Annotated in this window: 105 protein-coding genes and 2 pseudogenes (2 of these 107 running past the window's edge); 57 read left to right on the plus strand and 50 right to left on the minus strand. The window is 64.6% G+C overall.

Features of this window, described 5'->3' with window-relative positions:
* Together AC0L3J_RS18760 and AC0L3J_RS18765 are read left to right on the plus strand one after the other, a co-directional pair.
* Window positions 1–363, plus strand: the 3' portion of a protein-coding gene (locus tag AC0L3J_RS18760; RefSeq protein WP_456765643.1) for an HAD family hydrolase. It extends 324 nt beyond the left edge of the window; the window shows 363 of its 687 coding nt (coding positions 325–687); its start codon lies off the left edge, out of view; its stop codon occupies window positions 361–363.
* Window positions 364–454: 91 nt separating this feature from the next.
* Complete coding sequence (locus AC0L3J_RS18765) at window positions 455–1291, plus strand: DeoR/GlpR family DNA-binding transcription regulator (RefSeq protein ID WP_456765642.1); 837 nt, start codon at window positions 455–457, stop codon at window positions 1289–1291.
* Window positions 1292–1301: 10 nt separating this feature from the next.
* Here the strand turns inward: AC0L3J_RS18765 and AC0L3J_RS18770 are convergent, their stop codons facing one another.
* Both AC0L3J_RS18770 and AC0L3J_RS18775 read right to left on the minus strand, forming a co-directional pair.
* Window positions 1302–1724: a type II toxin-antitoxin system VapC family toxin gene (locus tag AC0L3J_RS18770; RefSeq protein WP_456765641.1), complete on the minus strand. Its 423-nt coding sequence runs from the start codon at window positions 1722–1724 to the stop codon at window positions 1302–1304.
* Window positions 1724–1975 (minus strand): type II toxin-antitoxin system prevent-host-death family antitoxin, encoded by a 252-nt coding sequence (locus tag AC0L3J_RS18775; RefSeq protein ID WP_456765640.1) that lies wholly within the window; start codon window positions 1973–1975, stop codon window positions 1724–1726. Before AC0L3J_RS18775 ends, AC0L3J_RS18770 begins: the two co-directional genes overlap by 1 nt.
* 249 nt (window positions 1976–2224) lie before the next feature.
* Here AC0L3J_RS18775 and glpD point away from each other — a divergent pair, with 249 nt between their 5' ends.
* The 7 genes from glpD (at window position 2225) to AC0L3J_RS18810 (ending at window position 9927) form a co-directional block, all read left to right on the plus strand.
* Window positions 2225–3775 carry a glycerol-3-phosphate dehydrogenase gene (gene glpD, locus AC0L3J_RS18780; RefSeq protein WP_456765639.1) on the plus strand — a complete coding sequence of 517 codons (1551 nt, stop codon included), beginning with the start codon at window positions 2225–2227 and terminating at the stop codon, window positions 3773–3775.
* Window positions 3772–4911 carry an ABC transporter ATP-binding protein gene (locus tag AC0L3J_RS18785; RefSeq protein WP_456765638.1) on the plus strand — a complete coding sequence of 380 codons (1140 nt, stop codon included), beginning with the start codon at window positions 3772–3774 and terminating at the stop codon, window positions 4909–4911. Before glpD ends, AC0L3J_RS18785 begins: the two co-directional genes overlap by 4 nt.
* Window positions 4912–4923: 12 nt before the next feature.
* Complete coding sequence (locus tag AC0L3J_RS18790; protein ID WP_473348058.1) at window positions 4924–6009, plus strand: ABC transporter ATP-binding protein; 1086 nt, start codon at window positions 4924–4926, stop codon at window positions 6007–6009.
* Window positions 6009–6911: a carbohydrate ABC transporter permease gene (locus AC0L3J_RS18795; RefSeq protein ID WP_007595151.1), complete on the plus strand. Its 903-nt coding sequence runs from the start codon at window positions 6009–6011 to the stop codon at window positions 6909–6911. Before AC0L3J_RS18790 ends, AC0L3J_RS18795 begins: the two co-directional genes overlap by 1 nt.
* Window positions 6911–7717 carry a carbohydrate ABC transporter permease gene (locus AC0L3J_RS18800; protein ID WP_018454979.1) on the plus strand — a complete coding sequence of 269 codons (807 nt, stop codon included), beginning with the start codon at window positions 6911–6913 and terminating at the stop codon, window positions 7715–7717. Before AC0L3J_RS18795 ends, AC0L3J_RS18800 begins: the two co-directional genes overlap by 1 nt.
* Before the next feature lie 10 nt (window positions 7718–7727).
* A complete protein-coding gene (locus tag AC0L3J_RS18805; RefSeq protein ID WP_211398805.1) occupies window positions 7728–8057 on the plus strand; it encodes a DUF2160 domain-containing protein in 330 nt (109 codons plus the stop codon).
* A gap of 127 nt (window positions 8058–8184) precedes the next feature.
* Window positions 8185–9927, plus strand: a complete 1743-nt coding sequence (locus AC0L3J_RS18810; RefSeq protein WP_035962951.1) for an ABC transporter substrate-binding protein — start codon at window positions 8185–8187, stop codon at window positions 9925–9927.
* A 186-nt stretch (window positions 9928–10113) separates the two neighbouring features.
* Here the strand turns inward: AC0L3J_RS18810 and AC0L3J_RS18815 are convergent, their stop codons facing one another.
* The 3 genes from AC0L3J_RS18815 to AC0L3J_RS18825 all read right to left on the minus strand — a co-directional run bounded on the left by AC0L3J_RS18815 (window position 10114) and on the right by AC0L3J_RS18825 (window position 13311).
* The gene (locus AC0L3J_RS18815; protein WP_456765637.1) at window positions 10114–11214 is read right to left on the minus strand and encodes an alkene reductase; all 1101 of its coding nucleotides are present in this window, start codon (window positions 11212–11214) and stop codon (window positions 10114–10116) included.
* Between the two features lie 184 nt (window positions 11215–11398).
* Entirely contained in the window at window positions 11399–11902 is a 504-nt protein-coding gene (locus tag AC0L3J_RS18820; RefSeq protein ID WP_456765636.1) for a DUF1993 domain-containing protein, read from the minus strand.
* Between the two features lie 107 nt (window positions 11903–12009).
* Window positions 12010–13311: a lytic murein transglycosylase gene (locus AC0L3J_RS18825; protein ID WP_456765635.1), complete on the minus strand. Its 1302-nt coding sequence runs from the start codon at window positions 13309–13311 to the stop codon at window positions 12010–12012.
* 299 nt (window positions 13312–13610) lie between these two features.
* On the opposite strand from AC0L3J_RS18825, the gene htpX reads away from it, so the two are divergent.
* Window positions 13611–14543 carry a zinc metalloprotease HtpX gene (htpX, locus tag AC0L3J_RS18830; RefSeq protein WP_473348059.1) on the plus strand — a complete coding sequence of 311 codons (933 nt, stop codon included), beginning with the start codon at window positions 13611–13613 and terminating at the stop codon, window positions 14541–14543.
* Window positions 14544–14677: 134 nt separating this feature from the next.
* Complete coding sequence (locus AC0L3J_RS18835; RefSeq protein ID WP_473348060.1) at window positions 14678–15319, plus strand: tetratricopeptide repeat protein; 642 nt, start codon at window positions 14678–14680, stop codon at window positions 15317–15319.
* Window positions 15320–15481: 162 nt separating this feature from the next.
* Here AC0L3J_RS18835 and AC0L3J_RS18840 read toward each other — a convergent pair whose 3' ends face one another.
* Window positions 15482–15835, minus strand: coding sequence for a hypothetical protein (locus tag AC0L3J_RS18840; RefSeq protein WP_473348061.1), 354 nt, complete (start codon window positions 15833–15835; stop codon window positions 15482–15484).
* 163 nt (window positions 15836–15998) lie between these two features.
* Window positions 15999–16805, minus strand: a complete 807-nt coding sequence (locus tag AC0L3J_RS18845; protein WP_473348062.1) for a hypothetical protein — start codon at window positions 16803–16805, stop codon at window positions 15999–16001.
* 229 nt (window positions 16806–17034) lie between these two features.
* Between AC0L3J_RS18845 and AC0L3J_RS18850 the strand changes: the two genes are divergently transcribed.
* Complete coding sequence (locus AC0L3J_RS18850) at window positions 17035–17328, plus strand: antibiotic biosynthesis monooxygenase (RefSeq protein ID WP_007607017.1); 294 nt, start codon at window positions 17035–17037, stop codon at window positions 17326–17328.
* Window positions 17329–17439: 111 nt separating this feature from the next.
* On the opposite strand, the gene AC0L3J_RS18855 is transcribed toward AC0L3J_RS18850, so the two are convergent.
* On the minus strand, window positions 17440–18885 hold the full coding sequence (locus AC0L3J_RS18855; protein ID WP_275171499.1) for a helix-turn-helix domain-containing protein: 1446 nt from the start codon (window positions 18883–18885) through the stop codon (window positions 17440–17442).
* A gap of 230 nt (window positions 18886–19115) precedes the next feature.
* Between AC0L3J_RS18855 and AC0L3J_RS18860 the strand changes: the two genes are divergently transcribed.
* From AC0L3J_RS18860 to AC0L3J_RS18870, 3 genes are all read left to right on the plus strand, one after another.
* Window positions 19116–20747 (plus strand): isocitrate lyase, encoded by a 1632-nt coding sequence (locus AC0L3J_RS18860; RefSeq protein WP_473348063.1) that lies wholly within the window; start codon window positions 19116–19118, stop codon window positions 20745–20747.
* A 30-nt stretch (window positions 20748–20777) separates the two neighbouring features.
* Window positions 20778–20984: a DUF4170 domain-containing protein gene (locus AC0L3J_RS18865; protein WP_007595122.1), complete on the plus strand. Its 207-nt coding sequence runs from the start codon at window positions 20778–20780 to the stop codon at window positions 20982–20984.
* 199 nt (window positions 20985–21183) lie between these two features.
* Window positions 21184–21738, plus strand: coding sequence for a hypothetical protein (locus AC0L3J_RS18870; RefSeq protein ID WP_456765627.1), 555 nt, complete (start codon window positions 21184–21186; stop codon window positions 21736–21738).
* Window positions 21739–21863: 125 nt separating this feature from the next.
* Here the strand turns inward: AC0L3J_RS18870 and AC0L3J_RS18875 are convergent, their stop codons facing one another.
* A complete protein-coding gene (locus AC0L3J_RS18875) occupies window positions 21864–22745 on the minus strand; it encodes a metallophosphoesterase family protein (protein ID WP_456765626.1) in 882 nt (293 codons plus the stop codon).
* 80 nt (window positions 22746–22825) lie between these two features.
* Here AC0L3J_RS18875 and AC0L3J_RS18880 point away from each other — a divergent pair, with 80 nt between their 5' ends.
* The 5 genes from AC0L3J_RS18880 (at window position 22826) to AC0L3J_RS18900 (ending at window position 26835) form a co-directional block, all read left to right on the plus strand.
* Window positions 22826–23317, plus strand: a complete 492-nt coding sequence (locus AC0L3J_RS18880; protein WP_456765625.1) for an NUDIX domain-containing protein — start codon at window positions 22826–22828, stop codon at window positions 23315–23317.
* A gap of 62 nt (window positions 23318–23379) precedes the next feature.
* Window positions 23380–24327 (plus strand): glycosyltransferase family 2 protein, encoded by a 948-nt coding sequence (locus tag AC0L3J_RS18885; RefSeq protein ID WP_456765624.1) that lies wholly within the window; start codon window positions 23380–23382, stop codon window positions 24325–24327.
* 67 nt (window positions 24328–24394) lie between these two features.
* Window positions 24395–24910, plus strand: coding sequence for a GNAT family N-acetyltransferase (locus AC0L3J_RS18890; RefSeq protein ID WP_456765623.1), 516 nt, complete (start codon window positions 24395–24397; stop codon window positions 24908–24910).
* 37 nt (window positions 24911–24947) lie between these two features.
* Window positions 24948–25649: a methyltransferase domain-containing protein gene (locus AC0L3J_RS18895; RefSeq protein WP_456765622.1), complete on the plus strand. Its 702-nt coding sequence runs from the start codon at window positions 24948–24950 to the stop codon at window positions 25647–25649.
* A gap of 31 nt (window positions 25650–25680) precedes the next feature.
* The gene (locus tag AC0L3J_RS18900) at window positions 25681–26835 is read left to right on the plus strand and encodes a hypothetical protein (protein WP_456765621.1); all 1155 of its coding nucleotides are present in this window, start codon (window positions 25681–25683) and stop codon (window positions 26833–26835) included.
* A gap of 24 nt (window positions 26836–26859) precedes the next feature.
* On the opposite strand, the gene AC0L3J_RS18905 is transcribed toward AC0L3J_RS18900, so the two are convergent.
* From AC0L3J_RS18905 to AC0L3J_RS18940, 8 genes are all read right to left on the minus strand, one after another.
* Window positions 26860–29217, minus strand: a complete 2358-nt coding sequence (locus AC0L3J_RS18905; RefSeq protein ID WP_456765620.1) for a TonB-dependent receptor — start codon at window positions 29215–29217, stop codon at window positions 26860–26862.
* A 142-nt stretch (window positions 29218–29359) separates the two neighbouring features.
* Complete coding sequence (locus AC0L3J_RS18910; RefSeq protein ID WP_456765619.1) at window positions 29360–29764, minus strand: DUF2946 family protein; 405 nt, start codon at window positions 29762–29764, stop codon at window positions 29360–29362.
* 224 nt (window positions 29765–29988) lie between these two features.
* Complete coding sequence (locus AC0L3J_RS18915; protein WP_473348064.1) at window positions 29989–31002, minus strand: alpha/beta fold hydrolase; 1014 nt, start codon at window positions 31000–31002, stop codon at window positions 29989–29991.
* Window positions 31003–31283: 281 nt separating this feature from the next.
* Complete coding sequence (locus AC0L3J_RS18920) at window positions 31284–33347, minus strand: hypothetical protein (protein WP_456765617.1); 2064 nt, start codon at window positions 33345–33347, stop codon at window positions 31284–31286.
* Window positions 33344–33493 (minus strand): hypothetical protein, encoded by a 150-nt coding sequence (locus AC0L3J_RS18925; protein ID WP_456765616.1) that lies wholly within the window; start codon window positions 33491–33493, stop codon window positions 33344–33346. Before AC0L3J_RS18925 ends, AC0L3J_RS18920 begins: the two co-directional genes overlap by 4 nt.
* The gene (locus tag AC0L3J_RS18930) at window positions 33490–36303 is read right to left on the minus strand and encodes a DUF4159 domain-containing protein (RefSeq protein WP_456765615.1); all 2814 of its coding nucleotides are present in this window, start codon (window positions 36301–36303) and stop codon (window positions 33490–33492) included. Before AC0L3J_RS18930 ends, AC0L3J_RS18925 begins: the two co-directional genes overlap by 4 nt.
* Window positions 36300–37244, minus strand: coding sequence for a DUF58 domain-containing protein (locus AC0L3J_RS18935; RefSeq protein ID WP_456765614.1), 945 nt, complete (start codon window positions 37242–37244; stop codon window positions 36300–36302). Before AC0L3J_RS18935 ends, AC0L3J_RS18930 begins: the two co-directional genes overlap by 4 nt.
* Window positions 37244–38242 carry an AAA family ATPase gene (locus AC0L3J_RS18940; RefSeq protein WP_456765613.1) on the minus strand — a complete coding sequence of 333 codons (999 nt, stop codon included), beginning with the start codon at window positions 38240–38242 and terminating at the stop codon, window positions 37244–37246. The genes AC0L3J_RS18935 and AC0L3J_RS18940 overlap by 1 nt, the downstream gene beginning before the upstream one ends.
* Before the next feature lie 280 nt (window positions 38243–38522).
* Between AC0L3J_RS18940 and AC0L3J_RS18945 the strand changes: the two genes are divergently transcribed.
* The 7 genes and pseudogenes from AC0L3J_RS18945 to AC0L3J_RS18975 form a co-directional block, all read left to right on the plus strand.
* Complete coding sequence (locus tag AC0L3J_RS18945; RefSeq protein WP_063993497.1) at window positions 38523–39134, plus strand: DUF1285 domain-containing protein; 612 nt, start codon at window positions 38523–38525, stop codon at window positions 39132–39134.
* Window positions 39131–39802, plus strand: coding sequence for a CoA pyrophosphatase (locus AC0L3J_RS18950; RefSeq protein ID WP_027568565.1), 672 nt, complete (start codon window positions 39131–39133; stop codon window positions 39800–39802). The genes AC0L3J_RS18945 and AC0L3J_RS18950 overlap by 4 nt, the downstream gene beginning before the upstream one ends.
* Window positions 39799–40062: a DUF6111 family protein gene (locus tag AC0L3J_RS18955; RefSeq protein ID WP_018454951.1), complete on the plus strand. Its 264-nt coding sequence runs from the start codon at window positions 39799–39801 to the stop codon at window positions 40060–40062. The genes AC0L3J_RS18950 and AC0L3J_RS18955 overlap by 4 nt, the downstream gene beginning before the upstream one ends.
* 8 nt (window positions 40063–40070) lie before the next feature.
* A complete protein-coding gene (locus tag AC0L3J_RS18960; RefSeq protein ID WP_456765612.1) occupies window positions 40071–41327 on the plus strand; it encodes a CCA tRNA nucleotidyltransferase in 1257 nt (418 codons plus the stop codon).
* Window positions 41324–42094 carry a sulfite exporter TauE/SafE family protein gene (locus AC0L3J_RS18965; RefSeq protein WP_456765611.1) on the plus strand — a complete coding sequence of 257 codons (771 nt, stop codon included), beginning with the start codon at window positions 41324–41326 and terminating at the stop codon, window positions 42092–42094. Before AC0L3J_RS18960 ends, AC0L3J_RS18965 begins: the two co-directional genes overlap by 4 nt.
* Before the next feature lie 383 nt (window positions 42095–42477).
* Window positions 42478–43389: a hypothetical protein gene (locus tag AC0L3J_RS18970; protein ID WP_473348065.1), complete on the plus strand. Its 912-nt coding sequence runs from the start codon at window positions 42478–42480 to the stop codon at window positions 43387–43389.
* 35 nt (window positions 43390–43424) lie between these two features.
* Window positions 43425–43594, plus strand: a pseudogene (locus tag AC0L3J_RS18975) (sulfite exporter TauE/SafE family protein); the annotation flags it as partial.
* Here AC0L3J_RS18975 and AC0L3J_RS18980 read toward each other — a convergent pair.
* Window positions 43595–43975, minus strand: coding sequence for a nuclear transport factor 2 family protein (locus AC0L3J_RS18980; protein ID WP_473348072.1), 381 nt, complete (start codon window positions 43973–43975; stop codon window positions 43595–43597). It abuts the pseudogene before it with no gap.
* 129 nt (window positions 43976–44104) lie between these two features.
* On the opposite strand from AC0L3J_RS18980, the gene AC0L3J_RS18985 reads away from it, so the two are divergent.
* From AC0L3J_RS18985 to AC0L3J_RS18995, 3 genes are all read left to right on the plus strand, one after another.
* Window positions 44105–47659 carry a LuxR C-terminal-related transcriptional regulator gene (locus tag AC0L3J_RS18985; protein WP_473348066.1) on the plus strand — a complete coding sequence of 1185 codons (3555 nt, stop codon included), beginning with the start codon at window positions 44105–44107 and terminating at the stop codon, window positions 47657–47659.
* Window positions 47660–47867: 208 nt separating this feature from the next.
* The gene (locus tag AC0L3J_RS18990) at window positions 47868–49025 is read left to right on the plus strand and encodes an L-dopachrome tautomerase-related protein (RefSeq protein ID WP_456765608.1); all 1158 of its coding nucleotides are present in this window, start codon (window positions 47868–47870) and stop codon (window positions 49023–49025) included.
* A gap of 39 nt (window positions 49026–49064) precedes the next feature.
* On the plus strand, window positions 49065–50147 hold the full coding sequence (locus AC0L3J_RS18995) for a two pore domain potassium channel family protein (protein WP_456765607.1): 1083 nt from the start codon (window positions 49065–49067) through the stop codon (window positions 50145–50147).
* Between the two features lie 163 nt (window positions 50148–50310).
* Here AC0L3J_RS18995 and AC0L3J_RS19000 read toward each other — a convergent pair whose 3' ends face one another.
* Window positions 50311–50526: a hypothetical protein gene (locus AC0L3J_RS19000; RefSeq protein WP_007595064.1), complete on the minus strand. Its 216-nt coding sequence runs from the start codon at window positions 50524–50526 to the stop codon at window positions 50311–50313.
* A gap of 391 nt (window positions 50527–50917) precedes the next feature.
* Here AC0L3J_RS19000 and AC0L3J_RS19005 point away from each other — a divergent pair, with 391 nt between their 5' ends.
* Entirely contained in the window at window positions 50918–51991 is a 1074-nt protein-coding gene (locus tag AC0L3J_RS19005; protein WP_456765606.1) for a TauD/TfdA family dioxygenase, read from the plus strand.
* 183 nt (window positions 51992–52174) lie between these two features.
* Here AC0L3J_RS19005 and AC0L3J_RS19010 read toward each other — a convergent pair whose 3' ends face one another.
* Window positions 52175–53086 (minus strand): DUF1127 domain-containing protein, encoded by a 912-nt coding sequence (locus tag AC0L3J_RS19010; RefSeq protein WP_456765605.1) that lies wholly within the window; start codon window positions 53084–53086, stop codon window positions 52175–52177.
* Window positions 53087–53363: 277 nt separating this feature from the next.
* Here AC0L3J_RS19010 and AC0L3J_RS19015 point away from each other — a divergent pair, with 277 nt between their 5' ends.
* A complete protein-coding gene (locus AC0L3J_RS19015; protein ID WP_456765604.1) occupies window positions 53364–54452 on the plus strand; it encodes a winged helix-turn-helix domain-containing protein in 1089 nt (362 codons plus the stop codon).
* 272 nt (window positions 54453–54724) lie between these two features.
* Here AC0L3J_RS19015 and AC0L3J_RS19020 read toward each other — a convergent pair whose 3' ends face one another.
* From AC0L3J_RS19020 to AC0L3J_RS19045, 6 genes are all read right to left on the minus strand, one after another.
* Window positions 54725–54931, minus strand: coding sequence for a YodC family protein (locus tag AC0L3J_RS19020; RefSeq protein ID WP_018454945.1), 207 nt, complete (start codon window positions 54929–54931; stop codon window positions 54725–54727).
* A 374-nt stretch (window positions 54932–55305) separates the two neighbouring features.
* The gene (locus AC0L3J_RS19025; RefSeq protein ID WP_456765603.1) at window positions 55306–56052 is read right to left on the minus strand and encodes an HAD family hydrolase; all 747 of its coding nucleotides are present in this window, start codon (window positions 56050–56052) and stop codon (window positions 55306–55308) included.
* Window positions 56049–56936, minus strand: coding sequence for an oxygen-dependent coproporphyrinogen oxidase (gene hemF / locus AC0L3J_RS19030; protein ID WP_456765602.1), 888 nt, complete (start codon window positions 56934–56936; stop codon window positions 56049–56051). Before hemF ends, AC0L3J_RS19025 begins: the two co-directional genes overlap by 4 nt.
* 119 nt (window positions 56937–57055) lie before the next feature.
* Window positions 57056–57421, minus strand: coding sequence for a 6-pyruvoyl trahydropterin synthase family protein (locus tag AC0L3J_RS19035; RefSeq protein ID WP_219684514.1), 366 nt, complete (start codon window positions 57419–57421; stop codon window positions 57056–57058).
* A 17-nt stretch (window positions 57422–57438) separates the two neighbouring features.
* Window positions 57439–58071 carry a 7-carboxy-7-deazaguanine synthase gene (gene queE / locus AC0L3J_RS19040; RefSeq protein ID WP_456765601.1) on the minus strand — a complete coding sequence of 211 codons (633 nt, stop codon included), beginning with the start codon at window positions 58069–58071 and terminating at the stop codon, window positions 57439–57441.
* 18 nt (window positions 58072–58089) lie between these two features.
* Window positions 58090–58548, minus strand: coding sequence for a tRNA (cytidine(34)-2'-O)-methyltransferase (locus tag AC0L3J_RS19045; RefSeq protein WP_007595044.1), 459 nt, complete (start codon window positions 58546–58548; stop codon window positions 58090–58092).
* Window positions 58549–58836: 288 nt separating this feature from the next.
* Here AC0L3J_RS19045 and petA point away from each other — a divergent pair, with 288 nt between their 5' ends.
* The 7 genes and pseudogenes from petA to AC0L3J_RS19080 all read left to right on the plus strand — a co-directional run bounded on the left by petA (window position 58837) and on the right by AC0L3J_RS19080 (window position 66544).
* On the plus strand, window positions 58837–59367 hold the full coding sequence (gene petA / locus AC0L3J_RS19050; RefSeq protein WP_026232845.1) for a ubiquinol-cytochrome c reductase iron-sulfur subunit: 531 nt from the start codon (window positions 58837–58839) through the stop codon (window positions 59365–59367).
* A 62-nt stretch (window positions 59368–59429) separates the two neighbouring features.
* Window positions 59430–61502, plus strand: coding sequence for a cytochrome b/c1 (gene fbcH, locus AC0L3J_RS19055; protein WP_456765600.1), 2073 nt, complete (start codon window positions 59430–59432; stop codon window positions 61500–61502).
* A gap of 138 nt (window positions 61503–61640) precedes the next feature.
* Window positions 61641–62315: a dienelactone hydrolase family protein gene (locus AC0L3J_RS19060; protein ID WP_008134159.1), complete on the plus strand. Its 675-nt coding sequence runs from the start codon at window positions 61641–61643 to the stop codon at window positions 62313–62315.
* 116 nt (window positions 62316–62431) lie between these two features.
* Window positions 62432–62641: pseudogene (locus AC0L3J_RS19065) on the plus strand (DMP19 family protein); the annotation flags it as partial.
* A 40-nt stretch (window positions 62642–62681) separates the two neighbouring features.
* Entirely contained in the window at window positions 62682–63584 is a 903-nt protein-coding gene (locus tag AC0L3J_RS19070) for a DMP19 family protein (RefSeq protein ID WP_456765599.1), read from the plus strand.
* Between the two features lie 246 nt (window positions 63585–63830).
* Window positions 63831–65996, plus strand: coding sequence for an anthranilate synthase component I (locus AC0L3J_RS19075; RefSeq protein WP_456765598.1), 2166 nt, complete (start codon window positions 63831–63833; stop codon window positions 65994–65996).
* 8 nt (window positions 65997–66004) lie between these two features.
* Window positions 66005–66544 (plus strand): adenine phosphoribosyltransferase, encoded by a 540-nt coding sequence (locus AC0L3J_RS19080; protein ID WP_007595035.1) that lies wholly within the window; start codon window positions 66005–66007, stop codon window positions 66542–66544.
* Window positions 66545–66583: 39 nt separating this feature from the next.
* On the opposite strand, the gene AC0L3J_RS19085 is transcribed toward AC0L3J_RS19080, so the two are convergent.
* From AC0L3J_RS19085 to AC0L3J_RS19120, 8 genes are all read right to left on the minus strand, one after another.
* Window positions 66584–67252 carry a hypothetical protein gene (locus AC0L3J_RS19085; RefSeq protein WP_456765597.1) on the minus strand — a complete coding sequence of 223 codons (669 nt, stop codon included), beginning with the start codon at window positions 67250–67252 and terminating at the stop codon, window positions 66584–66586.
* A gap of 60 nt (window positions 67253–67312) precedes the next feature.
* Entirely contained in the window at window positions 67313–68068 is a 756-nt protein-coding gene (locus AC0L3J_RS19090) for a P-loop NTPase family protein (protein WP_027516412.1), read from the minus strand.
* Between the two features lie 205 nt (window positions 68069–68273).
* A complete protein-coding gene (locus tag AC0L3J_RS19095; protein WP_456765596.1) occupies window positions 68274–69527 on the minus strand; it encodes a M48 family metallopeptidase in 1254 nt (417 codons plus the stop codon).
* Window positions 69528–69559: 32 nt separating this feature from the next.
* Window positions 69560–70120 carry a LemA family protein gene (locus tag AC0L3J_RS19100; RefSeq protein ID WP_456765595.1) on the minus strand — a complete coding sequence of 187 codons (561 nt, stop codon included), beginning with the start codon at window positions 70118–70120 and terminating at the stop codon, window positions 69560–69562.
* A 136-nt stretch (window positions 70121–70256) separates the two neighbouring features.
* Window positions 70257–71234 carry a small ribosomal subunit Rsm22 family protein gene (locus tag AC0L3J_RS19105; protein WP_456765594.1) on the minus strand — a complete coding sequence of 326 codons (978 nt, stop codon included), beginning with the start codon at window positions 71232–71234 and terminating at the stop codon, window positions 70257–70259.
* A 57-nt stretch (window positions 71235–71291) separates the two neighbouring features.
* Window positions 71292–74756, minus strand: a complete 3465-nt coding sequence (gene smc, locus AC0L3J_RS19110) for a chromosome segregation protein SMC (RefSeq protein ID WP_456765593.1) — start codon at window positions 74754–74756, stop codon at window positions 71292–71294.
* A gap of 217 nt (window positions 74757–74973) precedes the next feature.
* Entirely contained in the window at window positions 74974–75648 is a 675-nt protein-coding gene (locus AC0L3J_RS19115) for a DsbA family protein (protein ID WP_456769691.1), read from the minus strand.
* A 127-nt stretch (window positions 75649–75775) separates the two neighbouring features.
* Window positions 75776–76270 (minus strand): DUF721 domain-containing protein, encoded by a 495-nt coding sequence (locus AC0L3J_RS19120; protein ID WP_106945134.1) that lies wholly within the window; start codon window positions 76268–76270, stop codon window positions 75776–75778.
* Window positions 76271–76392: 122 nt separating this feature from the next.
* Between AC0L3J_RS19120 and mutY the strand changes: the two genes are divergently transcribed.
* Both mutY and AC0L3J_RS19130 read left to right on the plus strand, forming a co-directional pair.
* Window positions 76393–77493 (plus strand): A/G-specific adenine glycosylase, encoded by a 1101-nt coding sequence (gene mutY / locus AC0L3J_RS19125; RefSeq protein ID WP_456765592.1) that lies wholly within the window; start codon window positions 76393–76395, stop codon window positions 77491–77493.
* Between the two features lie 68 nt (window positions 77494–77561).
* Entirely contained in the window at window positions 77562–77984 is a 423-nt protein-coding gene (locus tag AC0L3J_RS19130) for a PaaI family thioesterase (RefSeq protein WP_456765591.1), read from the plus strand.
* Between the two features lie 206 nt (window positions 77985–78190).
* Here AC0L3J_RS19130 and AC0L3J_RS19135 read toward each other — a convergent pair whose 3' ends face one another.
* Window positions 78191–79468, minus strand: a complete 1278-nt coding sequence (locus tag AC0L3J_RS19135) for a flavin-dependent oxidoreductase (RefSeq protein ID WP_456765590.1) — start codon at window positions 79466–79468, stop codon at window positions 78191–78193.
* 126 nt (window positions 79469–79594) lie between these two features.
* Here AC0L3J_RS19135 and AC0L3J_RS19140 point away from each other — a divergent pair, with 126 nt between their 5' ends.
* Complete coding sequence (locus tag AC0L3J_RS19140) at window positions 79595–80215, plus strand: glutathione S-transferase family protein (protein WP_456765589.1); 621 nt, start codon at window positions 79595–79597, stop codon at window positions 80213–80215.
* Window positions 80216–80312: 97 nt separating this feature from the next.
* On the opposite strand, the gene AC0L3J_RS19145 is transcribed toward AC0L3J_RS19140, so the two are convergent.
* On the minus strand, window positions 80313–81248 hold the full coding sequence (locus AC0L3J_RS19145; protein WP_456765588.1) for a LysR family transcriptional regulator: 936 nt from the start codon (window positions 81246–81248) through the stop codon (window positions 80313–80315).
* A gap of 90 nt (window positions 81249–81338) precedes the next feature.
* Here AC0L3J_RS19145 and AC0L3J_RS19150 point away from each other — a divergent pair, with 90 nt between their 5' ends.
* Both AC0L3J_RS19150 and AC0L3J_RS19155 read left to right on the plus strand, forming a co-directional pair.
* Window positions 81339–81782 (plus strand): nuclear transport factor 2 family protein, encoded by a 444-nt coding sequence (locus AC0L3J_RS19150; RefSeq protein WP_456765587.1) that lies wholly within the window; start codon window positions 81339–81341, stop codon window positions 81780–81782.
* Window positions 81783–82118: 336 nt separating this feature from the next.
* Window positions 82119–84128 (plus strand): HAMP domain-containing methyl-accepting chemotaxis protein, encoded by a 2010-nt coding sequence (locus tag AC0L3J_RS19155; RefSeq protein ID WP_456765586.1) that lies wholly within the window; start codon window positions 82119–82121, stop codon window positions 84126–84128.
* A 58-nt stretch (window positions 84129–84186) separates the two neighbouring features.
* On the opposite strand, the gene AC0L3J_RS19160 is transcribed toward AC0L3J_RS19155, so the two are convergent.
* The 4 genes from AC0L3J_RS19160 to AC0L3J_RS19175 form a co-directional block, all read right to left on the minus strand.
* Window positions 84187–84873 (minus strand): glutathione S-transferase family protein, encoded by a 687-nt coding sequence (locus AC0L3J_RS19160; RefSeq protein WP_456765585.1) that lies wholly within the window; start codon window positions 84871–84873, stop codon window positions 84187–84189.
* Between the two features lie 131 nt (window positions 84874–85004).
* Window positions 85005–85331, minus strand: coding sequence for a hypothetical protein (locus AC0L3J_RS19165; RefSeq protein ID WP_456765584.1), 327 nt, complete (start codon window positions 85329–85331; stop codon window positions 85005–85007).
* A gap of 121 nt (window positions 85332–85452) precedes the next feature.
* The gene (locus tag AC0L3J_RS19170) at window positions 85453–86583 is read right to left on the minus strand and encodes a site-specific DNA-methyltransferase (protein WP_106945123.1); all 1131 of its coding nucleotides are present in this window, start codon (window positions 86581–86583) and stop codon (window positions 85453–85455) included.
* A gap of 120 nt (window positions 86584–86703) precedes the next feature.
* Complete coding sequence (locus tag AC0L3J_RS19175; RefSeq protein WP_473348067.1) at window positions 86704–86994, minus strand: hypothetical protein; 291 nt, start codon at window positions 86992–86994, stop codon at window positions 86704–86706.
* Between AC0L3J_RS19175 and ypfJ the strand changes: the two genes are divergently transcribed.
* Both ypfJ and moaB read left to right on the plus strand, forming a co-directional pair.
* Window positions 86993–87928, plus strand: coding sequence for a KPN_02809 family neutral zinc metallopeptidase (gene ypfJ, locus AC0L3J_RS19180; protein ID WP_027516429.1), 936 nt, complete (start codon window positions 86993–86995; stop codon window positions 87926–87928). The genes AC0L3J_RS19175 and ypfJ overlap by 2 nt on opposite strands.
* A gap of 134 nt (window positions 87929–88062) precedes the next feature.
* Entirely contained in the window at window positions 88063–88626 is a 564-nt protein-coding gene (gene moaB, locus AC0L3J_RS19185) for a molybdenum cofactor biosynthesis protein B (RefSeq protein ID WP_456765582.1), read from the plus strand.
* Between the two features lie 189 nt (window positions 88627–88815).
* Here the strand turns inward: moaB and AC0L3J_RS19190 are convergent, their stop codons facing one another.
* Window positions 88816–89742: a bifunctional helix-turn-helix transcriptional regulator/GNAT family N-acetyltransferase gene (locus AC0L3J_RS19190; RefSeq protein ID WP_456765581.1), complete on the minus strand. Its 927-nt coding sequence runs from the start codon at window positions 89740–89742 to the stop codon at window positions 88816–88818.
* Window positions 89743–89804: 62 nt separating this feature from the next.
* Complete coding sequence (locus tag AC0L3J_RS19195; RefSeq protein ID WP_456765580.1) at window positions 89805–90380, minus strand: glycosyltransferase family protein; 576 nt, start codon at window positions 90378–90380, stop codon at window positions 89805–89807.
* A 334-nt stretch (window positions 90381–90714) separates the two neighbouring features.
* Here AC0L3J_RS19195 and AC0L3J_RS19200 point away from each other — a divergent pair, with 334 nt between their 5' ends.
* Complete coding sequence (locus tag AC0L3J_RS19200; RefSeq protein ID WP_456765579.1) at window positions 90715–91554, plus strand: RMD1 family protein; 840 nt, start codon at window positions 90715–90717, stop codon at window positions 91552–91554.
* Here the strand turns inward: AC0L3J_RS19200 and AC0L3J_RS19205 are convergent.
* Together AC0L3J_RS19205 and AC0L3J_RS19210 are read right to left on the minus strand one after the other, a co-directional pair.
* Window positions 91548–92732, minus strand: coding sequence for an acetate/propionate family kinase (locus tag AC0L3J_RS19205; RefSeq protein ID WP_456765578.1), 1185 nt, complete (start codon window positions 92730–92732; stop codon window positions 91548–91550). The two genes, AC0L3J_RS19200 and AC0L3J_RS19205, sit on opposite strands and share 7 nt — an antisense overlap.
* Before the next feature lie 8 nt (window positions 92733–92740).
* Window positions 92741–95155, minus strand: coding sequence for a phosphoketolase family protein (locus AC0L3J_RS19210; RefSeq protein WP_456765577.1), 2415 nt, complete (start codon window positions 95153–95155; stop codon window positions 92741–92743).
* A gap of 212 nt (window positions 95156–95367) precedes the next feature.
* On the opposite strand from AC0L3J_RS19210, the gene AC0L3J_RS19215 reads away from it, so the two are divergent.
* The 4 genes from AC0L3J_RS19215 (at window position 95368) to AC0L3J_RS19230 (ending at window position 99553) form a co-directional block, all read left to right on the plus strand.
* Window positions 95368–96531: a PA0069 family radical SAM protein gene (locus AC0L3J_RS19215; RefSeq protein WP_456765576.1), complete on the plus strand. Its 1164-nt coding sequence runs from the start codon at window positions 95368–95370 to the stop codon at window positions 96529–96531.
* 24 nt (window positions 96532–96555) lie between these two features.
* Entirely contained in the window at window positions 96556–97011 is a 456-nt protein-coding gene (locus AC0L3J_RS19220) for a VOC family protein (RefSeq protein ID WP_456765575.1), read from the plus strand.
* A gap of 77 nt (window positions 97012–97088) precedes the next feature.
* Window positions 97089–97946: a ribonuclease HII gene (locus AC0L3J_RS19225; protein ID WP_456765574.1), complete on the plus strand. Its 858-nt coding sequence runs from the start codon at window positions 97089–97091 to the stop codon at window positions 97944–97946.
* Between the two features lie 98 nt (window positions 97947–98044).
* Window positions 98045–99553: a glycosyltransferase family 39 protein gene (locus AC0L3J_RS19230; RefSeq protein WP_456765573.1), complete on the plus strand. Its 1509-nt coding sequence runs from the start codon at window positions 98045–98047 to the stop codon at window positions 99551–99553.
* Window positions 99554–99676: 123 nt separating this feature from the next.
* On the opposite strand, the gene AC0L3J_RS19235 is transcribed toward AC0L3J_RS19230, so the two are convergent.
* Window positions 99677–100486 carry a uracil-DNA glycosylase gene (locus tag AC0L3J_RS19235; protein ID WP_456765572.1) on the minus strand — a complete coding sequence of 270 codons (810 nt, stop codon included), beginning with the start codon at window positions 100484–100486 and terminating at the stop codon, window positions 99677–99679.
* A 135-nt stretch (window positions 100487–100621) separates the two neighbouring features.
* Between AC0L3J_RS19235 and AC0L3J_RS19240 the strand changes: the two genes are divergently transcribed.
* The 3 genes from AC0L3J_RS19240 to AC0L3J_RS19250 all read left to right on the plus strand — a co-directional run bounded on the left by AC0L3J_RS19240 (window position 100622) and on the right by AC0L3J_RS19250 (window position 105335).
* Window positions 100622–102283 (plus strand): electron transfer flavoprotein-ubiquinone oxidoreductase, encoded by a 1662-nt coding sequence (locus tag AC0L3J_RS19240; RefSeq protein ID WP_456765571.1) that lies wholly within the window; start codon window positions 100622–100624, stop codon window positions 102281–102283.
* A gap of 336 nt (window positions 102284–102619) precedes the next feature.
* The gene (locus tag AC0L3J_RS19245; protein ID WP_007594974.1) at window positions 102620–104422 is read left to right on the plus strand and encodes a tetratricopeptide repeat protein; all 1803 of its coding nucleotides are present in this window, start codon (window positions 102620–102622) and stop codon (window positions 104420–104422) included.
* 28 nt (window positions 104423–104450) lie between these two features.
* Window positions 104451–105335 (plus strand): 4-(cytidine 5'-diphospho)-2-C-methyl-D-erythritol kinase, encoded by an 885-nt coding sequence (locus tag AC0L3J_RS19250; RefSeq protein ID WP_456765570.1) that lies wholly within the window; start codon window positions 104451–104453, stop codon window positions 105333–105335.
* Between the two features lie 114 nt (window positions 105336–105449).
* Here the strand turns inward: AC0L3J_RS19250 and AC0L3J_RS19255 are convergent, their stop codons facing one another.
* From AC0L3J_RS19255 to AC0L3J_RS19275, 5 genes are all read right to left on the minus strand, one after another.
* The gene (locus tag AC0L3J_RS19255; protein ID WP_456769690.1) at window positions 105450–106325 is read right to left on the minus strand and encodes an alpha/beta fold hydrolase; all 876 of its coding nucleotides are present in this window, start codon (window positions 106323–106325) and stop codon (window positions 105450–105452) included.
* Between the two features lie 7 nt (window positions 106326–106332).
* A complete protein-coding gene (locus tag AC0L3J_RS19260) occupies window positions 106333–106962 on the minus strand; it encodes a LysE family translocator (RefSeq protein WP_456765569.1) in 630 nt (209 codons plus the stop codon).
* Window positions 106963–107006: 44 nt separating this feature from the next.
* Window positions 107007–108263 carry a beta-ketoacyl-ACP synthase II gene (gene fabF / locus AC0L3J_RS19265; RefSeq protein ID WP_456765568.1) on the minus strand — a complete coding sequence of 419 codons (1257 nt, stop codon included), beginning with the start codon at window positions 108261–108263 and terminating at the stop codon, window positions 107007–107009.
* A 1-nt stretch (window position 108264) separates the two neighbouring features.
* On the minus strand, window positions 108265–108780 hold the full coding sequence (locus tag AC0L3J_RS19270) for a winged helix-turn-helix transcriptional regulator (protein ID WP_456765567.1): 516 nt from the start codon (window positions 108778–108780) through the stop codon (window positions 108265–108267).
* Between the two features lie 310 nt (window positions 108781–109090).
* A complete protein-coding gene (locus tag AC0L3J_RS19275; protein ID WP_007594965.1) occupies window positions 109091–110098 on the minus strand; it encodes a polyprenyl synthetase family protein in 1008 nt (335 codons plus the stop codon).
* A gap of 132 nt (window positions 110099–110230) precedes the next feature.
* Between AC0L3J_RS19275 and AC0L3J_RS19280 the strand changes: the two genes are divergently transcribed.
* The 3 genes from AC0L3J_RS19280 to AC0L3J_RS19290 form a co-directional block, all read left to right on the plus strand.
* The gene (locus AC0L3J_RS19280; RefSeq protein ID WP_007607161.1) at window positions 110231–110458 is read left to right on the plus strand and encodes a putative signal transducing protein; all 228 of its coding nucleotides are present in this window, start codon (window positions 110231–110233) and stop codon (window positions 110456–110458) included.
* Window positions 110451–111221: a tRNA1(Val) (adenine(37)-N6)-methyltransferase gene (locus tag AC0L3J_RS19285; protein WP_456765566.1), complete on the plus strand. Its 771-nt coding sequence runs from the start codon at window positions 110451–110453 to the stop codon at window positions 111219–111221. The genes AC0L3J_RS19280 and AC0L3J_RS19285 overlap by 8 nt, the downstream gene beginning before the upstream one ends.
* A gap of 211 nt (window positions 111222–111432) precedes the next feature.
* Window positions 111433–112274, plus strand: partial view of a S49 family peptidase gene (locus AC0L3J_RS19290; protein WP_456765565.1) — the 5' portion only. 67 nt of this gene lie beyond the right edge of the window; 842 of the gene's 909 nt are visible here — the first part of the coding sequence; the start codon lies at window positions 111433–111435; its stop codon lies beyond the right edge, outside the window.

The raw sequence follows: 112274 nt of genomic DNA on the forward strand, positions 1-112274 counted from the left end.
GGTATTTCCATGGTTGCCGTGACCAACGCCCCGCGACTCAATGCGGAGCTGCTGCTGTCCGGCCTCGGCATCACGCACCGCTTCAAGGCGCTGGTGATCGGCGCCGAGCTGTCGCACGGCAAGCCGCATCCGCTGCCTTATCAGGAAGGGTTGCGCTTTGCCGGTGCCAGCGCCATGGCCTCGATCGCGTTCGAGGACTCCCGCACCGGCGTGCAGTCGGCCGTAGCGGCCGGCATTCCGACCATCGGCATCCGGACCAGCCTCAGCCACGCTGATCTCGTCGCCGCCGGGGCTATCGCCTCCGCCAGCGCCTTCGACGATCCCACGCTGCTGGCGCGCCTCGCCGCCGCAATGGCGTGGTGAGGACCTTCGTCCGTTAACCGTGATCGGCGCGCGCATTGACCGAACGCGGGAACCGCCGCACCATGCAACTTCCTGACTTGAGGCCATCGCCGTGACCGGACTGACCCATCGCCAAGCCGAAATCCTCAACATCGCACGCGCCTCGGGCCGCGTCATGGTCGAGGAGCTGGCGCGCCGGTTCGAGGTTTCGGCGCAGACCATCCGCAAGGATCTCAACGATCTCTGCGAGCGCCGCTCGCTGACCCGCATCCATGGCGGCGCCATCATCGCCTCCGGCGTCGAAAATCTCGCCTATGAGGCGCGGCGCTTCGTCGCCGCGGACGAGAAGAAGGCGATTGGAGCCGCGGCCGCCTCCCTGATCCCGAACGGCTGCTCGCTCTTCATCAACATCGGCACCACGACCGAGGAGGTCGCGAGCGCGCTGACCTCCCACGAGGACCTCCTCGTCATCACCAACAATCTGAACGTCGCCATGCTGCTCTACCGCCATCCCCGCATCGAAGTGGTGGTCGCCGGCGGCACGGTACGACGCGCCGACGGTGCGGTGGTCGGCTCGACCGCGACGCAGCTGATCGGCCAGTTCAAGGTCGACTACGCCATCATCGGGGCGTCCGCGATCGACGAGGAGGGCGCGCTGCTCGACTTCGACTATCGCGAGGTGCAGGTGGCGCAAGCCATCATCGCCAACGCCCGCAGCGTCATGCTGGTCGCGGACTCGACCAAGCTCCGCCGCAGCGCGCCGGTGCGCATCGCACATATCAGCCAGATCCAGACCTTCGTCACCGACCAGGAATTGCCCGAGCGCCTCGCCACCATCTGCCACGGCAAGGGCATCGAGGTGATGGCGGCGATGCCGAAGGGGGCGGACATGGATGATGCGGCAGCGGACCCGCCGCAGGAAGCGGCACCCGTCGTGCGCCTGCGATAACGGCGGGTTCTTAGCAGGCTGCCTGTTCCCACGGGTTTATCAGCGGCACGCCGGTCGGTTGGAAGTCGCCCACATTGCGCGTAACGATCGTCAAGCCGTGAACAAGGGCGGTTGCTGCAATGAGAGCATCGCGTTCGGCCCGTGGGTTGGGAACGTGAAGTTGCGCGCAGCGCAGCGCGACGGCGGTATCAACGGCCAGGATTCGATTTTCAAAGCGAGCCAGAATGTGATTGTCGATCCAAGCTCGCAGGACTGCACCTCGCGCAGCGTCTTTGCGCTCGATCAGGCGTGCTCCGAGTTCGATTTCTAATATCGAGATGGCGGAAATGAAGAAGTCCGCCGCCGGACTTGCATTGGCCCATGCTGCGACATTGCGATGAGCTTTATCTGGCCGCCTCAGTTCGGAAATTACATTGGTGTCCAGCAGAAACATCAGTCGAGATCAGCGGGCTTGAAAATTCGGCCGGCAACGCGGGGCGGATCGAAATCGAAGTCCGTCTCTGCCTGCCCCAATGCTTCGGCAAGGCTCATGTGCCCGCCAGTCAGACGCAAATAGTCTTCGATCGTCAGCAGGACATGGGCGGGCCGACCGCGGTCAGTAATAAAGACCGGTCCCCGCGAAGCTGCTTTTTTTGCGCCGCTGGTATCGTGATTGAACTCTCGGCTGGTGAGACTGGTCACCATTGTTTGCGCCTCCCGATCGGCCGTTATTCCCTGATGGATCATATGTAGGCACGTAACTACATTCAAGCCTTTTGGAGCGTCGCTCGTCCGCGGCTCTGGCCGAGGCGGTGCTGTTTTTTCGCTCGCGCTGCCCACTTAAAAGTTCCGCTTTCACTTCCTTCCTCCTCTCTTTCATCTTGCTTTCGTTTTCTGGTGTGATCTAATCAAAAGCGAAAGTTACCGCTCGATTGAACGGGCGGTCGCCGGGGGATGCGTCTGTTGGAGCGTATTTTCGACCTCGCCATTATCGGAGGCGGTGTTAACGGCTGCGGCATCGCGCGCGACGCGGTGGGCCGTGGCAACACGGTTTTCCTGTGCGAAATGAACGATCTGGCGAGCGGGACGTCGTCCTGGTCGACCAAGCTGGTGCATGGCGGCCTGCGCTATCTCGAATATTACGAGTTTCGGCTGGTCCGCGAGGCGCTGATCGAGCGCGAGATTCTCTGGGGCATCGCGCCCCACATCATTCGCCCCCTGCGTTTCGTTTTGCCGCACCATGCGGGCCTGCGGCCGGCCTGGCTGCTGCGCCTCGGCCTCTTCCTCTATGACCACATCGGCGGCCGTCATCTGTTGCCGGCGACGCGCTCGGTCGACCTTGGGCGCGACGAGGTCGGCCGCCCGCTGATCCCCAACCGCTACGGCCGCGCGTTCGAATATTCCGACTGCTTCGTCGACGACGCCCGTCTCGTCGTGCTCAACGCGCGCGATGCCGCCGACAAGGGCGCCGAGATCCGCACCCGCACGCGCGCGACGGATATCAAACAGTCAGACGGCATCTGGACCGTCAGCATGATCGACACGCTGACCGGCGCGCGTTCGTCGATCCAGGCTCGTGCGCTGGTCAATGCCGGCGGTCCCTGGGTCGAGGATGTGCTCGGCCGCGGCGCCGGCGTCAACGCCAAAGCCAAGGTGCGCCTGGTGCAAGGCTCGCACATCGTGGTCAAGAAGCTCTACGACCACGACCGCGCCTACATGTTCCAGAATGCCGACGGCCGCATCATCTTCGTCATTCCCTATCAGGACGATTTTACGCTGATCGGCACCACCGACCGCGACTATGAAGGCGATCCCGCCAAGGTGAAGGCGACGGCCGAGGAGATCCAGTATCTCTGCACGGCGGCAAGTGAATATCTGGCCAAGCCTGTCACGCCCGATGACGTGGTCTGGACCTATTCCGGCGTGCGTCCGCTCTACGACGACGGCGCCAGCGAAGCCAAGGCCGCGACGCGCGACTATGTGTTCGAGCTCGACACGCCCGGCGGCGTGCCGCTGCTGTCGATCTATGGCGGCAAGATCACGACCTACCGCCGTCTTGCCGAGGAGGCGCTGGAGCGGCTCGCGCCCTATCTTCGCAGTGCGAAAGCGCGCGAAGGCTGGACCGGCAAATGGCCGCTGCCCGGCGGCGACATGGGCGTGTCCGATGTCGACGGCCTGATCGCCGAGCTTCAGCGCGGCTATCCCTTCCTCAGCCACGAGCATGCGCGGCGCCTCGCGCGCGCCTATGGCACGAGGGCGATCAAGCTGCTTGGGGATGCGAAATCGGCGGCCGATCTCGGCCAGGCCTTCGGCGCGACGCTGACCGAGCGCGAAGTCCGCTATCTCATGGCCAACGAATGGGCCGTTACCGCCGACGACGTCGTCTGGCGCCGTTCCAAGCTCGGCCTGCGACTAAGTGCCGACGAAATCGCGGCGCTTGACGACTGGATCAGGACCCACGCCGTGCAGCAAAGTCCCCTGCTGGAAGCCGGAGGACGCTCATGACAGTGACACTCGACCACGTGACCCGGACTGTCGATGGTATCCCACATATCCGCGACGTCTCGCTAACGCTCGAGAGCGGCACGCTCAACGTGCTGCTCGGGCCGACGCTGTCGGGCAAGACCTCGATCATGCGGCTGCTCGCAGGCCTGGACAAGCCGACATCGGGCAAGCTGCTGGTCAATGGCAAGGACGTCACCGGTGTCGACGTGCGCCAGCGCTCGGTCGCCATGGTCTATCAGCAGTTCATCAACTACCCCTCGCTGTCGGTCTACGAGAACATCGCTTCGCCCTTGCGCGTGCAGGGCAAGCCGCGCGCCGAGATCGAGGCGCGCGTCGCGGAAGCCGCCCGGCTGCTCAGGCTCGAGCCGTTCCTGAAGCGCACGCCGCTCCAGCTTTCCGGCGGCCAGCAGCAGCGAACTGCGATGGCGCGCGCGCTGGTGAAGGGCGCCGACCTCGTGCTGCTCGACGAGCCGCTCGCCAATCTCGACTACAAGCTGCGCGAGGAGCTGCGCACCGAGCTGCCGCGCATCTTCGAGGCATCCGGCGCGATCTTCGTCTATGCCACCACCGAGCCGACCGAGGCTCTTCTCCTCGGCGGCAATACGGTGTGCATGTGGGAGGGGAAAGCGCTTCAGATCGGCGAGACGCCGAACGTCTACCGTCATCCGCAGACCTTGCGCGTCGCGCAAGTGTTCTCCGATCCGCCGCTCAATCTCGTCGGCATCGAGAAGAAGAATGGCTCCGTGCAATATGCGGGTGGTATTGCCGCGCCGGCGTCCGGTCTCTATTCCTCGCTTGCGGACGGCGCCTATCGCGTCGGATTTCGCGCCCATCAGCTCGCGCTTGCCAATGGCGAGACCGACCGCCACGCCTTCCATGCCACGGTCACGGTGACCGAGATCACCGGTTCGGAGAGTTTCGTGCATCTGACCCGCGACGGATCGAACTGGGTGGCGGTGCTGCACGGCGTGCACGAGTTCGAGCCCGGCCAGACGCTCGATGCCGTGCTCGATCCCAACGACGTCTTCGTTTTCGATGCGGCAGATCGTTTGGTCGCCGCTCCTGGTCCCATAGCGTTTTCAAGCGAAGTGCCGAGCGGTTCGCGTGAAGAAAACGCGTCAAAGAAAAAAGCCTGAGGGGGATGCGACATGGCCCGCATTGACCTCGTCGATCTCGCGCACTCCTACGGCGGCAATGATGCGCCGCAGGACAGTTTTGCGCTGAAGCCCGTCACCATGACCTGGCGGCAGGGCGGCGCCTACGCGCTGCTCGGGCCGTCCGGCTGCGGCAAGACCACGCTGCTCAACGTCATCTCCGGCATCATCACGCCGTCGCGGGGGAAAATCCTGTTCGACGGCGAGGACATCACACCGCTGTCAACCCAGAAGCGCAACATCGCCCAGGTGTTCCAGTTTCCGGTGATCTACGACACCATGACGGTGGGGCAGAACTTGGCGTTCCCTCTGAAGAACCGCGGCGTGCCGAAGGCCGAGATCGACAAGCGCGTCGCCGAAATCGGCCGCCTGCTCGACCTCGAGCCCTATCTGAACCGCAAGGCGACGCGGCTCACGGCCGATGCCAAGCAGAAGATCTCGCTCGGCCGCGGCCTGGTCCGCTCCGACGTCGCCGCCGTGCTGTTCGACGAGCCGCTCACCGTGATCGACCCCGAGCTGAAATGGCAGCTCCGCTCCAAGCTGAAGGCGCTGCATCGCGAGCTCGACCTGACGATGATCTACGTCACCCATGACCAGACCGAGGCGCTGACCTTCGCCGACACCGTGGTGGTCATGCATGACGGCCGGGTGGTGCAGAGCGGCACGCCGGCCGAGCTGTTCGACAAGCCGGCGCACACCTTCGTCGGCTATTTCATCGGCTCGCCCGGCATGAACATCATTCCGGCCGAGGTGAGGGGCCGTGAGGCCAGGATCGGCGGTCATGTGATCGCGCTCAACCGCAGCTACGACAAGCTGCCCGATGGCGCGAAGATCGAGATCGGCGTCCGTCCGGAATTCGTTGAGGCCGTCGCGCCTGCGCCCGGCCTGCTCAGTGCGAAGATCGAACGCGTCGACGACCTCGGCCGTATCCGCTTCGCGCGTGCGCGGCTCGGTGATGCAAAGCTCGCGGCCCGCGCGCCGGCTGGCTTCACCAGCCCGGACGGCACGGCCGGCTTGAAATTCGACCCGTCACACGTCCACGTCTATGCCGACAGCCTTCTGGTGGAGGGAGCCGCCTGATGGACAAGACCGTCAACCAAAAAGCCTGGTTCCTGGTGCTGCCGGTGTTCCTGGTCGTCGCCTTCTCGGCAGTGCTGCCGCTGATGACGGTGGTGAACTATTCGATGCAGGACACCTTCGGCAACAACCAGTTCTTCTGGAACGGTGTCGGCTGGTTCAAGGAGCTGCTCGACCCCTCGACCGATCTCGGCGGCCGCTTCCTGGCCTCGCTTGGCCGCAATCTGTTCTTCTCCCTGGTGATCCTCGCGATCGAGGTGCCGCTCGGCATCGTCGTCGCGCTGTCGATGCCGCGCCAGGGCTGGACGGTCGCAGCCTGCCTCGTCATCCTGGCGCTGCCCTTGCTGATCCCGTGGAACGTGGTCGGCACGATCTGGCAGATCTTCGGCCGGCCCGACATCGGCCTGCTCGGCTATGTCCTCAATGCCATCGGCATCGATTACAATTACGTCTCCAACGACATCGACGCCTGGGTCACCGTCATCGTGATGGACGTCTGGCACTGGACCAGCCTGGTCGCGCTGCTCTGCTACGCCGGCCTGAAGTCGATTCCCGAAGCCTATTACCAGGCGGCGCAGATCGACGGCGCCTCGCGCTGGGCCGTGTTCAAGGCGATCCAGCTGCCCAAGATGAATCGCGTGCTGCTGATCGCGGTGCTGCTGCGCTTCATGGACAGTTTCATGATCTACACCGAGCCGTTCGTGGTGACGGGCGGCGGCCCCGGCAATTCGACGACCTTCGTGTCGATCGAGCTGGTCAAGATCGCGCTCGGCCAGTTCGACCTCGGCAAGGCCGCCGCGCTGTCGCTGGTCTACAACCTCATCATCCTGATCGTCTGCTGGATCTTCTACACCGTCATGACCAATGCCGGCGCCGACCGGAAATCGCATGAAGGAGCCGTGTGATGCATTCGATCCCCGGCCGTCGCCTCATCATGGCGCTGTTTTTGATCTTCCTGCTGTTGCCGATTTACTGGCTCGTCAACATGAGCTTCAAGACCAACGCCGAGATCGTCTCGACGATGACGCTGTGGCCGCACGCCCCGACGCTGCAGCACTACAAGCGCATCTTCACCGACGAGAGCTGGTATTCCGGCTATATCAACTCGCTGGAATATGTCGTCCTCAACACCATCATCTCGATCTCGGTGGCGCTGCCGGCAGCCTACGCGTTCTCGCGCTACCGCTTCCTCGGCGACAAGCATCTGTTCTTCTGGCTGCTGTCGAACCGCATGGCGCCGGCCGCGGTCTATGCCCTGCCGTTCTTCAACCTCTATTCGGCGATCGGGCTGTTCGATACGCCCTGGGCGGTCGCGCTCGCGCACTGCATCTTCAACGTCCCGCTGGCGGTGTGGATCCTGGAAGGCTTCGTCTCCGGCGTGCCGCGCGAGATCGACGAGACCGCCTTCCTCGACGGCTATTCCTTCCCGCGCTTCTTCATCAAGATCCTGGTGCCGCTGATTGCGAGCGGCATCGGCGTCGCCGCCTTCTTCTGCTTCATGTTCTCCTGGGTCGAGCTGCTGCTCGCGCGCACGCTGACCTCGGTCTCGGCCAAGCCGATCGCGGCGATCATGACGCGCACGGTGTCGGCTGCGGGCATGGACTGGGGCCTGCTGGCTGCGGCCGGCGTGCTGACGATCATCCCGGGCGCGCTCGTGATCTGGTTCGTCCGCAATTACATCGCGAGCGGTTTTGCGCTCGGTCGGGTCTAGGGAGGCGTCAATGGAGTCGATTGCATGGATGGCCTGGACGCCGCCGACGGCGATCTTCTTTGTCGCGCTGGCGTGCACGCTGGCTGTGATGACCTGGCTTGGGGTGGCCTATCCAGAAGCAGAGCGCGTCGGCGTGCTGCGCATCCCGACGACACGCGGCGACCGCCTGTTCATCTCCCTGATCACGGCGGCGGTCATCCACCTGCTCTGGATCGCCTTCGCCGGCACCGACGCACTCGCCACGCTGCCGATCGGCGAGGACGGACTTGAAATTTCGCGCCTTTGGATCGCATCAGGAATTTCGCTGGCCACGGCCGTACTCATTTTCCGCACGGTCTAGCCCGCGAAGGAACGGCCAGATCCGGGACCAACCCGGGCCTGTAAAAAGTTTGTCGCTGCAACGGAGGAATAACATGCGGCAGTTTAGGAGAAGGGAACGTCCATTGACCAAGAATAGCTTTCTGATGATGTCCAGCGTCGCCGCCATCGTCGCGGTGTCGCTGGCCGTCTCGGCGCCGGTGCGCGCCGCCGACGACGCCGCGATCCAGAAGTGGATCGCGGAATTCCAGCCCTCGACGCTGTCGAAGGAAGACCAGAAGAAGGAGCTGGAGTGGTTCGCCAAGGCCGCCGAGCCCTTCAAGGGCATGGAGATCAACGTGGTCTCCGAAACCATCACGACCCACGAATACGAGTCGCAGACGCTGGCCAAGGCGTTCTCCGAGCTCACCGGCATCAAGCTCAAGCACGACATCATCCAGGAAGGTGACGTCGTCGAGAAGCTGCAGACCCAGATGCAGTCCGGCAAGAACGTGTACGACGGCTGGATCAACGATTCCGACCTGATCGGCACGCATTTCCGCTACGGCCAGACCATCGCGCTGTCGGACTACATGACCGGCGAGGGCAAGGATGTCACCGACCCCATGCTCGACGTCAACGACTTCATCGGCAAGTCGTTCGGCACGGCGCCGGACGGCAAGCTCTATCAGCTGCCCGACCAGCAGTTCGCGAACCTCTATTGGTTCCGCTACGACTGGTTCACCAACGCCGACTACAAGGCCAAGTTCAAGGCCAAGTATGGCTACGAGCTCGGCGTGCCCGTGAACTGGTCGGCCTATGAAGACATCGCCGAGTTCTTCACCAACGACATCAAGGAGATCAACGGCGTCAAGGTCTATGGCCATATGGACTATGGCAAGAAGGACCCGTCGCTCGGCTGGCGTTTCACCGACGCCTGGCTGTCGATGGCCGGTAACGGCGACAAGGGCATCCCGAACGGTCTGCCGGTCGACGAATGGGGCATCCGCATGGAAGGCTGCCGTCCGGTCGGCTCCTCGGTCGAGCGTGGTGGCGACACCAACGGTCCGGCCGCGGTCTACTCGATCACCAAGTACCTCGAGTGGATGAAGAAGTATGCTCCGCCGCAGGCTCAGGGCATGACCTTCTCCGAGTCGGGTCCGGTGCCGGCGCAGGGCAACATCGCCCAGCAGATGTTCTGGTACACCGCCTTCACCGCCGACATGGTGAAGCCGGGCATCGCCGTGATGAACGCGGACGGTACGCCGAAATGGCGTATGGCTCCGTCGCCGCACGGTTCGTACTGGAAGGAAGGCATGAAGCTCGGCTACCAGGACGCCGGCTCCGTGACGCTTCTGAAGTCGACCCCGGCGGATCGCCGCAAGGCAGCCTGGCTCTATCTCCAGTTCATCGTCTCCAAGACGGTGTCGCTGAAGAAGAGCCATGTCGGTCTCACGTTCATTCGTGAATCCGACATCTGGGACAAGTCGTTCACGGAGCGTGCGCCGAAGCTCGGCGGCCTGATCGAGTTCTACCGCTCGCCCGCGCGCGTGCAGTGGACCCCGACCGGCAACAACGTGCCCGACTATCCGAAGCTGGCGCAGCTGTGGTGGCAGAACATCGGCGATGCGTCGTCTGGTGCGAAGACGCCGCAAGCCGCGATGGACTCGCTCGCCGCTGCGCAGGACTCCGTGATGGAGCGTCTGGAGAAGTCCGGCGTGCAGGGCGCCTGCGGTCCGAAGCTGCACAAGAAGGAGACGGCCGAGTACTGGTTCGCCAAGGCCCAGAAGGACGGCACGATTGCTCCCCAGCGCAAGCTCGCCAACGAGAAGCCGAAGGGCGAGACGGTCGACTACGACACCCTGATCAAGTCGTGGCCGGCCCAGCCCCCGAAGCGCGCTTCGCTGCAGTAAGGCACGTCAACATAACGACGAAAGGCCGGGAGCAATCCCGGCCTTTTTTTCTTTTTATTGTCGTGGATTTTGCTTCCACCGTCATTGCGAGCGAAGCGAAGCAATCCAGAGTCTTTCCACGGACGTAGTCTAGATTGCTTCGTCGCTTCGCTCTCGCAATGACGGAGGATGGAGCGACGACGACGCTTACTCCGCCGGTTCAGCCGCCAGCGCCGGGTAATCCGTGTATCCCTTCGCGCCACCGCCGTAGAACGTGTTCTTGTCCCAATCGTTCAGCGTCGCGCCCGTCTTCAGCCGCTCGACGAGATCGGGGTTGGAGATGAACGGCTTGCCGAAGGCGATGAGATCGGCCGCGTTCGCGTCCAGCACCTTGCTGGCGAGATCGAAATCATAGCCGTTGTTGGCGATATAGGCGCCGGGGAAGCGCTTGCGCAGGCCCGCATAGTCGAACGGCGCGATGTCGCGCGGACCGCCGGTGGCGCCTTCGACGACGTGGAGATAGACGAGCTTCAGCGCGGCGAGACCGTCGACGATATGGTCGTAGAGGGATTGCGGGTTCGACTCCGAGATATCGTTGGCCGGTGTCACCGGGGAGATGCGGATGCCGGTACGCTCGGCGCCGGCCTCGGCGACGACGGCCCTGGAGACTTCCAGCATCAGCCGCGCGCGGTTCTCGATCGAGCCGCCATAGGCGTCGGTCCGCTTGTTGGTGCCGTCCTTGGCGAACTGCTCGAGCAGATAGCCGTTGGCGCCGTGGATCTCGACGCCGTCGAAGCCGGCCTCGAGCGCGTTCTTCGTGGCGCGCTTGAAATCGTCGATGATGCCTGGAATTTCGGAGAGCTCGAGCGCCCGGGGCTCGGAGACGTCGGCGAAGCCGCCGTTGACGAAGGTCTTGCCCTTGGCGCGGATTGCGCTCGGCGCCACCGGGGCTGCGCCATTGGCCTGAAGGTCGACGTGCGAGATGCGGCCGACATGCCAGAGCTGGATGAAGATCTTGCCGCCGCGCTGGTGCACCTGATCGGTGACCTTGCGCCAGCCGGCAACCTGCTCCTTGGAGTAGATGCCGGGGGTGTCCTGGTAGCCTTGGCCCTGCTGCGAGACCTGGCTCGCTTCGGTGATCAGAAGGCCTGCGGAAGCGCGCTGGGCGTAATAGTCGGCGGCGAGGGCGCCGGGTACGAAGGTGCCGGGAATGGCCCGGTTGCGCGTCAGCGGCGCCATCACGAAACGGTTCGCAAGCGTGATCGGGCCGAGCTTGTAGGTCTCAAACAATTTGGTCGAACGGCTCATGAGAATGCTTCCAGGCGATGAGAGGTCTGGAACATTTGTGCATCGCGGCAATCAACACAAGGGAAGGAGCCATACAGAAACTGCAGGCGAGATGCGCAGCGGAGGCGCGCAGCATAAATCATATGCAATTTCAGCCGCGGCAGCAGATTCGATCTCCCGCCGCGGCCGTCTGAATCATCGCGTTTTAGTTCGCGCCGAGGAAATCGCGCTTGCCGACCTCGACGCCAGCGTGGCGCAGAAGGCCGTGGGCGGTCGCGGCGTGGAAATAGAAGTTCGGCAGCGAGTACGCACTCAGGAATTGCTGGCCCCTCATGGTGAGGGACTTGTCGGGACCGGCCGGGAAGGTGACGTCCCTGGTGTCGGCGCCCTCGAACTGATCGGGCTTGAACGATTTCACATAGTCGATGGTCTTCGCCAGGCGCTGCTTCAACTCCGCAAAGCTGGTCTCGGTGTCCGGTGTGGACGGCACGTCGCTATGGGTCAGCCGGGCGCAACCTTTGGCTGCGAAATCGGTGACCAGCTGGATCTGCTTCGACAGCGGCAGCATGTCCGGAAACAGGCGGGAGCCCAGCAGGACGCTCGGGTCGACCTTCTTGGCCGCACAATGCGCCTCGGCTTTCGTGAGCAGGCCGGTGAGGCTGTTCAGCATTTGCAAATAGGCGGGAACGACGGCGTCGTGGAAGGACATGTGATGCTCGCTCTGTGGTGGGAAATCTCAGGAGAAACCTGAGCCACTCACATGGGAACCTCATGGAAAAATACAATCGCAGCAGCGGCTTGTGCAGTGCGAAAATTCTATCGGATCGTCGCCGCCGGCTGTGCCTGCGCCGTGCCACCGCGCATCCGGGCCAAAAGCTCGGCGGTGGGCCAGGAATCGGCCGGCAGACCGTATTTGATCTGCATCGCCTTCACGGCGGCGCGGCTCTGCTGGCCCAGCACGCCGTCGACCTTGCCGACGTTGAAACCGGCCTGGACCAGAAGCTGCTGCAATTGCTTGAGCTCGTTGAACGGCAGTTGCGCGACCGGTGTGGATGGCTTTCGCATCGGGGCCGCGCCCGCAATGCGGGTGGCGAGATAACCTGCGGTGGTCGAATAGATCAGCGAGTTATTCCACTCGGTATAGGCCGCGAAATTCGGGTACGCCATGAAGGCCGGCCCGTTCCGACCCATCGGCAGCAGCACCGACGCGGCAAGATTGTCGTTCGGCAGCGGCCTCCCGTCGGGATAGGTCACCCCCAGCTGCGCCCATTTCGAGCGCGGCAGCTGCACCGTGAGGTCGGTCTGATCCCACGGCAGGTTTTGCGGCACCTTGATCTCCTCCAGCCACGGCTCACCGCGCCGCCACTTCGATCCGTTGGCGATGTAGTTCGCGGTCGAGCCGATCACGTCGTCCTCGCTGCGGAGGAGATCGCGACGTCCGTCGCCGTCGTAGTCGACGGCATAGTTGACGTAATGCACGGGCAGGAACTGGGTCTGTCCGAGCTCGCCGGCCCACGAGCCGACCATCTCGTCGGGATGCAAATCGCCGCGGTCGATGATCTTCAGCGCGGCGATGGTCTCGTTCACGAACATCTCCGAGCGGCGGCAATCATAGGCCAGCGACACCAGCGACTTCAGCGTCGGCAAATTGCCCATGTTGACGCCGAAGTCGCTCTCCAGTCCCCAGAACGCGGCGATCACCGCCGGCGGCACGCCGTATTCTTTCTCCGCGCGCGCGAACGCGGCCGCATGCTGCTTGATGTGCTGCTGGCCGTTCTGCATGCGGTAGGGCGCGGCCATGCGGCCGGCAAATTCGGTGAAGAGCTGGCCGAACACGCGCTGGCCGCGGTCGCGATTGACGATGCCCTGGTCGTAGACGAGGTAAGGCGAGGCCGCCGCGATCGTCCGCTGCGACACGCCGGCGGCAACGGCCTGCTGCTTCACGTCGGCCAGGAAGCGATCGAAGTTCGCGCCATTGTGGCACGACGCCGCGCGCGGCGAGGGCGCGGTGGCCTTGGGAGCCGCGGGCTTTGCGGGCGGCGGCGCGAACTGGGCAGAGGCGGTTGCAGACAGCGCGACAAGAGTGACGGCCGCGATCGCAAATCGGGTCTGGAGCATGAGGTTTCCGGGGGGAGGGCGCGTGGGGAATCTTGCCAAAGCTTAAGGGAATTGAGCGCCTCAAACCATCCCTTCGTCATGGCCGGGCTTGTCCCGGCCATCCACGCCTTTCGGCCTTGCGTGGAGGGAGACCGTGGATGCCCGGGACAAGCCCGGGCATGACGGAAAAGCAATGTTGGTCAAGTGCCGCGGCTCCGCGACGCACCTTGAAACCTTGCGGGCGGGCCGGGGTCATCCCTACCTCATGCTTGCCGGCCCGCAATCCCTCCAGCGGCCACGGCCGGCCTCGGGAGACGGCCATGAACTATCTTCGTACCGCAATGCTGCTCGCAGGCCTCACCGCTCTGTTCATGGGTGTTGGCTATCTGATCGGCGGTGCCGGCGGCGCCATGATTGCGCTCGTCATTGCCGCGGCGACCAATCTCTTCACCTACTGGAACTCCGACCGGATGGTGCTGTCGATGTATGGCGCCCATGAGGTCGACCGCAGCAGCGCGCCGGAGCTGGTCGGGATCGTGGCCGAGCTTGCGGGCCGCGCCCGCTTGCCGATGCCGCGCGTGTTCCTGATGGACGAGCCGCAGCCCAACGCCTTTGCCACCGGGCGCAATCCGGAGAATGCCGCGGTCGCGGTCACCACCGGGTTGATGCGCCAGCTCAGCCGCGAGGAGCTCGCCGGCGTGATCGCGCACGAGCTTGCCCATATCAAACACCACGACACGCTGCTGATGACCGTGACCGCGACCATTGCGGGTGCGATCTCGATGCTGGCGCAGTTCGGCATGTTCTTCGGAGGCAACCGCGACAACAATGGTCCGGGCATCGTCGGTTCGATCCTGATGATGATCCTCGCCCCGATCGGCGCCATGCTGGTGCAGATGGCGATCAGTCGCACGCGCGAATACGCCGCGGACAATCTCGGCGCACGCATCGCAGGTCAGCCGATGTGGCTGGCCTCGGCGCTGGTGAAGATCGAAGGCGCGGCGCATCAGGTCCCGAATGTCGAGGCGGAACGAAATCCCGCCACCGCGCACATGTTCATCATCAATCCGCTGTCGGGCCACGGCGTGGACAATCTGTTCGCCACTCATCCCTCGACGCAGAATCGCATCGCGGCGCTTCAGCAGCTCGCAGCCGAGCTTGGCGCGCAGGCGTCGCCGTCGGTCGGCGCCAATGAGAACTATCCGCCGCGGAGCCCATGGGGTCGCTCGTCCTCGCGCGGGCCCTGGGGCTGACGCGGACGCGGCCCTAATTTGTGCGCTTTGTGACCTGTCGCACACAGGACAGTCCCGGCCGGTGTTAATACCCTGCCGTGACAGTTCCTGCGAAAGGGGATGCGTGGCCGGCCCTCTGCCCGCCACCGTCGAAGATGACCAAAGCTGCAGTACCATTGTTGATCGCCCTGGGCGTGCTGATTGGCCTGTCCACGCACACCGTCGTCAATTGCGGCGACGAGGACGAGCCCGACATCTGTTCGGCGGTGATCGGCTTCTCGCCGCTGCGTGGCTCGCTGATCGCTTTCGCCTATGAGGGGCGTGGACGGATCGCGCTGCGCCACGGCGACTGGCGGCGGGCGATCGCGGATTTCGACGAGGCCATCCACCTCAATCCCAACCGCGCCTCGCTCTATCGCGATCGGGCGTTGGCGCGCCGGCAGAATGGCGATCTCGAACTTGCGATCGAGGATTACGACGAGGCGATCGCGCATGATCCCAGGCACGCCGCGCCCTATCACCAGCGCGGTCTCGCGCTCGCCGCCGCCGGCGATCTCGATCGCGCGATCCTGAGCTACAACACCGCGGTCCGCCTCGACCCCTCGGATGCGCAGCCTCGGCTCGACCGCGGCCTCGCCTTCCTCGCCCGCGGCCAACCGAATGAGGCGCGCGCCGATTTCGAGGCCGCGCTGGCGCTGCCCGCCGGCAAGGACGCCCGTACCCGCGATGCAGCGCGCGCAAAACTCGCCGAACTCGCGAGCGCCGAGCCAACCCGGCTCGCCGCGCCCGGAAGGTGAGGGAGGTTCTCTCCCTCTCCCCGTTCTTACGGGGAGAGGGTTGGGGTGAGGGGCCCTATCCACACGGTCGACTGGCGCGAGACCTGCACCCCCTCACCCGGATCGCAAGAGCGATCCGACCTCTCCCCGCAAGCGGGGCGAGGTGAAGCGCGCCAGCCGCACCTACTTCGCTTTCTTGGTTTTCTTCTTCGGCTTGGCCGCCTTCTTCACCGGCTTTTCCTTGGCGGCCTTCTTCTCCACCTTCACCGCGACCGGTGTGCTGGCGGCGATCCGCATCGACCGCGCGTAGCTGTCGGCGACGTTGTCGGCGGACATCTGCAGGCGCTTGGCGGCGGCAATGGCCTGCTCCATGGTAGCCTTGGCCATCATCTTGAAGCGGTCGCCGGTCTCCTTGCCCTTGGCCTTGGCCGCAAGGCCGTTAAATCGATCCCGCCGCTCCTTGGCGCGGGTCATCAGGCCCGTATGCAGCTGTCTGGCCAGTTGCCGGATCACGACATCCAGGTCGGCGTCCGCCATGTTGTTCTATCCTCTTCGAAAACAGTATCGATGCGGGCGGACTATGCAGATCGGGCCCCGCCTTGGCAATTCCCGGCCACGCGTCATCCGCAGCTTCCGGTGACCAAAACAAAAAAGCCGCGCTGCGCGCGCGGCTCTCTGCCTTGGTTTTGCGCTTTCTGTCTTACTTCAGGGAGGCGACCGGGCCGCTCGACGCTGCCGCATCGGGGTCGAAGCCGAACACGCCGACCAGATATTTGTAATAGTCCGGCAGCTTCTCCTTGAGCGCCTCGCGCGACTTCGGGTCGTGGAATTCGCTCTTCCCGGCCAGGAAGATGCTGGCGGTCACCGCGAAGAATTCCATGTGATTCTTCAGCGCGTAGGATTCCTTGGGCAAGAGATCCTTGGACTTGGCGTAGGCGTAATAGCCGATCACGCCCTTGTTGGCGTAGCCGTCCGGCAACAGCCGCGCGTGGTAGGCGTGCAGCAACTCGTGCAGCAGCACGGCTTCCTTTTCGTAACGCATCATGTCCGGCCGCAGCATGATCACGCCGAGGCCCGAATCGACCGCGAGGTCGACGGCATTGGGATTGGTCCAGCGCTGGGTGGCATGGTCCCAAACAGTGAGCGTCCGCGGCACGTGGCGCTCGACGTTCGGAGCGACCCGGCCGTAGCAGGCGGTCGCGGCGCCTTCGTCGAGGCAAGCCAGCTCGCTGGCGATGATCGGGACGGTGCGGAAGAAGCGTAGCACGCGCGGCGAGAGGCCGGCAGCCTCGACCACGTCGATCTGGCTCTTCACATTGTCGGTGAGCTTGTCGACATCCTTGCGGTCGGAATTCTCCGACAGGTCGAACATGTAGCCGCGGTAGCTCTGGAAGCCCGGCGGTAACGCCTGCGCTGCGCCGGCGGACGCATCCAGCGGTCCGGCATGGGACGGATTGGCAAAGAGCGCGCCGACAATGGTCGCGGTCAGCAGCAACGCAATGCGCATGATGAACCCCCTGATGTCACTTCACGCGGCAGGATAGGCCGCCGTTGTTTGCGAAAAGTGAGTGGGGCGAGACTAAGGCAGCGATGTTGAGGCGTGCTTAATCGATCGTTGCGGATCGCGGAACTGAATTAGCGCCGGGTTAACCAAGCGTGGATTGCCCGTGCGCTTCGGCGTAGCATGCGGTCCGGGCGCCAAGCCCTCGAACCAGATAGCCGGAAGGGAGGATGCCATGTATGCCGCCATCCGTCAGGCCAAGGCAAAAAGCGGGAGCGCCGAAGAGCTGGCGCGCCGTATCAAGGAAGGCGCCGTTCCGATCATCAGCGACGTCGACGGCTTCCGTGCCTATTACGTCGTCTATGCCGGCGACGACACGGTCACGGCGATTTCGATCTTCGATAAGTTCGAGCAGGCGGAGGAGGCGAACAGGCGTGCGATCGCCTGGATCGAGAAGGATCTGGGCGCGCTGCTTGCAGGCGACGCCCGCGCCGCCGCCGGGCCGGTGATCGTGCATACGCTGGCGTAAGTCCTTTGTCATTGCGAGGAGCGAAGCGACGAAGCAATCCAGGCTGTCACTGCGGAGACGGTCTGGATTGCTTCGCTTCGCTCGCAATGACGAGAACGCAGATGCGCCCCTTCACAACTCCCTCGCATTCGAGAATGCAAAGCTCGACACCCGCCGCGTCGTCTCGTCCAGGATCAGCGTGCGCGTGATCGGCGGCTCGGCGCGCTGGGCGCAGTTTTCGCGCTCGCAGAGACGGCAGTTGACGCCGATCGGCGTGCCCTCCGTTTTCTCCAGATCGATGCCGGCAGCGTAGACGAGGCGCGCGGCGTGACGGATCTCGCAGCCGAGGCCGATGGCGAAGCGCGGCTGCGGCAGCGGGTGCGGCGCGACGGGGCGGCGCACCATCTGCGCGATCGAGAAATAGCGCGTGCCGTCGGAGAGCTCGATCACCTGCTTCAGCAGGCGATCAGGCGTGTCGAAGGTCGAGTGCACGTTCCACAACGGACAAGTGCCGCCGAATTTCGAGAACGGGAACGTGCCCGATGAAAATCGCTTCGAGACGTTGCCGGCATTGTCGACACGAAGCAGGAAGAACGGGATGCCGCGCGCGTTCGGCCGCTGCAGGGTGGTGAGCCGGTGGCAGACCTGCTCGAAGCCGGAATTGAAGCGCTGCGCCAGCAGATGGATGTCGTAGTTCAACGCTTCCGCCGCGGCCAGGAAAGCCGGGTAGGGCATCATCACGGCGGCTGCAAAATAGTTGCCGAGCGTGATGCGGAACAGGCGGCGCGGTGTGTCGTCCAGCGGGCCGGCGCGGCCGATGATGGTCTCCAGATGCTGCGCGCATTCAACCAGGCCGAGCTGGAATGCGAGCTGGAACGCGCGGCCGGGCGGGTCGACCAGCTCGGAAATCAGGAGCTGGCGCCGGTGGCGATCGAAGCGCCGGAGCGTCTCGCGCATCACGTCCACCGGCATGATGCGGGTCTGGATCGAATGCTTTTCACGCAGCCGTGCCGCGAGCGCCGCATAAAGCTCTTCGGCCGGCACGTTCAGCTCGTCGCGCAAAGTCTCCGCGGCCTGCTCGAGTTCCGGAAAGTAGTTGCGGTTGGCCTCGATGAGCTCGCGGACGCGCTCGACCGGATTGGCCTCATAGCGGGTGCCGACGTCGCGGTCGGCCATTTGTGCCGCGGCCAGCGTCTCGCCCTGGCGGGCCTCCGTATAGGCGGCATAGAGCCGTTGCAGCGCATGGGTGACGCCGGGGCAGAGCTCGGCCAAATCGCGCAACTCCTGCTTGGGAACGTCGATCTGACGGAACAGCGGGTCGGAGAAGATCTCGTTGAGTTCGGCGAAGAAGCGGTCCTCGTCGGCGGTCGCGAGGTCGCGCAGGTCGAGGTCGTAGGTTTCGGCGAGCCGCAGCAGGATCTGCGCGGTCACCGGACGCTGGTTACGCTCGATCAGGTTGACATAGCTCGGCGAGATTCCGAGCCCCTCGGCGATCTGGGTCTGCGACAGCCCCAATTGCTGCCGGATCCGCCGGAAGCGCGGGCCGACGAAGAGCTTCTTACTGGAACCGGCGGGCATTCTCAGGTCTCCGGAGAAGGCATCAAGGGCAGGATTGCTGACCTATTCTATTTACAAGATTTACAAAGTGACATCTATTACAAGTACCGATGTTACATGACATCACCATTCAAATACAAGCCTACTGTACGAGCTGAGCTTTCTCGCGTTTAGCTTCTGACACGCATCTCGCAATGCATTGTCAAGAATGTCGATGGCTGGTGGCCATCGTCGGTGAAAGGATCAGGCACATGAATTACCAGCCCCGCGGCATCAGCACCCTCCAGGCCCCCGCCTCGTATCAGAATGAGGTCGAGGCGGCTCGGTCGCTCCTGGAGACCCAGCCGACCTGGAACGGGGTGTCGGCCGAGGCCGTCGCCCGCATGCGCCTGCAGAATCGCTTCAAGACCGGCCTCGACGTCGCCCGCTACACCGCGGCGCTGATGCGAGCCGACATGGCCGCCTATGACGGCGATCCCACCAAGTACACGCAGTCGCTGGGCTGCTGGCACGGCTTCATCGCCCAGCAGAAGCTGATCTCGGTCAAGAAGCACTTCGGCAAGACCGATCGCACCTATTTGTACCTGTCCGGCTGGATGATCGCGGCGCTGCGCTCCGAGTTCGGCCCGCTGCCGGACCAGTCGATGCACGAGAAGACCTCGGTGCCGGCGCTGATCGAAGAGCTCTACACCTTCCTGCGTCAGGCCGACTCGCGCGAGCTGAACGATATCTTCCGCAACCTCGATAAGGCCCGCAAGGAAGGCGACAAGACCCGAGAGAAGGAGTTGATCGAGAAGATCGACAACTTCCAGACCCATGTCGTGCCTGTTATCGCCGACATCGACGCCGGCTTCGGCAATGCGGAGGCGACCTATCTGCTCGCCAAGAAGATGATCGAGGCGGGTGCCTGCGCGCTCCAGATCGAGAACCAGGTCTCGGACGAGAAGCAGTGCGGCCACCAGGACGGGAAGGTCACCGTGCCGCACGAGGTGTTCCTGGCCAAGATCCGGGCCTGCCGCCACGCCTTCCTTGAACTCGGCGTCGAAGACGGCATCATCGTGACCCGCACCGACTCGCTCGGTGCCGGCCTGACCCAGCAGATCGCAGTCAGCCACAAGCCCGGCGACCTCGGTGACCTCTACAACAGCTTCCTGGATTGCGAGGAAGTGACCGCGGAGAACGCCCGCAACGGCGACGTCATCATCAACCGCAATGGCAAGATGATGCGTCCGAAGCGGCTGCCCTCCAATCTGTATCAGTTCCGCCCGGGCACCGGCGAAGACCGCTGCGTGCTGGACTGCATCACCTCGCTGCAGAACGGCGCCGACCTGCTCTGGATCGAAACCGAGAAGCCGCATATCGAGCAGATCGCCAAGATGGTCGACCGGATCCGCAAGGTGGTTCCGAACGCGAAGCTGGCCTACAACAACTCGCCCTCGTTCAACTGGACCCTCAACTTCCGTTGGCAGGTCTACGACGCGATGAAGGAAGCGGGTAAGGACGTCAGCAAGTACAATCGCGCCGAGCTGATGAAGGTGGAATACGACGATACGCCGCTGGCGAAGGAAGCCGACGAGCGCATCCGTACCTTCCAGGCGGATTCGGCCAAGCGTGCCGGCATCTTCCACCACCTGATCACGTTGCCGACCTACCACACGGCGGCGCTCTCGACCGACAATCTGGCGAAGGAATATTTCGGCGACCAGGGCATGCTCGGCTACGTCAAGAACGTCCAGCGCGCCGAGATCCGTCAGGGTATCGCCTGCGCCAAGCATCAGAACATGGCCGGCTCCGACATCGGCGACGACCACAAGGAATACTTCGCCCGCGAGGCTGCCCTGAAGGCGGGCGGCGCCCACAACACGATGAACCAGTTCGGCTAACGCATCACGCTAATCGACAGGAGACTGACAATGACCAACAGCAATTTCTGGGTGATCGGCGGCGAGTTCGGTTCGATGAACTTCCACAAGCTGGTGGAAGGCTCGGCCCAGGTGCAGGGTCCGTTCAAGACCCGCAAGGAGGCCGAGGACGCCTGGCGCTCGGTCTCGGAAGAGAACCGTCACAAGGCGGGCGTCCGCTTCTCGATCGTGGAAGAGCCGTCGCGGGTCTCGGCCTGACAATCTGAACTAACATGACAATCTGAATAAGAAGACGTCCAAGGACGGAGGGTCCCATCCGGCGCAAGCCGGGTGGGATCGTCTGTTTTTGGCACAGGTGAACGACCTGTGGGCACCGTAAGTAACTGGAATTGTAGGGCCTTTGCGGACACTTTGGTTGCTGATAGGTTAATCCGGCCAAGTGAGGACGAGGCCGCCAATGTCAGAGCCCGAGACCAGCGGGATCCATCCCAGCCAGCCGCGCCCGGTGCGGCTGCGCGATGCGCTGTTGCAGGCGCGAATCGAGGCCGCCGACCGGACCGGCGTCGTCGTCGATTTGCGCGATGCCGAGGTGGCGCGGCTCGAGATCCTCAACGATTCGCTCGATCCCCTGTTCGCGCAGGTGCCTGACAAGATCGACCTGTTCGACCGCGGCATCAGCCAGGGCGATACGCCCAGGCTCTGGATCGACGTCGTCGCGCACATCTTGATGGGGCGCGACAAGCGGATGTACCGCTTCGTGCAGGACACCCGCTTCGGCCGCATCGTGCTCGCCGAATCGCACGACACGTCTGTTATCGTCGAGGCCGTGACCGATTACGTCGCGCGCCGCATGATCGAGCGAGAGCATGCGATGGTGGTCCCGCCCGAGCCGAAGCCCGAGGCCGCGCCGCCGCGGCGCCGCTCGCGCCTCTGGCCGTTCGTGTTCGGATTTGTGCTCGGCGCCGCCGCGCTGTTCGGCGTTGCCGTGCTCGCGGCCCTGCGGAGCTGGTGAGGCGTCTCTCGTAGCCCGGATGCAGCGAAGCGCAATCCGGGAAACTTATCGCTACAGATGCACCGCCCCGGATTACGCTGCGCTCCATCCGGGCTACGGATCATTCCGCAATGACGGCGACGACCTCAGATCAATCTGACAAGCTTGATCTGCCCGATCTGAAATCCAGCCCCCAGGCTCCGCACCGTCTGCTCGCAACGCCAGCCGGTGTTGTCCTTCTCGATCGTGAACAGATTGTAGGCCGCAGCCGGGGTGCGTCCGTGCGCGAGCGCGGAGGCCGAGGGCACGCCGATTGCGGGAATGTTGCCGTTGGGTCCCTCGAACCACATCGTCGAATGAATGTGGTCGTGCCCGTGCAGTATCAGCTCGACGCCGTGGCGTTTCAAAAGCGTCAGCAGCCCGGCGGAGTCAGTCATCCGCTTGTGGCGCGCGCCGGACTTCAGTGGATGGTGCACCAACAGCACGCGAAAGACGTCCTCGGCTGCGAGCCGCTCGAGCACCTCTTCGAGCGACGCGAGTTGATCGCCTCCGAGCGTGCCTGTCGCCATCAACGGCAAGGTGGGCACCGCAGTGGACAGGCTGATCAGCGCGAGCGGCCCGCGCCGGCGCAGGCTCGGAAAGCCGATACGGCCGTCGTCGCCCGCAAGATAGGGCGCGAAGGTTTCGCCGAAGCGATGAGAGGTGGCGCGGACATAGGCGTCGTGATTGCCGGGAATGGTGGTGACGCGGTCGGGCGGACCGACGCCGTCGAGCCAGGCGCGCGCCGGCGCGAACTCCGCCTCCAGCGCCAGATTGACGAGATCGCCGGTGACCGCGATGTGGTCGGGACCTTGCGCCTTCACGTCGGCGACGAGTGCGTCGAGCACCTCGCGGCGCTGATACTTGTGACGGTTGCGCGTCCAGTTGACATAGCCGAGCGCGCGCTTGCCGGCGAGCTCGATCAACCGCGGCTTCGGCAGCGGCGGCAGATGCGGGTCGGACAGATGGGCGAGCGTGAAGGGGGCCATGGGGGGCGATTGCCTCGCTATTCGCCCGCTGTAATGGCAAGGTCGCAGGCCAGGTGCAAGCGGGGCATCGAGGGAGCCCGATGGGAGAACGTCTGAACAGCGTCCGACGGAGATTCGAGCCGCTGCTGCGGCGAATCTTCCACGCCTATTTCCTGCTGGTCCGCGGCATGACGCTCGGCGTCCGCGCCGTGGTGCTGGATGCCGACACCCGGGTGTTCCTGGTCAGGCACAGCTACGTCACCGGCTGGTATCTGCCGGGAGGCGGCGTCGATCTCGGCGAGACCATGGAGCAGGCGCTGCGGCGCGAGCTCAAGGAGGAGGGCGATATCGATCTGACCGGCGAGGCCGTGCTGCACGGCATCTTTCTCAACAGCCACGTCTCCCGCCGCGACCACGTCGCGGTCTACGTCGTCAGGCAGTTCAAGCAGGATCGTCTGCCCGCGCCCAACCGCGAGATCGCCGAGTGCGGATTCTTCGCGGTCACCGCGCTGCCCGAGGGGACCACGCCGGGCACGCGGCTGCGGATCGCGGAAGTCCTGCACGACAGGCCGCGGATTGCGACGTGGCGATGATGGCTGCCTGTGCTAGTAAATCGCCGGACCTGCGGTGTCGGCGCATGGACGAGGGATGAAGGTTGTCTGAATCGACGAGGTCATGGCCGTTTCGGGTCGCCGTGCTGGTGCCCTGCTACAATGAGGAAGCCGCCGTCGCGACGGTCGTCGCCGATTTCCGCAAGGCACTGCCTGCGGCCGAGGTCTACGTCTACGACAACAATTCGACCGACCGCACCGCGGCGGTCGCGCGCGAGGCCGGAGCGATCGTGCGCAGCGAACGGCGCCAGGGCAAAGGCCACGTCGTGCGCCGCATGTTCGCCGACATCGAGGCCGACATCTACGTGCTCGTCGATGGCGACGCGACCTACGACGCGCTGAGCGCCTCGCGCATGATCGACCAGCTCCTCGATGAGCATCTGGATATGGTTGTCGGTCTGCGCGTCGATCAATCGCAAGCGGCCTACCGGCGCGGTCATCGCATCGGCAACCGGCTGTTCACCGGTTTCCTGGCATCGACCTTCGGCCACGCCTTCAAGGACATCCTGTCCGGGTACCGCGTGTTCTCGCGCCGCTTCGTCAAATCCTTCCCGGTCCTGTCCGGCGGTTTCGAGATCGAGACCGAGTTTGCGGTCTATGCGCTGGAATTGTCGCTGCCGGTCGCCGAGGTCGAGACGCCCTATTACGCGCGCCCGGAAGGCTCCTTCTCCAAGCTCAACACCTGGCAGGACGGCTTGCGCATCTTCAACACGATGTTGAAGCTCAACCGGTCGGAGCGGCCGCTGCGCTTCTTTTCGGCGATCGGCATCGTCCTCGCGCTGCTGTCGATCGCTTTCGGATTGCCCGTGGTGATCACCTTCCTCGAGACCGGCCTCGTCCCGCGCCTGCCGACCGCCGTGCTCTCCATGGGGCTGATGATCATGGCGCTGCTTTCGGCTTCGTCGGGGCTCGTGCTCGACACCGTGACGCGCGGCCGGCGGGAAATGAAGATGCTCGCCTACCTGTCCCAGCCGCCGCTCGGGAGGCCCTGAAATTGCCCCCGGGGCCGGGCGCAATCCCATGGACCGCTGCCCTCCAAGGTGATATTCCGCCGACGCGATGAACGATCTCTCCCTCACCATCCGGTCGGAAGCCGCCGGCGATGCTCAGGCAATCGAGCGGCTGCACGAACGTACCTTCGGACCCGGCCGTTTCGTGCTCAGCGCGTACCGCATCCGCGAGCACGTGGATCATGTGCTCGATCTCTCCTTCACCGCCCACGTCGGTACGTTGCTGATCGGATCCGTCCGGCAATTGCCGATCTGCGTCGGCGACACGCCGGCACTGCTGCTCGGGCCCCTGACGGTCGAGCCTCCGTTCCGCAGCCGCGGCGTCGGCCGGCTGCTGCTCGAGCGCGCGCTGAAGGATGCCAAGGCGCAGGGCCACGCCATCGTGCTGCTGGTCGGCGACGAGCCCTATTACAGCCGCGTCGGCTTCAAGCAGGTCGCCAAGGGACGCGTCACCATGCCGGGCCCGGTCGATTACAGCCGGCTCCTCGTCATCGAGCTGGTCGAGGGCGCGTTCGAAGGCGTATCGGGTCCGGTCAGCCCCGACTGGAGCATGACGCGAACCTGACGCGCCATCGCTTCGAAGCTCACATGAAGGTAGGGCAGTGCCGGTCGATCAGCAATATTACCGGGAAGTGGCGTCCGGGAGCACGGCGGAAAAGCTGCTGATCGCGGCGCGCGACCGCATCTTCCAGGATTTCATCGCCCAGATGCAGCCGTCCGCGGCGGACGAGATCCTGGATGTCGGCGTGTCCGACGTGATCAACGATGGCGCCAACGTGCTGGAGCGAAGCTACCCGCATCAGCACAAGATCACGGCCTGCGGCCTCGGCGAAGGATTAGGGTTCAAGGCGGCTTTTCCACTTTGCCGTTACGTGCAGATCGAACCGAATAAACGGCTACCGTTCGACGACAATGCGTTCGATGTCGCGACATCCAATGCCGTGCTCGAACATGCCGGAAGCCATGAAAATCAGGTGCTGCTGGTCGCGGAGCTTTGCCGCGTCGCGCGGCGGGTGTTCATCACGGTCCCCAACAGGTTCTTTCCGGTCGAGCACCACACGGCCATCCCGCTGGCGCATTATCTCGACGGCACCTTCAGGATCGTCTGCAGGATCGCCGGCAAGTCGGAATGGACCGACGAGCAAAACCTGATTCTGATGACGCGAAAACGGCTGCTGGAGCTCGCCGCGCTGGTTGCCAAATCTGCGAGTGCCAAGTCCTCCACCCCTAAGTCCGCGGCTGTGGGCTACACCGGTTTGTCGCTCGGCCCGCTATCGTCCAATCTCTATCTCGCATTCCGCTAAAGCAGCCGCCTCCCGCCGCAGCATGATCCCGATGAACAAAATCCACACCAGCAAAGTCGTCTTCGCCGTGTTGTTTCTCGCGGTGCTGGTCGGCCATTTCTGGACCATGATGCGATGGAGCGAGGCGCGCGGCGTCTATGACGACATCTGCTACCTCAGGCAGGCGCATCTGTTCCAGAGGTTCGGGTTGGTGGAGGGATTCGACACCAACCTCGCCCGCGAGGACGATGGCTATCAGAGAGCAAAGCTGAAAGAGATCGGCTACCCCGACTGGAACGATACGACCGCTGCGCCCTGTCACAATCTGATGCCGGCCACCGGGAAGGTCGTCATTCAATACCCGCCGGGTGTCGGCCTCGTATTGGCGTTGTTCCCGCCGGGTCACCAGGTCGTGCCCATGTACATGCTGGCGACCATTGTCGTCCTCGGCCTTGCGCTGTTTGCGCTGTCTCTCGCGCGCAGCATGAGGTCGGTCCTGATGGCCGGGGCGTTCGGCTGTCTTGCGATCTACCTGATGGTCAATCCGGTCAAGGCGAGCTATTCGATGGCCCCGACCGTCGTCGTGTGTGCCCTCGCAGGATGTCTCACGGCGCGATGGCTGGCGGGCCCGCGATCTCAACCTAATATCTGGCTGCTGGCGCCCATCGGTTTCTTGCTCGGGTTAACCGTCGATTTTCGATTGGCCAACCTCTTCCTGGCGTCCGGCTATGGCGTGTTTCTCCTCGTCGCCTTCCTGGCGGATCGGAAATTGTCCCGGTTCTTGCAGGGGGCCTTGTTCGGCGTCGCGTTGCTGGCCGGCGTGATCCCGACCATCATCTCTTACGCCGTCAACGCCGGCAGTCCTTTTGCGTCGACCTACGGCAACAACCCCGATGTCAGGCCGCTGGATTTCTCGTTTGCGGTCGTCCGGGATTACCTCGCCGACCCGCTCCAGACGTTGCTGATCGTCACCGGAATTGCAGGCTCGATCTGGCTGTTGCGGCAGGCGAACGGCATTCGCCGCGTCGCGCTGCTCACGATCGCCAATCTGGCGCTCAACCTCGCCTTCTTCTTCACCTATCCGATCGCGACGCCATACTACACGATCCCCATTTCTCTCCTGACATTGTGGACCCTGCTTTTCGCCGTGCTGTTTCAGGAGGCGACAGAGGACGCCCCTGAAACAGCCGCTTTAGCCAAAGCGTGATGAAGTCGGCTAGCTATCGCGCTTTCAGAACTTGAAGTTCGCGAACGCCCGCACGCCGATGCCGGGCATCAGCACCTCGTCCTTGGTGTAGGACACCGAGTTGCGGATGTTCTCGTTCAACAGATTGTTGCCGACGAGACCGAGCAGCATCTCGCGCGCGCCGAATGCATTCGGGTTGAGCTTGGTCTTGTAGCTGACCTCGGCCTTCAGCAAATTGTAGCCCGGCGTCGGCGTCTCCGCGATCACCGCGACGTTGTTCTGCGCGAAGGCGTGCAACAGATTGACGCGCATCAGCCAGTTGTCGTCGCGCCAGAACACGCCGCCGCCCAGTCTCACCGGCGGAATGCGCGGCACGTTGGTGCCGTCGGTGAAGGTGGCGCGGACCACGTCGAACTGATTCTCGATGCCCCAGATGCCGCCCTGGAATGCACCGACGTCGAGTTGCGACTGGAATTCGCCGCCGCGGAAGTTCCCGTCGCGCTGCGAATAGACCGCCTGGTTCACCTCGGCGCCGGGTGTGCCGCACGAGGCAAAGTCGTCGTCGCACATCACGCCGGTGAGACGGCGATAGATGAAGTTGTTGAAGTGCGTGTAGTAGACGGTCGCTTCGAACCGGAACGGCCCCGTCGCCTTGCGCAGGCCGGCCTCCACGGACTTCGCGGTCTCGATGCCGAGATTGGGGTTGCCGATGTCGAAGGTCGCGGTCGCATCATGCGCGCCGCGCGAGAACAGCTCGGCCGCCTTCGGCGCGCGCTCGACATATTGCGCGGTGATGCTGCCGACCATGCCGCCCGGCAGGTCCTGCAACAGGCCGATGCTGCCGCTCTTCGGCGTGAAGGACGGATTGCGGCCGATACCCGCCTGCGGCGTGCCGTCGGGCAGGAAGTCCGCGGGAAAATCCGGCGTCGTGCCGTGCAGCTCGACATGCTCGATCCGGCCGGCGATCTGCGCCCGCGTCGCGTCCGTGAACTTGAACTCGTTGAAGGCGTAACCGGCAACGCGCGTGCTGTTGTTCGGGTCCCACAGGCCGTTGAACAGCGTGCCCGGATTGTCCGGGCTCGGCGCGCTCAATTCCTGATGACCGGCCTGGAAGCCCAGCGCCGTCGTCACCTCGGCGAAGCGCGCGTTGAACGGCATCAGCTGCACCTCGGTGCGGATCTCCTGCTCCTTGTTGGTGAAAGTCTGCCGCACGCCGTCGGTGTTGGGATCGGCGGGGTCGGCCAGCCCGATCTCGTTGTGCCGATAGTCGGTCGCACCGGCCCAGAAGCGAACGACATCGATCGCCGTAGCGTCGGGATGGTACTCGCCCTTGACGTTGATCTTGGTCTGATGGCCGTCGATGCGCGTGTTGTGGTCGGCGCCGTCGATCCCGGGGATGTGGTAGAGCGCGTCGTTCTGGGTGATCGCCGCACCGATATAGCCGCCCTGGAAGAAGTAGGAGCCGCCGATCGAGGCGCCGTCCGAGCGCGTCGCCGAGTTGGGCTGGCGTCCGTTGGCGACGGACCGGGTCTGGTCGGTGAGATACGGGTAGCTCGGAATGCTGTAGTCGGTGGTGTTGCGCCCGTAGACGTCGGCATGGAAGGCAAAATTGCCGCCGCCAGTGTCGAGCAGCACGCCGCTCTCGACGCCGCGGTCGACCGAGCTGAACGCGCTGCGCGTCTCGGCGGTGACGCAAGGCGACGTCGCGGCGCTCGCGAGCGGCGCCTTGGTGGACATGCCGTAGGTCTGGAACGACGGAGCGCAGTTCGGCAGCGCATCCGGAATCCGGTTGTTGGTGGCGCTGACGACGCCGCCGATCGAGGTCGAGCCATAGCGCAGCGCAGCCGGTCCGCGCACCACCTCGACCTGGTTGGTCGCGAGCGGATCGATCGGGACGAAGTGGTCCTCGCCGAGATCGGAGGCGCCGCCGGCATTGGTGCCGTTCTCGACGATGCCGACGCGGTTGACGTCGAGTCCCCGGATGATCGGCCGGCTGGAGGCGCCGGGCGCGAAGCTCGAGCCGGTGATGCCGGGTTTCGAGAACAGGAGATCGCCGAGCTGTCCGCCGCCCTCGCGGCGGATCTCCTCGTTCGGCACCACCGTGACGGTCGCGAACTGGTTGGTCACGATGGGCAGCACGCCCTGCTGAGGTGCGGCCGGCGTGGAGGTTGCCGGCGTGGCGTCCGCCGTGCGTTCGTGGCTGCGTGCCCGCGCGGTTCGCGTGGGGCGGCCCGGGTTGCGGGTCGGCACCACCGCCCTGCGCACGATCGGGCTAGGGGCCGTCACGGTGACGGCGGGGATCTCGGTCGATGATTTATCCTCGGCCAGCGCCGAGGTGGCCGCGCCGAGCAGGAGCAGGCTTGCTCCGCCAAGGCGCTTCGCGCGCCGCAATTTGAATGACATGGTCCTGATTCCAGTCAGGCGCCGTCCGCATGATGGTCTGCTGATCGGAGGCGGCCTGCCGTCGCTGGGCGACGGAATTCGACTTCAACTTCTCCCGGGCATGCGCCTGAAAGCGGCGAGTCCGGGCGTGATCAAGCTGGAGTCAGGACGCGGGAGGGGCGCGCGGCTGGAACGCCGTGCCGGCCGATTTCAAATGGACGAATTCGGCGTCGGTGGTGCGGAAGAGCAGGTCGATCGCCTGCGGCAGCAACAACACAGGCGGCGCCGCGAACATGACGGTGCCAGCCATCGCGACCAATGCGCAGATCGCGCAATTGTCCTCGCCCGGGTGCTCCCGGTCGGGAGCCAACGGCGATTGCCTTTCGACCGCAGCGCGGTCGATCGCAGCGAGACCTTGGTTGCTGTCGGTCTGCTGCAGCGAGGGCTGGGCGAGGGGAGCGGCCTGGGCAAACCAATGGCTGTGGCCGAACGTCAGCGCGAACTGCACCAGCATCGCGAAGATCGCGAGCCGGGCGCCGTGCCTGATATTCGACCGGAACCACTTCATCTGGAAACGTCACCCCACATCGCGAGGTATTATCCCCTGATCCCGCGATGTTATAATGTAACATCGCCTGATCGGTCAGTGGATGTCAACCGCTGTCGAGCCGACCCGAGCGGGCCGGCTCCTCGCCGTGTCGTGCGGGCAACTGAAAGATCTAGGCTGAGGACCTATCGAATGACTACGGGGACGGCGATTGATTGACTCTGTGCCGGCGCGAGGAGGCGGCATCAGAGCTTTTTGCTCTGGAGCCAGGTGCGGATGGCCTCGATGTGTTCTGCCTTGCGCTCCAGCGGCAGCCAGTGCCCAGCGGGCATGCTTGTCACGGTCAGGTCCGGGCAGGCGGCGCGCATCGGGTCACCTTGGCGATTTCCGGTGATGCTGCAGATCTGATCAAAGTCGCCGTTGACGAACAGCACCGGCTGCGACAGGCGGCCACCATTGGGTGCTTTGCGCGCATAGACGATGTTGGCGTCGTCGTTCAGGTACCAAGCGCAGCACGGGCGGAATCCATGAGCCTTGAACGACTGCACCAGCACGTCGAAGTCCGCCGGCGGCCAGAGAGCGGGATCGGGCTCAGTCGGCGGAGCGCGGTGCGCGGCGCCAAAGCGCCCTCCATTGCGCGTGACCATCGCATTCGGCGAAACCTTGCCGATGCCGGCGGGGTCGCCTGGCCGAAAGATCGACGCCAACGATGCGGCCAAGTCTGCATCGAGGTCGGCGACTGCCGCCTCGAAGTGCGTGGTGTAGTAACGGTAGTAATCCCATTGGCCGTCGGGATATTGGTCAACCGGATAGATCGTCCGGTCGACCAGCGGGACGACTGTGCGCAGGGCGTGCCCGTCGGGTTGATATGCCAGCGAGGTCAGCACGACTCCGCGGCTGCGCTTTGGCTGATGCGCGACCAACTCACCGACCACAACACAGCCCCAGTCGTGGCCAACCCAGATCGCAGGCTTGCCGCCCAGGTGATCATGGAGTTCGGCCATGTCCGTCACGATTTCCTCGATGGTATAGGCGTCGTTGGCTGCGGGCGTCGAAGAGCCGCCGTAGCCGCGCAGATCGGGAGCGACGCAGTGCCAACCGTCGGCGGCAAACGCGTCCATCTGAGCGCGCCACATCAAACTGATGCTCGGCCAGCCATGGACGAAGATCATCAACGGTCCGTCGGTCGGCCCGCACTCGATATAGCGCGTTGTCTGACGAGGCGAGCTGAACGTGCGCTGGTGAAGTGGATCTGTCATGGTCGAGTAACTCCGCTTCTCATCGAACGCTCGCACTGTTTGAGTGCTGCGAAGGCTGCGTTCAGAACTGCTCTTGTCCGCTGCGGGCGATGCCTGGACAGGGACACGCCTGCCCAGGGTCGAGGAAGAACCGCCTCCAGATTTCACAACGCGCTACATTCGACCGGGTTCGGGGGCGAAGGCGCTCTGGAGCTTCCGGCGAAGAAGGGACGATGGGGTTTATCCGACTAACGGAAGCGAAGTGAGGCGGGTGAGCTCGGCCATGCTGGCCCGTAAGCCGCCTAGCGCCCTTCACGGACCCACGTCGCAGCAAACGCGCCGAGCAGCAGCAACAGCCCGATCAGGCCGGCAAAGATCGGCAGCACGCCGACGCCCTTCACGACGCTGGCGTCGCGCATCCGCACGCCCATCCAGCCGTCGCCATGGAAGACGCTCGCCGAGCGGACCGGCAGGATGCGCGGCAGCTCGACGCTGGCGCCGTCGACCACCCGCACGGCGTCACCGCCGGTCGCCTGGGTCAGGGGCTTCAACGTTTCGGTGGTGGAGGTGACTTCCGAAAATTCCTTCGGATTGGTCGGGCCGACATTGATCAGCGCCTTCAGCGTGCCGTCGGTGGCTTGCCACAGGCCGAGCTCGCTCGCCGGCAGGCTGGCGCGCCATTCGCCGGGATCGCCGGCTGCAAGCGTCAGGTCGCGCGAGACGCCCGACGGCGAGGTCACGCTCACCGGCTGAACGCTGTCGGCCATGGTCTGGCGCACCACCACGAGATTCTTGCCCTGCACCTGCAGGCGCAACGCTTCCTCGTCCAGATCAGGCTGCTTCATCAGCCAGTGCGACATCCGCCGCAACAGATCGAGATGCGGACCACCGCCTTCATAGCCGCGCGCCCACAGCCAGATGTGGTCGGAGAGCAGCAGCGCCACGCGGCCCTCGCCGAAACGCGAGAGAAACAGCAGCGGCTTGCCGTCGACGCCCGTCATGACGGGCGGGTTGACCGCGTTGCGGGTGTCGACGGTGCGGAAGAACCGGCTCCAGCGCGGCGGCTCGGAGGCCGAGCCCTCGAGGCCGCGCGTGACGGGATGGCGTTTGCCGACGTCGGACAGATGCGCGTAGAACGGCTTTTCCGTCACCCCGACCGGTTCGGCCGGCAGCACCGAATCCAGCGGCGTGCGCCAGATGCTGGTGTTGGACGCGTAATCGGGGCCGGCCGAGACCAGCACCGCGCCGCCGGACCGCACATAGCGGGCGATGTTGTCGAAATAGGCGATCGGCAGCACACCCTGACGGGCATAGCGGTCGAAGATGATCAGCTGGAATTCGTTGATCTTCTGCTGGAACAGCTCGCGGGTCGGAAACGCGATCAGCGACAATTCGTTGATCGGCGTGCCGTCCTGCTTCTCCGGCGGCCGCAGAATGGTGAAGTGGACGAGATCGACGCTGGCATCGGACTTGAGCAGGTTGCGCCAGGTGCGCTCGCCGGAATGCGGCTCGCCCGAGACCAGCAGCACGCGCAGCTTGTCGCGCACACCGTCGATGGCGACGACGGCGCGGTTGTTCACCGGCGTCAATTCCCGCTCGAGCGGCGAGGCCTCGATCTCGACGATGTTCGGTCCGGAATGCTTGATGTCGACCTCGACGCTTGCCGCCTGGCCGCTCGAAAGCGTGCGCTCGTTGATGACCTCGCCGTCTCTGCGGACCGTGACCTTGGCGCGCTCGCCGCTGACGCCCTGGTCGTCGAGGCGGTAGGTGATGGTCTGGGGCTGCCCGACGATGCCGAAGCGCGGCGCGGCGATGACGGCGATACGGCGGTCGCGCTCGTCCTTCTGCCCGGTGATCAGCGCGTGCACCGGGGCCTGGAAGCCGAGCCCGGCGGCGTTGGCCGGAATGTCGTGGACGCGGCCGTCGGTGATCAGGAACGCACCGGCGACGCGATCGACCGGCACGTCGGACAAGGCCGAGGCCAGCGCGCCGAACAGCTTGGTGCCGTCGGTCTCGCCGTCAGCCTGTCCGGCATCGACGACGCGGACCTCGAGCCCCTTGATCTTCTTCAGGCTGTCCACCAGCGCTTCCTGCGCCGTCGCTGCCTCACGATTGCGATTGCCGAAATTCTGGCTCGGGCTCTTGTCGACCACGATTGCGGCGACCGAGGTGAGGGGATCGCGGTCCTCGCGGGTGAAGGAGGGGTTGGCGAGCGCCAGCAGGAACAGCGCCAGCGCGGCCACGCGCACGGCAGCGCCGCGCGCGCGCGTCAGCAGCAGCACCAGCGCGATGACGACGATCGCGGCCAGCGCGAGCCACAGGACGATCGCGGGAACCAGCGGCGTGAATGCGATGCCGTAATTCATGGCGTCATTCTCTCGGCATCGTCATGCCCGGGCTTGTCCCGGGCATCCACGTTCTTCATGCCGTGCGGCAAGGCGTGGATGGCCGGGACAAGCCCGGCCATGACGGCTTCATTTTGGCGGGCATTCAGCTTCAAAGCCCGCATCATTGCCCCAGCCGTTCGATCAACGCCGGTGCGTGCACCTGGTCGGCCTTGTAGTTGCCGGTCAGCGTGTACATCACGATGTTGGCGCCGGCGCGGTAAGCGAATTCGCGCTGGCGGGGGTCGCCGCCGGTCACCGGCAGCATGGACTGGCCGTCGGGCCGCACGGCCCAGGCGCCGGCAAGGTCGTTCGAGGTGATGATGATCGGCGAGACGCCGTCGCCGCCGCGTGCCGGCCGCTGCGCGCCGTCCTCGTCGTCTTCGCGCGGCAAGGTCTCGACCCAGGTCTGGCCGGTCGTGAAGCGGCCGGGAAAGTCGCGCAGGAGAAAGAAGGTCTTGGTCAGCACGTGCTCGCGCGGCACTGGCTCCAGCTCGGGCACATCGAGCGAGGACAGGATCTCGCGGAGCGTCTGCATGGCGGGGGTCTGTGCCGCGCCGTTCGCGCCGGGCGGCGCTTCGACCGCATCGCGGGTATCGAACAGCACGGTGCCGCCCTGCTTCATGTAGGCGTCGATCTTGTTGATGGCGTCCCGCGACGGCTTGGGCGCGCCCGGTACGATCGGCCAGTAGATCAGCGGGAAGAAGGCGAGCTCGTCGCGCGCCGGATCGATGCCGACGGGATCGCCGGCTTCCAGCGCGGTGCGCTGCGCCAGAAACAGCGTCAGTCCCGATAGCCCGGCCCTGACGATGGAATCAACGTCGGCATTGCCGGTCACGACATAGGCGAGGCGGGTCTGCGACACCGCCTTCATCGCGAACTCGTCGGACGCGCTGTCCGCGTGCGACGGCGTCGGCACGAACGCGGCGAGGCCTGCGAGCACCAGCCCGACGACGATCATCGCGGGCGCGGCGCGGCGGCGCAGCAGCGCGGCAAGGCCGCCACCGAGCACCGCGACGATAACGGCGTCGATCAGGAACAGCGCGAGCGCCGTCGACAGCAGCCAGCCGCGCAAGTCCTGCGGCTCGGCATTGGTGTAGGTGGCGCGCCGGGCGCGCAGGCTCGCGGTGTTCAGGGCTGCGATACGGTCGGCGCTGGCAAGCGTGTTCACGGCGAGCGGTCCTTCTGCCGGACCATAAAAGCCCGGCGGATGATCGGGTGTGGCGCGGTCGCGATAATCCGCGGGCAGCGGCTTGGCGGCGGCCGGCGGCGGGCCGAACGCGCCGAAGCCGTCGAGGATGTGCAGCGGCGCCACCGTCTCGGCGGTCCCTTCAGTGGCAACGCCTGCGCCCGGCTTGGCGGTATAGCCGGACATGTCGACGACGCGCCGCAGGATTTCGACGAAGGTGCCCGACATCGGCAGATCCGACCAGCGCATGTCGGCGCTGACGTGGAACAGGCTGACGACGCCCTTGCCGCGATGCTCGCCTGTTACCAGCGGCGTGCCGTCTTCCAGCGACGCCCAGCTCTTGGTGGCGAGCACGGCGTCGGGCTCGGCCAGCACCTGCCGGCTGATGGTGACGTCCTTGGGGACCACGACGCCGGCAAACGGACCGTCGGCGGCAAAGGAGGCCAGATGTTGCGGCTTTTCCCAGGTCAGGCTGCCGCCGAGCGTCCGGCCGCCCTTGCGCAGCTTGACCGGAACGAGATCGTCCTCGGCCTGCGCCAGCCGCGGGCCGGCGAACCGCACCAGCACGCCGCCCTGGTCGATCCAGGCATTGAGGCGCTCGCGGATCTCAGGGGCGATGGTGCCGACATCGGCGAGAATGATCATCGGCAGCTTCTGGTCGAGGAACTGCGTGATGCCCTGCTGCGGCGAGCCCTTGTCCGCAAGCCGCACGTCGGCGAACGGCGCCAGCGCCCGGGTGAGATAGAAGGTCGGCGCCAGCAGCGGCTGCGCGGTCTCGCTGGTCGAGCCCGAGACGATGCCGATGGCGCGGCGGCGCCAGCGCTTGTCGAGCAGCTGCACTGCGCCTGCGGAGCGCTCACCGGCAATTTCCAGCCGCGTGATGTCGTTGCGCAGCTCGACCGGCAGATCGAACGACGCTTCGGCTTCCTTGTCCTGCGGGCCGAACGAATACCGCGCTTCGCCGATCGGCGAGGCCTTCTGGTCCAGCGCGCGCACGGTGCCGATGGCGATGCCGCTGTCGGTGCGCAGCACCTTCACCGTCATCCTGGCTGCGGCATTCTCGGCCGCGACCAGGGCCAGCGGCGACGAGGTGCCGCCTTCGAACACGGTCAGGCTGCGATCGCCGATGGTCTTGCCGAGGCCCGCCACGAACTCCTCGCCGCGACCGGTGTCGACGCTGTCGGAGAGCCAGGCGATCTCGCAGTCACCGGTCGCTTTCAGGAAGCGATCGATTGCGGTCAAAGTCTCGACGCGCTCGATCGAATACGGCTTTGGCGTCAGCTGCCGCAGCGCGACGCGCGCGGCGCCCGCCGGCATCAGGGTGATATCGCGGTTCGGCTCGGACAGCGGCACCAGCGCAATCGCACGGCGATCGTTCTCGGCACTGGCGATCAACTCGTCCGCGGCCCTGATCCGGATGTCCCAGTTCGAGGCCGCGCTCCAGCCGTCGTCGAACATGATCATCAGCGGCGCCTTGCTCGTGGCCGCGCCCGTTTGCGGATTCCAGATCGGGCCGGCGGCGGCGAAAATGACCAGCGCCGCAGCCAGCAGCCGCAATGCGGTCAGCCACCACGGCGTTCGCGATGGGGTCTCTTCGCGCGGTGCGATGTCGAACAGCAGGCGCGTCGGCGGAAATTCGATGCGGCGCGGCCGCGGCGGCATCACCCGCAACAGCCACCACAGCACCGGCAGGCTGACGAGGCCGATCAGGAGCAGCGGTTCGGTGAAGGCGAGCGGCAGTCCCATCATGCGGCCGGCCCCGCCTTGATCGTGGTGGTGCGCGCGCTCGACTTGCTCACCTGCATGCCGGCATGCAGGAACAGCAGCAGTTCGGCGGCCGAGCGGTCGGTGGCATGCGTCGTGAACAGCCAGTCGAGCTTGTTGGTCTCGGCGCGGATTTGGTCGCGGTGCAGCGCGAGCCGCGCGGTGTAATCCTGGGCCCAGCTCTCGGCGCGGCCGGCGGTGATCACGCCGAACCCTTCCGGCTCGACGAACTCGACGCGGCCGGAATACGGGAATGATTCCTCGGCGGGATCGACGACCTGCACCAACGTGCCATGCGCACCGGAGCCGGACAGGCCGGCGAGCGTGGTTCTGATCTCGGAGATCGGCGACCAGAAGTCCGACAGCACGATCGTCTCGGCCAGCGCCGCGGGCACGAAGGACGGCGGCAGGCTCAAGCGGTCGGCATCGTCATGCAGCATCGCCTGCGCCATCTTGTCGATGACGCTGCGGCTCGCGGTCGGTGCCATCAGCCCGGGAATGCCGACGCGTTCGCCGCCGGAGACCAGCAGCTCGGCCAGCGCGAAGGCGACGATCAGCGTCCGCTCGAGCTTGGATTCACGCGCCTGTTTTGAAGCGAAGGCCATCGACGGCGAGCGATCGGGCCAGATCCAAACCGTGTGCGAAGCTTCCCATTCGAGCTCGCGGACGTAGAGAAGATCGTCGCGCGCCGAGCGCCGCCAGTCGACGTTCTGCGACGGCTCGCCGGAGACGAAGCGGCGGTACTGCCAGAAATTTTCGCCGGAGCCGGCGCGACGGCGGCCGTGCAGGCCGTGAATGACGTTGGCGGCGATACGGCGGGCCTCGAGCACCAGGCGCGGCAAGGAAGCTGCGAGCGTGCGGCTTTCGCCATCGGCTCGTCGGATCGCGATGATCTCCTTTGCTGCGTGCCCGTTCTCCGCCGCCATCAACCGATCCGTGTCTTCAATTGCCGGATCACGTCCGGAATCGTGCGGCCCTCGGCGCGCGCCTGGAACGTCAGCGCCATGCGGTGCTTCAGCACGGGCTCGGCGAGGTCGAGCACGTCGTCGATCGAGGGCGCGAGGCGGCCGTCGATCAGCGCGCGTGCGCGCACCGCGAGCATCAGCGATTGGCTGGCGCGCGGGCCCGGGCCCCAGGCGATGAACTTGCTGGTGTCACCGCCGTCCGGACCCGGACGGGCCGAGCGCACCAGCGACAGGATCGCCTCGACCACGGAATCGCCGACCGGCAGGCGCCGGATCAGCCGCTGCGCGGTGATCAGTGCATCAGGTGTCATCGCGCCCTTCGCCAGGGTCTCGTCGGCGCCGGTGGTTTCGAACAGGATGCGGCGCTCGGCGTCGCGATCGGGATAGTCGACGTCGATCTCCATCAGGAAACGGTCGAGCTGGGCTTCAGGCAGCGGATAGGTGCCTTCCTGCTCCAGCGGGTTTTGCGTGGCGAGCACGTGGAACGGCTTCGGCAGGTCGTGACGCGCGCCGGCAACGGTGATGTGCTGCTCCTGCATCGCCTGCAGCAGCGCAGATTGTGTGCGCGGGCTGGCGCGGTTGATCTCGTCGGCCATCAGCAGTTGTGCGAACACAGGGCCGGAGATGAAGCGGAAGGCACGCTTGCCAGAGGTGCTCTCGTCGAGCACTTCGGCGCCGAGAATATCGGACGGCATCAAATCGGGGGTGAACTGGATGCGCTTGGCATCGAGGCCGAGCGTGATGCCGAGCGTCTCGACCAGCTTGGTCTTGGCGAGGCCGGGGACGCCGATCAACAACGCATGGCCGCCCGAGAGGATGGTGACCAGCGTGTTCTCGATCACGCGATCCTGGCCGAAGATGACGGACGCGATCGCATCCTTTGCCGCGCGAATCTGGCTCGACACCTGCTCGGCCGAACGCACTATTCCGTCTTCGAGCTTCTCGACACTCTCCGCCATCCGTTAGCTCCTTCAGCCTGCCATGCGGCTCGCTTGCGTCGTCATGTCGTCACGTCCTCAACTCAAGACGTGGGCCCTATGCTAGACTTGCAGGAAGGCCATGTATTCGTTGAATTAACCTATCCCCACCTTATCGGCTTAGGGATATGTAGGGCATCACGAAGTGGCGACCTCCACACCGGATGAATGCGGGGTGGAACCGAGCACCCGGATACAACGTAAACCTGCACCAATCGTGCCAAATGACCGATCGTGCCAAATGACAAAGTCAGGGCAAACCATGGCGAACCAAGGGCAGAGCGCCGATCGCGGACTCGAGGGGCTGACTGCCGCTGCCAAAACTGCTGCCGATGCCGAAGGCGCCAAAAAGGGCCTGCCTCCGGTGCATTTGTGGAATCCGCCGTTTTGCGGCGATCTCGACATGCGAATCGCGTCCGATGGTACTTGGTTCTATTTGGGGACGCCAATCGGCCGTCATGCTTTGGTTCGCCTGTTCTCGACCATCCTCAAGCGCGAAGGCGACAAGCATTTCCTTGTCACGCCGGTGGAGAAGGTCGGCATTCGCGTGGATGACGCGCCGTTCATGGCGGTCGAGATGCAGAAGGACGGCGAGGACAACCACCGCGTGCTCCGCTTCCGCACCAATGTCGACGACTGGGTCACCTGCGATGCGGCGCACCGGCTGCGCTTCGAGCAGGCCAAGGACGGCGGGCTGACGCCCTATCTTCATGTCCGCGCCGAGCTCTGGGCCAAGGTCACCCGCGCGCTCTATTACGATCTGGTTGACATGGGTGAGGAGCGGATGGTCGATGGCCAGCCGATGTTCGGTGTCGAATCGGCCGGCGAGTTCTTCGCCATGGCCGATGCGGAGCAGGTGAGGGCCGCGCTTTGAACAAGCCTATCTCCAGGAACGATCCCGCCGTGATCGGTGCGGCCGATTTCTTCGCCCGCTCCGCCGCGCGGCTCGGCTTCGACGTTCCGCCCGGCCTCTACGATCCCAACATCATTCCGGCCTCGGGCGATCCCGGCACCGACAAGATGCTCGAGATCATCGCGCGCGAGCAGCCGGTGCGGCCGGCGGCGGTGTTGATCGCGGTGGTCGATCATCCCGAGCCGACCATCCTGCTGACGCAGCGCTCGGCGCATCTGAACGACCATGCCGGCCAGATCGCCTTTCCCGGCGGCAAGATCGATGCGACCGACCGCTCGCCGCTCGACGCGGCGCTGCGCGAGGCCGAGGAGGAGGTCGGGCTGTCCAGAGACTTCGTCGAGCCGATCGGCTATCTCGATCTCTATGGCACCGGCTTCGGCTTCCGCATCTTGCCGACGGTTGCCAGGGTGCGCCCGGGTTTTGAGCTGACGATCAACCATTCCGAGGTTGATGACGCGTTCGAAGTGCCGCTATCCTTCCTGATGAACCCGGCCAACCACCAGGTGCACAGCAAGGAATTCCGCGGCATGGAGCGGTCCTACTACGCGATGCCGTTTGCCGAACGCTACATCTGGGGCGCGACGGCCGGCATGCTGCGCGTGCTCTACGAGCGGATCTATTCATCATGATCCGGCCGATCCTGACCGAGATCGGAATCTTCCTCGTTCCCTTTGCCGTCTATGCGCTGTTCCTGGCCGCCACGCGCTCCGGCCTGTTCGTGCAATCGTCCTGGCCGATCACCATCGTCGCGCGTCTCATGCTGGCGGCCCTCGTGCTGGTGATCGCGGGGCTGATCGGGTTTGCGCATTTCTCCGGCGCCGCGCCGGATTCGACCTATGTCCCCGCCCATGTCGAGAACGGCAAGCTCGTGCCGGGCGTGGAAAGATAGGGCGGCCGATGAGCGCGGTGCCCATGCTCGCCGATGCGCCCTGGCTGATTTCGGGCGGGACCGCGCGCGTCCTGCAATTGCTCAACGCGGATGGCGAGGAGGCGCGGGTTGTCGGCGGCGCCGTGCGCAACGCGCTGCTCGGCCTCGTGCCCGGTGACATCGACATCGCGACCACGGCGCTCCCGCATGAGGTGATGCGGCGCGCCAAGAGCGCCGGCATCAAGGCCGTGCCGACCGGCATCGACCACGGCACCGTCACCCTCGTCATCGACAGCCAGCCCTACGAAGTCACGACGCTGCGCGAGGATACCGAGACGTTCGGCCGCAAAGCCAAGGTCGCGTTCGGCCGCGACTGGGTGAAGGACGCCGAGCGCCGCGACTTCACGATGAACGGGCTCTCGGTCGATGCTGACGGCGTCGTTCACGATTACGTCGGCGGCATCGCCGATGCGGCGGCGCGGCGCGTGCGCTTCATCGGTGATCCCGGCCAGCGTATCGCCGAGGATTTCCTGCGCATCCTGCGCTTCTTCCGCATCCACGCCGCCTTCGGCGCCGGCGATCCCGACCGCGACGGCTATCTCGCCTGCATCCGGGGACGCGCCGGCCTTGCGAGCCTGTCGGCCGAGCGGCTGCGCATGGAGATGCTGAAGCTGCTGGTCGCTCCCGGCGCCTTTGCCGCCGCGCTCGCCATGGCGGATGGCGGATTGCTGCAAGCGCTGACCGGCGGCGTGGTCTATACCGGGCCGCTCTCGGCGATGATCGCGATCGAGCGCGAGCTTGGCCTCACCGCAAGCAGCACGCGCCGGCTCGCCGCGCTGACGGTCGCCGTGACCGAAGACGCCAAGCGCGTCGCCACGCGGTTGAGGCTCTCCAATGCGGAAACCAAGGCGCTGGATTCGATGGGGCACCGCTGGTGGCGCCTGGCCACCAAGGGCGAAGCCGATGCGCGGCGATTGCTCTACCGTCTCGGTGCGGAGCGCTATCACGATCGCGTGTTGCTGGGCTGGGCGAGAGCCGGCGATGACGTCGGCGTGTCGCGATGGCGTGCGCTCGCCGAGCTGCCGCAGCGCTGGAACGCGCCGAAATTTCCGCTTCGCGCCGCCGACTTCATCGCGCGCGGCATGGCGGAAGGACCCGCCCTCGGACATGTCTTGACGCTCGCCGAGGACGCTTGGCTTGCGGCGGATTTTCCCCTAGAGGAAGCCGCACTCGCTTCCATCGCCGATCAAGCTGCGGCACGTATCAGCCGCGACGAGAGAACGTGACCATCGTCTCAGGCTTCGCCGACATCTCGATCTTTCAGCTCCTGCTGGTCGCGTTGATGGCGTTGTTTGCTTCGATCATCGGTGGTCTCGCCGGCTACGGCACCGGCGCCTTGATGCCGCTGGTGCTGGTCCCTCTCGTCGGCGCCGAGCCCGTGGTGCCGATCATCGCGATCTCCGCGATCTTCACCAATTCCAGCCGCGCGATCGCCTATCTCCGCTATGCCGATCGCCGCCGCGCGCTGATCGTGCTGGCCTGTGCGGCGCTGACGACGGCGCTCGGCGCCTACGGCTATACGCGCCTCACCAATGCCGGCGCGGCGCTGGTGATCGGCTCCATGCTGATTCTGAGCGTGCCGCTGCGCCGTGTGCTCCGCCGCCGCCAGGTCAGGATCGGCGACACCGGGCTTGCGGCCGGCTCGGTCGGCTATGGCGTGCTGGTCGGCGGCACCTCCGGCTCCGGCGTGATCCTGCTGTCGCTGCTGATGGCCGCGGGCCTCGAGGGCGCCGCCGTGATCGCGACCGATGCCATGATCTCGCTCGGCACCGGACTCATCAAGATCTCGGTGTTCGGACTGGCCGGCGCCGTGACCGCGCAGGTGCTCGCCTTTGCATTGCTGATCGGAGCAATCGCGATCCCCGGCGCGTTCCTGGCCAAAGCCTTCGTCGAGCGGATGCCAGTGCACATCCACACCGCGATCCTCGACGTCGCCGTGATCACCGGTGGACTGGTGATGATCTCGGCTGCGGCGAGGCAGCTGATCGGGTAGATGGCCCCGGCCCCAATCACCGCGAGCTTGACTTCGTCTGACATTTGATCATTTTTCAATCACAAGCTGTGGGGCGGGTAATGATCGGATCACGACTGACACGCCTTCTCATGCTCGTCGTCGCGATGGCCGTTGGGACCGATGCCCAAAACCAAACCGCTGACGTTCAGGGGGAATTGCGGTGCTGCGGGTGACAACGCTGGTTGCTGAAGGACGCCTGCCGGCAGGCGGGTTTGAAGGGAATCGACTTCGCCGATGTGAGTAAGAAATAAGAAATTCAACGCTTATCGAATGGAATTGCAGTGATGGCGCGGTGCGGCCTTTCGTTGCAAGACCATCCGCCCCTGATGTCGCGAGCGCGTGCCTTTCCTGGAGAGTTGGGAATGTCGACCGATCAACTTGTTCTTCTCAAGTCGCGCAACCAGCGTCTCGCAGAAATGCTTATCTTTCCGCTCGTAGCCCTCCTGGCTGGGCCGATCTTGCGTGCGCTGCTCGGCAACAGCTATGTCATATTCTACGGGCTCGCCGCGATTGTGCTCATTGGCATGGTCATGACGCGCGTGAGCAGCGAATGGGGCGCCCGGCATGGGGGCGAATGGGTCACCAAGGCCGAACGCCTCGAGCGGCTCATGGCCGAAACCACGCAGACACCTTGGCTGAATGCACTGGCGACAACAGCCATGCTGGCGATGACACTGCTTGGCCTGCTGCTCGTCATCGATCCGCTTGACCGTCTCGGCGAAAGCTACGGCGGACCGATCGCCACGGCTGTTGCGGTCGCGGCGGTGTCGATACTGGCCGGAGCCAGGGCCTTGTTCGCCGGACTCTCGAAGAAGCAGCCGGTTATCGTCGACGAGGCGCCGCCGCAGGGGCATTTCTGGTCCGAACTTCGCTCCGCACTACCGCTGGTCTACGCAGCCTATGCGCTAGCGTCGGCTGCTGCCCTTCTTGTCGCGATGCAACTGAAGGAGTCGATGCAAACCACGGCCTTTATCGTCGTCTTCATCGCCGTGTCGCAGTTGATCCTGCCCCTTCGCCGGCGGGCAGGACGGCGAATTTACCCGCGGTCGTTCGATGCCAATTTGGGCCGGCAAGTCGTGGCCGGCGTTCTAGTGTGGGGCATTCCCATGGGCATGATGTTCAGCGCCGGCATGGTTCTCGACGCGATGGGGCGTCCCGCCCAAATGGCACTGATGATCGCTGCGGTGCTGGGTATCAGCCTGATCGGCGGGGCAGCGTTCGGTGTTCTGATCTACGTCATGCTGCGCGTTGCGGAAGCCCGAAGGGCGCAGTAGCGTTTCCATCCCTAGCAAACCTTCGGGCACGCTTGCAGGTGCTCGCCTTTGCTTCTGATCGGCGCGATCACTCTTCCCCTGGCGCGTTCCTGGCCAAGGCCTTCGTCGAGCGGATGCCGGTACACATCCACACCGCGATCCTCGACGTCGCGGTCATCACCGGCGGGCGGTGATGATCTCGGCGGCGGCGAGGCAGCTCATCTAATCAAATCGGATGTGGCACCGCCCCCGCTGCGGGGTTTGGATCACACCTCAGTTGGTGTGAGGGACTGCAGTCCAGTTCCTTGATCCTGCCGGCGGCGTCAAACGCCAAAAGTGCACTCATGACGCCAGCATTGGTGATGTACGAGATAATCGTCCCGTCGTTCTTCCAGGGATTGAGATCATCCAACGAGCCTGCCGGATACTTTCGGAGGTGATCGACCCAATAGGCACGAAGTGCCTCGCGGCCGGTGATGGTTTGGCCCCCGGCGCAGCCGCAGTGGACCACGGCGTCCTCGGCATGGAGTTCCAAAATCGCGTCGATATCGCCCGCGCGATAGGCATCAAGCCAGTCGACCGCAACGGCCATGGGATCAAAGGACATATTTTTCACTCACATGCGTCCAAATCTGGTTCAGGCCGGGGAACCACCAAGCCTCCTATGATTTTAATATTCCACCCGGCCACGGCCATATGCCGAAGGACATAGAGGACCGGGCCGAGGGCAAGATCGATGTTGGACGCGTCCGCGAGGCAGGGGATACTCAAGCCCATCCGGCTTTTGCTCGTCGATCCACAGCCGATCGTTTTGCAGGGATTGAGGTCGGTCCTCGGGACGCAGCCGGATTTCGACGTTGTCGCAGCGTCCAGCGATCGGACAAGCTGCCTCCAAGCAATTCGGAAGCTGACACCCGACGTCGCGCTTCTCGCCGACAAGGTGCCGGATCTCACGGTCTCCGAGATCCTCGCGATCGTGAAGGCTGAGAAGCTCTCCACGCGCCTGGTGTTCTTCACCGAGTCCGACACCGACCACGATCTGGCTTCCGCCATCGCAGCCGGCGCCTGCAGCGCAATTTCGAAATATGCCTCTCCCGCGACGATGCTGCGATCGCTGCGGCTGATGACGAAGAGCGGTGTGGCACTGGCGAAGTCCGATCTCTCGGCAGCCGGCAAGGAAGCGGAGGGCGACGGCAAAGTCGAAAAGATGCTGGAGCTGTTGACGCAACGGGAACGTCAAATCGCACGACTCGTGGCGGAAGGACTGTCGAACAAGGAGATCGCGCGCCAGCTCAACGTTTCCGACGGGACGGTCAAAGTCCACCTGTACAATATTTTCCAGAAGCTTGAGATCACCAACAGGACTGTGCTCGCGACCATTGCGTTGCTGCAACGCCCCTCCGGCCTGGCCGCGCTCTCCCTGGCATTTCTGGCGTTCGCCATTGCGGACGAACTCAAGGCGTCGGAAGCGAACGGCATCTTTCCGGATGACAACGGCGTCGGCCACGCGGACGAGCACGCCGCGTACGAGCCCTGGAAAAAAGGAATTCTCCGGCACCTCGTCGTTTGGGAATCCGGCGAGACGCCGACGCAAGTCCAGAGAGATCTGTTCGCCAAGGCGGTCCAAATCACGAACCCGGCGGCGGCAATGGAAGCGCTGCGCGCGGCCGAGCACTCCGGAGGCTCGAAACCGTGGACACACCACGCTCCTGCTGGATCGGGCGCGCCCGATCTTCCGCGCTTACTGCGAGAAGCCATCGACATACAGACCGGTGACGACCCGGCCCCGGAACATCAATTCCCACGGCTTCTTTCCAATGCCACGTCGATGCATGGAGGGTATGGCAACTTTGCTATCCTCACCGGTGCGTTGATCTACGCACTGCAGGACCCTCATCTCGCCGTCCACGCGCATGACCTCCGTGACGCCTCGATCGACAGCATCCTGGCCGTCACCCAAGAGAGTGCGACCACAAAGCTGGCTGCGATCACTCATGCTGCCGCCAATCCTGACGACCATTCAGCCCCAAGTTTCCTTTCGCACGATGTCCACCTGTCTTCCGCCGTAGTGACCGCTGGACACGACAACGCCGCTCAAGAAGGCGCTCTGGGTCCAAATGGGCCGGGCGATGCGGGTGACAACCTCCATAAACCTGTTGGCGCGGACCCTGGTCACGATGCCAGCATCGGCGTAGACGGCAACGTTGAAAAAATTGTTTATCGCTCCCCGATTGACTCCGAGTCGACCGCTTCCGATACCGTGTTCGATTTCGCATCGGGGCCGGGCAGGATCAATCTTGCGGCTTTCGGAGCGCTTGCCTGGCTGCATATGACGGCGGCAACCAAGTCTATACCGCCACATACACTCGCCTGGGTCTACGACTCCGCAAGCAACGAAACGATCGTCTATGTGAATGCGACCGATCGTGTCCTTGATGTCGGCGATCGCGGCCTGCTGGAAATTCATCTGGAGGGGATTGTATCCATTGCGGAGGCGGATGCCGCCTCCGCGCCGGATAGCGCGGCTGTCGTGGCTACCCTTGAGCAGCTCGAAGCAGTGCTGATATCGGCGACCGAAACCGATGATGCTGTTTTGAGCAAGGACCATGTCCAAACCAGTATCGAGGGGAGCGAGAGCACGCTCGGGACGTCTGGAGCCTGGGCCCTTCTGGCCAACAACGGCTCGGGTTTCCATTTCGGGCAGACCCGGACCGGCTTAGGAACGTCGACAAGGCTCGGAAGCTCCACCGACGCGTCGGCGGATGCAACGGAAGAGAGTGATGGCGCGTCTGCCGTCTCGGCTCACGGATCATCCAACGAACTTGCTCATAGCGCGACGGCTCCGGCAGCCGCAAATGTCACATCGAACAATGGTCCGGCCAATACGGGCAACGGCGTTTCGTCGACTGCACCGAACGAGATCGGCCAACCCAATATCGTAACCGCCGACAACGCGGGGCACGGCAACTCGCAGCACGCTTCGGACCCGTCGACTGAAGCAGACTCCAAGCCGGGCAACGGCGTCGGCAATGGCGCCGAGCATCACGATAAGGATCCGGAGGCTCCGGGAGGGCAAGCGAAGAAAGCAGAACCAGACGGCGCGGCACACGGCAAAGCCGGGCACTCAAACGCTGCAAAAGCGCCGGACGCAGCTGAGACCGATCCGGACGTCGCAACGGCCGCTAACGCGGGTCATGGCAACTCAAAGCACGCTTCGGAGCCGGGGTCTGCAAAGGCGGCAGCCGGCGAACCGACTGAAGCTGGCTCCAAACCGGGCCACGGCGTCGGCAATGGCGCCGAGCATCATGCTTCGGTTTCGGAAGCTCCGGAAGGGCCAGCGAAGAAGGCCGACGCAGGGGGCGGGGAACACGGCAAATCCGGGCACTCCGCCGCCCCAAATGCACCAGATGCAGGCGAGATCGATCCGGGCGCAGCGATAGCCGCCAGCGCAGGCCACGGCAACTCGCAGCACGCTTCGGAGCCGGGGTCTGCAAAGGCGGCAGCCGGCGAACCGACTGAAGCTGGCTCCAAACCGGGCAACGGCGGCGAGCATCACGCTTCGGCTTCTGACGCGGCGCTCGGACCAGCGAAGACGGCAGAACCAGGGGCTGCGGAACACGGCAAATCCGGGCACTCATCCGCTGCAAACGCACCGGACGCAGCTGAGACCGATCCGGGCGTCGCAATGGCCGCCAGCACAAGCCACGGCAACTCGCAGCACGCTTCAGAGTCAGGCTCTGCAAAGGCGGCAAGCACGGAATCGACTGAAGCTGGGGGCAAACCGGGCGATGGCACGGGCGATAGCGGCGAGCATCACGCTTCGGCTTCGCACGCTGCGGGGGCAGTGAAGACGACAGAACCAACCACCGTGGACCACGGCAACTCGGAGGACGAGTTACACTCAACCTCTGCCAACGCATCGCAAGCAGCCGATATCGGAGAGCCGAGCGTCGCAGCCGGCGGTAACGCTGGACGCGGCAACTCGCAGCACGCTGCGCAACCTGCTGCAACTGCATCAGAAGACGCACACCCCGCCAAAGCTGCGTTGGAGACCGGCGGCCTGGACCAAGGACCGGTGTTCCGCTTCGATAGCGGACCAACTCCTTCGACTCTCGTTGCGGTCGTTGAGCCGAAACAGCTCAATAATCTGCTCGATCCGCACGTTCCGCCTGGTCAAGCGGAGGACCTCGTCAAACTCGTCCCTCATGCGCTGAACGGACACGCGGACGATCACGGCAATAACGGCGCGCATCAAGCCATTGTACCTGCGCATCATGATTTGCTGATCTGAACGGTGATCGCGACGGCGTCGACGATTCGTTCGCTCCGTCATATGCCTCGGCAAGGATCATTGCTGGACCGCTTGACGGAACTAGCCATCAAGCGCGTTGGCAGACGTGGAATCGCTAGGAACGATCGAAGCAAAGCCGGATTGGGCCCTAAACTTTTTGAAAGGGCCTCTCATGCGTCTAATCGCGTTCAGCTCCTGCTTGGCAGTCGTGCTATCCATTTCGTCCGCGGTTCACGCGCAATCCGCAACAGAGGATATCAAGTCCAAGGCGCAGCGGCTTGTCGCGCCTCTTGTCGAAAGTCGCGACAGCCGGCTGCAATCGGTCGCGACGTTTGAGCATCAGGTAACCGGCGTCACGGTCGCCCCGGACGGCCGTATCTTCGTGAACTTCCCGCGCTGGACGGAGGATACGCCGGTTTCGGTGGCCGAACTCATGCCGGACGGCTCGACCAGGCCATATCCCAATGAGGAATGGAACGGCTGGCGCAACGCGCGAATGTCCGAGGTATCGCCCAAGGATCACTTCGTCTGCGTTCAAAGTGTTGTTGCGGACCGGCGCGGATCGCTTTGGGTCGTCGATCCCGCGGCTCCCAATGCCGAGAAGACCGTGAAGGGTGGACCCAAGATCGTCGAGGTCGATCTGAAGTCGAACACTGTGAAGCGGACCTTTCCGATCGGGCCCGACGTCGCGGGTCCGGCCAGCTACCTCAACGACATCCGTATCGCCCCCGACGGAAAATTCGCGTATCTGACCGATTCCGGTTCGCCCGGCGGCCTGGTTGTTCTCAACATTGAGTCCGGGCAGGCTTGGCGTGTGCTGAGCGAGGATCCTTCGACCCAGTTCGATCCGAGCGTCACCGTAATGACAGATGGCCAGCCCTTGCGGCGGCCGGACGGACGGCAGCCCTTGTTCAATGCCGATAGTCTGGCGCTCTCGAAAGACGGCAACACCCTCTATTGGCAGGCCCTGACCGGAAAGACGCTCTACCGGATTGCGACGTCCAGTATCCAGAGTGCGGACGCGGCGGCTCACGCTCGCCCGGAAACAGTGGCAACGACGGAGCCCGTCGATGGGCTCTGGACCGGCGACCATGACGAAATCTATCTGAGCTCGATCGCCGACAATGCCGTCAAGGTCCTCAACCCCAGCGATGGGACCGTGCGACAGCTGTTGACGGATTCGCGCCTGCGCTGGCCGGACACCTTCTCGCAAGGTCCTGATGGCGCAATCTATGTCACCGCGTCGCATATCCAGGATTCGCCCTGGTTCCACATGGCCTGGACTGACAAGAACTTCACGCTGTTCAAGTTCATGCCCGGCGACGCGAACACCGTCGGGTCAAGTCGCGAGCCGAACCGGCAGTAAGCGCAAGGCTCCGGAAACGCCGCAGGGCGAGGAGGACAGATGGCCCATTGGGTTGAGCCTATAGCCGGCACGCTGCTGATGGCACTGATCCTTGCCGACGTATTCCTCACGGTTCTCTACGCACGCGCCGGCACCGGAATTATCAGCGACCGCCTGGCCAGACTGGTTTGGCTCGCGCTGCGCCGGCTTTCCTCGGCCGGCAACGGCAACCATCTGCTTTCATTCTGCGGCCCGTTGATCCTGGTCGCCTTGCTGTTCACCTGGTCTATTCTGCTCGCGCTTGGGGCTGCACTGATTGTGCACCCTCAGCTCGGGACCAGCATTACCAGCAGCAACCAGGAGACCCCAACTGACTTCGTGACCGCGCTTTATGTCGCCGGAAGCAGCCTGTCGATCGTAGGCGGCAGCAACTTTGGTCCGCAGAGTGCCGGAGCGAAGCTGTTGTTTGTTCTGAATTCGGTGATCGGGACCTCAGTCATATCGCTCACGATCACCTACCTGATGCAGATCTACGGCGCACTCAGGAGCAGGAACACGCTCTGCCTCAAGATTCACGCGCTTTGCGGTGAGACCGGCGATGCCGCGGATCTGCTCGGGCATCTGTTCGCAAATAACCAGCTGAGTGCGGGTTATAACAATTTGTCCGAGTTGGCCGCAGAGGTTACAGGCACCAAAGAAGCTCACCACTTCTATCCCGTCCTGTTCTACTTCCGCTTCCCTGAACCGTTCTACTCCGTCTCGCGGTCGTCACTGATCGTCCTCGATGCAGTCTCGCTGATCAGAAGTGCATTGCCGAAGGACGCCGATTGGCTCAAGCAATCCGGCGCAGTCACCCAACTATGGTCCTCCGCGCTGCTGCTTCTTTCGACCCTCAACAATGTTTTCCTGCATGAAAAAGCATCGGATGAAGCCGACGACGGAGATCGGCAAGTCTGGCGGGTCCGGTTCGACAATGCGCGACGGCGGCTGCGGCAAGCTGGCATCAGTGTAACCGACGACCTTCCGCATTCGTGCGAATCCTACATGGAACAACGAAGAAGGTGGGACTCTCTCGTTTGCGTGCTTGGCAATTCGATGGCTTACCGGCCTTCGGACATCGATCCGGCGATACAAAGGGCGTAAACCCCTGGCGGACTCTCGCAGGTCAAGTTCGCTTTGCTTGGCGGGCTCCGATTTTGGCGCGAGACTTCCCACAACCGAACCTCTCGGTGAGCGCACCTGGCCTGGTCGCGCGTCTCAGAAGCGCGACACCTTCGGCGGATCAGCCTCGTTGGGCAGAACTGTTTCAGGGTTGCAGCCGTGAGAGCAGACGTTGCCGATCCTGATCGCGACGTCGCTGCTCCATGCGCATCCGTTCGAGTTCGCCTTCCGCTTTGGCTGTGTCCTCGTTCTGGCGCTTCATTTCAATGATCAGCGCCTCCTGCTCAGCGAGCCGCCGTTCTCCCTCGACGACGTCGCGCTCGATCTGCCTCAACTCATCGTATATCGCCGTCGTGTACATCGCGATCCTCGCGCGGCCGTGCTGCAGAAGGCACGCCGCAAAGTAGCTTTCGCCTCTTGCCGGGCGTTATCGGGGCCGCGCAGTGCGGCCACGACCGCGGCACGAGGCGCATGACTTTCAACTCAACCAGCTTCGCGAACGTTCCGGCTGATGCCATTTTTTCCCGAGCTTTGATCGGTTGAACGAGCGGCCGTGTTGTAATCATTTTGGCGGAAGCGGCTCACCCAACACGCGACTGCTTGGAACGGATCTCGTCACGGGGACAATGCGCTCGGCTCACGGCGGCGCTTCAGCCAAGTTGCAAACAAGCGGTCGGCACAATATCGTCGATCATCCGCGCCCATGTCTTCCGCGCCGATGCCTGACGTCCAATCTCCCAGGAGCCAACACGATGAATGTGGTCTCAGTGCCCGGCGGGATCCATCGCCCTCCAGGGAAGGTCGATATCCCGTCCGCCTGGCGGGGCGCTGAGATGAAAGCCAATCCCGATCGATGGTTGATATCGCTTGCTGCCGGCGAGATCGCGGAACTTGAGGGCGCGGCTGAAACTTATCTTGGCAGAAACAAGAAAATCGCCGAGATCACGAAGGAAAGCTTTCCGCTTCCCCGCTTCGGCGCGCATCTGGAAGAGCTTAAGACAACGCTCCTGGCTGGTCTTGGCTTTGAAGTCATCCGCGGCCTGCCGGTGGCAAACTATAGCCAGGAGTTCGCCGCTACGATCTTTTGCGGAGTAGGCGCGCACCTCGGATCGGCGCGATCTCAGAATGCAGCGGGGCACATTCTCGGTCACGTCCGTGACACCGGCGCCAATGCGAAGGATCCGAACACCCGCATTTATCAAACTTCGGAACGGCAAACATTCCATACGGATTCGTCCGACGTGGTTGGATTGTTATGCATTCGCGAGGCGATGGAGGGAGGGGATTCCCTCCTTGTCAGTACGACGACAATCTACAACGAGATGTTTGACAGACGTCCCGACCTTGCCGCTCTCTTGTTTGATCCGATCGCGACAGACCGGCGAGGCGAGGTGCCGGAGAACGAAAAGCCATATCTTGAAATCCCCGTGCTGAATTGGCATGCGGGGTTCCTGACCGGGTTCTATCAGCGCCAGTATATCGATAGTGCGCAGCGCTTTCCCGATGCGCCGAGACTGACGCCGGCTCACGTCGAGGCGCTCGATCTCTTCGACACGCTCGCAAATGATCCCACTCTGCATTTCGGCATGCGGCTTCAGCCGGGTGACATGCAGTTCGTTTACAATCATGCCTTGCTGCATGACCGGACCGGATTCCGCGATTGGCCCGATGCAGGCCAGAAGCGTCATCTGTTGCGCCTTTGGCTCAGCATGGAAGGCGACCGGCCGCTGCCCGATTGTTTCAAACAGCGCTATGGCTCGATTGAGATTGGCAACCGTGGCGGCATCATCACCAAAGGTACCAGTTTGAACGTTCCGTTGGATTGACGTTCCGGGTGGTTTGAACCGGAAGCCTGGACCCAACCTGGCCTCGCAAGCTCAAGCCGCAAGATCAGGCCGGCCCCCCTTCCAGAGCGCCAGGCTGAAACTATCGACGTGGTTCGATGTGACCGGGGCGAGTACCCAAAAATGCCGCATCTCGGCGTAGAGCGGACATACGCATGACCCGAGCTACTTGAATGCTGCCGTCTCGGCCGGGGCGGGTGTACTTGGCCGCACGAATACAATGGTGGAGTTCACTGGAATTTCCGCGTTCTCGCGGGTGCCCTGGCCGATGAGAATGAGGCCTGCTCCACCATTGGCTACCGTCAGGATGACCGGTTCACCCGCCCATGTCCTGATCGGCTCCATCCCGATGATGAGAAACTCACCGATTGGCTGGTCCAAGTACTGAAGTCTCAGCTGCGGAGCAATTTCTGCGGGCGCAAGCCCGAAGCCCAGCCGTTGCGCGCGCGCATGGATTTCGGTCAACGACGCTGTCTCGCCCTCGAAGCCGAGCTCAGCGGCCGAGATAGGGACGAGCTCCACGTCCGTTTTCTTGCCACTCAGAGTAAAAGCCGGCCGCGCAAGGACTTCAGCAGCGGCGCTTCCGACGTCGCAGCCCATTGCACTCATCGCCTTGCGAAGGGCGCGCATGTCCCTGAACGTCCCTATCGCAATCGTCTTCCACAGCCGAACATCGGCGGCCGAACTGACGGGAGTCTGCGATCGCGGCACCGGAGGAGCGGTCTTGAGGTCCAGGTGATTGCGCAGAACGTCCTGCGCGGTGCATTGAGCTTTGGCCTCGCTTGCGAAAGCGAGGATAAGCGCGCCACAGAGCAGCAGGGCAATGACGCCGCTGTCCCGGTCTGTCGAACGATTCGGCCTCGCGATGTTTCGGTGCGAGGCGATGTAGTCGATCTCGCCACGCGTCGTGCCGATGTCCATGAGTTCCCTGTCGCTGAGGCAGCACAGGGTTGCTTGTGCACTCCGGCGTCTGCGGCGCTCCCGCCATGTGCTCAAGAATTGCCGGACCAGGCTGACAACGCGCTGCGTTGATCCGAAGGGCCGTCGCATCCCCGCGGCGCCATAGATCGCGCTCATCGCAATCTCCTTTGGCTTGCTTCTCACCGAGGGCTAAGGTGCCAATGCTTGGTCCGGCACGCTTGACGAGGGGCTTACATTTTTCTTACCGGCGGCTTATTCTTTGCGTCCAGCCGGTGCGGGGGCGTTTCCGTGCGGCTGACGTCGGCCGATCCCGCGACGCTGGGCAAGGCACACTTGATATTCGGCTTACATTTTTCCGTTCGAAGGCCTATCCTCCGCCGGACAATCGCTGCGGCGCTCTCGGCAGTAGAGGGCAAGCCTGGGGAATGGTGCCATGCGCTATTTCTTCGAGGACTGTATGCTGGATACCGACCGGCGCGAGTTGCGGCGCGGGGCTGATGCCGTGCCTACGACGCCACAGGTACTTGATCTGCTCGGCTATTTGATCCGCAGCAGGGATCGCGTCGTCAGCAAGGATGATCTCATAAACGCGATTTGGAATGGTCGGATCGTGTCCGATGCGGCCCTGACGACCCGATTGAACGCGGTCCGACGCGCGATCGGTGACTCAGGCGTGCAACAACGTCTTATCAAGACATTTCCACGAAAGGGCTTTCGTTTCGTGGGCGCTGTCCACGATGACGAGCGATGTCCCGAAACTGCGGTGACATCAGGCGCCCTCGCAGAACCGTCGAATCTTGCGCGCGCAGCCGCGGAGGCAGCGGTTTTGGTCCCGGAGTTCTCCGAAAAAGTAGCTTTCAAATGGCGGCCCAAGAACTGGGTGCGTCACATCAGAGGCCCTCTGAAGTTCGTCGGCGGGACGCTGGCGTCGGTGGCTGCCATCGGTGCAATTGCCGGCGGCCTTGTCGGTTATTGGAATGTCTGGAAGACGCTCCGTACCGACGCGGTTCAGGAAGCTCGAGAGCTTCACGGACAGCCGAAAGTCAGGCCCGAGATCGCGCATCGTCTCTCTCTCATCGTGTTGCCCTTCGCCAACCTCACCAACGATCCAGAGCAGGATCACCTTGCCGATGCCATCACGACAGATTTGACGACCGATCTTGCGCGAGCGCCCGCCACTTTCGTCATCGGACGCGAGGCCGCCCGCACCTACAAGAATAAGTCGATCGATCTGAAGCAGCTTGGAACGGATATCGGCACCCGCTGGGCGGTGCGCGGCGCGGTGAAGCGCAGCGGAGATCAGGTGCGGATCAGCGTATCGCTGACTGATCTTCAGACTGCGCACGACGTATGGTCCGACCGGTTCGACGGCGATCGGACAGATCTAGCCATCTTGCAGAAGAATATCACGGTGCGGCTCCTCTGTGTTGCGCACCTGCAGCTCCGCCAATACGAAGAAGCCATCGAACCGTGTAGCCGATCGCTAAATATCGGCGCGGGCCTTCAGGCTTACACAAGCTAATCTCGGCCTACGGCCGACGGGACAAATGGGAATTGCCGTGACAGTGCTGGCTGCACCACTTACGTGAGACACGATGATCCTGAAAGTATCCGCCGAGGAATCCCGTCAGCAAGGTAACGGATGCTGACAAGAGGACGAATCCGGACAACGTCCTCGTCGGCCGTTCTGCCATGCAGCGATGTCCGCTATCGCGCCATTGTTGGCGAAGAAGCGGACATCATGCGCGCCGGAGCTGTGCGCTCCGATCAAACTAGATGCGGCTTCAGCCGCGCTTACTCCTCGTCTTCGTCGTCTTCATCCTCGTCTTCGTCGTCGAGCTCTTCCAGGTGCTCGAGCACCGCAAGCGGGAGCGTCTCGCGAAACAGATCGCCTTCCGCGCCCATCCAGAGACAGATCACGTCGTCGCCTTTCACGTCCGCGACGGTGAGCGGCTGCCCGCCGGATTTCAGCATGACGATATCGCCGGCTTTTAGTTCCATGGATGGTCCTTTCGGGTTGATTGACGGTGAAGCTAGCAAACCGGCATGATGACATGCCAATCACGGGCTACTCGGTCGGTTTATGTGTTGCGGTAGCGCGCATCCGCCGGCCGGACTGCTGAAACGTCGATCAGAGAGCTTTAGGCCGGAGCGATCCCATCACGAGAGGCAATGGCGCCTGTTCGATGGATGGCGCAAGGGCTCTTCCGTCCCGTGCGTCGCGACCATGACACCATGCGCCTGTTTTGCCCGACGGAGCAAACGATTTTGTCAGATCCGCAGTTTACGCTTGCCGCAAGTCCTTGATTTTGCTGCGGCCGTCTACTGTGCATGGGGTTGTTTTCGATGTTTTTGTTTGCGCACCCTGATTGCAGTCAGCCCGGCACCAGTTCTGTCAGCGAGCGGATGATGCGGTCGGGCTTGACGATCGAGCCTTCGGGCAGGCCGTCGCCATGCACGTCGATCCAGATCGAGTAGATGCCGAGACGCTGCGGAGTCACCACTTCCCATTCCAGATTGTCGCCGATCATCCAGGTATCCTCGGCGGTGACGCCGAGCGCGTCCATCGCGTGCAGATAGGCGCGCTCCTCGGGCTTGCCGAAGCCGTGCTCGCCCTCGATCTGGATGTGATGGAAGCGATGCGCCAGCTCGAAGCGCTCCACCTTGGCGCGCTGAGTGTCGGCGGCGCCGTTGGTCACCAGCGCGAGCTTGATGCCGAGCGCCTTGAGCCTGTCGATGGCGTCATGTGCGCCCGGGAAGACGAACATCTCCTCCTCGCGATAGGCGGTGAAACGGTCGGCGAGACGAATGGCGAGGTCGTCGGGCAGGGCACGATGACCGGCGGCCGCGAGCGCGGCGAAGCCGCCCTTGACGGTGAGATGGCGGGCCTCGGCGAGCTTCATCCGCCAGGAGGCGTCCGCATTGGCCCAGAAGTTTTTCGCGAACGATAGGACGGTGCTTGCGACCAGTTGCGGCGGCAGCGGCGCGAGCTCCTCCGCGAACTCCGCTGTGATCGTGTTCCAGGCGATCTCGGGCCGCGCATAGGCCGACAGGATGGTGTCGTCCATGTCGATCAGCATGGCGCGCGGCAGCGGCCTCATTGCGGGCTTCATCGTCGTCATGGCCACTTCACCTCCGGCGGCAGCGACGACAGGATCGAATCCACATTGCCGCCGGTCTTGAGACCGAAGATGGTGCCGCGGTCGTAGAGCAGGTTGAACTCGACATAGCGGCCGCGCCGGATCAATTGCTCTTCGCGATCCTCCGCGGTCCAGCTGGTCTCGAAATTGCGCCGCACGATGTTGGGATAGATCTTCAGGAAAGCGCGGCCGACATCGCGGGTGAAGGCGAGGTCGGCGTCCCAGTCGCCGCTATCGTGCCAGTCGTAGAAGATGCCGCCGATGCCGCGCGCCTCTTTGCGGTGCGGCAGGTGGAAATACTCGTCGCACCACTTCTTGTACTTGTCGTAATCGGCGACGCCGTTCGGCTGCGTGCAGGCCTGTTTCATTGCGGCGTGGAAGGCGATGCTGTCGGCATCGTCCTGCGTGCGCCGGCGGTCGAGCACCGGTGTGAGATCGGCGCCGCCGCCGAACCAGGCTTTCGTGGTGACGACGAAGCGCGTGTTCATGTGCACCGCGGGCACGTGCGGATTGCGCAGATGCGCGATCAGCGAGATGCCGGAGGCCCAGAACTTCGGGTCGTCCGCCGCACCTGGAATCTGCGCGCGAAACTCGGGCGCGAATTCGCCGTGCACGGTGGAGCAGTGCACGCCGACCTTCTCGAACAGACGGCCGGACATCATCGACATCACGCCGCCGCCCCCGGCCGCGCCGGTATGATCGGTACGCTGCCACGGCGTGCGTTTGAAGCGGCCCGGCTCGCCCGGATAAAGGCTTTGCGGGGCATCGTCCTCCAGCCGCTCGAAGCTCGCGCAGATGTCGTCGCGCAGGGCTTCGAACCAGGCGCGTGCGCGCGTCTTGCGGTCTTCGATCGTAGAAACGTCCATATGCAAATCCCAACGAACCGGCTCGTAGGGTGGGCAAAGGCGCGCTTGCGCCGTGCCCACCATCGATCACCGTTTATCTTGAATGGTGGGCACGCTGCGCTTTGCCCACCCTACGAATTCTAGCCTTGCGGGCCGTAATAGGTACAGCTCTCGTTGCAACTGTCGCGGTGGATGCTGACGCGGGTGAGCTTGCCGATAGGGGCGAGCCGCTCCCAGACGAAGCGCGAGAGGTTTTCCAGCGTCGGCGTGCCCAGCGCCTCGATCTTGTTGAGGTACTTGTGGTCCAGAATCATGCGCACGTCCTCGATGGCGCGCTGGACCAGGCCGAGATCGACCACCATGCCGGTTTTGGGATCGGGCGTGCCGCGCAGCGTCACCTCGGCGCGGAAGGAGTGGCCGTGGATCTCTTCGCTATCAGCGCCGAACGTCGTTCCCGACAATGAGTGCGCCGCCTCGAAGCGAAACGATTTCGTCAATTCCCACATCTGTTCGAAAACCAATCCTATCTGATACCGAGCGACTTATGCGTCTGCACGCTGAGCCGCCATTGCGGATGATTGAGGCAATAGTCGATTGCGCCCGCGGTGTTTTGGGCGACCTCGGGCCCGTCCATCGGCTGCAGCGAGAAGCGCTCGAAGGCGAGATCCGCGAAGGCCTCGGGCATGGCGAGCGGCTGCGGATAGACCAGCTTCAGCTCGTGGCCGCGCCGGATCACCAGATCGCTGCCGCCCTTCGGGCTGACGCAGATCCAGTCGAGCCTCTCGGGCGGGGCGATGGTGCCGTTGGTCTCGACCCCGATCTCGAAGCCGCGGGCATGGAGCGCGTCGACCAGCGCGGCATCGACCTGGAGCAGCGGCTCGCCGCCGGTGAGCACCACGTAACGGTTGTCGGCCGACGCCGTCCATTGCGCCGCGATGGTGCCGGCGAGTTCCGCGGCCGAGGCATAGCGCCCGCCGAGCGTGCCGTCGGTGCCGACGAAATCGGTGTCGCAGAATTTGCAGGTGGCCTCGCTGCGGTCGGCCTCGCGCCCGCTCCAGAGATTGCAGCCGGCAAAACGGCAAAACACGGACGCGCGCCCGGCATGGGCGCCTTCGCCTTGCAGGGTCAGGAAGATTTCCTTGACCGCGTAACTCAACCGTCTCTCCTCAACATCTCAAACTTGCGGGTTCCGGAGCTGCCGCAGCGCTTCGCCTGCGGCCATCGCCGCGGTCATGGCGACATTGAGCGACCGCAGCCCCGGAGCGATCGGGATCACCAGCCGCGCGTCCGCCGCCTCGACCACCGCCTCGGTGACGCCGGCGCTCTCGCGCCCGAATAGCAGGATGTCCGCCGTCTGGTAACGGAAATCGCGGTAGTCGGTCGCCCCTTTGGTGGTGAACAGCAGCAGGCGGGCGCCCTGCGCCGCGCGCCATTGCTCGAATTTCGACCAGGAGTCGTGCCTGACGATGCTGACCTGATCGAGGTAGTCCATTCCCGCCCGGCGGAAATGCCGGTCGGAGACGGGGAAGCCCGCCGGCTCGATGATATGGGCGGCCACGCCCAGACAGGCGCAGAGCCTGAGAATCGTGCCGGTGTTCTGGGGGATGTCAGGTTGGAAAAGCGCTATCTGCATGGGCTCTGCATGGGCTGTATCGGTTCGGTGCGGGCCGGAAATGTCTCAATAAAACATCGCTGGCCGCGGAATTCGTGCATTGCACGCTCCCGCGCCGATAGCGGGCTTGCGCTCGCCCGGCAAGGGTGCCAATAGAACGATTCTGGACTGCTGTTTTCGCCTTGTTTTGGTGGGGGCACGCGAAGTTCTGCCGCCGCGGGGGGCCGCGGGCGCCGGCAGGCTGTTCTGGGGACCTTGGGGGCTCCTGGAGCGGTTCCGCCGGCTGCATAAGAAGAAAGGGTTGGAATCGTGACGACAGCGTCTTCGGCGGACCATCCGACACGCCGTGATTTCTTATTCGTTGCAACGGGGGCAGCTGCAGCAGTAGGGGGCGCAGCCGCGCTCTGGCCCTTCATTTCCCAAATGAATCCTGATGCGTCGACCATCGCCGCCGGTGCGCCGATCGAGGTCGATCTCAGCCCGGTCGCCGAGGGGCAGGACATCAAGGTGTTCTGGCGCGGCAAACCGATCTATATCAGCCACCGCACCAAGAAGCAGATCGACGAGGCGCGCGCCGTCAACGTGGCGAGCCTGCCCGATCCGCAGTCCGACGAGGCCCGGGTCAAGTCCGGCCACGAGCAGTGGCTGGTCGTGATCGGCATCTGCACCCATCTCGGCTGCATCCCGATCGCCCATGAAGGCAATTACGACGGGTTCTTCTGCCCCTGCCATGGTTCGCAGTACGATTCGTCCGGCCGCATCCGCCAGGGGCCCGCGCCCGCGAACCTGCCGGTGCCGCCGTACCAGTTCGTTTCCGACACCAAAATCCAGATCGGCTGAGCCTCGGGCCCTCGTCCGAAGCTTCGCGCCGTCTCGTCGTACTATTTCCTCAGGATCGCATCATGAGCGGACCATCCGACTACCAGCCGAGCAATCCGGCCCTGCAATGGATCGAGCGACGTCTGCCGATCCTCGGCCTCATGCACTCCTCTTTCGTGGTCTATCCCACCCCGCGCAACCTGAACTATTGGTGGACCTTCGGCGCCATCCTCTCCTTCATGCTGGGGATCCAGATCCTGACCGGCGTGATCCTGGCGATGCACTACACGCCGCACGCCGACCTCGCCTTCAAGTCGGTCGAGCTGCTGGTCCGTGACGTCAATTACGGTTGGCTGCTGCGCAACATGCACGCCGTCGGCGCCTCGATGTTCTTCGTCGCCGTCTACGTCCACATGCTGCGCGGCCTCTATTACGGCTCCTACAAGGAGCCGCGCGAAGTGCTCTGGATCCTCGGCGTCATCATCTACCTGCTGATGATGGCGACGGGCTTCATGGGCTACGTGCTCCCCTGGGGCCAGATGAGCTTCTGGGGCGCCACCGTCATCACCAATCTGTTCTCCGCCATCCCCTATGTCGGCGAGAGCATCGTGACGCTCTTGTGGGGCGGCTATTCGGTCGGCAACCCGACGCTGAACCGCTTCTTCTCGCTGCACTATCTGCTGCCGTTCTTGATCGCGGGCGTCGTCGTGCTCCACGTCTGGGCGCTGCATGTCTCCGGCCAGAACAACCCTGATGGCGTCGAGCCCAAGACGGAGAAGGACACGGTTCCGTTCACGCCGCATGCGACCATCAAGGACATGTTTGGCGTGTCCTGCTTCATGCTGCTCTACGCCTGGTTCATCTTCTACATGCCGAACTACCTCGGTGACGCCGACAATTACATTCCCGCGAACCCGGGCGTGACGCCGCCGCACATCGTGCCAGAATGGTATTATCTGCCGTTCTACGCAATCCTGCGCTCGATCCCGAACAAGCTCGCGGGCGTGATCGGGATGTTCTCGGCGATCATCATCCTGTGCTTCCTGCCCTGGCTTGATGCTGCCAAGACCAAATCGTCGAAGTACCGTCCGCTGGCCAAGCAGTTCTTCTGGATCTTCGTCGCGGTCTGCATCCTGCTCGGCTATCTCGGCGCGCAGCCGCCGGAAGGCATCTACGTGATCGCCGGCCGGGTCCTGACGTTCTGCTACTTCGCCTACTTCCTGATCGTGCTGCCGCTGCTCTCGCGCATCGAGAAGCCGCGGCCGGTGCCGAACTCGATCTCGGATGCCGTCCTGGCCAAAACCGGAAGCAGGTCGACGCCGATGGTGTCGAGCGCGATCGTGCTTGCGCTGGCGGGCGCTTTGTTTGCGGGCTCCGCCGACAACGCGCGTGCCTCCGAAGGCAGCGACAAGCCGCCGGGCAACAAATGGTCGTTCGCCGGTCCGTTCGGCAAGTACGACCGCGGCGCGTTGCAGCGCGGCCTGAAGGTCTACAAGGAAGTCTGCGCCAACTGCCACGGCCTGTCCTACGTCGCCTTCCGCAACCTCGCGGAAGCTGGTGGTCCCGGCTATTCGGTCGCGCAGGCTGCGGCCTTCGCCTCCGACTACAAGGTCAAGGACGGCCCGAACGACGCGGGTGACATGTTCGAACGCCCGGGCCGACCGGCGGATTATTTCCCCTCGCCATTCCCGAACGAGCAGGCCGCGCGTGCGGCGAACGGCGGCGCGGCGCCGCCTGATCTGTCGCTGATCACCAAGGCGCGCTCCTACGGCCGCGGCTTCCCCTGGTTCATCGTCGACTTCTTCACTCAGTATCAGGAGCAGGGCCCGGACTACGTCTCGGCGGTGCTCCAGGGCTTTGAGGACAAGGCGCCCGAAGGCGTGACCATCCCGGAGGGCTCCTACTACAACAAGTATTTCCCGGGCCACGCCATCAAGATGCCGAAGCCGCTCAGCGATGGCCAGGTCACCTATGACGACGGCTCGCCGACCACGATCGCGCAATATTCCAAGGACGTCACCACGTTCCTGATGTGGACCGCCGAACCCCACATGGAAGCGCGCAAGCGCCTCGGTTTCCAGGTCTTCATCTTCCTGATCATCTTCGCCGGCCTGATGTACTTCACCAAGAAGAAGGTCTGGGCCGACTCGCACTGAGCGGCCCGAGGCGAGAATGAAGAGGCCCCCGCGAGGGGGCTTTTTTGTTGGGCACGAGAGTGTGTTGTCAGGCGCGATTGCCTATCGCGCGCTCAAACGCCAAAATGCCGCGAACTCAAAAACTCGTCGGAGGACACCATGGGAACCGCCATCACCTTCAAGCGCCCGGACGGCAAGGACGCATCGGGGTATCTCGCCAATGCCGCGCGCGGCAACGCGCCGGGCGTGGTCGTCATCCAGGAATGGTGGGGCCTGTCGGACCAGATCAAGGGTCTCTGCGACCGCTTCGCGCTGGCCGGTTTCGATGCGCTCGCGCCTGATCTCTACAAAGGCAAGGTGGTGCCGTATCACGACACCGACGCGGCCGGCAAAGAGATGAACTCGCTCGACTTCATGGACGCCACCACGCAGACCGTGCGCGGCGCCACGCAATATCTGTCGCGCAACGGCGCCAAGGTCGGGCTAACCGGCTTCTGCCTCGGCGGCGCCGTCACCATCATCGGCGCGGTGCACGTGCCGGAGCTCGCGGCCGGCGTGGTGTTCTACGGCATTCCGCCGGAGCAGGCGGCGAAGCCCGCCGACGTCAAGATCCCGCTCCAGGCCCATTTCGCCAACAAGGACGATTGGTGCACGCCGGAGCTGGTCAACGGCTTCGAAAAGGCCATGAAGGCCGCCGGCAAGTCGCTGGAGCTGTTCCGCTATGACGCCGAGCACGCCTTCGTCAACGAGCAGCGCCAGGCGGTCCACGACCGCGAAGCCGCCGAGCTCGCCTGGGGCAGGGCGACGGAATTTTTCCGAAAGCATCTGGGGTAGGCCGGGCGGCGGCGCGCCGCGATATGCGCTAGCGCCGCATCGCGTTTGAAAATCGATCACTGCAATCATAGAGTGCAGTCGCAGGGGTTTCCACCATGCCACTGCAGGAGAGCACGATGATTGTGGAAGGCCGCTTGACCAAGGTTGTGGTGTCCCGCGAAGCGCTGGAGGCGGCTCGGGACCCCCAGAAGGCCCATTATCTCACTGGCGCTGTGGTCGACTATGTCAGCCGAATTCAGCATTTCGGCGTCTACACGAGAGGTGAACTCCCGGCCGTGGCCATACAGGCCTATCATGCCGACTTCTATCTCGCTCAGGTCTGCAACGGCGGTCACAGCCAGTTCATCGGCAACACAGGGGCTCGCGATGCTCCCAACGACGTCCGGCGATGCACTCGCTGGATTGGAGGCGATGGGAGCGAGCGCGCAACACCAGATCTTGCAGGAGATGATCGCCTGGGTAGAGGCACATCCCGACGAGGCTGCGCTGCAGACCGGATTCGAAAACCGCGCCGCGGCGCTCAGCGCGCTTGATGAGCGCTTCTATGCGGTAGAACGAGAGCAGCCAATGATACCACTCGCGGCCCGATGGATCGCGAGCTGGCCCGAATTGCACGCCGTCGCGCAGGAGCAGTATGCTTCTGAAATCGAGCGGCTTGCGCAGCTTAACCCACATCTGTCCCACCGCCGGATCTGGCAAAGCGTTCGCCACATCAGCTTCCAGATGACTGACGATTTGCAGATCACGATCGCGGCGGCCTGTGGGGCGGTGAGGCCTGACCCGGAGCTCAAGGTCATGGTGCTTCCAGGATTCGACACGGATGTGGAGGGGCAGCAATGCACGGCGTTCGTCGTAAGGACCAACAAGGGCTCGCGGCTATGCGCCTTTGACGAGGCGGGTGGACGATTTTATGAACTTGCGAAGCCCCCTACGATAGTGGGCGCGCGGCTGTCGACTGTGGGGACTGACACGATCCAGAATTTCTCGAGAATTGCCGAGCAAAACTTTGCGGCCGAAGCGATCGACCTGCTGTTGCGGAAGTTAAGTCTGGGTCCCACGGCGGTGATCACGGCCTTGAGCGTCAGCGACGATCGAGCCAGTTGGTGTGCGGTCACAGGAGAGACCAGCGTTTTGGTCGAAACATTTGGCGACCGCGCCCAGGTCATCGGATCTGACGGTGAACTCGTGCTCACGGTCATGCGAGACGAAATCGAGCGTCATGCCGCAGACGCGGCCGTTGGGCGCGACAGCCTGCAAGACCGGCCATAACCCTCGCGATTTGCGCCATTTTGCGGTTGAGGCGACCGAGCCACCCTTGACGCCGTCCCCGGGCCATGGTGAGTATCCGCCCCATGAGCACCGCCGTCCGCCCATCCCGTCTTTGGTGGCGCACCTCCTAAGAGGTGGCCGGTGCGATTTATTCTCCCAAAATCGTCTGAGGTCGCCCACGCAGTGCGGCGGCCTGATCGTTTGTCCTGTGTGGCGTTCCCTCGACAAGTTTCGTAAGAGGACCCCATGAACAGGACCGTCTTTGCCCTTCCGGCTCGAAGCGACTATGTGACCCGCGCGGGGCTTGCGATCACGCGCGTGGCGGAACAGTTTTCCGGCGGCGCCAACCGGCTCGACGATCTCGTCAGCCTGCTCGACCGCCGCCGCGGCGTGGTGCTGTCGTCGGGTACGACCGTGCCCGGCCGCTACGAGAGTTTTGACCTCGGCTTCTCCGACCCGCCGCTCAAGCTCGAGACCACCGGCGTCAATTTCAAGCTGGAAGCGCTGAACGCGCGCGGGGAGGTGCCGATCGCCTTCCTCGCCGACGTCTTGCGCGAACCCTGCGTCGTGATCTCCGAGACGACGCCCACGCGCCTTGCCGGTCATATCATTCGCGGCGAAGCCCCGATCGACGAAGACCAGCGCACGCGGCGCGCCAGCGTGATGTCGCTGGTGCGCGATCTCGTCGCCGCGTTCTCCGCCAACGACGACGGCGTGCTCGGCCTGTTCGGCGCCTTCGCCTACGACCTCGTGTTCCAGATCGAGGACCTCGTGCAGAAGCGCGCGCGCGAGAGCGACCAGCGCGACGTCGTGCTCTACGTGCCCGACCGCCTGCTCGCCTATGACCGCGCCACCGGCCGCGGCGTCGTGCTCACTTACGATTTCGTGTGGAAGGGCAAGTCCACCGCGGGCCTGCCGCATGAGACCGCCGAGAGCCCATACCTCAAGACACCGCGCCAGGGCTTTGCCGATCACGCGCCCGGCGAATATCAGGCTACGGTCGAGACCGCGCGCGCTGCCTTTGCGCGTGGCGATCTGTTCGAGGCGGTGCCAGGGCAACTCTTCGCCGAGCCCTGCGATCGCTCGCCGGCGGAAGTGTTCCAGCGGCTCTGCGTCATCAACCCGTCGCCGTACGGCGCCCTGATGAATCTTGGCGAGGGCGAATTTCTCGTCTCGGCCTCACCGGAAATGTTCGTGCGCTCGGACGGACGCCGGGTCGAGACCTGCCCGATCTCGGGTACGATCGCGCGCGGTACCGATGCGATCGGCGATGCCGAGCAGATCCGCCAGCTCCTGAACTCCGAGAAGGACGAGTTCGAGCTCAACATGTGCACCGACGTCGACCGCAACGACAAGGCGCGCGTCTGCGTTCCCGGCACCATCAAGGTGCTGGCGCGTCGGCAGATCGAGACCTATTCAAAACTCTTCCACACCGTCGACCATGTCGAAGGCATGCTGCGTCCCGGCTTCGATGCGCTCGATGCGTTCCTCACCCATGCCTGGGCGGTCACCGTCACCGGCGCGCCAAAACTCTGGGCGATGCAGTTCGTCGAGGATCACGAGCGCTCGCCGCGCCGCTGGTATGCCGGCGCGATCGGGGCGGTGAATTTCGACGGCAGCATCAATACCGGTCTCACCATCCGTACCATCCGGATGAAGGAAGGCCTTGCGGAAGTGCGCGTCGGCGCCACCTGTTTGTTCGACTCCGATCCCGCCGCCGAGGACCGCGAATGCCAGGTCAAGGCCGCAGCCCTGTTCCAGGCGCTGCGCGGCGATCCGCCGAAGCCGCTGTCGGCCTTTGCGCCCGATGCCACCGGAAGCGGCAAGCGGGTGCTGCTGATCGACCATGACGACAGCTTTGTGCATATGCTGGCCGATTACTTCCGTCAGGTCGGCGCCGACGTCACCGTGGTCCGCCATGTGCATGCGCTCGACATGCTCAAGCAGAAGCGGTGGGATTTGCTGGTGCTGTCGCCCGGGCCCGGCAGGCCTGAGGATTTCGGGATCAAGAAGACCATCGACGCGGCACTGGAGAACAAGCTGCCGGTGTTCGGCGTCTGCCTCGGCGTCCAGGCGATCGGCGAGTATTTCGGCGGCGAGCTCGGGCAGCTCACGCATCCCGCCCACGGCCGGCCCTCGCGGGTTCAGGTGCGCGGCGGGCGGCTGATGCGCAATCTGCCGAACGAGATCGTGATCGGCCGCTATCACTCGCTCTATGTCGAGCGCGACAGCATGCCGGAGGTGCTATCCGTCACCGCCAGCACCGAGGACGGCGTCGCCATGGCGCTCGAGCACAAGACCCTGCCGGTCGCCGGCGTGCAATTCCATCCGGAATCGCTGATGTCGCTCAGCGGCGAGGTGGGCTTACGAATTGTCGAGAACGCGTTCCGTTTGGACGCGCGCGCTGATTGAGAGGCACCATGACTTTTGACCACGATCTGAAGGCGAGCGTCCGCACCATCCCGGACTACCCGAAACCCGGGATCTTGTTCCGCGACATCACCACGCTGCTCGCGGATGCGCGTGCGTTCCGCCGCGCGGTCGACGAGCTCGTCAATCCCTGGGCCGGCAACAAGATCGACAAGGTCGCCGGCATGGAAGCGCGCGGCTTCATCATCGGCGGCGCGGTGGCGCACCAGGTGTCGGCCGGCTTCGTGCCGATCCGGAAAAAGGGCAAGCTGCCGCACACCACCGTGCGGATCGCTTACTCTCTCGAATACGGCATCGACGAGATGGAGATGCATGTCGACGCCATCCAGCCCGGCGAGCGCGTGATCCTGGTCGACGACCTCATCGCCACCGGCGGCACCGCGGAAGGCGCGGTGAAATTGCTGCGCCAGATCGGCGCCAATGTGGTCGCCGCCTGCTTCATCATCGACCTGCCCGATCTCGGCGGCGCCGCCAAGCTGCGCGCGATGGACGTGCCGGTGCGCACGCTGATGACGTTCGAGGGGCACTGAGCCAGGACGCCGAGGAATATCGCCCGGGTAAATTCTCGCCTAGGACCGTTGCAGGATCAGGCTGAGCTCGAGCTCGCGGAAGGCGAGATAATTGCGCCGGGTCCACTGGTGCAGCTCGGTCGAGGCATCCTTCTCCTGGCGCAGATAGCCGGTAAAGGAGAAGTTCAGGCGGCCGATATAGGTCTTCAGGAAGCCGGGCAGCGCCGGCAGGCGCAACAGCCGGCCGCCGGCCATCGCTGCCGGCAGCTCGCCGCGCACGATGTGCTCGTTGTCCACCGTGATCAGATTGATCCGCGGGATCTGTTCGCGCAGCATCTCGTGGGCGCGAGCCGAGACGCGGTCGGTGTCGGCGACGAACAGGATCATCGGCGCGACGTGGCGGCGCGCCGCCTCTTTCCACAGGCCGATTTCCTCGGTCATCTTGAAGAACTCGTCGAAAGCGTGGAAGCCGAGGTCGATCACCTTGGCAACCCCGTCATCGACGATGACGCGATCCATCAGCTGCATCTTGCCATAGGTGTCGATCACGTCGGCGGTCTCCGTGATCTTCGGCAGATAGTCGAGCAGCGACGGCTCCTTCAAGTTGACGTCGAAGGCCACGACGTTGCCGTTCTTGAGCAGCAAAAATTCGCTCAAAAGCCGCGCCAGCAGGGTCTTGCCGACCTGCGGGCGGGGCGAGCAAATGATGTAGAGGGGCGTCGCGGGCATCGATAGCTATATCAGTCGAACTTGGCGACCAATCCAGCCGTATCCGCCCGGCTTGCGCAACTATTTTTCGCTGTTGCGGCTCCCGGATTTCGTCGAGCCGACGATATCGGTCAGCCGGATCCGGTCGAATTCGCTCCAGACGTTCGCAAGCCAATGCCGGACATAGCCGCGCAGCACGAACGAATAGTTCGCGGCCTCGTCGTTGATGCCCTTGTTGGCGACGAATTTCAGGAACGGGACGGAGGACACCTCGACCTGCTCATAGGCCATTTCGTTGAGCTTGGGGATGGTCAGCTCGGTCGCGTCCTTGATGCGGTTGAAATACGATTGGTAGGTCGCCTGATCCCACTGGAAGAACTGGGTATCGTTGATGAAGTTCTTCACCAGGAAGTATTTGGCACCCCCCATGAAGCCCGCGGTCTCGGCGATTTCGTCCAGAGAAGCGATCGAGGGTCCGAGGATGTGGAACACGGCAAAGGTGATCTGGCCGGCCTTGGCGGCGTCGAGGAAACCGATGTCGCGCAAGGAGGCGAGCGCCGGCGAGAGCAGGCCGGCGCGGACGTCGATCACGGTGACCGACGGGCTCGTCGCGTTGAGCGTGTCGAAGATCTTCATCTGATCCGACGTCGTCGTCATGTCGACGATCTCGGTGATGTCGGGGTGGAAGCGCTTCAGGGTTCCGCGCGGCGACTCGGTGTCGAAGGCGCGCGTCGGCACGTTGTTGGCGGAAAAATAATCGAGCAAGGTGCGCGACACAGTGGTCTTGCCGACCCCGCCCTTGTCTGCGCCCACCACAACCACTGCCGGCTTTGCCATTGCTGTCCCCTAACGCGCGCCCCCGATCGCGAAGTCGCAATCGGCCGGGCCCCAAATCGATGTCGCAAAGATGTCCCAAGTCTGCTGTTGGGCGCGAACATGGCAGAAACAAGGGATAATTCAATTCCGCAGGGCCCAGTTACGGCAATTCCCGAGGTTTTTCGCAATCGCGACGAAACCCGCCGCGCATGGCGTCAAATCACGCTCAATGGCGGCCCCAAGGACCCATAGGATTTCCTGTGGGATTGCCCAAGGAATTACCTATCGGGTTGCTGCTGGCGGTTCCAGCGGAGCTGGGTGCGGGCAACGGCGGCGGACTGGCTGCGCCGCCTGCGTCGTTCCAAGGACCTCGCCTGGGACCCTGGCGCAGCGGCGGTGGAGTGTCCTGCCGGTCGGCTTGCGCGTCTGGCTCCTCGGCCTCGTCGGCGGGAGGCGGCAGCGGGCCAGGATCATGGCCGCCGGCGAACTTGACCAGTGCGTCGACCCGGGACTGCACCGACGGGTGGGTCGCGAACAAATCGGCAAAACCCTCGCGTGGATTGTCCACACAGAGCTCCATCACTGCCGAGGTTGCGCCCGGTAGTTCGCCGCGGTTCTCGATCTTGCGCAGGGCCGAGATCATGGCGTCCGGGTTTTTCGTCAGCTCGACGGAGCCCGCGTCCGCGAGATATTCGCGCGAGCGCGACAGCGCGAGCTTCACCACCTGCGACAACAGCCAGGCCACCACGATCAGCACGACCGCGATGATGATGACGATCACCGCGCCGCCCCCCGAACTCTTGCTGTCGCTCGACGACGAGGACGATCGTGACGACGAGGAGGAGCCCGACGACCACGAGCCGCCGGAGCCCCAGCTGAAATTCGTGAACAGGCGGAAGAACAGTTCGCCGAAGAACCCGACCACACCCGCGATGATGACGGCGACCACCATGAGCTGCACGTCGCCGTTCTTGATGTGGGTCAGCTCATGGCCCAGCACCGCCTCGATCTCCTTGTCATCCAGCGCATCGAGGAGACCGGTGGTGACGGTGACCGAATATTGCCGTGGATTGAGGCCGGTCGCGAACGCGTTCAGCGCCGGGCTCTCCATGATCTTCAGCTTCGGCATCGTGATGCCGCGCGAGATGCAGAGATTTTCGAGCAGATTATAGAGCCGCGGCTCCTCTTGCCGGGTGACGTCGTGGCCGCCGGTCACCGCATCGATCATCGACTGGTGGAAGAAGTAGGCGATCACGACCCAGGCCGCTGCCACGACGGTCGCAACCGGTGCGGCGACTTTCAGATCATAGAAGGCGCGTCTCAGATAATGGACGACGGTCTCGTCGCCATTGATGACGACTTCGGCGATCAGCGCGCCGGCATAGACCAGCACATAGACCAGCGCGAACAGGCCGGCGAGCAGCAGCATCGAACGAAACTTGTTCGAGGCGATGTGCGTGTAGAGACCATACGCGGCCATGACGCGATGCCCTGCCGGCCTATCGGCTCAACTCAGAACTTCACCTGCGGCGTGGCCTCGACCTCGGTGCGGCTGGCACCGAGATCGAAGAAGTCCTTCTTGGTGAAGCCGAACATGCCGGCGAACAGAGCGGCGGGCATCTGCTGGATGCCGGTGTTGTATTCCTGGACCGCGTTGTTGAAGAAGCGGCGGCTGGCTGCGATCTTGTTCTCGAGATCGGACAGCTCGCTGGCGAGCTGCTGGAAATTGGCGTTGGCCTTCAGGTCGGGATAGGCCTCCGACAGCGCGATCAGCCGGCCGAGCGCGCCGGAGAGCTGGGTCTCGGCCGCGGACACTTGTGCCGGTCCCTGCGCCGACATCGCCGAATTGCGCGCCTTGACGACGTCGTCGAGCGTGCCGCGCTCATGCGAGGCATAGCCCTTCACCGTCTCGACCAGGTTCGGGATCAGATCGTGGCGCTGCTTGAGCTGCACGTCGACGTCGGCAAAGGCCTGGCCGACGCGTTGGCCCAGCGCCACCAGCCGGTTGTAGGCGGCGAAGGCAAAGAACACGAGGACGACGATAACGCCGAGGACGATCCAGCCGGTCGACATGGAGAACTCCTGAAGGGGGAAGGGCGGGCGCTAGGGTAGACCAAATTGGTGCGGAGCGAGAGCCCCGCGCAGAGGGGAGGTAGGATTTGGTCGGATGAGGGGCTATCCGAGTTCAAGGTGAAAGAGCCGGAGGAAGTTAACTTTCGGCAATGGCGGCATCGCCCCAGCGCCAGCGCCGAGCGCTGGCATAGGCGGCCTTGTCACGGCGCGGCACCTTCGTGATCGCGAGGCCTTCCCCGGTGCACACCTTGGCCGTGATCTCGGCCTTGCCGACATCCGGCGGCGCCAGCACGCGTGCGGCGCGGGTTGCCGGCGGCGTACGGGTCAGCGCCACGTAGATGAATCGCTCGTCCTCGAACGGCACCTCGGCGCCCTTGATCTGGCGATGAGCCTGCGAGCGCGGCAAGCGCTGGGAGAAATGGCACCAGTCGGGCGCCGCCAGCGGACACGGCTTTTCGTGCGGGCAGGGTGCGGCGACGTAGGCGCCCGCCGCGATCAGTTGCTGGCGCAAAGCGAGGATGCGGGCGTAGCCGGCGGGCGTGCCGGGCTCGATCACGACCAGCGCGTGGCGCGCTTTCGCCCACATCGCTTCCGCGAGCTTGCGTTGATCGCCCTCACTGAGCTCGCCGATGACATAGCTCGCGACGACGAGATCGGCTTGCGAGACCTCGGCGAGGTTCGCGCCGGCATCGCCCGGCAGATAGCGGCAATCCGCCAGACGCGTGCTGTCGCGCGCCAGTTCGAGCGCGAGACGGCTGAGCGTGGCGTTGGCGTCGAGCAGGGTGAAATCCTGCAGCGAGGAGAACGCCTCCGCGGCGGCCCAGCTCGCGGTGCCCGGACCGGCGCCGACGTCGAGCAATGTTTCCGGAGCGAAGTCCGGTGCGATCTCGGTCAGCGCATTCAGGCTCGCCGCCACCGCCGCGTAGGTCGCCGGCATGCGCGCGAGCGCATAGGCGAGCGCATCGGCCTCCGACTTGATCGTGCCGGAGCCGCCGCCTGTGCGATAGGTGGTCGAGATTTTCTGCGATCGTTGCGCAGCGTCGGTGCGGGAAAAGCCCTGCAGCTTGCCGTCGAGGGCCGCTTTCAGTTCGGCGGGGAGCGTCGGAGAGATCATGTTTGATCATCCGCTTTCGCGGATGACGACGTCAATGGGTGCGTGACGGGCGCGGGTTCACGCCACGTTCTGGTCGAGAATGTCCACCGCCTCTTGCAGGTTCACCGATACCAGTTGCGAGACGCCGCGTTCGGCCATGGTGACGCCGAACAGGCGGTTCATCCGCGCCATCGTGATCGGGTTGTGGGTGATGATGATGAAGCGCGTGTCCGTCGAAGCGGTCATCTCGTGCAACAGGTTGCAATAGCGCTCGACGTTGTGGTCGTCGAGCGGCGCGTCGACTTCGTCCAGCACGCAGATCGGCGAGGGATTGGTGAGGAACACCGCGAAGATCAGCGCCATCGCGGTCAACGCCTGCTCACCGCCCGAGAGCAGCGACAGCGTCTGCGGCTTCTTGCCCGGCGGCTTGGCGATGATCTCGAGGCCGGCTTCGAGCGGGTCATCGCTCTCGATCAAATGCAGCGCGGCTTCGCCGCCGCCGAACAGCTCGACGAACAGGCGCTTGAAGTGGTTGTTGACGACCTCGAACGAGGTCAGGAGCCGCTCGCGCGCCTCCTTGTTGAGGCTCTGGATGCCCTGGCGCAACCGCTTGATGGCCTCGACGAGGTCGTCGCGCTCGGTGACCAGACCGTTGTGCTGGGTCTCGACCTCGCGCAGCTCTTCCTCGGCGCGCAAATTGACAGCCCCCAGGCGCTCGCGATCGCGGCGCATTTTTTCGAGGTCTTCCTCGATATCGTGCAGCGGCGGCAGCTCCGTGCCGGATTCGATCTCTGCGAGGCCGGCAACGGCCTGCGGTTCGACCTCCAGCATGTCGCGGATCTCGCGCTCGATGTCCTCGAGCCGGCGCCGCGCGCCTTCCATGCGCTCCTCGGCGCGGGCGGTGGCCTCGCGCGAGCTCGACAGCGCCTCCAGCGTCAGCTTCGCGACGCGATCGGTCTCGGCCATCGCGTTTTCCGCGGTCGCCAGCGCGTCAGCGGCCATGCGGCGGTCGTTCTCGGCGTATTCGATCTCGGTGATCAGCGCGCTGCGCTTCTCCGCGAACACGGCCGGCGCGTTCTCGAGATCGCTGCGCTCGATCGTAAGCTCGGCAATGCGGGCCTGAATGGTGTCGATATGCGAGGCCGCGCTCTCCTTGCGGTTCTGCCACTCGGTGCGTTCGGCGAGGATCGCCTGCAGGCGGCGGTCGGCCAGCTCGGCTTCGCGCGCCAGCGCCTGTGCCTCGGCGCGGACCTGGGCGGCCATGCGGCGATGACCATCGATGTCGCTGCGGACGGCGGCGAGACGGGTTTCGGTGTCCTCGCTCGACGGCAGCTCGGAGATCCCGGCTTCGGCGTATTCATAGGCGGCTTCGGCCTCGGCACGGTCGGCGGCCAGGCGGCTGTGCGCTTCCGAGAGCGTCGCCTTGCGCGCGGCGTGGCGGCTGATTTCGCGCTCGACCGTGGCATGGCGCTCGCGCGCGACGTTGAGCTCGCGCTGCGCGGCGCGCCAGGCTTCGCGGCTCGCACCTTCGGTGCTGGCGGCCATCTGCAGCTCGGCCTCGGCGTTCTCCAGCGCCTGACGCTTGATCTGCGCGTCGATGCGGGCCTGCTCCAGGTCGTTCTCGATGTCGACGAGGCGGGCGCGCTCGGCAAGCCGCCGTGCTGCGCCGGTCGGCGCGTGGGCGGCTGCGACAAAACCGTCCCAGCGCCAGACGTCACCTTCGGGCGACACCAGCCGCTGGCCGGTCTTGAGCTGCGAGACCAGCTCGGCGCCGCGCTCGCGCGGCACCACGCCGATCTGCGCCAGGCGGCGGGTCAGCTCGGCCGGGGCCTGCACGTGGCTGGCGAGCGGCACGACGCCTTCGGGCAGTTCCGGATCGCCGTCGGTGACGCCGGCATTGGTCCAGCGCATCGGTGCGGACGGATCGACCGGCGCGTCGAGATCGTCGCCAAGCGCCGCGCCGATCGCCTTTTCGAATCCCTTGTCGACGGTGATGCCGTCGATGATCGGCGGCCACAGATTCTTGGTTTCGCCGTTGAGGATCTTGGAGATCGTGCGCGCCTCGGTATCGAGCCGCTGCACGCGCTTGTCGGCTTCGACCAGCGGCGAGCGCGAGGATTCCAGCGTCTGCCGGGCGGCGACGTGCGCGGCTTCGCTGGCTTGAGCCGCGGCTTCCGAGGCTGCCAGTGTCTGCTCGGCGTTCTCGACCGTCGCGGTCAGCTCGTCGAGATCGCCGAAGCCGCCGGTCGCCTCGGTGAGCTTCTGCTCTTCCGCCGCGACGTTCGAAATCTCCTGGTCGAGCCGGGCGAGCTTGTCGCGGTGGGTTCGAACGTTGGCTTCGAGCTGATTGCGCTTGGCGGTGAGGTCGGCGAGCGCGGTGGTGAGCTCGGCGAACTGCTGCTCGGTTTCGGTCAGCACCGCCTCGGCTTCGGCGACACGCTCATCGACGCCGGAGCGCTTCTCGACGCGCGACTTGATCTCTTCCTTCAGCTCGGCATCTTCAGCGTCGAGGCGCTGCAGCGCGACGTCGGCGTCCATGGTCTGCTGCTGGGCGCGCGAGATGTCGCCTTCGAACTGGGCGAGGCGCCGCTCGAGTTCCGCGACGCGTTCCTTGGCGCGCTCTTCCTCGCGATCGAGCAACTCGCGGGCGTTGGTCAGGCGCTGCAGCCCAGCCGCGGCGCGGGCTTCGGCGTCGCGCAGCGCCGGCATTTCGGCAGCGCGGATCGCCTGGATACGGGCGGCCTCGGCCTGGTGCTGGGTGCGCTCGGCCATCTCGCGGACGGCGAGATCGTGGGTGTGGCCGGATTCGTTGACGTCGGCATGGGCGCCGATCCAGCGCAGGTGGAACAGGGTGGCTTCCGCCTTGCGGACCTTGGCCGCGACCTCGCGATAGCGCACGGCCTGGCGCGCCTGCTTCTTCAGGCCTTCCATTTGCCCCGCGAGCTGGCCGATCACGTCCTCGACGCGGGTGAGGTTGGTTTCGGCCGCCTTGAGCCGCAGCTCGGCTTCGTGGCGGCGGGCGTGCAGGCCGGCGACGCCGGCGGCGTCTTCCAGCACACGGCGGCGCTGCTCGGGCTTGGCCTGAATGATCTCGCCGATCTTGCCCTGGTGGACGAGGGCCGGCGAGCGCGCGCCGGTGGCGGCGTCGGCGAACAGAATCTGCACGTCGCGGGCGCGCACGTCGCGGCCGTTGATGCGGTAGACCGAGCCGGCCTCGCGCTCGATGCGGCGGGAGATTTCCAGCAGCTGGCTGTCGTTCATCGCCGCCGGCGCGGTGCGATCGGAATTGTCGATCGTCATCGTCACTTCGGCGTGGTTGCGCGCGGGGCGATTGCCGGAGCCGGCGAAGATCACCGCGTCCATGTCGGCGGCGCGCAGCGACTTGTAGGAGGTCTCGCCCATCGCCCAGCGCAGCGCCTCGACGAGATTCGACTTGCCGCAGCCGTTGGGGCCGACCACGCCGGTCAGGCCGGGCTCGATGACGAAGTCGGTGGCCTCAACGAAGGACTTGAAGCCGTGAAGGCGCAGGCGGGTGATTTTCATAAGCACGCATCTCTGTTGGCAGGCGCGAATCCCCCTGCCGGGACAATACCATGGAAGGCAATGTCGCTATCCGGGCGAGTCGCGCGAGGCGCCTCATGCGGTCGGACAATGGCCGCGGTGCGCCGCGAGGGCAACCGGCGAAAGCCGCTTTTCCCAAGGGATTTATGCCGGGAAAGATACGGCTTTCGAGATGCGAATCAGAATCTTGACGAGCGAATCAGCTCTTGAGCAGCGGATTGATCTTCTTGGCGAATTCCTCGAACGAGGTCTCGCCCTTGATCTTCTCGCCGTTGACGAAGAACGTCGGCGTCGAATCGACCTTCAGAACGTCGCTGGCATATTTCTGGTCGGCGGCGATCTTGTCGAGCAGCGCCTGGTCCTTCAGGCAGGCCTCGACCTGCTGCTGGGTCAGACCGGCCTGCTTGCCGATCCGGGTCAGGGTCTCCGTGGTGTTCTTCATCACCCAGTCGTTCTGCTGGCGGAACAGCATGTCGGTGACGGCAAAGTATTTCGGCGCATCGCCATTGGCGATGCAGCGCGACAGCATCGAGCCGGCGGCGGCTTTGATGTCGAGCGGGAACTCGCGGAAGACGTAACGCACCTTGCCGGTGTCGATGTATTCCGACTTGATCTTGGGAAACACCTGCTCGTTGAAGGCCGCGCAATGCGGGCAGGTCATCGAGGCGTATTCGGTGATGGTGACGGCGGCGTCCTTCGGGCCCAGCGCCATGTCGGGCAGCGACACCGGCTTGGCCACGTCGCCGGCCGCCGCCTGCGCCATGGCTTCAGGGATCATGGCATCGGAGATGAACCGCAGCGGCGAGAACCCGGCGAGCGCGGCAAGCCCGGTCAGCGACAGCATCGACGTGAAGGCGCGGCGGGTGATGATCAAGGTCGGCTCCCGGATTGGCGTGGTCTCGCCCGAAATTCCCATTCAGACGGCCTGTCGCTAGCTTGAAACGTCGTTTGAGGCAATGGCGAGCGGCAAGGAGAGGTCCAGTTTGGCCGCAGAATAAGGCTCAATTTCGCTTGATGGCGGCCCCGAGGCGCGCCAGCGCCGACTTCAATTGTTCATCTTCGATGTCGCCCAGGCGCTCAGCCACCTCGGCCACCGATTTGGCGTCCGGCGGGCCGGGTCGGGTTGGCCGCCGGGCGCGCGACAGAGGGGCCTGGCGGAAGGCCAGCTTGCCGACCGCGCTCCAGCCGAAGAAGCGGTTGACCCGCTGCAGGATCACATCGGCGGAGTGCTGGATCTCCAGCGCCATCGGCCCCTCGACTCGCAGCACCAGCGTGGCCGGCTCCTGCGGCTGGCCCTCGACCGGCCGCGGCCATTGCATCTTGAGCGGCTCGGCATGGGCCGCGATCTCCGGCCCGGCAATCTGCGCCCATCGCGTCACCAGTTCGCGCGCGGCAAAACCCTGCTTGGCATAGGCCTCGGCGAAGACGTCGTTGAGCAGGAGCGACAACGGCTTGGCGCTGATAGGACCGGGTTTCATGGGGCGAAGTTTGGACATGGGACCTTATAGCACTCCGGCGCGTCGGCCACAGGCTCTTCGCCGCGAAGAAAAACGTGGATGCCCGCGACAAGCGTGGGCACGACGTGGAGAGATCGGTGCATTGCCGCTACAGTGCGAACATGAGCCCCAAATCCGCCCTCAAGGCGAAATCGGAACCAGTTCCGCCGGAGACCTCGTCGCGCCCGCTCGCGCTGCTCCAATGGTACGACCGCCACCGCCGCCGCTTGCCCTGGCGCGCTGCGCCCGGCGAGGCATCCGACCCTTACCGCGTCTGGCTGTCCGAGATCATGCTGCAGCAGACCACGGTGAAGGCGGTCGGGCCCTATTTCGAAAAATTCGTCGCGCGCTGGCCTGATGTCACCGCGCTCGGGCGGGCCTCGCAAGACGACGTGCTGCGGATGTGGGCCGGGCTCGGCTATTATTCTCGCGCCCGTAATCTCCATGCCTGCGCGGTCGTGGTGACGCGCGAGCATGGCGGCGCCTTTCCCGACACCGAAGTGGGCCTGCGTGCGCTGCCGGGCATCGGGCCCTATACGGCGGCAGCGATCGCGGCGATCGCGTTCGACCGCCGCACCATGCCGGTCGACGGCAATATCGAACGCGTGGTCTCGCGGCTCTTTGCAGTTGAAGAAGAGCTCCCGCAGGCCAAGCCGCTGATTCAGGAGTTGGCTGCGACGCTGCTTGCCGACTCTCGCGCCGGCGATAGCGCGCAGGCGCTGATGGATCTGGGGGCCTCGATCTGCACGCCGAAAAAGCCAGCCTGCTCGCTATGCCCGCTGAACGAGGACTGCACGGCGCGCGCGCTGGGAACGCAAGACACGTTTCCGCGCAAGGCACCGAAGAAGAGCGGCGCGCTACGGCGCGGCGCCGCCTTCGTTGTCACGTGCGGCGACGAGCTTCTCGTCCGCAGCCGTCCCGAAAAGGGTCTGCTCGGCGGCATGACCGAGGTACCGGGGTCGGATTGGCTGGCCGGGCAGGACGATGCCAAGGCAAAACAGCAGGCGCCCGAACTGAAGGGGCTGTCGCGCTGGCAGCGCAAGATCGGCGTGGTTACCCACGTCTTCACGCATTTTCCGCTGGAGCTGGTGGTCTACACGGCGAGGGTCGAAGCGCGGACGCGGGCACCCGCGGGCATGCGCTGGGTGCCCATCGCCACGCTCGCCGACGAAGCGTTGCCCAACGTCATGCGCAAGGTGATTGCGCATGGATTGGACCCCTAGCAGACCATCCTGCTGACAACATGCTGGCAGCAGGCCTGCGTTAGCTGTGGTCGGCAACGGAGGCTCGCATGATCAAGACCGCGCTGGACAACTTTCCCAGGCCGCCCTGTGCCGAGCTATTGGGGTGGCGCCTGCTCGATGCCCGTCCCGGGGAAGGCTGGATCAAGCTCGCCTTCGACGGCAAGCCGGAGTTCTGCAATCCGGCCGGCTTCATCCAGGGCGGCATGCTCTCGGCCATGCTCGACGACACGATGGGCCCCGCCGTGCTGGTGATGAGCGAGGGCCGGCTCTACACCACCACCATCAGCATGACCGTGAACTTCCTGGCGCCCGCGAAGCCCGGACCGATCATCGGCGAGGCCAAGGTGACGCAGCTCGGCAGGACGATTGCGTTCGTCGAGGCAAAGCTGATGGCGGAAGACGGTACGCTGCTGGCGACGGCGACCGCGAGCGAGCGGCTGCTGGAGGCGGCGAGGGTGGTGGGCAAATAGCTGCCGCGCACTCTTTTCTCCTTCTCCCCTTGCGGGAGAAGGTGGCGCGAAGCGCCGGATGAGGGGTTTGTCTCGGCGAGTTCAAATGAGAGTTAGACTCGCGGAGACAGACCCCTCACCCGAGTGAGCTTGCGTCTACCGGCGTCGCTGCCCTCTCCCGCAAGGGGCGAGGGCGCATCAACGTGCGTCTCGCTTCGTGCGAATACTCATTTCGTCGCGCGCGCACTCGCGCTCACGATCGGCGGCTTGGCATTCAGCGCTTCCACCTGGAAGCCGGCGACGCGCTTGTAGTTGGCGGCAACATCCTCCAGCTCCTGTTGCGACAGCACGTCGGTGACGACCTTGTAGCCGTCGGGCGCGCGCTCTTCGACGAGCTGCATCACCTGTTCGGGGCCGTTCTTGCGGTTGAGCAGGACGAGGCTGGTGGTTGCAGGCCGCCGCTCGGCCTCATAGGCGAGCAGGGCCGCTTGCGTCGGGCCGTGCGCCAGGATCTCGCGCGTGATGGTACGGGCATCGAGGATCGCCTGCGAGGCGCCGTTGGAGCCGATCGGATACATCGGGTGTGCGGCGTCGCCCATCAGCGTGACGCGGCCGAAAGTCCATTGTGACACCGGATCGCGGTCGACCAGCGGATATTCATAGGCGTGCGGGCAGTTCTTGATCAGGCCGGGCACGTCGAGCCAGTCGAACTGCCAGCTCTCGAACCAGGGCAAGAACTCCTCCAGCCGCGCGGTGCGGTTATAGTCCTCGCGGCGCCATTGATAGGTTGGCGGCATGTGGCGCTCGGCAACCCAGTTGATCAGATGGTTGCCCGCGGCGTCCGGTTCCTTCGAGATCGGATAGCAGACGAATTTCAGGATCTCGTGGCCGGCCATGATCATGGTGCGGCCGCTGAGGAAGGCTTTTGCAGGCGTGACACCGCGCCAGAGGATGCGGCCGTTCCAGATCGGCGGGCCTTCGTCGGGATAGAGTTTTTCTCGGGCGGCGGAATGGATGCCGTCGGCGGCGATCAGGATCGTGCCGTCGTAAGTCCCCGCGGTCTTGCCGGTGGCCTTGTCGATGAAATCGGCGCGTACGCCGTCTGCGGTTTCGCTCCAGCCGGTCAGATGATGGCTGGTGAGGATGTTGTCGCGACCGAGGCGCTCGACCACGGTGTCGAGCAGGAGCTGCTGGAGCGTGCCGCGATGGATCGAGAATTGCGGCCATTTATAGCCGGCCTCCAGTCCGCGCGGCTCGCTCCAGATCGGCTTGCCGTGCTTGGAGAAATAGGCGAGCTCGCGGGTGCGCACGCCGCTGGCATCGAGCTTGTCCATCAGCCCGAGCTCGATCAGCTCGCGCACCGCGTGCGGCAGCACGTTGATGCCGACACCGAGCGGCCGCAGCTCGGCGACGCTCTCGAACACTTTTACGGGAATGCCGATTCCGTGCAGGCTGAGCGCAAGCGTCAGCCCGCCGATGCCGCCGCCGGCGATGAGTACGGTCATGGGAGCCCCTCCAACTCGGGGCGTCTTGGCACAGCCGGGCGCCGGTGGGCAACTGCGAAGAGAAGTTCGTGCTATGGACCTCGGGGCCCGCAGCCGTTACCTTCCGGCTTTCCCATGAGGTCCGACATGCTCAAGCTCTACTACGCCACCGGCACCTGCGCGCTCGCCACCTACATCACCCTGGAAGAAGCCGGCGCCGACTACGCGGCGGAGCGGCTGAGCTTCAAGACCAACCAGCAGAACAGCGCGGAGTACCTCGCGATCAACCCGAAAGGCCGCGTGCCCGCGCTGGTGACCGATCGTGGCGTCCTGACCGAGACCCCGGCGATGCTCGCCTATCTCGCGCAGACCTTCCCCAAGGCCAAGCTCGCGCCGCTCGACGATCCCTTCGACTTCGCCCAGGTACAGTCGTTCAACTCCTACCTCTGCTCGACCGTGCACATCAACCATGCCCACAAGATGCGCGGCGCACGCTGGGCGAGCGAAGAAAGCTCGTTCGCCGACATGAAGGCGATGATCCCAAAGACCATGGGCGCCTGCTTCGCCCTGATCGAGCAGAAGATGTACAAGGGGCCCTGGGTGATGGGCGAGCAGTTCACGATCTGTGATCCTTATCTCTACACCCTGTCGACCTGGCTCGAAGGCGACAGCGTCGACATCAACGCGACGCCGAAGATCGCCGATCATTTCAAGCGCATGTCCGACCGCCCCGCCGTGCGCAAGGTGATGAACGCGCAGAAGGCGTAGGGCTCTTGCAGGGTGGGCAAAGGCGCGAAGTGCCGTGCCCACCATCTTTGCAAGCCATAAAGAAGTGGTGGGCACGCTTCCGCGTTCGCTCTTCGAGCTATGGCGGGCAAGTCGCTTTGCCCACCCTCGGCTTCTCCAATTCCCGTCCCGTCTCTAGCATCAGCCGCCGCAACCAGATTGAGCCCGGATCCATCTGCGCGCGGGTCGGGTAGAACATGAACTGCTCGTCGATGCCGGGGTCGAGCGGCGGCGTCACCGTGACGAGGCCGAGCTGCTTGGACAGCGCCCCGATCAGCCGGCGCGGCACGAAGGCGACGAGGTCGGTACGGGCGGCGACGTGCAGCGCTTCGAGATAACCCGGGACGACCAATGAAATGTGCCGGTCGATGCCCTTGGTGCGCAGCCAGGTGTCGATTAGGTCCTCCGGCTGGCCGCGGATAATTACGCCGACATGGCGTGCGGCCAGGAACGTCTCGCGCCGTTTCAGCTTCGCAGCCATGGGATGGCCGCGCCGCACTGCCAGCGCGTCGCTGTCGGTGTAGAGCAGCTGGCGGTGAAAGCCCTTGAAAGCGTTGCCGATCGAGATCACGAGGTCGATGGTGCGGGCGAACTCGGCGTGGAAAATCGCCGGTCCCCGCCACGGCACCACGTCGATTCGGACATTGGGGGCGGCCTGCGTCACTTTTTGCATCAGCGGCGGCATCAACAGCTCGACCGCGAGGTCCGGCATCATCAGTCGGAATTGCCGCTCGCTGCGCGCCGCATCGAATTCATCCGATACGAACAGCCCGCGCACTTGGTCGAGCGCCTGCGCCAGCGGCGCGCGCAAGGCTTGCGCCCGCGGCGTCAGCTCCATCCGCGCGCCCGCGCGGACCAGGAGCGGATCGCCAAAGATGTCGCGCAGGCGCTGCAGCGCATGACTCGCCGCCGGCTGCGACAGCCCGATCCGCAAAGCGGCGCGGCTGACGCTGGCCTCGCGCAGCAGCGCGTCGAGCGCGGTCAGGAGATTGAGGTCGAGCGAATTCAAATTCATGAGGTGAATAGATATCATATCCACTATCGATTTGAAGAATTTAGAGCCGGCGGCGATGATTTCAATGTTCTCACCAAGGGAGATGCCGCCATGAGCGCGAGCGCCAACAAGAAGCTGATGCAGGATATCTTTGCAGCCGCCGCCAGCCGCGATCCGGCTGCGCGCGACCGCGGCTTGTTCACCGAAAGTCTTGCCGACGACGCCAAATGGATCGTGACCGGCCAATACTCCTGGTCCCGCACGTTTTCGGGCAAAGAAGCGATCCTCAACGACCTGCACGGCTATGTGCGGACCCGCCTTGTCGACCGGACACGGACGGTCGCCCATCGCTTCATCGCCGACGGCGATGTCGTCGTCGTCGAAGCGAAGGGCGACAACGTCACGCCCGAGGGCGTGCGCTACGACAACGACTATTGTCTCGTGTTTCGTCTCGAGGACGGCAAGATCAAGGAGATCCGCGAATATTGCGACTCGGTACTGACCGAGAAGGCCCTCGGCCCGTTTCCGCAAACGGCCGTGAGGGCCGCGAGCTGAGCGGATCGAGCGGCGTCGCGTCCGCCGACCGGGGCCATCCGCCGCGGTCGGCGATGATCGTGTCGGTGGCGCAGGCGGACAGGCTGCAGCGGCATGCACGGCGCTGCGGACTTCGCGCCAATACCTTGCTCACCTGCCGATAAAATCAGCAGATGTTGTGCCGTCTGATGCATGCGCGCGCGAAAAATTTGAAGGTTCAATTAACGAGTGTCCCCCATTGTGTCGCAGTGCAGCGTGGTTCGCGAACAACGCGACCCGCGGCTGCCGGGGTGGCCTGACAAATCGCCGGAGTTGTTCGTCCGCCCGAATTGACATGCTTCTGAGTGGACAGTGGGAATGCCGAAGTTTCGTTTGCGGATCAGGGGACGCCTGTACGCAGGTTTCATGGCCTTGGTGGCGGTTGGTCTTGTGATGGCGGTGGTTGCCATCTGGAATTTGCGGTCCGTTCAGGATCAGGTCGCAAAACTCTCCGCGTTGTCGGACAGCACGGCGCGTATCCTGGAGATATCGACCCATCTTCAGGCCATCCAGCGGGCCAATCTGCGCTACATTTACGACGCCAACGAGCCTGCGATGCGGGAGGCTGCCGAGCGAGAGACTGCGGCGACCGGGCTGTTGCAGCTCGGAGCAAAGGGCACCCTCTCGGAGGAGCGGCGGAAGCTCTACAACGATCTGATCGCCGACATCGCGAAAATGAAAAGCCTGCGCGACAGTCTCGGCGACGCCGTCAACGAGGCGCGGACCGGCAAGGCGACGCTGTTACCGAGTGGCGAGGAGCTGACGGTCAAGATGGCCAAGCTGGTCGACGTGGCCCGCGCCGCCGCCGACGACGACACGGTGTCGCTCGTCGCGGACCTCGAGTCCCGGGTCCTGCTGGTTCGAATCGCGAACTGGCGCTTCCTCGCTCTGCGCGACACCAACGGGCCCACCGCCTTCAGAACCAATGTCGACAGGGCGGTGCAGCGGCTGGCAGCCGTCGAAAGGAGCCCGCAGGCGGCGGACCTTCGGTCGTCTCTGACGCCTGTGAAGACCGCGCTCGGTATCTATAAATCCGCGTTCGAAACGACCTCCGCCGCGATGCTGCGGTCCGATGAGATCTACCACAAGGATCTCGCACCGCTCATCTCCGCGAGCATCGCCAAGCTCAAGGTCGCGGAAACCACCTTGAAGACCGATTACAAGGATTCGCGCACCGCGGCCGATGCCGTCATCGACGGCACGACCTCGCTCCAGGGGATTGCGGGCGGCCTCGCCGTCCTGTTCGGGCTGATCGTCGCCTTCTTGACCGCCCGCAGCATCGTGGGGCCGCTGACCTCGATGACGCGCGCAATGGGGCTGCTTGCCGGGGGCAATCTCGCCGTCGAGATCCCCTCGCGCGGCAAGGCCGACGAGATCGGCGACATGGCCAAGGCGATCGACGTCTTCAAGACCAACATGATCGAGACCGAAAGGCTGCGCCATGAGCAGACCGCAACCGAGGCCCGGCAGGCCGAGGGCCGCAAGGCCGACATGGCCCGGCTCGCCAGCCAGTTCGAGCAGGCGGTGGGCGAGATCGTCGATACCGTATCCTCGGCATCGCACGAGCTCGAGGGCTCGGCCGGCACCCTGACCGCGACCGCGAGGCGCGCTCAGGATCTCTCCACCGAGGTGCAATCCGCCTCCCAGGAAGCCTCGGCCAATGTGCAGGCGGTCGCCTCCGCGACCGAGGAGCTGTCCTCCTCGGTGACGGAGATCGCGCGCCAGGTGCAGGAATCGGCGCGCATCGCGGGCGAAGCCGTCGGTCAGGTGAGCAAGACCAACGCGCGCGTCAGCGAGCTCTCCAAGGCTGCAGCCCGCATCGGCGACGTGGTCGAACTGATCAGCACCATCGCCGGCCAGACCAACCTCCTGGCGCTGAACGCCACCATCGAGGCGGCGCGCGCGGGTGAAGCCGGCCGCGGCTTTGCCGTGGTCGCCTCGGAGGTCAAGGCGCTTGCCGAGCAGACCGCGAGGGCCACCGGTGAGATCGCCCAGCAGGTCTCGGGCATCCAGGCCGCGACGGAGGAGTCAGTCGGCTCGATCAGGGAAATCAGCGGCACCATCGAGCGGCTGTCGGAGATCTCGTCGACGGTCGCCGCCGCCGTGGAGGAGCAGGGTGCGGCGACGCAGGAGATCTCCCGCAACGTCCAGCAGGCGGCCCAGGGCACGCAGCTCGTGTCGTCCAACATCGGCGACGTGCAGCGCGGGGCGTCCGAGACCGGCTCGGCTTCTTCGCAGGTGCTCTCGGCGGCACGCTCGCTGTCGGCCGACAGCAATCGCTTGAAGCAGGAAGTCGCCAACTTCCTGAACTCGGTCCACGCCGCCTGAGCCTCAAAAGCAAAAGGCCACGCGCATGCGCGTGGCCTCGCATTGTGACCTGACGCGGTCAGGCGACTTTCGTCGTCATGTGCTTGAACATGTTGCTGCGGGCCTCGTCGTCCATCTCCGCCTTGAAGGTGAACTTGTCCTTCAGCGCGATCGCGCGCGCCGCCGCGGGCCGCGCCGAGATCTCGTCCACCAGCCGCTTCACGTTCGGATATCGCGCGAAGGCGTCGTCGCCGAGCTTGAACGGCACCATCCGTGCCCAACCCCACAACGCCATGTCGACGATCGAATAGCCGTCGCCGACCATGTAGCGGCGGCCTTCGAGGTGACCGTCGAGAATCTTGTAGTGACGATCGGTCTCGAACTGGTAGCGGTTATGCGCGTAGTCGTGGTTCTGGTCCTTCGGCGCAAAATGCTTGAAGTGCACGGCCTGACCCGAATACGGCCCGACGCCGGTGGCGATGAACATCAGCCATGACAGCATCTCGCCGCGTACATTGGCGGCGGGCAGGAATTTACCGGACTTCTCGGCGAGATAGAGCAGGATGGCATTGGAATCGAACACGATGGTGCCGTTGTCGTCGATCGCCGGCACCTTGCCGTTCGGATTGATCTTCAGATAGTCCGGCGTGAACTGCTCGCCCTTGCGGGTGTCGATCTTCACCGGCTCGAAGGGCAGGCCGGACTCTTCGAGATAAAGCGCGACCTTGGTTGGGTTCGGCGAACCGTTGAAATAGAATTTGAGCATCGGGCATCTCCCCTGTGTTGTTGGCCGAGAGTGGAAGCAGCAACATGTCCGCAAGCGGCCTTGTCTTGCCTGAACCTTATCGGGGAGGGCAACCGGCGAGTTTGCCGGGCGGTATCTGCGCGCCACGCAGATCAGCCGGCGTAACAAAGGCCGATCGCCGCCGTAATGACCATGGCCGCGCCCACGACCTCCAGGCGCAGCCCGAGCCGGGTCGCGATATGCATGTCGGAGGCCCGCGCCGCGCGCTCCGATCCGCGCGCGTAGCCGTGAACGATGACGTCGTGATTGAAGCTGTCATGGGCCTCGTTGCTGCTGGCGAGCCCGACGCAGACCACGAGCACGCCGAACAAGGCGAGGCCGAAAAATCCCAGCAGCGCGATCAGGAACATCGGAAACATGCCGAGCAGGAAGATCGGCAGCAGCGGCACCAGCAGCAATGTCTCGGACTGTCGTCGCATGGCTCGACCGGTCAAGACGGGGCGTAGGCGGGTAGTCTAGTCCCGGCGGCGGCCGTGTTCAACCAGTCTCGTCATTCCGCGCTCGCGCCAGGAGGCGCGCTCCGGGATGACGAAAGGAAGGCTAGCCCGCCGCCATTCCGGCGCGGATTTCGGCGCGGAGCTCGTCGATCAGCTTGAGACCCTTCTTGGTCTCGATGTGCCAGAAAGTCCAGCCGTTGCAGGCTTGCGCGCCTTGCGCCACCGCGCCCATGCGGTGGATGGAGCCGACCTTGTCGCCGAACATGATGGCGCCGTCGGCGCGGACCAGCGCGCCGAGCTTCTTCTTGGCGTCGAACAGCTTGGTACCGGGCATGATCATGCCACGCTCGATCAATTCCGAGAACGCAACCCGCGGCGCTTCGCGCGCCGTCATGAACGGGGCAAGGCTTGCCTCCGGCAGCGGCTCGACCGCGGCGATGCGCGCTTGTGCCGCTTTCGCATAGGTCTTGTCGCGCTCGAAGCCGATATAGGAGCGGCCGAGGCGCTTCGCGACCGCGCCGGTGGTGCCGGTGCCGTTGAAGGGATCGATCACGAGATCGCCGGGCTTGGAGGACGACAGCAGCACGCGTGCGAGCAGGCCTTCCGGCTTCTGCGTCGGGTGCACTTTCTTGCCGTCGGCGCCCTTGAGGCGCTCCTCGCCGGTGCAGAGCGGGATCAGCCAGTCGGACCGTGCCTGCACGTCCTCGTTGGCGGCCTTCAGCGCTTCGTAGTTGAAGGTGTAGCCCTTGGCCTTTTCGTCGCGCGCGGCCCAGATCATGGTCTCGTGCGCGTTGGTGAAACGGCGGCCGCGGAAATTCGGCATCGGATTGGTCTTGCGCCAGACGATGTCGTTCAGGAGCCAGAAGCCGAGGTCCTGCATGATCGCGCCGACGCGGAAGATGTTGTGATAGGAGCCGATCACCCAGATCGTCGCCGACGGCTTCATCGCGCGGCGGGCGGCGAGCAGCCAGGCGCGGGTGAAGTCGTCATAGGCGGAGAACGAATCGAACTTGTCCCAGTCGTCGTCGACCGCGTCGACATGGGATTCGTCGGGGCGCTTGAGATCGCCCTTGAGCTGGAGATTGTAGGGTGGATCGGCGAACACCAGGTCGACCGAACCAGCCTGAAGCTTCGACATCTCGGCGACGCAATCACCGAGAATGATGCGATGCGATGAAGACTCAAAATTTGTGCGGGGCGCCCTTGCAGACGCCCCGCGACGCGACTCTACCATGACTCAAGAACTCTGACTCAGGCGACGCTGTCGGCGACGCGGGACCAAACAACCGACTGACCGTTACATTGAAGCGGCAAAGTAAAAATCGACTTAACCCGGCGCTTTCGTGAATAGCTCTCACATCGCGCCTTGCACGCGGTTCGCTTCGCGCATTCGCCGTGTTTTGCAGTGTATTTCGCGTTTCTTCGCGTTGCGGCTGTGATCGGAGCGCAAAAAGACTCGAAATTCCTCTCGGAAAAAATTGCTCGATGCCCGGAAAAAATTGCTGGCATTGCCATGCTGTCGCACTAGGCAATAATTGCCGAGCGGGATATTGATTAACGCAATGGAAATTTTACGTGCATGGTGCGTTGAGCTTTGCCGCCTTTGCGCCCAATGATGCCAGCCAGGACCGAGGGAAGCCGCCATGCGCTACGATGATTTCCGCCGCAGCGACGACATCGAGGATCGTCGCGACGATGGTGGCGGCGGCGGTGGAGGAGGCGGGTTCGGCCTCCCCATGGGCGGCGGCGGGCTCGGCATCGGCACCATCATCGTGCTCGGCCTGGTCGGCTACGCCTTCGGCATCGATCCGCGCATCCTGATCGGCGGCGCCGAGATCCTCACCGGTGGCGGCCAGGCGCCGTCCTACCAGACCGATCGCCAGTCGTCGTCCAACGCCAAGCGCGGCGCGCCGACCGACGAGATGGGCAGCATGATCTCCGGCATCCTCGGCGAGATCGACGATCGCTGGAGCGAGATCTTCCAGGCCTCGGGCCAGTCCTTTACCGGTCCGAAGGTCGTGCTGTTCCGCAACGTCACCAATGGTGGGCGCTGCGGCCGGGCGGAGTCGGCGATGGGACCGTTCTATTGTCCGCCCGACAGGACCATCTTCCTCGACACCGGTTTCTTCCGCGAGGTCGAGACACGTTTTCGCGGCTGCTCCGGCAAGTCCGCCTGTAACTTCACCACCGCCTACATCATCGCCCATGAGGCCGGCCATCACATCCAGAACCTGCTCGGCATCATTCCGCGCGTGACGCGCCTGCAGCAGCAGGCCGGCAGCAAGGCGGAGTCGAATGCGCTCCAGGTCAAGGTCGAATTGCAGGCCGACTGCTTGTCCGGTGTCTGGGTCAATCGCGAGGCGAAGAAGCGGCCGAACTTCCTGGAGCCGGGCGACATCGACGCCGCACTCACCACGGCGAGCGCGATCGGCGACGACACGCTGCAGCGCCAGTCCACGGGCCGCGTCGTGCCCGATTCCTTCACCCACGGCTCGGCGGCGCAACGCAAACAGTGGTTCATGACCGGCTACCAGCAGGGCACCGTCCAGGCCTGCAACACGTTTGGGGGCGGACAGTAGGGGTTATCCGTCATCCTGAGGTGCTCGGCAATTGGCAGCCTCGAAGGATGGCGAGCCCGTGGCCCATCCTTCGAGGCGCGCAAGAGCGCGCGCCTCAGGATGACGTCAGTGGTCTGTGAAGAAGGTGCGTTGCAATGACCTCCATCGACGAAACAAAACAGTTCGTCCCGCTCAACATCGCGGTGCTCACCGTGTCCGACACGCGCGCGCTGGCTGACGACAAGTCCGGCCAGACCCTCGCCGACCGTCTCCTTGCGGCCGGCCATCATCTCGCCGCGCGCGAGATCGTCACCGACGACGTCGAGGCGATCCGCGCCGTCATCCGCCGCTGGATTGCGGACGCAGGCGTCGACGTCGTCATCACCACCGGCGGCACCGGCTTCACCGGGCGCGACGTCACGCCGGAGGCGATCGAGCCCTTGTTCGAGAAGCGCATGGACGGTTTCTCGATCGCATTCCACATGCTGAGCCACGCCAAGATCGGCACGTCGACGATCCAGAGCCGCGCCACGGCCGGCGTCGCCGGCGCAACCTACATCTTCTGCCTCCCAGGTTCGCCCGGTGCCTGCCGCGACGGCTGGGACGGCATCCTCAAAGCCCAGCTCGACTACCGCACGCGTCCCTGCAATTTCGTGGAGATCATGCCGCGGCTGGACGAGCACCTGCGCCGGACGAAGGCCCAGGGCGCGACGGTGTGAGTGCTTGCCTCCCTTCCCCCCTTGTGGGGGAAGGTGGCGCGAAGCGCCGGATGAGGGGTTTTCTCCGCAGGCACGAACGCTCGCGGAGACATACCCCTCACCTTACTGAGCGCGCGTCCGCCAGTGCTGCTGCCCTCTCCCGCAAGGGGCGAGGGCACATTTACTTGCATCTCGCTCGTTGCGAGAGTGCTACAGATCCCGCTCCCAGGTCTCGCCGATCAGATCGACACCGAAGCTGTGGTGCTTCTCTTCCTTCACCAGCTTGAAGCCTGCACTTTGATAGATGCCACGCGCGGCGACCAGGATGCTTTGCGTCCACAGCGTCATCTTGCTGTAGCCCCTCTCGCGTGCGCCCTGGATGCATTGCTCGACCAGCGCGCGGCCGACACCGAGTCCCCGCGCTTTCTTCTCCACCTGCAACAGGCGCAGCTTGGCAATCTCATCCGTGGCCTTGACCAGGAAGATCGAGCCGACCGGCTCGCCATCCACTTCCGCAATCCAGCAGTGCTCGCGCGCGGCGTCATAGTTCTTGATGAACTGTGCGCAGATCTCGGCGACCAGGGCCTCGTAGCTCATATCCCAGTTGTAGTCGGCCGCATAGGCGGCGGCCTGCCGGGAGATGACCCACCCTATGTCGCCGACGCGATGGCTGCGCAGCATGAAAGCCGCGGGCTGGCTTCGATGCTCCAGCACAGCCTCGATGGTCGCCATAGCCTGCGTGAGCCGCGTGGCATCGCTGGCCGAAAGCTGAGCCAGCATTGCGGCGACCTCGTTTTGCGAGCCCAGGTTCAGCTTGGCAAAGCTCTGGCGCCCCTTGGCGGTGAGGCTGAGCTGGTATTGCCTGCGATCCGCGGGCAGGGGTCTGCGGGTGATCAGCCCCTTTTCGTCGAAGCTCTGCACGATGCGGCTGAGATAGCCGGGGTCGAGGCCAAGCTCGTTGCCGATCTCCTTTGCGGCAAGGTCGTCCCGTTGTGCGAGCTCGTAGAGCACGCGGGCCTCGCTGAGCGAGAACGGGCTCTTGCCAAGGTGCTGGTCGAGCACGCCAAGCTTGCGGGTATAGAAGCGGTTGAAGGCGCGAACCGCTGCGACGTGGTTCTCGGTACCGTCAAATGACATGGCTCACCTCGATACTTGCCATTGTCAAATAATTATTTGACTTTGGCAAGTATTGAAGTGCTTCAGCCGACCATGACAATCCGGCTGCGCAGCATGATCCGCGACGAGCGGCCGAGCCGCCGGAGCAACCGCGCCTCGGAGCGGCGGGCTTGGGGCGGGTAGCCGCCGATGCGGTCGTAGTGATCACGCGCGATCAAAAGTCCCTGATCGCCGAAGGGACCGACGAGCTTGCGCAGCAGGGCCCAGAGGATATCGCGGAAGCCGGCATCGGCGTAGGGTGAGCGGGCATAGCGGAAGACGGCCGCACGATCTCGGCCGCTGGTCGAGACGGACTGGATAAACTGAGCGGTTTCCTCGATCCAGCCGGTTTCCAGCACGGCGCCCGCGGGGAGGAACATCAGCCAGGACGAACGGGCCTGGAGTGCGCCGGCGGCGAGCGCGGCGCCCTGCGTGGATCCTTCGAAGCCGATGAAACGGCAGCCCGCGACGTCGGCAACGCGCTCGATGACGCCATTGCGGGTGCTATCGACGAGGAGCACTTCCCGGACGATGCCTGCGGCGGCACCGGGTACCAGCGCGGCCAGAGTTGCGACCGCGGTCTGCTCGACGCCTTCGGTCGGAATGATGACGCTCAGCATGATTGAGGCTTCAGTGTCCACACTTCGGGAGAAGCGTAGCTCATTGTCAGGGCGTCATAAAACATGTGGCGCTGCCGAGTGCAACTTTCCGGCCGTGCTTCGGTATACGATGGTAAACCGCTGCAGCCGTCGCATCCAAATTTGTCCCGTACGGGGCGGCGATATTGCCGAATGTGTCGGCGCCGCCCTTGCTTGACCGTATCAGTCCGGAGGTTGCCGCAACATTGCGCGACGCGCAGGCCGTTCGCAATCCTGCATGAAGAGGATGCGATAGCTGACTGACGAGCGCGGGAACGGGAAAAACGTGCAAGCACGCCGCTGACGAGGGCTTCGTATGAACGCTGATCAACTTGCTGTTAACACGCCGGCGACATCTCCCAGGCCGGACAGCGCGCCGATCTTGCGGATTCGGGCGGTGATGCTGGGTGAACGCATCAATCCCTCCGGCCTCGAGCTGGGTGCGACCGTCTCCTCGACCCCGGCCGCCTTCCGCGTCCATGCCGGCCTCGCGGTAATCTTCCGCTACGGCGTCGTGGTGCTGATCGGTCTCCTCCCTTCGGAGGAGAAGGTGCTGATCGACAGCCTGAAGCCCCGCGTGATCGGCGAATTCAGCCCCTACGAGGAGGAAATCGCGCAGGCGCAACTCTGCAAGGATGAAAGCGCCGAGGCGATCCTGCCGGGCGGCCCGATCTGCCTCGCCAAATTCTCCGACGACCGGCTGCTGCTGATCGCGGACGCGCTCGCCAAGAGCACTTCTCTTGCGCGCGACGAGCGGCGTGTCGCCGCGGTCTTCGACGTGATCGAGCCGTTTGCGCGCAAGCTCGCCGAGCAAGGCCGCACACCGCCCCGGCGGAAGGGCATCCTGCAATTGATCGGCAATGCGCTTCTCGTCCAGCAGCGCGTCGCCGGCCGTGTCGCTGTGGCCGAGAAGCCCGACGTGCTCTGGGAGAAACCCGAGCTCGACCGGCTCTATGCCCGCCTTGAAGACGAGTACGAACTGAAGGAGCGCCTCGACACGCTCGAACGCAAGCTCACAGCCGTGTCCGAGACCGCCAACGCGCTCACCGACATCATCGACACCCAGCGCTCGCTCCGCCTCGAGATCGCGGTGGTGGTGCTGATCGTGATCGAGGTCGCGATCGGATGTTTTCAGATCCTTGCCGGCATTCACTGAGCGCCTTGCAACAGCGCCGCGCAATTGCGCGCGATCGTCAGTTCTTCGTTGGTCGGGATGATGAAGACATCGACTGCGCTGTCGCCGCCGCTGATACGCTCGCATCCCTCATCATTCGCAGCCGCATCGATGCGCACACCGAGCCAGTCGAGACGCTCACCGATCGCGCTGCGGATTTCCCCGGCATGCTCGCCGATACCGCCGGTGAAGACCAGGCAGTCCAGCCCGGCAAGCGTTGTCGCCATCGCCGCCACCTCCTGCGCGGCGCGGAAGGTGAAGAGCTCGACCGCCTCCCGTGCCGCAGCTTCGCTGCTCGCAAGCAGCGTGCGCATGTCCGACGCGATGCAGGAGACGCCGAGCAGGCCCGATTCGTGGTAGAGCAGGTGCTGGACATCGTCGACCGACATCTTCTCGTGCTGTTGCAGATAGAGCAGCACGCCCGGGTCGATCCTGCCGCACCGCGTGCCCATCACCAGCCCGTCGAGCGGCGTCAGTCCCATCGTGGTGTCGATGCTGCGGCCGTCGCGCAAGCCGCACAGGCTCGCGCCATTGCCGAGATGCGCGATCACAGTGCGCTTCGCCACGAGCTGCGGCGCGATTCGGGCGAGCCGTCCCGCGACATATTCGAACGAGAGGCCATGAAATCCGTAGCGCCGGATGCCGCGCTCTTCATAACGTCGCGGAATGGCGAAGCGGCTGGCGGGCGGCGCAATGCCGTGGTGGAAAGCGGTGTCGAAGCAGGCGATCTGCGTCAGGTCGGGCCTGATCGCCCTGATGGCGCGGACCGGCGCCAGACACCGCGGCTGGTGCAGCGGCGCCAGCGGCGTCAACGCCTCCAGTTTTGCGGTGACATCGTCCGTCAGCTCGACCGGAGCGGAATAGTCCGGACCGCCATGGACGACGCGATGGCCGACGGCGCGCAAGCGATGGTCGCCGAAACGATCCTCGATGAAGCCGAGCACGTCGACGAACAGATGATCGCTGTCCGCATCCGATGCTTCCCTCCGTCTCTCGAACAGGTCTTCGCCCGCGGGGCTCTTCACGACGAGCCGCGGCTTCGTCTCGTGCTCGTCGAGCAGGCCCTTGCAGAGCAGGGTGGGCTCGGCCGCCGAGATCTCGAACAGGCCGAATTTGATGCTCGACGATCCCGAGTTGAGAACGAGAACGGTGTTCAACATGGCTGCTGTCAGTCGCCTGCCTCCGCCGGCGTGTTGCCGCCGGCGCTGTTCTGCCAGACCCACTCCTGGATTTCCGGCATGTCCTCGCCGTACTCGCGCACATAGCGCGAATGCTCGATCAGCTTGTCGCGGAATTGCTGCTTCACCTGCGCCGCCTTGGTCGCGAGCCCCGGCACGCGCTCGATCGCCTCGATGGCGAGGTGATAGCGGTCGAGCTCGTTGAGCACGACCATGTCGAACGGCGTCGTCGTGGTGCCTTCCTCGGCAAAGCCGCGGACGTGCATGCCGGCGTGGTTGGTGCGGTTATAGGTCAGCCGGTGGATCAGATAGGGATAGCCGTGATAGGCGAAGATCACCGGCTTGTCGCGGGTGAACAGGCCGTCGAAGTCGCGGTCGGACAAGCCGTGCGGGTGCTGCTCCCTGGGTTGCAGCGTCATGAGGTCGACGACGTTGACGACGCGGATCTTCAGCTCGGGCAGCGCCTTGCGCAGCAGGTCGACGGCGGCGAGCGTTTCCAGTGTCGGCACGTCGCCGGCGCAGGCCATCACGACATCGGGCTCGCCATTTGCGTCTTCCGTGCCGGCCCAGCTCCAGATGCCAATGCCGGCATCGCAGTGCGTGGCTGCCTCCTGCATCGACAGCCATTGCGGCGCCGGCTGCTTGCCGGCCACGATGACGTTGATGCGGTCATAGGTGCGCAGGCAGTGATCGGCGATCCACAGCAGCGTGTTGGCGTCCGGTGGGAAGTAAATGCGGACGACGTCGGCTTTCTTGTTGGCGACGAGATCGACGAATCCGGGGTCCTGATGGCTGAAGCCGTTGTGGTCCTGGCGCCAGACATGCGATGTCAGCAGATAGTTGAGCGAGGCGATCGGGCGTCGCCACGGCAGATGCCGGGTCACTTTCAGCCATTTGGCATGCTGGTTGAACATGGAATCCACGATGTGGATGAACGCCTCGTAGCAGGAGAAGAAGCCGTGCCGGCCCGTGAGCAGGTAGCCCTCCAACCAGCCCTGGCACAGATGTTCGCTCAGGACTTCCATCACGCGTCCGTCCTGGGCGAGATGCACGTCGTAAGGTTTTGTCGGCTCCATCCAGACGCGTTCGGTGGCCTCGAACACCGCATCGAGCCGGTTTGAGGCGGTTTCGTCCGGGCCCATGATGCGGAAGTTGCGGGCCTCGGCGTTGAGGCGGATGACGTCGCGCAGGAATTTGCCGAGCTCGCGGGTTGCCTCCGCCACGATGCCGCCCGGCTGAGGGACCTCGACGGCGAAGCTGCGGAAGTCCGGCAGCTTCAGCTCCTTCTTCAGAAGGCCGCCATTGGCGTGCGGATTGGCGCCCATGCGGCGATTGCCTTCGGGCGCGAGCGCCTGGAGCTCGGCAACGAGCGCGCCGTTCGAGTCGAATAGCTTTTCCGGCTCGTAGCTGCGCATCCAGTCTTCGAGAATCTTCAGATGCGCCGGGTTCTCGCGACAGTTTGCTACCGGCACCTGATGTGCACGCCAAAAACCCTCGACCTTCTTGCCGTCGACTTCCTTGGGGCCGGTCCAGCCCTTCGGGCTGCGTAGCACGATCATCGGCCAGCGCGGGCGTTCGACGCTCTCGCGGCCGTCGCGGGCGTGCTGCTGGATCGACCGGATGCTGGCGAACGCGACATCCAGCGCGTCCGCCATGGCCTGATGCATCGGCTTGGGATCGTCGCCCTCGACGAATAGCGGCTCGTGGCCGAGCCCGCGGAAGAGATCGCGGATCTCGTCGTCGCGCATCCGCCCGAGCACGGTTGGGTTGGCAATCTTGTAACCGTTGAGATGCAGGATCGGCAGCACCGCGCCGTCATGCGCAGGATTGAGGAACTTGTTGGAGTGCCAGGACGCCGCGAGCGGGCCGGTCTCGGCCTCGCCGTCTCCGACGACACAGGCGACGATCAGGTCGGGATTGTCGAATGCCGCGCCATAGGCATGCACCAGCGCGTAACCGAGCTCACCGCCTTCGTGGATCGAGCCGGGCGTTTCCGGTGCTGCGTGACTCGGGATGCCGCCGGGGAAGGAGAATTGCCTGAACAGCTTGCGCAACCCGTCGGTATCGCGCGCAATATCGGGATAGATCTCGCTGTAGCTGCCTTCGAGATAGGTGTTGGCGACCATGCCGGGGCCGCCGTGACCGGGACCGCAGACATAGATCACGCTCAGGTCCAGCGCGCCGATGACGCGGTTGAGATGGGCATAAATGAAGTTCAAACCGGGCGTCGTGCCCCAATGGCCGAGCAAACGCGGCTTGATGTGCTCGGGCCGTAACGGCTCGCGCAGCAGCGGATTGTCGAGCAGGTAAATCTGCCCGACGGAGAGATAGTTCGCGGCGCGCCAATAGCGGTCGAGCAGATCGAGGTCGCTGCTCGCTGCGGCCAATTGTTGTTGATTTGTCATGTTCCTGCCGACCTTCACCCGGGATCGTCACCAACCGAGTTCCGGCGAGATCGATCCTTCGGCTGCATCAAACGAGATCGCCGTGACGCCACTGTTGCGTGAGGTCAAAAGCGGGCGCGCGAAGTTTGGGCAGCTCTACTGTGCATGGGGTTGTTTTCACGTTTTTTGGTTTGTGTTCTTGATTTGTTCCATCGACGTGCTATCTTGGCTTCATGAGTCCAGCATCCTCTCATGCTCTCAAGCACCCGCCGGTCACGGCGCCCTCCGAGCCGGCGGGTGCGCCTTCTGACTTCCCTGAGCTGGCGGTCGCCATCGACCGCCAGCGCAGGCGAGGCCGGGGCGCGCAGTCCAACGCCAGCGGCCGCTTTGAGGCCGAGGCGCGCGTCGCATTCGACGATGGCTGGCAGAGCCTTGAAGAGCTGCCTCCGTTCAAGACCACGGTCGGGGTCGACACCTCGCGCAAGGTGATCACCCGCAACGAATCTCCCGACATCGGCTTCGACCGTTCGATCAATCCCTACCGCGGCTGCGAGCACGGCTGCGTCTATTGCTTCGCGCGGCCGACCCATGCCTATCTCGGCCTGTCGCCGGGGCTCGACTTCGAGTCGAAGCTGTTCGTGAAGCCCGAGGCGCCGGCGCTGCTCGAGAAAGAGCTTGCGGCGCCGGGCTACGAGCCGCGGATGATCGCGATCGGCACCAACACCGATCCCTATCAGCCGATCGAACGCGAGCGCAAAATCATGCGCGGCATTCTGGAGGTGCTGGAACGCGCCGGCCATCCCGTCGGGATCGTCACCAAGTCGGCACTGGTGACCCGCGACATCGACATTCTCGCGCGCATGGCCAAGCGCAACCTCGCCAAGGTCGGGATCTCCGTGACCTCGCTCGATCCCAAGCTGGCGCGCACCATGGAGCCGCGGGCGTCCACGCCGTCGAAGCGGCTGGAGGCGCTGAAGCAGCTTTCCGAGGCCGGCATTCCGACCACCGTCATGGTCGCGCCCGTGATCCCCGCGCTGAACGATTCCGAGATCGAGCGCATCCTGGATGCCGCCGCCCATGCCGGCGTCAAGGAGGCCTCCTACGTGCTGCTGCGGTTGCCGCTCGAGGTGCGCGATCTCTTCCGCGAATGGCTGATGGCGAATTATCCGGACCGCTATCGTCATGTCTTCACGCTGATCCGCGACATGCGCGGCGGCCGCGACTACGACGCGAAATGGGGCGAGCGCATGAAGGGCACCGGCCCGATGGCCTGGACCATCGGCCGCCGCTTCGAGATCGCCTGCGACAGGCTCGGGCTGAACAAGCGGCGCTCCAAGCTGACGACGGATCATTTTGCCAAGCCGAAGCGGAACGGCGATCAGCTCAGCCTGTTCTGAGGGACGAAGTGGGAGAGGCGTCGTATGAGCAAGGAACTGCCAGCTCCAATCCCGCGGCTCACCGTCATTACGCTAGGCGTGAATGACATCCGCGCCAGCATTGCCTTTTACGACGCGCTTGGTTTCTCGCGCCGGCTCAAGGCGACCGGCGAGGCCGTTGCGTTCTATGACACCGGCGGTCCGGTGCTCGCGCTGTTTCCCTGGGATCAGCTCGCGGTCGACGCCAAATTGCCGGATCATCCGAGGCCATCGACGTTTCGTGGCATGACGCTCGCGTGGAACTGCCGCGCGCCTGAGGAGGTGGACGCGGTGCTGGCCTTCGCCGTCAGCAAGGGCGCCGCGCTGCTGAAGGCCGCGCATGAGACCGACTATGGCGGTTATTCCGGCTATTTCGCCGATCCTGACGGCCATCCCTGGGAAGTCGTGGCCGCGCCCGGCATCGAAGTCGGCGAGGACCGGCGGGTGCATCTGGCGGAATAGGGCGGCTGACTTGAATAACGGGAATTGTTCGAGGTTCCCGGTTGCGCAGGCCATGCCGCTTGCGCACGATCCCGGCCATGATTCGGGATCAATCCGCCAAGAAGCCGGCCAAAGGCGCGTCCAAGAAGGTTGCGCCTGAGAACAAGAAGGCTGCGCCTAAGAACGAGAAGGTTGCGCCGAAAAAAATTGCCAAGGCGCTGGCCGGCACCAAGAGCGCCATCATCGTCGCCCCAAGCTTCCGCCGCGAGCGCGCGCTGATCAAGCGCGGCGTCTGGCCGGTGGCGGGCTGCGATGAGGCCGGCCGCGGGCCGCTGGCCGGTCCTGTGGTGGCGGCGGCGGTGATTCTCGATCCCGACCGCATCCCACGCGGCATCGACGATTCCAAGCGCCTGACCGCCGAGGAGCGCGAAAGGCTGTTCGACAAGATCTGCGCCACCGCCCAGGTCTCGGTGGCCGTCGCCTCGCGCGCCCGCATCGACCGCGACAACATCCTGCGCGCCTCGCTATGGGCGCTGAAGCGCGCCGTCGTGGCATTGCCCGAGCAGCCCCGGCACGTCTTCGTCGACGGCCGCGACCGGCTCGACACGGCATGCGATTGCGAGGCCGTGATCGGCGGTGACGGCATCGTCCTGTCGATCGCAGCGGCCTCGATCATCGCCAAGGTGACGCGGGACCGCCTGATGTGCGCGCTGGCTCAGGACTGTCCCGGCTACGGTTTCGAGCAGCATAAGGGCTACGCCGTGCCTGAGCACCTCGACGCGCTCAACCGCCTCGGCCCCACCGTCCACCACCGCAGCTTCTTTGCCCCCGTCGCCGCCGCCCGCGCCAAGCACATGCCCTGGACGGTCGAGCCGGCGCAGGATCTATTTGCGGTGACCGAGATCGAGCTGCAGGTGGACACGAGCCTGGAAGTCGACACGGCGGCAAATCTCTAGACGAGACTCGGTTGCCACGACGCGTCGCGCCCTCTATCAAAATAGTCGTGAGCGAATAGGGCCGGCTTCACGGGTTGGCTGCATCTTTCGGACGTTGCATGCGGTTTACCTCCCTGGTCATCGAGCTCATTCGCGCGCGGCCGCGGCTGATCGTCTGGATCGCCGTGCTGCTCCAGGCCGCGATGTGGCTGTTCGTGGCGCTGGTGTTTTATCGCAGCCCGCCCGGCAGCCTCGCGACGCTGCTGGCCTTCGGCCGCGAATACCAGGTCGGCACTGATTTAGGCCCGCCCTTGCCGGTCTGGCTCGCCGACATCGCCTATCGCGCTGCCGGCGGCCACGTGTTCGGCGTCTACATCCTGGCGGAGCTCTGTGGGGTCGCGACCTTCATCGCGCTCTATCATCTGTCCCGCGCGGTGGTCGGCCCCCAGCAGGCTGTGCTGGCCGTGCTGCTGACCATGACGCTGCTGGCCTTCTCCTCGCCCGTACTCGACTTCGGCCCGCTGGTGCTGGCGCGGCCGCTCTGGGCACTGCTGCTGCTGCATTCCTGGCAGATCATCGGACAGCGCCGCGGCAACGCCTGGTTTGCCTGGTCGATCGAGGCGGGCCTCCTGCTGCTGACGACGCCGGCTGCGATCTTCCTGCTGTTGCTGATTGTCGTCTTCGCACTCGCAACCGCGGACGGCCGCCGCACGCTGCGCGCATTCGACCCGCTGTTTGCGCTGGTGGTCGTCGCCGTGCTGGCATTGCCCTATGCCGTCTGGCTGATGCGCGCCGAGGTGCTCGTCCTGCCGGCCTTGCCTGCGGTCAGCGAGCTCAATGCCCGCGCGCTGCACGCGGCCTGGCTGCTCGGGGGGCTCCTGCTCGGCGCGGCGGCGATCCCGGCGCTGACCGTGCTCAACACCGGCCTGTTCGTTCCCAAGAGCGAGGAGGCGCCGATCATCTACCGCCCGCCGGTCGAGCCGCTTGCGCGCAATTTCGTCTATTTCTTCGCGCTGGCGCCGGCGCTCGGCGCGGTGCTGATCTCCGGCCTGCTGGGCCTCGACGCGGTCGTCGGCGGCGCCGGCGTCGTGCTAGTGTTGTCGGGGCTTGCCGTGGTCGTGGGGGCCGGCGATCTCATCGCGATGCGCCGCGCGAGGATGCTGCGGATGGTCTGGGCGGCCGCCGTCATCGCGCCCGCAATCGGCGTCGTGCTCGCCGTCCTGCTCCTGCCGTGGACCGGTGCCAACGAGATCGCGACCTCGATGCCGGCGCGCGCGATTTCGGACTTCTTCGACGAGAGCTTTGCTCGCCGCACCAATCATCGTCTGCGCGCGGTCGCCGGCGAGACCCAGCTTGCCAGCCTGATCACGCTGCATTCCGGCCGGCCCCATCTCTTCATCGATGCCCAGCCTTCACGCACGCCGTGGATCAATCAGGCCAAATTCAGCGAGACCGGCGGCGTCGTGGTCTGGCGCGCCTCCGATACCGCCGGCACCCCGCCGCCGGACATCCTCGCGCGCTTTCCCGGCATCGTCCCGGAAGTCCCGCGCGCCTTCGAATGGCTGGTGACCGGACGCCAGCAACTGCTGCGCATCGGCTGGGCCATCGTGCGGCCGAAGGGGACGTAGTCGCTCGCTCTTCGTCGTCATTGCGAGGAGCCCTTGCGACCAAGCAATCCAGTATCCCTCTGCGGAAAGATTCTGGATTTGCTTCGCTGCGCTCGCAATGACGGGGAGAGGTCGTACGCCTCCTCACGCGCCCGCCAGCACCTTCGCGATCGCGCGGAGATCCTGCCAGGCGAGCCGCTTGTACGACGGCGAGCGCAACAGATAGGCGGGATGGAAGGTCGGCAGCGCGCGGATGGTGCGCGCGCCCGTCTCGTAGTCGAACCAGCGGCCGCGGGTGCGCATGATGCCTTCGCGGGTCGACAGCAGCGTCTGCGTCGAGGGATTGCCGAGCGTCACCAGCACATCCGGATTCACCAGCTCGATCTGGCGCTGGATGAACGGCAGGCAGATTTGCGTCTCCTGCGGCGTCGGCGTGCGGTTGCCGGGCGGCCGCCAGGGAATCACGTTGGCGATGTAGGCCGTGGTGCGGTTGAGGCCTATGGCTCCGATCATCAAATCGAGCAGCTTGCCGCTGCGCCCGACGAAGGGCAGCCCCTCGATGTCCTCGTCGCGGCCCGGTGCCTCGCCGACGAACATGATGCGCGCCTGCGGATTACCGTCGGCGAAAACCAGCCGTGTCGCGGTGTGCTTCAGCGCGCAGCCGTCGAAGCTCTGCATCAACTCGCGCAGCGCCTCCAAGGTCGGCGCGGTGCGTGCGGCCTCGCGCGCCGACGCGATCGCGATGTCGGGCGCGGGGGCCGCCTCGCCGCGCAACACTGCCGGTGCGGCGGCCGGCCGTGGGGCTTCGACCGGAGGTGGCGCGCGCGGGGCCGGAGGTGGAACATCCAATTCCGCCAGGCGGTCGATCGGTTCCTCCGCGAGCGTGCAATCGACTCCGGCCTCCAGATAGAAGGCGAGAAGCTCTCGGACCGTGGGTGCGGGTTCTGGGATCATTGGAAAGTCTGACTATTAGTCCAGTTTGGGGCGCCTTGCACCCCGGCGAAACGCATTTCCGAGGTTGTCCTACCCGGAAAAATCGGAAACAAGAGGGCGCAATCGACCAAGGACCGTCTCAAGGGCTGAGATCAGATGAGCACCGAAGAACTTCCCCCGCGCGAATCCATGGAATTCGACGTCGTCATCGTCGGCGCCGGCCCCTCGGGTCTGGCTGCAGCGATCCGGCTGAAGCAGATCAATGCCGATCTCAACGTCGTCGTGGTGGAGAAGGGCTCCGAGGTCGGTGCGCATATTCTCTCCGGCGCCGTGATCGATCCGGCCGGGCTCGACAAGCTGATCCCGGACTGGCGCGAGGATTCCGATTGCCCTCTGAAGACCCAGGTGAAGGACGACCGCTTCTACTGGATGACGGGCGGTGGCGCGATCAGGCTGCCTAACTTCATCATGCCGCCGCTGATGGACAACCATCACTGCTATATCGGCTCGCTGGGGAATGTCTGCCGCTGGCTGGCGCGCAAGGCAGAGGCCCTCGGCGTCGAGATCTATCCGGGCTTTGCCGCCGCCGAAGTGCTCTATGACGAGCAGGGCGCGGTGAAGGGCATCGCCACCGGCGACATGGGCATCGGCCGGGACGGTAAGCCGAAGGACTCCTTTACCCGTGGCATGGAATTGCTCGGCAAGTACACGCTGTTCGCGGAAGGCGCGCGCGGCAGCCTGACTAAACAGCTCATCGCGAAGTTCGCGCTGGATACCAAGAGCGAGCCGGCGAAGTTCGGCATCGGGCTCAAGGAAGTCTGGCAGATCGATCCCGCCAAGCACCAGAAGGGCATGATCCAGCATTCGTTCGGCTGGCCGCTCGATCTGAAGACCGGCGGTGGCTCGTTCCTCTATCACTACGACGACAACCTCGTTGCCGTCGGCTTCGTCGTGCATCTCAACTACGATGACCCGTATCTGTCACCGTTCGACGAGTTCCAGCGTTTCAAGACGCATCCCTCGATTCGCAGCACCTTCGAAGGCGCCAAGCGGCTCGCCTATGGCGCGCGCGCCATCACCGAGGGCGGCTATCAGTCGGTCCCGAAACTCAGCTTCCCCGGCGGCGCCCTGATCGGCTGCGCGGCCGGCTTCGTCAACGTTCCCCGCATCAAGGGCGTGCACAACGCGATGGGCACGGGCATGCTCGCCGCCGAGCACGTTGCGTCCGCCATTGCCGCCGATCGCGCCAATGACGAGATCGTCGACTACGAGAACGCCTGGCGCTCCTCCTCGGTCGGCAAGGATTTGTTCCTGGTCCGCAACGTCAAGCCGTTGTGGTCGAAGTTCGGCACGGTGCTCGGCGTTGCGCTCGGCGGCTTCGACATGTGGTGCAACACGCTGTTCGGCGGTTCGCTGTTCGGCACCCAGTCGCACGCGAAGCCCGATCGTGCGACGCTCGATCCGGCCAAGACCCACGCGCCGAGAACCTACCCGAAGCCGGACGGCAAGATTTCCTTCGACAAGCTCTCGTCGGTGTTCCTGTCCAATACCAATCATGAGGAAGACCAGCCGGTCCATCTCAAGGTTACGGACATGAACCTCCAGAAGACCTCCGAGCATGACGTGTTTGCAGGTCCGTCGAATCGCTATTGCCCGGCCGGCGTCTATGAGTGGATAGAGGAAGGTTCGGGTCCGCGCTTCCAGATCAACGCTCAGAACTGCGTCCACTGCAAAACCTGCGACGTGAAAGACCCCAACGGCAACATCACCTGGGTTCCCCCGGAGGGCGGCGGCGGTCCGAACTACGAGGCGATGTAGGCGGGGTCAGCAAGCCACGATCCAGGTGACCAAGGCCCAAGGGCGACCAATATTGCGTGACCTTGGCCCTGCGACGCACGTTCGCGTGAGAACCCGGCCGCGGTCGCGGTCCGTGGTCACGATAAGGCCATACTGGCGGCGTCTTGGGGCGCTCTTGACCGGTCACTTGGTCGATTTGGGGCGTGCGGAGGGGATCGTCCGGCCCGAATCCTTGCGGTGAAGCGCCAAAAGCGGCATTGTCGGCCCGACGGTTCCGGGTCCCCATGCCACCGGCCGCGTTCGCATGCGATACGGCCTTCTTCAGACCCAGGCACTACCAACTCAAGGCGAGCCCTGATGTTTTCAAATCGTTTCAACCGCTGGACTGTTGCCGCCATCGCCCTCATGGGCACAGCGATCGCGACGGTCCCCGGCAGGGTCCTGGCGCAGACGCCGGATCATCCGTCCGACACGGCGGCGCAGTTTCCGACCCGAAACGATCTGAAGGCGCTGACCACTTCCGGCAGCTATCTCGCCGCCCGCCACGCCAGCGTCGAGCGCGATGCGGCCTCCGCCGCCGCGTTCTATCGCTCGGCCCTGCGCACCGATCCCAAGAACAACGAGCTGCTCGACCGCGCCTTCATCTCCTCGGTTGCCGACGGCGACATCGATGAGGCCGTCAAGCTCGCCGAGCGCATCCTGACCATCGACAAGACCAACCGCGTTGCGCGCCTCGTCGTCGGCGTGCACGATCTCAAGTTCAAGAAGTACGCGACCGCGCAGACCAACATCAACCAGTCGATCCGCGGTCCGATCACCGATCTCGTCGCCACTCTGCTGTCGGGCTGGGCCGCCTATGGTGCGGGCGATGCCAAGGGCGGTGTCGCCACGATCGACAAGCTGGCTGGTCCGGAATGGTATCCGCTGTTCAAGGATCTCCATGCCGGCATGATCCTCGAGCTCGCTGGCAAGGAGAAAGACGCCGGCGCCCGGTTCGAGCGCGCCTACAAGCTCGACGATTCCATGCTGCGCGTCACCGAGGCCTATGCGCGCTGGCTGTCGCGCAACAAGGACTCGGCCGCCGCGACCACGGTCTACCAGGCTTTCGACAAGAAGCTCGCCCGCCATCCGCTGATCGTGGAAGGGTTGCGCGACACCAAGGCCGGCAAGAAGATGCCGCCGCTGGTCGATAGCGCGCAAGCCGGCGCCGCAGAAGCGCTCTACGGCATCGGCGCCACACTGACCCGCCGCGGCGGCGAGGATCTGGCGCTGGTCTATCTCCAGCTCTCGCTCTACCTTCAGCCCACCCATCCCCTGGCGCTGCTCTCGCTCGCCGATCTCTATGAATCGGTGAAGCGGCCGCAGATGGCGATCAAGGTCTATGAGCGGGTGCCGGCGTCCTCGCCGCTCAAGCGCAACGCCCAGATCCAGCTCGCCATCGATCTGGATTCCGCCGACCGCACCGACGAGGCGATCAAGATCCTCAAGGGCGTCACCACTGAGGATTCCAAGGATCTCGAAGCCATCATGGCGCTCGGCAACATCGAGCGCGGCCGCAAGAAGTTCGGCGAATGCGGCGCGACCTATTCGCAAGGGGTCGACGTGCTGCCGGCCGGCAACGACAAGGCCAACAGCGTCTGGTATTATTATCGCGGCATCTGCGAGGAGCGCTCCAAGCAGTGGGGCAAGGCGGAAGCCGACATGAAGAAGGCGCTCGAGCTGCAGCCCGACCAGCCGCACGTCCTCAACTATCTCGGCTATTCCTGGATCGACCAGGGCATCAATCTCGACGAAGGCATGAAGATGATCAAGCGGGCGGTCGAGCAGCGCCCGGATGACGGCTACATCGTCGATTCCCTCGGCTGGGCCTATTACCGCATTGGCAATTACGAGGACGCGGTGAAGAACCTCGAGCGCGCCATTGACCTCAAGCCCGAGGATCCCACCATCAACGATCACCTTGGCGACGCCTATTGGCGCGTCGGCCGTACGCTGGAAGCCAAGTTCCAGTGGGCGCACGCCCGCGATCTCAAGCCCGAAGCGGATGAACTTCCGAAGATCGAGGCCAAGATTGCAAACGGTATGACCGACGACAATTCGAACTCCTCGGCTGCGCAGGCGGAGAAGGAGAAGAAGAAGGACGACGGCAAGGGCGGCTGAGTGAGTTGAAGTTGGGGGCGTGTCGTCTATGCCGGCGTTGATTGAAGAAGGGCGCGCGAAGGTCAATCTGAGCCTTCGCGTGGTCGGTCGTCGTGCAGACGGCTATCATGATCTCGAAAGCGTGGTCGCCTTTGCCGACTGCGCCGACCGGCTCACGCTGGAGGCCGGCGGCGAACTGAAGCTCACCACGACGGGGCCGCTCGCGGCGGCCTGCGGCGATATGGCCGACAACCTCGTGTTCAAGGCGGCCAAGCTCCTGGCCGAAGCCGTCCCGAACCTGAAGCTGGGCGCCTTCGCGCTCGACAAGGTGCTCCCGGTCGCCGCCGGCATCGGCGGCGGCTCGGCCGACGCCGCTGCGGCGCTGCGGTTGCTGGCGCGGCTCAACGATCTGTCGCTCGACGACGCCCGCCTCCAGAAGGTTGCGCTTGCGACCGGTGCCGACGTGCCGGTGTGTCTGTTCTCGCGTGCCTGTGACATGACCGGTGTCGGCGAGCAGCTGCTGCCGCTCGCGTTGCCGAGCATGCCCTGCGTGATGGTCAATCCGCGCGTGCCGGTCGCGACCAAGGATGTGTTTCAGGCGCTGGGCCTGCGCAACGGCGAACTCCTGGTCGGCGCCACGTCCGTCTTCGACGGACCGGCCTGGCCGGGCGAGGGCGCCTCCATTGCCGATTGGGTCGATACGCTCGAGACCGTCGCCAACGATCTCGAAGCGCCTGCGATGCGCATCGAGCCTGTCATCGGCGACGTGCTGGAAGCCTTGCGTGGCTCCGCCGGCGTCAAGCTCGCCCGCATGTCCGGCTCGGGTGCGACGTGCTTTGCGATCTATGGCGCATTTGCCGAGGCGCATGCCGCCGCCGAGAAGATCCGCAGGGATCATTCCGGTTGGTGGGTGCACGCGGGGACGCTGAGCTAGGTATTTCGCCGACGACGGTGCCGGTAGCCCGGATGGAGCGAAGCGCAATCCGGGATGGTTCGGCTGCGGCGGTCCCGGATTGCGCTACGCTCCATCCGGGCTACGGCAGTTGAGCTAGCCGCCGCTTTCCTCCGCCAGTCCGAGAAACCGCCGGATTTCGCCCAACACCTCCTGCGGCTTGTCATGTTGCAGCCAGTGTCCGGCGCCGGCGATGGTCTCGACGCGCGCCTGCGGAAAGTAGCGCTCCAGGCCCGCGGCCCTCGCGCCAGCCAGAAAGCTTTCGCCGGCATTCAGGAGCAGCGTCGGACAGGTGATGCGCGACCACAGCGCGATGTGATCGTCCGGCCAGAGCCGGTGCGGCGCAGAGGCGCGCTGGTAGGGATCGAACTTCCAGCTATAGGTGCCGTCCTCGTTCTGCCGCGCGCCGTAGGTGGCGAGATGCAGCGCGAGGTCGCGGGACAGCCGCTTGTTGTGAAGGACCATCTGCGCCGCAGCGTCTTCGAGGGTCGAATAGCGGCGCGGTGCGCGGTCGTGCAGCTTGTCGAGCTGACCGACCCATTTGCCGATGCGCTCATGCACCGGCGGTTTTGGTGTATCCGGCAGCATCGTCACGCCGTCGAGCACGACCAGCTTCGCGACCTGTTCGGGGAATGCCCCCGTAAAGATCAGGCTGACCATGCCGCCCATGGAATGGCCGACGAGAGTGACTTGAGGCGCTGCGACGGCACGGACGAGCTGGGCGAGGTCGTACACATACTCCGTCAGTGCGTAGCTGCCGCCTTTGGTCCAATCGGAATCGCCGTGACCGCGCAGGTCGGGTGCGACCACGTGAAAATGTGGCTGTAGCGACCGGGCGATGACGTCCCAGCTCCGACAGTGATCGCGGCCGCCGTGAACCAGGACCGCTACGGGCGCGGCGTCGTTGCCCCAGTCGGCATAGTGCAGCCGCAGGCCGTGAGACTCGTAGATGCGGCTTTGCGGGGCGAGCATGGTGGCGCTATCCATTCGCGGGCCGCCGCGCCAGTGCGAGCGACAGGCCGAGCCCTGCGATGAAGACGCCGGAGCCCTGGGTGAGACGTCGCATCAAATGCGGCCTTCCGATCAACTGCGTGCGTGTCGCGGAGGCCATCAGCACCACAACGATATCGGCGAGCGTGTTCAGCGTCACCGAAATTGCACCCAGCATGATGAATTGCAGCGTCGGGTTCGATCCCGCCGGGTCGAGGAACTGCGGAATGAAGGCGAGGAAGAATGCGGCGGTCTTCGGGTTCAGCGCCTCGACCAGCACGCCGTCGCGAAAGGCTTGCTTGTCGCCGACTGGCTCGCTGTCGAATGACAGCGCACCGGCGTTGCGAAAAGTCCTGATGCCGAGCCAGACCAGATAGAGTGCGCCGACAAATTTCACGGCGGCAAACAGCTCGGCGCTGGCAAGGATGATCGCAGAGATGCCGAGGCTGCCTGCGACCACATGAACCAGCCCGCCGAGCGCGGTGCCCGCGGTGGATGCAAAACCGCTGCCGCGCCCTTCCGATAGGGTCCGTGCCGCGACGTAGAAAATGCCGGGGCCGGGAACGGCGGCGATGAGACAAGCGGCGGCCAGGAACAGCCAGAAATTCGTGTTGATCATCCTGTTTTGGTAGCGCAGCTTGCCGCGATTGCAAGCCCTCTTGCCTAGCCCATCCGGCGGAAGATCACGCTGGCATTCACCCCGCCGAAGCCGAACCCGTTCGAGATCGCGTGCTGCATCGGTAGCGGGCGCGCCGCACCGGCGACGATGTCGATGCCGTCAGCGGCGGGATCGGGGTTTTCGAGATTGAGCGTCGGCGGTGCGATCTGGTCGCGCAGGGCGAGCACGGTGAAGATTGCTTCCAGGCCGCCGGCGGCACCGAGCAGATGGCCGGTAGCCGATTTGGTTGCGCTCACGGCGATGCCGCGGTGACGGCCGAACAGCGCGGCAATCGCGCCAAGCTCGCTCTCGTCGCCGGCCGGCGTCGACGTCGCATGCGCGTTCAGGTGCTGCAAATCCGCAGGCGCAAGCTTGGCCTGCCGGAGCGCGATCTCCATGGCGCGCCGGGCGCCGTCGCCGTCAGGCGGCCCCGATGTCATGTGATAGGCGTCGGCGGTCGTGCCGTATCCGACGATCTCCGCGATCGGCGTCGCGCCGCGCGCCAACGCATGCTCCAGCTCCTCGATCACCAGGATGCCGGCGCCTTCGCCCATGACAAAACCGTCGCGATCGCGATCGAACGGGCGCGAGGCGCGCGCGTCATTGAACCCGCTCGACAGTGCGCGGGCCGCGGCGAAGCCGCCGAGGCTGACGATGTCGATGCAAGCTTCCGCGCCACCGCAGATCGCCACATCAGCCTCGCCCGCGCGGATCATGCGCGCGGCATCGCCGATCGCCTGAACGCCGGCGGCGCACGCCGTGACCGGTGTGCCCAGCGCTCCCTTGTAGCCGTATTTGATCGAGACGTGGCCGGCCGCGAGGTTGGCGAGGAAGGAGGGGATCGTGAACGGCGACAGCCGGCGCGGGCCGCGCTGTTCGGTGATGCGCACCGCCTCCGCCATCGCCGGAAAACCGCCGACGCCGGAGGCGATGATCGTCGCGGTTCGTTCCTGCGCTGCCGCGTCCTGCGGCTTCCAGCCGGCCTGCGCAACCGCTTCTGCGGTGGCGAGCAGCGCGAACAGGATGAAGCGGTCCATCTTGCGCTGGTCTTTCGGCGCGGCGGCCTGCGCGGGATCGAAGCCGCCGTCTGCGTCATCGGCCTTGTCGGGCACGAGGCCGGCAATGCGTGCGGGCAGCGCCTGCGACCATTCCGGCAGCGGGCGCAGCCCGCTTTGGCCGGCCAGCAGCCGGCGCCAGGACAGCTCGACACCGCAGCCAAGCGGCGATACCACGCCCATTCCCGTCACGACGATACGACGCATGTCAGTCTCCAGCCGGCGCGACGGCCGGGTTCATGGCTTTGAGCGAGGTCAGCCGTTTACGCATGAGGCGGCTCGCGCGGGGACCGGCGATGATGACCGCGTTGGTGAGCGTGATCGGCTGCATGTCGGCGGCATCGACCACGACCGGATTGAATGGACGACGATCGGAGCGGTTCGCGAGCAGGATGGCTTCGCCCTTCGGTGCGAGATGCTTGTTGCCCCAGGCGAGCAGGGTTGCGACCACGGGGAAGAAGTCCCGGGCCTTGTCCGTCAGCACATATTCGTAGCGCGGCGGCCGTTCGTGATAGCGGCGGCGGACGAACATGCCGCTTTCGGTGAGATGGGCCAACCGCCGCGACAGGATGTTCGGCGCGATCCCGAGGCTTTGCGAAAATTCGTCGAACTTCGTTGCGCCCTGGAACGCATCCCGCAGGATCAAGATGCTCCACCATTCGCCGACCGTCTCCACGGCGCGGCCGACCGGACATTCCTGGATGGAGGGGGATTTGGGCTGCATGGTTCGAAAGTAGGGAGGTAACTTTCAAAATGCAAGTGACAAGGGGCAACTTCCCCGCACGGGAGGACGAGGTGCGGGACTGCAAAACTGTCTCCGTGATCCGGATGCGAGTTGGCGAGCGAGCCTGCGCTCCTTGCTCCGTCATTGCGAGCGGAGCGAAGCAATCCAGAATCTTTCCAAGGGGGGACTCTGGATTGCTTCGCTTCGCTCGCAATGACGATGGCTATGCCGCAGCGGCAATACGATTTCAGTGGACGCCGTAGCGGCCGTCACCGAGACGGGTGCGGGTAGAACACCGAAGACGCGCGCCCTAATGCGACCGTGCCAGACAGAACGCCACGACCTGCTCCAGCGCGCTCTTCATCGGTGAGGACGGGAACAGCGCCAGCGCGTCCACCGCCATGGCGCCGTAGTGCTGGGCGCGGCTGCGCGTGTCTTCGAGCGCACGATGCTTGTTCATCAGCCCGATGGCGTGGTCGAGGTCAGTGTCGCCGATCTCGCCGCGCTCGAGCGCGCGGATCCAGAAGGCGCGCTCGGTGTCGTTGCCGCGGCGGAAGGCGAGCACGACGGGCAGCGTGATCTTGCCCTCGCGGAAATCGTCGCCGGTGTTCTTGCCGAGCTTGGCGCTCTTGCCGCCATAGTCGAGCACGTCGTCGACGAGCTGGAAGGCGATGCCGAGATTCATGCCGACCGAGCGGCAGGCGGTCTGCTCTGCTTTCGGGCGGTTGGCGATCACGGGGCCGACCTCGCAGGCGGCCGCGAACAACTCGGCGGTCTTGCCGCGGATCACGGCGAGATATTCGTCTTCGGTGGTCGCGGTGTTCTTGGCGGCGGCAAGCTGCATCACCTCGCCCTCGGCGATGGTGGCGGCGGCCGCTGAGAGAATGTCGAGCGCGCGGAGCGAGCCGACCTCGACCATCATGCGGAAGGCCTGGCCGAGCAGGAAGTCGCCGACCAGCACGCTCGCCTCATTGCCCCAGAGCATGCGCGCCGACAGCTTGCCGCGGCGCATCTCGCTCTCGTCGACGACGTCGTCATGGAGCAGGGTGGCGGTATGCATGAACTCAACGCTGGCAGCGAGCTTGATATGGCCGTCGCCGGTGTAGCCGGCGAGGTTGGCCATGGCCAGCGTCAGCATCGGCCGCAGGCGCTTGCCCCCGGAGGAGATCAAATGGTTGGCGACCTCCGGGATCATGGTCACGTCCGAACCGGTCCGCGACAGGATCGTGGCGTTGACGCGCTCCATGTCACCGGCGACAAGGGCAACCAGCTCTTCGATCGACGCGCCGGGAGTTTCGAAAGGTACGATGACGGCCACGCCGGTCTCCAATATTTGCCCCGGAAGGGCTATTCTGATGGAAAGACCATAGAAACTGGACGGGGATGCGGCAAGGGCCGTGGAACCATTGACATTTGGCGCTTAATCCCCGTCAGGCAGGAGGCCTGTGTTTTGCGAGAACTGGTTCGGACCAACGATATGGTGCTGGTGTCGGCGATCGGCGCGCTGCTCGACGGCGCCAACATCCATCATCTGGTGCTGGACCAGAACATGAGCATCATCGAGGGCTCGCTCGGCATTTTGCCGCGGCGGATCCTGGTCCACGAGGACGACGCCATCGAGGCCCGGCAGCTTCTGACCGAGGCCGGCCTCAGCCACGAACTGCGCGGCGATGAGTGAAGCCCCGGCAGACCTCACCGAGGACGCCTTTCTTGGCGGGCAATTGCGGCTGAAGCAGAAGCGGTCCGGCCATCGCGCCGGGCACGATGCCATTCTGCTCGCGGCGGCGACGGAGGCGAGGGCGGGCGACCGTGTCGTCGATCTCGGCGCCGGCATCGGCACGGCGGGTCTTGCATTGGCTCGGCGCGTTGCCGGGATCAGGCTCGGCCTGGTCGAGATCGATCCCGAGCTGGCGGAGCTTGCGCGCGCCAATGCGGCAGCGAATGCGATTGCCGCCGAGACGATCGTGCTCGACGTCACCGCGGACGCGCAGGCCTTTGCGGCGAGCGGGCTCGCGCCGGACAGCGTCGACGTGGTGCTGATGAACCCGCCCTTCAACGATCCCGCTCGCCATCGCGGTTCGCCCGATCAGGCGCGCCAGATCGCGCATGTGGCGACGGATGAGACGCTGAATGCCTGGGTGCATGCGGCGCGGCGCATCCTCCGATCGCACGGCGCGCTGACATTGATTTGGCGCGCAGATGGCATCGCGGAGGTTCTGGCGGCGCTGTCTCGCGGCTTCGGCAGTCTCGCGATTTTGCCGGTTCACGCTGAAGCCGGGCGGCTCGCGATCCGGGTGCTGGTGCGCGCAATCAAGGGCGGAAGGGCTCCGGCACGATTGTTGCCGGGCCTCGTCCTCAACGAGGAGTCACGCGTGCCCAAAAAAGAGGTGATGGATATTCTGGAGGGAAGGGCGGTTCTACCCCTGGTGGAACCGTGCTGAGCTATTGCGGAAGCGATTCCGACTGCTGCTCTTGCGGAGTCGTCAGGCGGATCGCCATGAACAGCGCACCGATCAGCAGCATCAGCAGATAGATTTTCATGGTGTTCTCCGCTGGCCCATTGCAGCCTCTCAACGGGGTTTCTGCAAAACACGTTCCGGGCCCTTCCAATGACAGTCGCGTGATAAGAAATAGTTAATCAGAGGTAACGGCATGGCCGAACAATTGAACGATCGTGAGAGTTCCGGCCTGGCCGACAAGCTCATGCAATATCTGCCGGCGCGCTTCCGTCCCGGCACGGCCGTGGTGCCGGTGGTGCGGCTGTCCGGTGTGATCGGGGCAGTGACGCCGCTGCGCCCGGGCATGACGCTCGCGACCGTTTCGCGGGTGCTGGAGCGGGCGTTTTCGACGCGTAACGCCAAGGCGGTGGCGCTGGTGATCAATTCGCCCGGCGGGTCGCCGGTGCAGTCGCGCCAGATCTACCTGCGCATCAAGCAACTCGCGGCGGAGAAGAAGCTGCCGGTGCTGGTGTTCGTCGAGGACGTCGCGGCCTCCGGCGGCTACATGATCGCCTGCGCCGGCGACGAGATCATCTGCGATCCGTCCTCGATCCTTGGTTCGATCGGCGTGGTCGGCGGCAGCTTTGGTTTCCAGGAGGCGATCAAGCGGCTCGGCATCGAGCGGCGTCTCTACACCGCCGGCGCGCACAAGGCGATGCTCGACCCATTTCTTCCTGAAAATCCTGACGACGTCGCCAAGCTGAAGGCGCTCCAGCGCGAGATCCACCAGATCTTCATCGCGCTGGTGAAGGAGAGCCGCGGCGCGCGGTTGAAGGGCTCCGACGACACGCTGTTCACGGGCGAATACTGGGCCGGCGGGAGTTCGATCGCGCTCGGGCTCGCCGACAGCATCGGCGATCTCCGCTCAACTCTTCGTGCCCGCTTTGGCGAGAAGGTTCTCACCCCCGTGATTGCCCAGCCGACCGGTCTGCTCTCCGGCCTTTTGGGCCGGAAATCGCCCGGCGCGGGGCAGCTTTCGGCCTTGGAATCAATGGC

Source organism: Bradyrhizobium sp. Kon37 (assembly GCF_055807535.1).

Coding starts and splice junctions, on each gene's coding strand:
- AC0L3J_RS19210 (WP_456765577.1), bottom strand. CDS start 95,155: ATGACAAATCAACAACAATTGGCCGCAGCGAGCAGCGACCTCGATCTG.
- AC0L3J_RS18890 (WP_456765623.1), top strand. CDS start 24,395: ATGAACGATCTCTCCCTCACCATCCGGTCGGAAGCCGCCGGCGATGCT.
- AC0L3J_RS18770 (WP_456765641.1), bottom strand. CDS start 1,724: ATGTTTCTGCTGGACACCAATGTAATTTCCGAACTGAGGCGGCCAGAT.
- fbcH (WP_456765600.1), top strand. CDS start 59,430: ATGAGCGGACCATCCGACTACCAGCCGAGCAATCCGGCCCTGCAATGG.
- AC0L3J_RS18855 (WP_275171499.1), bottom strand. CDS start 18,885: ATGCCCGCCGGTTCCAGTAAGAAGCTCTTCGTCGGCCCGCGCTTCCGG.
- AC0L3J_RS19195 (WP_456765580.1), bottom strand. CDS start 90,380: ATGCTGAGCGTCATCATTCCGACCGAAGGCGTCGAGCAGACCGCGGTC.
- AC0L3J_RS18955 (WP_018454951.1), top strand. CDS start 39,799: ATGATCCGGCCGATCCTGACCGAGATCGGAATCTTCCTCGTTCCCTTT.
- AC0L3J_RS19075 (WP_456765598.1), top strand. CDS start 63,831: ATGAACAGGACCGTCTTTGCCCTTCCGGCTCGAAGCGACTATGTGACC.
- AC0L3J_RS19225 (WP_456765574.1), top strand. CDS start 97,089: ATGATTCGGGATCAATCCGCCAAGAAGCCGGCCAAAGGCGCGTCCAAG.
- AC0L3J_RS18935 (WP_456765614.1), bottom strand. CDS start 37,244: ATGGCGGCGGAGAACGGGCACGCAGCAAAGGAGATCATCGCGATCCGA.
- AC0L3J_RS19160 (WP_456765585.1), bottom strand. CDS start 84,873: ATGCTCAAATTCTATTTCAACGGTTCGCCGAACCCAACCAAGGTCGCG.
- AC0L3J_RS19200 (WP_456765579.1), top strand. CDS start 90,715: ATGAACGCTGATCAACTTGCTGTTAACACGCCGGCGACATCTCCCAGG.
- AC0L3J_RS18810 (WP_035962951.1), top strand. CDS start 8,185: ATGTCCAGCGTCGCCGCCATCGTCGCGGTGTCGCTGGCCGTCTCGGCG.
- fabF (WP_456765568.1), bottom strand. CDS start 108,263: ATGCGTCGTATCGTCGTGACGGGAATGGGCGTGGTATCGCCGCTTGGC.
- AC0L3J_RS19005 (WP_456765606.1), top strand. CDS start 50,918: ATGAATGTGGTCTCAGTGCCCGGCGGGATCCATCGCCCTCCAGGGAAG.
- AC0L3J_RS19140 (WP_456765589.1), top strand. CDS start 79,595: ATGCTCAAGCTCTACTACGCCACCGGCACCTGCGCGCTCGCCACCTAC.
- AC0L3J_RS18995 (WP_456765607.1), top strand. CDS start 49,065: ATGGCCCATTGGGTTGAGCCTATAGCCGGCACGCTGCTGATGGCACTG.
- AC0L3J_RS19015 (WP_456765604.1), top strand. CDS start 53,364: ATGCGCTATTTCTTCGAGGACTGTATGCTGGATACCGACCGGCGCGAG.
- AC0L3J_RS19260 (WP_456765569.1), bottom strand. CDS start 106,962: ATGATCAACACGAATTTCTGGCTGTTCCTGGCCGCCGCTTGTCTCATC.
- AC0L3J_RS19215 (WP_456765576.1), top strand. CDS start 95,368: ATGAGTCCAGCATCCTCTCATGCTCTCAAGCACCCGCCGGTCACGGCG.
- AC0L3J_RS19090 (WP_027516412.1), bottom strand. CDS start 68,068: ATGGCAAAGCCGGCAGTGGTTGTGGTGGGCGCAGACAAGGGCGGGGTC.
- AC0L3J_RS18860 (WP_473348063.1), top strand. CDS start 19,116: ATGAATTACCAGCCCCGCGGCATCAGCACCCTCCAGGCCCCCGCCTCG.
- AC0L3J_RS19145 (WP_456765588.1), bottom strand. CDS start 81,248: ATGAATTTGAATTCGCTCGACCTCAATCTCCTGACCGCGCTCGACGCG.
- AC0L3J_RS18785 (WP_456765638.1), top strand. CDS start 3,772: ATGACAGTGACACTCGACCACGTGACCCGGACTGTCGATGGTATCCCA.
- AC0L3J_RS19070 (WP_456765599.1), top strand. CDS start 62,682: ATGCTCCCAACGACGTCCGGCGATGCACTCGCTGGATTGGAGGCGATG.
- AC0L3J_RS18800 (WP_018454979.1), top strand. CDS start 6,911: ATGCATTCGATCCCCGGCCGTCGCCTCATCATGGCGCTGTTTTTGATC.
- AC0L3J_RS18925 (WP_456765616.1), bottom strand. CDS start 33,493: ATGATGCGGGCTTTGAAGCTGAATGCCCGCCAAAATGAAGCCGTCATG.
- AC0L3J_RS19135 (WP_456765590.1), bottom strand. CDS start 79,468: ATGACCGTACTCATCGCCGGCGGCGGCATCGGCGGGCTGACGCTTGCG.
- AC0L3J_RS18840 (WP_473348061.1), bottom strand. CDS start 15,835: ATGGCGGACGCCGACCTGGATGTCGTGATCCGGCAACTGGCCAGACAG.
- AC0L3J_RS18910 (WP_456765619.1), bottom strand. CDS start 29,764: ATGAAGTGGTTCCGGTCGAATATCAGGCACGGCGCCCGGCTCGCGATC.
- AC0L3J_RS19155 (WP_456765586.1), top strand. CDS start 82,119: ATGCCGAAGTTTCGTTTGCGGATCAGGGGACGCCTGTACGCAGGTTTC.
- AC0L3J_RS18985 (WP_473348066.1), top strand. CDS start 44,105: ATGTTGGACGCGTCCGCGAGGCAGGGGATACTCAAGCCCATCCGGCTT.
- mutY (WP_456765592.1), top strand. CDS start 76,393: ATGAGCCCCAAATCCGCCCTCAAGGCGAAATCGGAACCAGTTCCGCCG.
- AC0L3J_RS19045 (WP_007595044.1), bottom strand. CDS start 58,548: ATGCAGATAGCGCTTTTCCAACCTGACATCCCCCAGAACACCGGCACG.
- AC0L3J_RS19060 (WP_008134159.1), top strand. CDS start 61,641: ATGGGAACCGCCATCACCTTCAAGCGCCCGGACGGCAAGGACGCATCG.
- AC0L3J_RS19020 (WP_018454945.1), bottom strand. CDS start 54,931: ATGGAACTAAAAGCCGGCGATATCGTCATGCTGAAATCCGGCGGGCAG.
- AC0L3J_RS19205 (WP_456765578.1), bottom strand. CDS start 92,732: ATGTTGAACACCGTTCTCGTTCTCAACTCGGGATCGTCGAGCATCAAA.
- AC0L3J_RS18825 (WP_456765635.1), bottom strand. CDS start 13,311: ATGCTCCAGACCCGATTTGCGATCGCGGCCGTCACTCTTGTCGCGCTG.
- AC0L3J_RS19035 (WP_219684514.1), bottom strand. CDS start 57,421: ATGTGGGAATTGACGAAATCGTTTCGCTTCGAGGCGGCGCACTCATTG.
- AC0L3J_RS19120 (WP_106945134.1), bottom strand. CDS start 76,270: ATGTCCAAACTTCGCCCCATGAAACCCGGTCCTATCAGCGCCAAGCCG.
- AC0L3J_RS19285 (WP_456765566.1), top strand. CDS start 110,451: ATGAGTGAAGCCCCGGCAGACCTCACCGAGGACGCCTTTCTTGGCGGG.
- AC0L3J_RS19165 (WP_456765584.1), bottom strand. CDS start 85,331: ATGCGACGACAGTCCGAGACATTGCTGCTGGTGCCGCTGCTGCCGATC.
- hemF (WP_456765602.1), bottom strand. CDS start 56,936: ATGGACGTTTCTACGATCGAAGACCGCAAGACGCGCGCACGCGCCTGG.
- ypfJ (WP_027516429.1), top strand. CDS start 86,993: ATGCGCTACGATGATTTCCGCCGCAGCGACGACATCGAGGATCGTCGC.
- AC0L3J_RS18775 (WP_456765640.1), bottom strand. CDS start 1,975: ATGGTGACCAGTCTCACCAGCCGAGAGTTCAATCACGATACCAGCGGC.
- AC0L3J_RS18900 (WP_456765621.1), top strand. CDS start 25,681: ATGAACAAAATCCACACCAGCAAAGTCGTCTTCGCCGTGTTGTTTCTC.
- AC0L3J_RS19170 (WP_106945123.1), bottom strand. CDS start 86,583: ATGGTAGAGTCGCGTCGCGGGGCGTCTGCAAGGGCGCCCCGCACAAAT.
- AC0L3J_RS19220 (WP_456765575.1), top strand. CDS start 96,556: ATGAGCAAGGAACTGCCAGCTCCAATCCCGCGGCTCACCGTCATTACG.
- AC0L3J_RS19240 (WP_456765571.1), top strand. CDS start 100,622: ATGAGCACCGAAGAACTTCCCCCGCGCGAATCCATGGAATTCGACGTC.
- AC0L3J_RS19130 (WP_456765591.1), top strand. CDS start 77,562: ATGATCAAGACCGCGCTGGACAACTTTCCCAGGCCGCCCTGTGCCGAG.
- AC0L3J_RS18835 (WP_473348060.1), top strand. CDS start 14,678: ATGACCAAAGCTGCAGTACCATTGTTGATCGCCCTGGGCGTGCTGATT.
- AC0L3J_RS18980 (WP_473348072.1), bottom strand. CDS start 43,975: ATGTCCTTTGATCCCATGGCCGTTGCGGTCGACTGGCTTGATGCCTAT.
- AC0L3J_RS18940 (WP_456765613.1), bottom strand. CDS start 38,242: ATGGCGGAGAGTGTCGAGAAGCTCGAAGACGGAATAGTGCGTTCGGCC.
- AC0L3J_RS18850 (WP_007607017.1), top strand. CDS start 17,035: ATGTATGCCGCCATCCGTCAGGCCAAGGCAAAAAGCGGGAGCGCCGAA.
- AC0L3J_RS19270 (WP_456765567.1), bottom strand. CDS start 108,780: ATGCAGCCCAAATCCCCCTCCATCCAGGAATGTCCGGTCGGCCGCGCC.
- glpD (WP_456765639.1), top strand. CDS start 2,225: ATGCGTCTGTTGGAGCGTATTTTCGACCTCGCCATTATCGGAGGCGGT.
- AC0L3J_RS19190 (WP_456765581.1), bottom strand. CDS start 89,742: ATGTCATTTGACGGTACCGAGAACCACGTCGCAGCGGTTCGCGCCTTC.
- AC0L3J_RS18970 (WP_473348065.1), top strand. CDS start 42,478: ATGTCGACCGATCAACTTGTTCTTCTCAAGTCGCGCAACCAGCGTCTC.
- AC0L3J_RS18805 (WP_211398805.1), top strand. CDS start 7,728: ATGGAGTCGATTGCATGGATGGCCTGGACGCCGCCGACGGCGATCTTC.
- AC0L3J_RS19085 (WP_456765597.1), bottom strand. CDS start 67,252: ATGCCCGCGACGCCCCTCTACATCATTTGCTCGCCCCGCCCGCAGGTC.
- AC0L3J_RS18795 (WP_007595151.1), top strand. CDS start 6,009: ATGGACAAGACCGTCAACCAAAAAGCCTGGTTCCTGGTGCTGCCGGTG.
- AC0L3J_RS19010 (WP_456765605.1), bottom strand. CDS start 53,086: ATGAGCGCGATCTATGGCGCCGCGGGGATGCGACGGCCCTTCGGATCA.
- AC0L3J_RS18865 (WP_007595122.1), top strand. CDS start 20,778: ATGACCAACAGCAATTTCTGGGTGATCGGCGGCGAGTTCGGTTCGATG.
- AC0L3J_RS18920 (WP_456765617.1), bottom strand. CDS start 33,347: ATGAATTACGGCATCGCATTCACGCCGCTGGTTCCCGCGATCGTCCTG.
- AC0L3J_RS19255 (WP_456769690.1), bottom strand. CDS start 106,325: ATGCTCGCCCCGCAAAGCCGCATCTACGAGTCTCACGGCCTGCGGCTG.
- moaB (WP_456765582.1), top strand. CDS start 88,063: ATGACCTCCATCGACGAAACAAAACAGTTCGTCCCGCTCAACATCGCG.
- AC0L3J_RS18915 (WP_473348064.1), bottom strand. CDS start 31,002: ATGACAGATCCACTTCACCAGCGCACGTTCAGCTCGCCTCGTCAGACA.
- AC0L3J_RS18875 (WP_456765626.1), bottom strand. CDS start 22,745: ATGGCCCCCTTCACGCTCGCCCATCTGTCCGACCCGCATCTGCCGCCG.
- AC0L3J_RS18790 (WP_473348058.1), top strand. CDS start 4,924: ATGGCCCGCATTGACCTCGTCGATCTCGCGCACTCCTACGGCGGCAAT.
- AC0L3J_RS18930 (WP_456765615.1), bottom strand. CDS start 36,303: ATGATGGGACTGCCGCTCGCCTTCACCGAACCGCTGCTCCTGATCGGC.
- AC0L3J_RS19175 (WP_473348067.1), bottom strand. CDS start 86,994: ATGGCGGCTTCCCTCGGTCCTGGCTGGCATCATTGGGCGCAAAGGCGG.
- AC0L3J_RS19235 (WP_456765572.1), bottom strand. CDS start 100,486: ATGATCCCAGAACCCGCACCCACGGTCCGAGAGCTTCTCGCCTTCTAT.
- AC0L3J_RS19150 (WP_456765587.1), top strand. CDS start 81,339: ATGAGCGCGAGCGCCAACAAGAAGCTGATGCAGGATATCTTTGCAGCC.
- AC0L3J_RS18845 (WP_473348062.1), bottom strand. CDS start 16,805: ATGCGCATTGCGTTGCTGCTGACCGCGACCATTGTCGGCGCGCTCTTT.
- AC0L3J_RS18960 (WP_456765612.1), top strand. CDS start 40,071: ATGAGCGCGGTGCCCATGCTCGCCGATGCGCCCTGGCTGATTTCGGGC.
- AC0L3J_RS18815 (WP_456765637.1), bottom strand. CDS start 11,214: ATGAGCCGTTCGACCAAATTGTTTGAGACCTACAAGCTCGGCCCGATC.
- AC0L3J_RS18905 (WP_456765620.1), bottom strand. CDS start 29,217: ATGTCATTCAAATTGCGGCGCGCGAAGCGCCTTGGCGGAGCAAGCCTG.
- AC0L3J_RS19250 (WP_456765570.1), top strand. CDS start 104,451: ATGCCGGCGTTGATTGAAGAAGGGCGCGCGAAGGTCAATCTGAGCCTT.
- AC0L3J_RS18820 (WP_456765636.1), bottom strand. CDS start 11,902: ATGTCCTTCCACGACGCCGTCGTTCCCGCCTATTTGCAAATGCTGAAC.
- AC0L3J_RS19000 (WP_007595064.1), bottom strand. CDS start 50,526: ATGTACACGACGGCGATATACGATGAGTTGAGGCAGATCGAGCGCGAC.
- AC0L3J_RS19100 (WP_456765595.1), bottom strand. CDS start 70,120: ATGTCGACCGGCTGGATCGTCCTCGGCGTTATCGTCGTCCTCGTGTTC.
- smc (WP_456765593.1), bottom strand. CDS start 74,756: ATGAAAATCACCCGCCTGCGCCTTCACGGCTTCAAGTCCTTCGTTGAG.
- AC0L3J_RS19080 (WP_007595035.1), top strand. CDS start 66,005: ATGACTTTTGACCACGATCTGAAGGCGAGCGTCCGCACCATCCCGGAC.
- AC0L3J_RS18870 (WP_456765627.1), top strand. CDS start 21,184: ATGTCAGAGCCCGAGACCAGCGGGATCCATCCCAGCCAGCCGCGCCCG.
- AC0L3J_RS19025 (WP_456765603.1), bottom strand. CDS start 56,052: ATGACGACGATGAAGCCCGCAATGAGGCCGCTGCCGCGCGCCATGCTG.
- AC0L3J_RS18880 (WP_456765625.1), top strand. CDS start 22,826: ATGGGAGAACGTCTGAACAGCGTCCGACGGAGATTCGAGCCGCTGCTG.
- AC0L3J_RS19230 (WP_456765573.1), top strand. CDS start 98,045: ATGCGGTTTACCTCCCTGGTCATCGAGCTCATTCGCGCGCGGCCGCGG.
- AC0L3J_RS19095 (WP_456765596.1), bottom strand. CDS start 69,527: ATGGCCGCGTATGGTCTCTACACGCACATCGCCTCGAACAAGTTTCGT.
- AC0L3J_RS18945 (WP_063993497.1), top strand. CDS start 38,523: ATGGCGAACCAAGGGCAGAGCGCCGATCGCGGACTCGAGGGGCTGACT.
- AC0L3J_RS19245 (WP_007594974.1), top strand. CDS start 102,620: ATGTTTTCAAATCGTTTCAACCGCTGGACTGTTGCCGCCATCGCCCTC.
- htpX (WP_473348059.1), top strand. CDS start 13,611: ATGAACTATCTTCGTACCGCAATGCTGCTCGCAGGCCTCACCGCTCTG.
- AC0L3J_RS19105 (WP_456765594.1), bottom strand. CDS start 71,234: ATGATCTCTCCGACGCTCCCCGCCGAACTGAAAGCGGCCCTCGACGGC.